Here is an 86,979-nt window from a genome sequence, read left to right as displayed (position 1 = left end):
GCAGCAGCGTCAGGTAGGGCGCTACCAGCGCCCACTCATCATCGGAAACGTCAGAGGGGTACGGCTTGCGGGCACTCCTGCCCTACAGCCTGATCGTTACCCGCCCAAAGGTCCATAACAGCCTCTAGCCGGAACAATATGTGCACCGGCTTTGAGTAGGGTCAGGTCCAGATGAGGTGCCGAACGAGTTGTATATGAATTACGTCAGCCTTGCTGTTCCGAGCGGCGATAGGCCACGCCACCCGGCAGGAAGTTCGGCTCCGCGCCAGGAGCCAGCACCTCTATCTCCGTCGAAAAAGTATCGTCAAAGTAATCGCAGAAAATTTCTGTTTCCACGCAGGACAAATCCTCCATCTCTTTTCCAGAGGGTGGGTAAGAACAATGCGCTCTCATTTTGAGAAGGTGGCGAGGGATATCCACGTCAACCGAATATGCCACCAGACATTCCGGTGTTTGATCACGCAGAGCGCGGCGCGCCGACAAGATCAAATCGGCGCGCATTTTAGACAAATTGGCCCAGGCCACTATCAGTTTACCCACCCGTTTGGTTGAGCCGGAACAATATGCGCCCCGGTCTTTGAATAATGAATTGTCCCTCGTGTTGTCAGTGCCTCCCGTCCGTCAAGCTGGCGATACACACCGATAACCCGATCTCCAGTGTCGAATGTCTCCTTCGTGCCGCTTACTCCGGGCCGACTCCCGGCGACAACCCGACCACGTCCGGCGAATTCCCGCATCAAGGCATTGGCATCCGCATGCAACGTGCTTCGGCCCGGATCGCTTTGGGTCGAGGGCGCATGCTGCGCCCGTTTATCAGGATTGATATCAAATCGCGGCTCATTGCTTGGCCGTGGCGACGCGCTCCGGCCAGAAGGGCTCGCACCAGAGCCCCGGGAGAGGCCGCCATATCCTCCGCCTCCCTCGAGAGGTTGCGGGGTGCGTCCCCAAAGGTCGGAGGGATTGCGCCTCGCGTCACAAAGATCACCGATCCGCCGCCGCGGTCTCGCCCTGTCGAGGCAGCGCCACCATAACCGATGCTGCCACGATCATCAGCGCCCACAGGCGCTGAACGCGAATGGCTATCGACATGCTGCTGCTTGCCGTCGCGCACCCGGTCCTAGGCGCGTACGGAAACCATCGCCATGCATGAATATCCTTATGAAGGACGGTGGCCGCTAAAGCCCGCGCCACCCCGGCCCACGCGCGGCGGGCGGCGCGCCGGGCAAGCGCACGGGCTCCGCCAGCAGGCAGCTGGAGAGCGCGTCCAACGCATCGTCGCGCAACCCTGCTGTATCGGGCTTCCACTCCGCCATCTCGGTCGGGAACGGTGTGCGGAAGATGCGTTCATGCGCGTGCAGCTTCCGCGCCGCCAGCACCGGGTCCAGGGCCGAGAGAATCCGGTCCTGCTTCGCGTGCCGGCTGTGCTGCTCCACCACCGCGCAGGCGGCGCCGATCCGCGCCATCTCCCGCTTCAGCAGCGCGGGCAGGAAGCGGCCGATGCCATTGGTCTCCACCCGCAGCACCGGCAACAGCAACTCCCGCGCGATCTGCGCCACCTGGCGGCATTGCTGCGTCGCCGGATCATCCGCCGCATCGGGTTGGTGCGTCAGGTAGGCCAGGCGATGCAGGTAGTGGTTCCCCTCCGCATCGCTGTAGGTGGCCGCAAGCACCGATCCATCGCCGCTGCCCGGGCGCCCATAGGCCGGGTCCCAGAACCCGCCGCCAGAAACCATCCGCCGCCCCAACAGCGACAGCACCGGGCGGCCATGCGCTTCCCGGTAATCCGTGTCCTCCGCATAGCGGACGATCAGGCGGGGATCGAGCCGCGCCGCGCCACCCGCCACCGGCCGCAACAGCATCTGCCGGCCGAAATGAATGGGCCCGACCCGCTCGCGCAGCTGCGCGATCATGGTGGTGGAGAAGCGCTCCGGCCAGGCGCTGCGCCCGGCCTCGTCCAGCAGCGGAATCCGCAGCCGGTGGTAGCCGCCGAGGAACGCCTCCCCCTCATCCGGGTGCAGATACAGGCTCTCGGCACAATGCGGCGTGCCAACGTACAGGATGGTGCCGCCTGGCGTCAGGATGAACTCGGTCTCCGTCAGCCGCTCGCGCAGCTCCGTGCGCTTGCCGGGGGAGTCGCAGTTTCCGGCGACCTCGACATCGTCGCAGATGATCACTTCGGCGCGGCTGCCGGTGATGTTGCCGGTCAGCCCCGCCGCCAGCATGGAAGGGTCGCGCAACGCGCCCTGGCGCCGCACGGTGAAGCGGTCCACCGCCCAGGCTTCCGCGTGCTGCGGCACCAGATGCGCACAGAGCGGATGCCGTTCGATGATCCGCCGCACCGTCGCCACCATCTTCGTCGCCAACTGGTGGTCAGCGGCGACGACCAGGATGCGCGTCTCCGGCCAGCGCGCCAGCAGCCAGGCGCAGTACAGCCCGACCAGGGTGGACTTGCCGCAGCCCCGGAACGCCATCAGCAGCAGCCGCCCGTCCTCCGCCTGCCGGCGGGCATCCAGCCAGCGCAGCACCCGGCGATGCACCGGCGGCGTCGCCTGGCGAAGATGCGTGTTCCAGACCCAGACGAACTCCAGGAGGTCAGCCGGCGCTTCCGTCATCGCCATCATCCTCCTCTACCTCGGAGAGCGCGCCCCTGGCCTGCAGCAGCAGCGCATTGGCCTGGGCGACGCCGGCCATCTCATCCCCCGCGCCGGCGGCGCGAGCGATCTTCAGCACCTGTTCCAGGTGCGCCAGGGCCGACTTCGCCGCGGCATGGTGCGCGGCGAAGGCCTTGGCATCGTCATGCGTGCCCGGCGCCGGACCACGGGCGATGAACGCGCCGTAATCCTCCGCCACGCGCATCGCCGCCGTCTCCAACTCGGCCGCGAGAGCCGGTGGGATGCCTTTCATGTTCAGATCCTTGGCTTGGTGGCACGGAGATACACGGTCCCCGCATCCACGGTGATGCTGCCGCCACTGACATTGTGGGCCGTCACCCGCACCTGGTCGGCACCGGCCGTGCCGCCGACGCTGGCGTGGAACACCACCCCGCCATTCTGGAAGCCGGACGCCTTCGCAAAGGAAGCCTGCACGAAATCCCCTTGCCGGACGCCCGGCAGCGTGACGTCCCGCGTGGCCGTCGCACCCGCCGCCAGGGCCGGGATCGTCCAGCCGGGATCGGCGGTGGTGTACTCGCGCACGCCCCATTTGCGGCTGCCGCCATACAGCAGGGCCGGCGCATACAGCGGCGCGCAATACAGCCGCAAAGCCCTCAGCACCGCACTGGCGGAACCGCCACGGATACCGATAGCGGCATAACGCGCATTGGGATGCAACGTCACCCGCTGCAGCTTGTTGATGGCGATACCGCCGACGAGACTGTCCAGATCGGCATTGCCCTCCCAGAAGAAGGAGGGGCTGCCCGCGTAGACCGCGTTCATGTTGGAGAACAGGGCGGGCGCGCTGCCATCCAGCACGTTCTCATTCGCGTCGAACTGCATCACCACCGGCCGCAGCTCGGACCCTTCGGCGGCGATGAAGAACTCCTTGCAGTCCCGGCTATCGACGACGAAGGCCAAGGCACGGCTGGTCGGCACCCCGACGGTATCGGCATTCAGCGTCAGCAGCGTCAGGCCAGCGAAGGCAAGGCCGGTGAGAGTGCCCGGCGTACTAGACGGATTGCCCGACAGCACCGCCATCTGTTCGAACCCGACGCCGCCGGCCGTGTCGATGCTCTGGCGGAAAGCGCGTTGCCGCACATTCTCCGCCGCCGCTACCAGGCGGGGCGTCCCCTGCGCGGCGGCGGCCTGATGCAAGGGAATGACCGTGCCGCCCGCCCGCGTCGCAGCGGCGGTGTAGTCGACCGCCACGCCGGTAAAGGCGTAGGTGCCGACGTAGCAGACTTCGTAGATGCAATCATTGGCGCCGCCGGCATGGCGGGCGACGAAGGGGCTGCACTGTTCCATCCGCACGCCGCGGGCGATGATGCCGCGCTCGTCCCCCGCCTCCAGCAGGAACGGGATGGCTGCGACGGTGCCGGGCGAGCCCTGCCGCTGCAACTCGAAGGCCGGGCCGACGAACAGATGCGCGTTGTGGCGCGGATACGCCCCCGGCGGGCAGGAGAACCGCACCCCGTACCGGTCCATCGTCGGATGCACCGCCGACGCATTGGCGAAGTGGCCGCCGTGGTAACGGATGCTGTTGTTCCAGGCGGCGGCGGTGGAGGTCCGCACATCCAGCCCGATCCGGTTGTTCACGATCCGGCCGAGATGCAGCACGCTGTCCTCGAAGCCACGCTCCACACCCTCGGTGCGCAGCCCGATGGTAAAGCCCTCCACCTGCCGCAGCTCGACGATGCTGGCATCGAGGTTGCGGATGACGATGCCGATGTCGCCCTCGTTCAACCAGTCCGAGATCGTCTCCCGGATCACCCGCAGCCCCTGGTACAGCTTGCTGGCATTCCGCGCGGCGGCACCATCCCCCAGGGTCAGCGCGGCGGCGCCGGACGGCCCGGCATAGATGATGCTGCCCCGCATGGTCAGCCCGGCGGCGGCGCCGGCCAGCAACAGCGGCATGGTGGTGCGGAAGGTGCCCTCGCCGATCTCCAGCACCCTACCGGCGGCGACTGCGGCATTCATCGCCGCCTGCAGCGCCGGGCCGTCATCGGTGATACCATCGCCCGTCGCGCCGAAATCCCGTGCCGACAGCACCTCTGCCAGCTTGTCGCTGATGGTTCGCGGAATAGCGCCACGGAACGGCACTCGCAGCGTACCCTCTTCCCGCGCCAAGGCGGTGACGTGGCCGAGGCTGTCAAAGCCCAGCACGCGGTTGGCGCGCCCGTCCCGGTCCGGCAGCGTCAGCCCCGCCGGCACCTCGCCCGGATTGATCCGGATGGTGCTGCCGAGGTCGTCGCGGAACTCCTGCAACGCCGCGACCTGATGGTCCAGGTCATCGTTCAGCGTGTTGGCCCGCAACAGGCCATTCGGCTGGAAGTCGCTGGTGCGGGCAATCACCAGCCGGCGCCGCAGCGCGAGCACGAGCCCCGCCGCCGGTGGCACGGCGAAGACGACGCTGCCTCCCTCGGAGGCCCCCGTGCCCAGCACCGTATAGCCACCAGCCAGGACCTGCCCATCCAGGCGAACCTCCAGATCGGCAACCCGGAAGATGGGAAAAGGGTAGATGAAGACGGTCTGGGCGCCGTCCGCCGCGTAATGCACACGCGGCGCGACGTCACCGATGCGGATATGCTCGGCCATTCGGATCTCTCGTGCGGAAGGGGTGGGGAAAGGCGCAGGCGCCGGCGGTCAGTCCAGCAGGTTGCGCACCGCGCCGCCGAAGCTGTTGCCAGCCCGCAGCCAGGTGGTCAGGGAGCCATCCGCGTTCAGCAGGCTGCTGCGGCCGGACGCCATGCGGGCGGCATAGGCACCGTCGCTCTCCGCGCTCGCCTCCGCCGCATCCTGCGCCAGGCCGGCGGTGATTGCGCCGGCGGAACCCTGGTCGGGGTTGACGCCGGATGCCGCCAGCCGCGCCCGCGTGGACGCCACGGTGCGGTCCAGCCGGTCCTGCCGCGTGCGCTCTTCCGCTGCCTGGGCGGTGGTCAGCTGCTGCTGCCGCACATCCAGCGCCTGTTGCTGCTGCTGCGCCTGCGCCTTGGCGGAGGCCGCCTGCTGCTGCCCCTGCCGCACCGTGCCGTAGAGCGAGGCCGCGGTACCGGCCACAGCCGCAATGGGAACGAGTTGGGCCATCAATCGGTCATCCTGGTCTCGGTGGTGACGGAAAGCAGCGTCATCGGCAGCGGCGTCGCACCCTCGATGCGCCAGAGCGGCTGCAGGGTGTCCCGACGCCAGCCGATGCCGCGCAAGGTGACATCGCCGGTGAAGCGCGGCGGCCCCGCATCCAGCATCGGCGTATCCAGGCGGCGGAACGGCACCGGCGCGACGCCGCGGCCGAGATCGACGGTCAGCGCCGCCGTCTCCAGCACCCGGAAGGTCGCCGCCACCAGCCGCAATGGCCCGGTGCGCGACCCGCCGGCGGCGAACAACTGCGGCGGCAAAGGCTCGATCAGATGCGCGAAGCCCAGCCCGACCTGAACAGTGTTGGCGGCCTCGTCCAGCGTCACGCCAGCAGCCACCACCGGCACGGTTCCGCGCGGCGCGCCATCGGCGACGACCTGCACGGTCGCACCTGGCAGATGCTCCAGTCCGCTCCAATGCGTGCGCGCCTCGGCCGCCGTGCCATCCAGCCCGGCATCCAATGCCAGCGCATCGTCAAGCCGCTCAAGCCGGTAGCGCCCCAGTCGCTCGGTGACGCACCAGACGGTGCCATCGATCTCGCCGAGGGAGACGAAGCGGCCGTCGGTATCCTGGCGCGTCCAGGCGGTGACCTGCTCGGTGCGGTACAGGGTCAACGTCGCCATCCAGCCGCCCTGCATGGCCACGTGCAGCAGCCGCCGCGTCTGGTCATACGCCATGGCCACCGGCGCCTGCACCAAGTGGCGGGCAACCAACGCCAGGTCATTTGCCTGGTAGGCCTGCTGCACGTCGGTATAGGCGTATTCATGCACCGCCTGGCCGGACCGCGCGGCAAAGATCGTGCTGCCATCGACATCGACGGGCTGGATGATCCGCGTGGTGGCGGAGCCGATGCGCGTCTGCCGGTGCAGCTGGATCGAGGCCGGCGTCATCGGATCACCTGTCACCATCCATTCGGCGCCGGACGTGAACACCTGCAAGTGCCGGCCGGAGAACACGGCGCGAATGGCATTCACCTGATCCGACAGCAGCCCGAACTCGATCGCCTGATCATCCAGGCCGGTGCCGAGATCGAAGTTGAACAGGTCGCCGGAGCGTGAGAGCCAAAGCCGGTTGGGCAGGTCACGGGAGCCGCCCACCACCAGCCGGTCCTGGTGGAAGCACACCGTCACCGGCCAACCCCGGGCCTCGCTGAATGAGGCCTCATCCCAATCCGCGGTCGGCGCCGTCCCGTCCAGGCCCTCCTCGACCAGCACGGTCGCGGAGGTGGCGGAGGCGACCGCCGTAACCAGCATCTTCCGCAGCCCGATCCGCAGCCGCGCGCCCACATGCCCGGCCTGGAAAACCGGCGCGCTGGCCGTAACCGCTGCCACGCCACTCACCGCGCTAGCCGCCAGGGTCACATTGCCCGGCGCGAAGCGGTGGAACGGCTCGGCAACGAAGTTCCAGGACGCGATGGACCACGCCGTGTGGCTACTGCGGGTAACCCGCTGCGGCTGCATGGCGGGATGCACCAGCAGCAACGTATCGGCGCTCTGCGTGTAGGCGATGTTGTCCAGCATCGCCGCCGTCCATGGCGCCGCCAGCTGCGCCACGGGCACGTCGCCCATGAACACCTGCAACAGGCGTTCGGACAGCACCAGCAGGTAGGTCTGCTCGGTGTTGAACTCGAAGGCGATCAACTTCGCCACGCCCGGCAGCAGCGCCACGTGGCGCAGGCCAGGCCGGCGCGTCACGCCGCCGGTCGGTTGGATGAAGACATTGCGCAGGCGCCGCGCGCCATTCTCGAAGGCGCGCAGGTCCCCCCGGCCCAGAAGCTGGTCGCCGAGCTCGCCCGCAGTGAAACTGGTCTTGACGCTGCGGCCCATGGCCATGTCGTCACCCCCGCGCCATGATCAGTGGAAAATCTTCCAGCGCCTGCGCCGTATTCTGCTGGCTGTCCGTCCGCCGCGCGTTGCGCAGCTCCGCATCGGCCAGCCGGTGCAGCAATTCGGCGCGGGAGGTGCTTTCGGTCAGCGGAATGCAGAACTCCGCCGCCAGCCGCGTTACCAACGCCGAAGCGAAGAAGGGCGGAAATTCGCTCTCCTCCGGCCGGAACACGTAGGTCAGCGTCACCTGCGCCGCATTGGTATGCAGCCTCTGCTCCTGCAGCCGGTACAGCAGGCCCCGCCCCGCCCCGCCACAGCCGGCCGACAGCACCCGCAGGAAATCGGCCGGCAGCTGGAAGGCGTGGCTGTAATCCGCATGCGGCACTTCCAGCAGGCGCGGCAGGTCCATCTGCCCCATGGCGAAGGACCACGGGTGGGAGGACAGCATCGCATCGCGCACGGAAGGATACAGGTTGGCCGCCACCTCCGCCTCGGCAGTGCCTTCGTCGAAGGAGGTGACGGGCTGCGCGCCGATCTTCAACAGCGCGCGCGAACAAAGGACGAGAGCGGAGAGCGCCATCGGAAAGCCTCCTGTGCAGCAGATGAGGGAAGTAAGGCCGGCCAGGGTTCCCCACTGGCCGGCCCATCGTCACGCCCCGAAGGCGCGCATCTGCATCAGGCCTCGAAGGCGCGCATCCGCACCACGCCGGTCTCGTCCACCAGCGCCGCGCCCTGGCTCATCATGTTGTTGACGAAGAAGGCGGCGCGGTCGCCATGCCAGGTGATGTCGGTGGAGACCTCCTGCGCCACCGCATGGCCGATGGCGGTCTTGTGGTAGAAGTAGCAGAAGCGCAGGTTGCCGCTCTTGGTCAGGCCCGAATGCGGCATCCAGGTCGCGCCCAGCCAGCGCTTGGCCTGCGTGCCCTTCCACGGCAGGTCGGCATCGCCGACATACTGGGTGTTGGCGAATTCCTCGATCTGCAGCAGCTGGCTCCACTGCTTCCAACCGACGATGGCGAAGCGGTTACCATCATCGGCCACGTCGGCGGCGCCCAGCATCTCGAAGGCCAGCAGCACCTTGGCCTTGGTCAGCCCGTCCGTATCGGTGGTACCAGCACCGGTGCCCACGGCTTCCCGCGTGCCCGCATCCAGCGCGGAGATGATCAGCTCGTCGGTCTTGCGCCCCAGCGCATAGGCGCCGGCATTGGCCACCACCGCGCGCTCGTCAATATTGGTCTTCAGCTCGTCCAGGCGGTCGATCCACTCGCCGGCATAATAGTCCTGCAGGAAGCATTCGACATGCGAATGCGCCAGGTTCATCACCGGCACCGCACCGTTGCGCGCCTTCGCCGCCGCCGTGCCGCGGCCGACGATCGGGAACACAGTGGAGGCACCGCGCACACCGCTCTTGCTGCGCACCGTCGGGCGCAGCTTGCTACCCTGGCGCTGGTAGGCCTCATGCACCTCGGACTCGAACTGCTTCGCGAAAACCTGGTCAATGGTGGCAGACATGCGTGTCGTCCTTGCTGGATGAAGGAATAGGGGAAGCAGCCCGCACCGCCCGGCTTGTCCCATCCGGGGCCGGCAATGCAGGCGCGCCGACGCGCCCGGCAATGCGGGTTGAGCGTGGCGAAATGTGGAGTTGGGCCGCCGGGGCGCTTCAGCGCCGCGCCGGCGGCCCCGCGGCAGGGCCGGTGTCCGGGCCCCTGCCGCGATAGGGTTCAGCCGTTGCCGAACAGGCGCTTGAAGCCGTCGCTCACGCGCTTGACGTATTCGGGCTCACGGCTGCGCCAGTAGCGTGGGTCACGCATCATCTTGCGCAACGCCTGCTCGTCAACATTCTCGGCCGGCGCGGCCTCGCGTGCCAGGCTGGGCTCGCCTTTCGCCATCATGGCATGCAGCGCCAGCACGCCCTCGGCGGTGGTGGAGAGCGCGGCAAATACCTGCGGGGGCAGGTTCGCCTTGCCCCAGGCGGTAATCTGCGGCGCGATGCGGCGGAACTGCGCCTCGCCACCCAGCGATTCCGCCAGCTTCGCCACCTGCTTCTGCGCCTCGTAATCGGCGGCCGCCTCGGCGATCAGCGGCAGCAACCGCTCGGCCGCCAGGTCATACACCAGCTGCACCTGGGTGCAGCTGAAACCGGCCTCATGCAGCTTGCGGTTCACCTCCGCATCCGGGCCACACATCTCGTGCTTAGCCTCGATGCTGTATTCATCAGGCGAGTCCGGTACACCGATCGCGCGGCGGAAGCGCAGCTTCTCCTCCTCGGGCGCATCCGGCGCCGGCGGCGCGAAGCGCTGGGACATGCGCTTCTCCAGCTCCTTGTATGATTTCAGCAGGGCATCGACGCGCAGCGCCTGCGCCTCGGCATCCCAGAACTTCTCCGGCACATCCTCCGGGCGAAGGGCAATCTCGCCGCTACGCGTTTCCGCAGCGGCCTCCAGCAGATTCTCGGACATGCGGTTCATCACTCCTCGATCGGGGCGGGGTTCAGAATCCCGGCCGGCGCGGCCAGCGCGCGGGCCAGGTGTCGGGTCGCCGCGGCGATGTCGATCTGCGCCGTGGCTTCAGCCCCCAGCGCCGACGCCGCCTGCAGGAACAGCAAGGTATTCGCCGCATCCGCCCTGCCCTGCACCCGGGCCAGGGGGGACTGGTAGGTCAGGCGCGCTTCCCGTCCATCCAGCAGCATCGGCGGCACTTCGCCGCGCCGGCGCAGGATGGAGAGGCAGCGCGCCACGAGCGGCGTCAGCAGCTCGGCCTGCAACCGTCCATAGGTCGCGCCCAGCAGGCGGGCGGTCTGGGCACTGCGCTCCAGCACCTCCGTCGCCGTCATGCGCGCATCCTGGGGCGAGGACAGACGGTCCGCCAGCAGCGCGCCACGAATGCGCTGCCGCAGATCATCCAGCACCAGCTGGGACACATCGAAATTCCCCGGTGCCGCCAGCGGCGTCAGGCCGGAAGAACCCGGTGCCTTGGGAATGATGGCACCCGGCGTCAGCCGCACCGTGGCGGGGTTCAGCACCCCGTCATCCTCGGCCTGCCAGATGCCCGTCGCGGCGATGGAGGCGTTCTTCAACACCAGCTCCACCACCTTGTTGGCGGTGCGGATGTCGGGCAGCGTCTTCATCACCGGCCCGCGCCCGTACGTCTCGCCCGGCGCCTTCAGCCAGCGGAAGGCAATGAACGGACTGTCCAGGAACCGGCCCGATGCCAGCGGCACCGCCCGCCCGTCATGGTCCAGCACCGCCATGAAGCCGCAGCCGCCATGCCCGTCCGGCCATACGGCCTCGACGACGCGCATCCGCGCCGCCGGCTCGTCCTCGCGCGGCTCCAGCCCCACCGGCAGCACGGCCGCCGGGTAGCGGCGCTGGATACCCGCAGCGTCCAGCATGTTGGCGCGGTAGATCGTGTCCAGCCGGCCGCCGGCGCCTTCCTCCAGCACCGCCTGGGTCAGCGGCACAGCGGTGAAGCGCAGCGCGCTGGTCTCGCCCGCCGGCGCCTCCTCCACCAGCAGCACGCCCGTGCCCGCCACCACCAGGTCCAGAAACGCCTGGTGCATCTCGGACGCGAAGTTGGAACGGTCGAAATGCCCCTGCAGCACTTCCGCCGCCTCTTCCAGCGCGGCGGCGGCGGCGGCGGCATCCGGCCCTTCCGCCAGCGCCCGGCTCGGCGCCAGGCCGAACCAGCGGGACCACGGCGGCGTTAGCTCGGCCAGCAGGCTGGCGGAAAGCTGCTCCGCCGCATCGGCCGCCGTGGCGTCATAGAGCATCGGCCCGCCAGCGCCCGGCGTCTGCGCCAACACGTGGTCGTAGCACTCGCGCCAGACGCTCTCCCAAGGCCGCCGGCGCTCCAGCGCGGCGTCGTAGCGCGCCAGCACCATCTCCGGCGTCATATCCTGCGGTCGCATCCGCTCATTCCCCCAGCAAGGTCTTGCGGGCACTCGCCACCGCCCGCGGTGCCGCCTCCAGCACCCCGCGGTCGGAGGTGGCGACGGTCCCGGCCATGCCGCGGCGGCCACGGTCCTGGTTCTCCAGCCGCGCCGTCTGCGCGGCGGTGGCCACGCTGGCGGGCGTCGCGGCCGGCGGGGCGACCGGCTCGGCAGCGGTCACCACCGTCGGCTTCGGGGCTTTGAACATCCCACCCATGCGCGTGCGGGCTCCTCTGGACTGTCAGCGATGAAAGGGGGCTCAACCCGCCGATCGGCAGCCTCAAAAAGCCACGGGCCCGGCCGAGAAGATCTCGGCGCGGGCCCGTGCAGTCTTGGGGGGATCGGGAGGAAGGTCAGCGAACGCAACTCGCCCGTTGACGAGACCGGTTCTAGGGGAATAAATTCCCCTCGTCAACGTTTATTTTCCTATATTCCAGCTTTTTCTCCAGCGCCCGGTACAGGCCACGCGGCGTCATGGCGAACGGCGCCCCCTGCCCCAACAGCGCCCGGCACACCGCGACGCAGGAATAGGGGGAGAATGCCGGCACCACGCCGCAATGCGGAGCCCCCGGCTCGAACGGCCCCAGCACCGTCAGGCCCGCGCGACGATAGAAGCCGGGCAGGTCGAAGCCCGGCACCAGCACCGGCCGCGCCACCAGCAAGCGGCCGGATAGCGGTTCCACCACCGTCCAGCCCTGCGCGTCCTCCACCGCGGCGAAGCAGTGGCGGAAGCCGGGCCGCAACAGCCGCAGCCACAACCGGTCCGCCCGCCCGCCGAAGCCGATCCACACGCGCTGCGCCCCCTCCGCCAACGCATGGCGGTGGGAGGGCCGAACGGACGACGCCGCCCCCCCTTCCGAGGAGGCGGCGCCACGCTGCCGCGCCACGGCGCGTACCCGTCCGCGCCCAGTGGGCGCGGGCATGTCTCCAGTCCGCCGCGCCGTCCTTGCCGTCGCCGCCCGCTTCATGCGCCGCCTCCCACCGCGCTGCGCGCCGCCAGTTCCACCACCTCAGCCATGCCGCCCAGCGGCGTCTCGCCCGCCACGATGCCCTTCATGCGCAGCGGCCAGTCCAGCCGCTGCATCGCCTCGTTCCAGATGCGCCAGTCGTTCCGCTCGCTCAGCTGGCGCGGGTCGGGCGCCATGCCCCGCTCCCCCCACAGCCGCATGATCCGCGCATGCACCAGGTCGATCCGCCGCTGGCGGTACAGCCGGTCCAGGCACTTCACGACGTCGTCGGGCTCGCAGGGGCGCTGCTTGCTGCCGGCACCGGCGACGATCCGCGCGCCCTCATGGCGTGCGACGAGGGCAGACATGGTCCAGATCCAGGCTTCTTCAGCGGATCGGAAGGGCTCGGCCTTGGCCATCGAGGAGAGAACCGGAACACTGTTGGTACGGAGAGCGGCGGGCATGGTGGGTGCGGTGTCCTTTCCTAAGAACCAATGAACATAACAGGAACATTAAGCCAGTTCTTTTAGGCGTCAACACCTAAATGTGATCATCTTCCTACGTTCAGACCCTTGCCTTTAGATTCAATGCCTAGGATGATCCGCCTCATGCGTCATGACGACATCTGGAGGGCCATCGATGCCCTGGCGGCGGAGCATGGTCTCTCCGCCTCCGGCCTCGCGCGCCGCGCAGGCCTCGACCCGACCGCCTTCAACCCTTCCAAGCGCGTCGGCAGCGACGGCCGGCCCCGCTGGCCCTCCACCGAATCCATCGCCAAGATCCTGGAAGCCACGGGCACGGAGATGGAGACCTTCGCCGGTCTCGTCACCGGCGCCCCCACGCTGCACAACAGCAGCCGCCCGAATCCGGGCCGCCGCATTCCGCTGCTGGGCCTGGCCCAGGCGGGCAGCGAGGGCTTCTTCGGCGATGGCGGCTACCCCGTCGGCGGCGGCTGGGACGAGATCAGCACGCCCGAGTTGTCAGACCCCAATGCCTATGCGCTGGAAATCTCCGGGGACAGCATGGAGCCGGTGTTCCGGGATGGAGACATCATCATCGTCTCTCCCAATTCCCCCGTCCGCCGCAGCGACCGCGTCGTCGTCCGCACGATGAAGGGGGAGGTCATGGCCAAGGAATTGCTGCGCCAATCCGCGCGCAAGATCGAGCTGGCGAGCCTGAACCCCGCCCACCCCAACTACAGCTTCGACCTGTCGGAAATCGCCTGGATGCACCGCATCCTCTGGGCCAGCCAGTAAAGCTGGCCCGTTCGGCCGCCCCTCAGGACGCGCCAACTTCAGTCACTCCCGCCTCCGGCTCACTCAGCCGGAGGCGATCGCGCCCTGGTCCCGCTGCATCTCTTCCAGCAGCCATTGCGGGTCGCTCTCCGCCTGGCACGCCAGATAGGTCCCGTCCGCCAGCGGCACCGCCGCCAGCCCGCTATCTTCATACACCCGCAGCAGATCCGGCCCGACCTGCCAGAAGGCATGCCGCACGCCGTTGCGCTCGCACAGGTCGCGGAAGTGCCAGATCACGGCAATGCGCGCCGCCTCGTCGCCCCCCGCCGGGTCACCCAGGCCGATCCACACGCCCTGCAGCTTGCGGAAGGCAAAGCCCGCCCCCGCATCGGCGAACACCGCCCCATCCGCCTGCTCGGGCGAGCACGCCCCCAGCCCGGCCAATCGCTGCCGCGTGGCCTCGTCATACACCGTCGGCGCCAACCGGGAAGGCCGCAACAAGCGGAACACTGCGCCCAGCAGCAGCACCACGCCGACGACAACGGCAAAGCGCAGGGAATCCGGCGCGTTGCTGGAGAACGGCACCTCCCACCACGGGTCATCCGTCAGCCCGCCCTGCCGCGCCACGCTGGCCAACAGCAGCGCGCAGCCCAGGCTGGCGGCCAGCGAGATCACCGTCCCCGCCGTCAGCGGCTCGGCGGTCAGCCTGGCATTGCGGTAGAAGGCGCTGCGCAGCCCCATCAACAGGCCGGCCGGCACCAGGAACAGCCCCACCATCCACCAGGGCTCGCCCTTCATCGCCATCACCAGCGCGCCCAGCAGCAGCAGCACGATGCCGGCGATACGCGCGATGCGCAGCCGCCGCAGCATCCCATAGGCCATCACCAGCAACAGCGAGCCGATGATCGATGCGGCGAAATGCCCCGCCAGCGCCACCCACTCGCCCGCCCGCTCGGCCAACCAGGTCCCGCGCGAGGGGAGCGCGCCAAAGAACAGCAGCGCCACGCCCATGATCGCCGTCAGCGCCGACAGCGCCGGCACTTCCAGCGAGTCCGCCACCCGCGCCTCGGTCCGCACCCGCTCCAGCACATGCCGGCGCTGGCTCAGCTCGAACCCGGCGAACAGAAGCCCGGCGATGAACAGCGGCACGATGTAGTAGTACAGCCGGAACAGGAACAGCGCGCCCACCACCTGCGGCGCCGGCACATAGGGCTGCAGCCCCAGCAGGATGACGGTGTCGAACACCCCGAGCCCGCCCGGCACGTTCGCCGCCAGCCCGGCCGAATACGCCGCCAGGTAGATGCCCAGGAAGCGCACGAAGGTCAGCCCGTCGGCCTCCGGCAACAGCACATAGAAGATCATGGTGGTGACGGCGACATCCACCACCGCCAGCGTCGTCTGCAGCAGCGCCATACGGAAACCGGGCAGGTCGATCTTGTGCCCGAACACCGTGAAATGCGGCAACACGCGGGAGAGTATGAGATACGCCCCCACCACGCCGAACAGCAGCAACCCCAGCCCGCTCATCACCCAGCGCGGCGCATTGTCGCCGAACCAGGGCAGGATCTCGGGTTCCAGCAGCAGCACCGCGCCGCCCAGCGCCATGCCGCCCAGCCCGAATGTCAGGCTGGTAAAGGCAATGACCTTGGCAATCTCGACCGGCGTCAGCCCCCAGGCCGCGTAGAACCGGTAGCGGATCGCCGCACCTGACACCGCCGCCACGCCCAGGTTATGCGCCAGCGTGTAGGCGCAGAACGAAGCCAGCGAGGTGCGGGAATAACTCACCGGCTTGCCCGCATAGACGGAACCCAGCCGGTCGTAGATGGTCAACACCGCATAGGCCAGCACGGTCCAGCCCGCCGCCAGCCACAACGCCCGGGCCGGCACCGCCGCCACCGCCGCGCGGATGTCGGACATGGAAAGAGTGCGAAACTCCTTCTGGACGACGTAGACAGCGCCAACCAGCAACAGCAGACCAAAGACCGTCGGCCCGTGGCGCCGTAGCAGGGTCAGCATGTTCTTCACGCGGGATCGACCTCTGCCGTCGCCGTGTCAGCGGGCCTTGCCAGCGCTTCCTCCACCAGCCGGATCGTCTCCGGAATACCGTAGGCGGCGGCGACGCTGCCGAAGCGCGGACCCTGGTCCGTCCCCACCAGCACCTGGTACAGGGCGCTGAACCAGCCACGGCTCACGCCGGGCCGCCCGCCATCCTTGGCCGGCACCAGGAACGGGTCCCGGCGCCCGGCGTCATAGACGTATTCCTGGATCTTCTCCGCCTGCGGCAAGCCCGGCGGCAGCGCCTCGATCTCGCCCTGGTGCTGCGTCAGCAACTGCACCAGCGCCTCGAAGGCCGGCCGCTCCTCCGCCGTCACCGCCCGCGGCTTCAGCCCGGGCAGGATGAAATCGCGCGAATACGCCACCGCGTACTCGACCATCTGGCCCAGCAGCGGCTGGTTCTCCGCCGTCGCCTCCGGCGCGTAGTTGCGCACGAAGCTCCACAGCCGCTCTGGCGTATCGGCGGCGGAGACGGTGACAAGATTCAGCAACATGCCGAAGGTCAGCGGCGGTTCCGGCGTGTTCGGCACCTCACCGCCATGGATGTGCCAGTCCGGGTTCGCCGGGTCGGCGGCGATGCGCAGCTTCTCGCGCTGTTGCAGGTACTCGTCCGTTGCGCGCGGGATCACGTCGAAATGCAGCCGCTTCGCCCGCCCGGGCTGGCCGTACATGAAATAGGCCAGGCTCTCCGGCGGCGCGTAGCGCAGCCATTCCTCGATCGTCAGCCCATTGCCCTTGGACTTGCTGATCTTCTGCCCGCTGGCATCCAGGAACAGCTCGTAGGTCATGCTGACCGGCGGCTCCGCCCCCAGCACCCGGCAGATGGCCGAGGACAGCTTCACGCTGTCGATCAGGTCCTTGCCGGACATCTCGTAATCGACGCCCAGGGCGAACCAGCGCATGGCCCAGTCGGCCTTCCACTGCGCCTTCACATGCCCGCCGGTCACCGGCGTCTCAAACCGCTCGCCCGTCTCCGGGTCCTGCCACACCACGGTGCCGGACGCCGCGCGGACCTCCTCCATCGGCACCTGCATCACCACGCCGGTCTTCGGGTGCACCGGCAGGAAGGGCGAATAGGTGGCGCGCCGGTCCGGCCCCAGCGTCGGCAGGATCACCTGCCGCACTTCCTCATGCATCTCCAGCATCCGCAGCAGCGCCGCGTCGAACCGGCCGGACTTGTAGTAGTCGGTGGCGGAGGCGAACTGGTACTCGAAGCCGAAGGCGTCCAGGAAGGCGCGCAGCCGGGCGTTGTTGTGCGCCCCGAAGCTGTCATGCGTGCCGAAGGGGTCGGGGATGGCGCTCAGGCTCTTGCCCAGGTGCTGCCGCAGCACGTCGCCATTCGGTACGTTGTCCGGCACCTTGCGCAGGCCGTCCATGTCGTCGCTGAAGGCCAGCAGCTTGCCGGGCAGCCCGGTCAGGCGCGTGAAGGCGTTCCGCACCCAGCTGGTGCGCGCCACCTCGCCGAAGGTGCCGATATGCGGCAGGCCGGAGGGGCCGTAGCCCGTCTCGAACAGCGCCGTTTTCTTCCCGCTCGCTTCCAATCGGTCGGCGACCTTGGCGGCTTCCTCGAAGGGCCAGGCCTTGATGGTACGGAGCGTGGGATCGGCGTTCATGCCCGCCCCATGCCAGCGCAACGGTCCAGGGTCAACGCGCCGTTTCCACGGGGCACCCGCCCGTTGAAAGCTTTGATCGGCCAGCCTCGCCCCGGCGTGGCCTCGTTCGCCTTTTGCCCCTACATAGGGGCGTGCCCTCGCCGCCCTTGCCCCCCCGCCTCCTGCTGCCCGCCGCGCCCGCGCTGATCGCGGCGCCCCATGGCGCCAGCGTCCTGCTGACCCCGGATGGCGAGCTCTCCACCCTCTCCGCCCGCAAGACGCTGGAGGCGCTGGAGGAACTCGGCCCGCCCATCCTGGTCCACGCCCCCGCCACCGCCAAGCGCCTCGGCGTCGGCGCCATCCCCGGTGCGTATGACCTGCTGGAATTGTATGCCTTCGCCCTGCCGGCACAGCCCGCCGCCCCCACGCCGCGCGGCCTGGCCATCGCACTGGACCTGCCGCCGCCGGACGACGCCGAAGCCGCCGCCGCCCTGCTGCCGGAAATCGCCACCGAGATCCTCCGCCGCCTCGCCCGCGCCCGCAACGCGCTGCCCAACCGGGATGTCGCCATGCTGGCCGCCCGGCTACGGGATGCCATGCACTGGCCCTGGGCGGATTCCATCCTCGCCGCCCTCGGCCAACCCCAGGCCCGCGGCAGCAATGACGGGCTGAAAGTCTGGCGCACCATGCCGGAATGGGAGGAAGCCGCCCCCGCCCAGCCCCCCGGCAACCTGCCCGTCTCCCCGGCCGAGGCCCGCACCCGCCTGGCCGAGATCCTGGGCGAAGGCGCCGAGGAACGCCCCTCCCAGGGCGATTTCGCCAGCGCCGCCAGCATGGCCTTCGCCCCGCGGGACGTCCCCGGCGAACCCCGCCTGGTCCTTGCCGAGGCCGGCACCGGCACCGGCAAGACCCTGGGCTACGTCGCCCCTGCCAGCCTCTGGGCGGAACGCAACGGCGCCCCGGTCTGGATCGCCACCTACACCCGCAACCTGCAGCGCCAGCTGGACCAGGAACTCGCCCGCCTCTACCCGGACCCGGAGGAACGCCGCCGCAAGGTCGTCATCCGCAAGGGGCGGGAGAACTATCTCTGCCTGCTGAACTTCGACGAAGCCGTCAGCGGCGCCATGCCCGGCCGTATCCTCGCCCTCGCCCTCGTCGCCCGCTGGGCCGGCGCCTCGCGGGACGGAGACCTGATGGGCGGCGACTTCCCCGGCTGGATCGCCGAGCTCTTCCCGTCCGGCGCCGTCTCCCTGCTGTCGGACCGCCGGGGCGAGTGCATCCACTCCGCCTGCCCGCACTGGAAGCGCTGCTTCGTCGAGCACTCCATCCGCCGCGCCGCCACCGCCAACCTGGTGGTCGCCAACCACGCCCTGGTCATGGTCCAGGCCGCGCTCGGCCCCAAGGGCGGCGGCGGCTCCAGCGAGGACGGCCCCGCTCTTCGCTACGTGTTCGACGAAGGCCACCATTTGTTCGACGCGGCGGACGGCGCCTTCTCCGCCGCCCTTTCCGGCGCCGAGATGGCGGAGCTGCGCCGCTGGCTGCTCGGCAATGAAGGCGGCCGCAGCCGCGCCCGTGGCCTGCGCCGCCGGCTGGAGGAGCTGCTCCCCGCCCATCCCAGCCTCATCCCCCCGCTGGAACACACGGAACAGATGGCCCGCGCCCTGCCCGCCTCTGGCTGGTGGGACCGCTGGGAAGACCTGCCCGACCCGGACAACCCCCGCCCCGGCGAGGCCTTCCTGCGCGCCACCCGCATCCAGGTCCTGGCCCGCACGGCGGAAGCCGATACGCTCTACGATGCCGAGACCGACCTGCACCCGCTGCACGAGGATCTCCCCGCCGCGGCCACCGCCCTGGAATCGGCGCTGGAGCGCCTGCGCGACCCGCTGAAGCATCTCTCCAAGTTGCTCACCGACATCCTGGAAGATCCCGACCAGGAATTGGAAACCGGTGACCGCATCCGCCTGGAAACCGCCAGCCGCAGCATCGAGCGCCGCGCCCTCATCCCCGTCGTCGCCTGGCTCTCCATGCTGCGCCAGTTGCGGGAGGAGCCGCCAGAGCCCGGCACCCGGCCCCTCTATGTCGACTGGCTGGCCCTGACCCGGCGCGAAGGCCGCGACATCGATGCCGGCCTGCACCGCCACTGGCTGGACCCGACAGTGCCCTTCGCCATGCAAGTGGCCGCGCCCGCCCACGGCGTGCTCATCGCCTCCGCCACGCTGCGCGACAATTCCGCCAAGCGCGACCCTGAGGCCGCCTGGCGCGAGGCCGAGGCCCGCACCGGCGTCCAGCACCTGCCCAACCCCGCCATCCGCGCCGCCGTCCCCTCGCCCTTCGACTACGCCAGCCAGACCCTGGCCATCGTGGTGGATGACATGAACCGGGACAGCCCCGGCCAGGTCGCCGCCGCCATGCAGCAACTCTTCATCGCCGCGGGCGGCGGCGCCCTCGGCCTGTTTACCGCCATCCGGCGGTTGCGGGACGTACACGCCCGTATCGCCCCCGCCCTGGCCGAGGCCGGCCTGCCCCTCTACGCCCAGCATGTCGATGCGATGGACAGCGCCACCCTCATCGACATCTTCCGGGCGGAGGAGGAATCCTGCCTCCTCGGCACCGATGCGCTGCGCGACGGCGTCGATGTTCCCGGCCGCGCACTGCGCCTGCTGGTGTTCGACCGCGTGCCCTGGCCCCGCCCCTCCATCCTGCACCGGGAGCGGCGGATTCATCTCTCCGGCGGCCGGCCGACCTCCTATGATGACGGCATCGCCCGGCACCGCCTGCGCCAGGCCTTCGGCCGCCTCATCCGCCGCGCCGACGACCGTGGCGTCTTCGTGCTGCTGGACCCGCGCACCCCCTCCCGCCTGCTGGCCGGCCTGCCGGAAGGCGTCGTCCCGCGCCGCCTGGGCCTGGCCGAGGCCGTGCGCCAGACCGCCGCTTTTCTTGCATCTCCCGCGCTCCCGCCGGGTTGAAGCGCAGACCCGGCCACGATACGCCAGTCAGCAACGAAGGAAGCACGCCCGCCATGCCGCAGACCAAGACCCACTTCACCGTCCACGAAGCGCTGATCTGCGCCATGGTGCTGATGTCCGCCGCCGACCAGCACATGTCGGACGCCGAACTGGGCATGATGGCGCGGCTGGTACAGGAACTGCCCGTCTTCACCGGCTTCCAGGCGCAGGAGATCGAGCCGGTCACCGAAACCTGCCTGGCCCTGCTCGGCCACGCCGAGGGGCTGGACCGCGCCTTCAACCTGATGCGGGACGCCCTGCCGCAGCGCCTGCGGGAGACCGCCTACCTGCTGGCCTGCGAAGTCGCCGCCGCCGATGGCGAGGCGACGCAGGAGGAACTGCGCTTCCTGCAGGATTTCCGCATCGGCATGGACCTCGACCGCCTGATCGCCGGCGCCATCGAGCGCGCCGCCAAGGCCCGCTACCAGATGGCCTGACCGCAGGCCGCGCCGGCGCGCCCGCATCCCACGATCATCCGGTCGTGTGGCGCAGGCCCCGGCGCTTCCGTGCAGCCCGCACTCCCACCCTCCGTTTGATCGCGTGATCCTCCTCCCCGGCTGACCGGGTCCGGGACGATCCCGCCGAAAGGTCACCCGCATGACCCTGGCCCCCGACGCCCGCCCCACCATCGACGCCCCGGACGACGATCCCTTCCTGTGGCTGGAGGACGTCGAGGGCGCCGAGGCCCTGGCCTGGGTCGAGGCCCAGAACGACAAGACCCTCTCCCGCCTTTCAGACGCCCGCGTCGCCGCCGACGCCCAGGCGGTGCAGGCGGCGATGGACCGGCCGGACAAGATCCCGCACATCACCCGCCGCGGTGGCCTGATCTACAATTTCTGGAAGGACGGCCAGAACCCGCGCGGCCTGTGGCGCCGCACGACGGAAGCCGGCTATCGCCAGGACACCCCGCCCTGGGACATCCTGCTGGACCTTGACGCACTGGTGAAGGCGGAGGGTGAGGACTGGATCTGGCACGGCAGCGTCGTCATCCACGCCACGCATGACCGCGCCATCCTGAAGCTGTCGCGCGGCGGCGGCGACGCCGTGGTGCTGCGCGAGTTCGACATCCCGTCCCGCAGCTTCGTCGACGGCGGCTTCCACCTGCCCGAGGCCAAGAGCGGCGTGGAATGGCTGGACCGCGACACGCTGCTGCTCTCCTCCGCCCTCGGCGAGGGCATGGCCACCAGCTCCGGCTATTCCCGTACCATCCGCCTCTGGTCCCGTGGCCAGGACCCGGCCGAAGCCGCCGTGCTGTTCGAGGTCCCCGCCGACCACATGGGCGCCTGGGGCAGCGTCGACCGCACCTCCGGCGCCGAGCGCCTGGTCTTCATCGACCAGATCGGCTTCTACGATTTCGTCGTGCATCTGGGCGACCGCACCGGCCCCCGCCAGCGTGTCGCCACCCCCACCGACCTGCGCATCAACTGGTTCGGGGACCGCGTCGCCCTGCAGCCGCGCACGCCCTGGACCGTCGGCGGCACCACCTATGCGCCGGACATGCTGCTCGGCACCTCCCTCTCCAGCCTGCTGGCCGGCGAGCCCCGCCTGCAAGTGCTGTTCGAACCCGCCGAGCGCCGCGCCCTGAGCAGCTACTCCTGGTGCGGCGGCGCCCTCGTCGTCTCCGAGCTGGACGACCTCCGCCCCCGCTTCACCATCTGGACGCCGGGCGACGCGCAATGGACGCCACGCGCCCTGGACGGCCTGCCCGAGATCGGCGTCGTCGATGTCTGGCCGCTGGATGCGGATGCCGAGGAATCCGACGGCACCCTGCTGGCCATGACGCAGGACCCGGTGACGCCACCCACCCTGCTGCAAACCGCCATCACCCCCGCCACCCCCCTGGTCCTCCGCCAGGCACCGCGCATCTACAATGCGGACGGTCTGCGCGTGACGCGCCACGAGGCCATCTCCTCGGATGGCGAGCGCATCCCCTACGTCCAGACGGGCCCGGAGGCCGAGACCGGCGACGCCCCCGTGCATCTCACCGGCTATGGCGGGTTCCAGATCCCGGTCATGCCCTACTACAAGGGCAGCATCGGCCAGCTCTGGCTGGAACGCGGCGGCACCGCGGTCACCGCCAGCCTGCGCGGCGGCGGCGAATTCGGCACACGCTGGCACGAGGCCGGGCGGCGGGACCGGAAGTACCTGTCGCACAACGATTTCGCCGCCGTGGCGGCGGACCTCGCGCGGCGCGGCGTCACCACTCCTGGCCGCATCGCGGCGGAAGGCGGCTCCAATGGCGGCCTGCTGATCGCCAATATGCTGACCCGCTATCCGGAGCGGTTCGGCGCCCTGTTCTGCACCATCCCGCTGATCGACATGCGGCGCTACACCAAGCTGCTGGCGGGGGCGAGTTGGATCGCCGAGTACGGCGACCCCGACAAGCCCGAGGACTGGGCCTTCATCCGCCACTTCTCCGCCTACCATGTCGCGGAAGCCGGCAAGCCCTACCCGCCCATCCTGATCGCGACGACGCGGCGGGATGACCGCGTCCACCCCGCCCATGCCCGCAAGATGGCGGCGAAGCTGCAGAAGCTCGGCTACGACGCCCGTTTCTACGAGCCCACAGCCGGTGGCCATGGCTATGGCAAGGACAATGCGGAGGCCGCCCGCTTCATGGCCCTCGGCGCCGCCTTCCTGCGCCGCGCCATCGGCTGGGAAGCCGAATCAGAATAGGACGCTGAGGCCCGCCAACCCGACCATCGGGCGCGGGCCGTCTACCGGCTCCACCCCCGCGCTGACCATGGCACGGACAGACACCTTCCCTCCGCCCGAGAAGCTGCGCAGCTGGTACCGCCCGCCCAGCCCGACCTGTGGCCGGCCATCGAACACATTCTTGATGTCCATGCCGAAGGGTGACTGCCCGGCAAAGCGGATCGCCCGGCCGCTGGCCTCCGGCGTCATCAGCCGCGTCACCAGATACCCGCCGCTCCCGGTCGAATAAGGCAGCGCCCCGCCAAATGCGGCGCTGACGCTGACATCGCTCCACCAGTTCTCCTGTGCCGAGGCCGGCACGGCGAAAACCAGCGAAATCAACGTGAGGGCGATCGCAATGAGTTGAGCAGGCATGGCGGAAACCCTTTCCGCGAAGTGAAGATGCTTGCCCTTACCGCGAACGTGTGCGTTGCAGCAAACACATTTGCCCTATTTTCGCCTTTTTTATGCCTCCGTTGAACAGTGCTCATGGCTCTTCACCCGTAACGCGCATCGCCCACGAAAAACGGCCCGTACCTTCCGGTACGGGCCGCCTCGGCAGGCACCTGCCCACCCAATTCGTCTGTCACGGCACTACTCGCGGCTGATGCCAGCCGGCGGTGGATGTCACATGATGAGCGTCACAGCGGCTTCAGGTTGGTCGCGGCAGCCTTGCCACGCTCCTGCACCACGTCGAAGCTGACCTTCTGGTTTTCCTGCAGGCCCTGCAGGCCCGCCCGCTGCACGGCGGTGATGTGCACAAACACATCCTTCCCGCCATCCTCCGGCACGATGAAGCCGAAGCCCTTGGTCGCGTTGAACCACTTCACGGTGCCCATCGCCATGCGGCGCGCTCCTTCTCTGACATCGCCAGGGCGCCTATCGCCTGGCAGGCTTCCACCCCGTGTTACCGCTTGTGGCAGCCGGATGTCCGGAGGCACGGCAAGGCGATCAGCAGCGGTTGGCCACCCAAGTGGGCCAGATCGTCAATCCCCTGTCAACGCAAACCCGCCACCCGCGCAGCACAGGCCTGGAGCCCGATGGCCTGATGCCGGGGCGGCCCCAAAACCCCTTCGTGCCAGTCAAAGTGGCGAGTTAAGCACCGTGTCCACACCAGCTTCCAGCCATGAAAAAGGGGCGGCCCTTGCAGGCCGCCCCCTTCCCGAACACCGATCTCAGAGAGATCAGAAGTCCATGTCGCCCATGCCACCGCCCGGGCCGCCGGCCGGGGCCGACTTACGCTCGGGGCGCTCAACGATCAGCGCCTCGGTCGTGATCAGCAGGGAAGCGACGGAAGCCGCATCCTGCAGAGCCGTACGAACGACCTTGGTCGGGTCGATGATGCCGGCCGCGACCAGGTCCTTGAACTCGCCGGTCTGGGCGTCGTAGCCGAAGTTGTAGGTGTCGTTGCGGAGCACGTCGCCCACCACAACCGCACCGTCCTCACCGGCGTTCTCGGCGATCTGCTTCGCCGGCGCCTGGATGGCGCGACGAACGATCTCGACGCCGACGCGCTGGTCGTCGTTGTCGACCTTCACGTTCGCCAGCTTGGTGGAGGCGCGAACCAGGGCAACACCGCCGCCCGGCACGATGCCTTCCTCAACCGCGGCGCGGGTCGCGTGCAGCGCGTCGTCAACGCGGTCCTTGCGCTCCTTCACCTCAACCTCAGTCGCACCGCCGACGCGGATGACGGCGACGCCGCCAGCCAGCTTCGCCAGGCGCTCCTGCAGCTTCTCGCGGTCGTAGTCGGAAGTGGTCTCTTCCACCTGCGCCTTGATCTGCTCGACGCGGCCCTTGATCTGATCCTTGGAGCCGGCACCATCGACGATCGTGGTGTTTTCCTTCTCGATGCGGATCGTCTTCGCCTGACCCAGCTGGGCCAGCGTCACCGTCTCGAGCTTGATGCCCAGGTCCTCGGAGATGACCTCGCCACCCGTCAGGATCGCGATGTCTTCCAGGATCGCCTTGCGGCGGTCGCCGAAGCCCGGCGCCTTCACGGCGGCGATCTTCAGGCCACCACGCAGCTTGTTGACGACCAGGGTGGCCAGGGCCTCGCCCTCGACGTCCTCAGCCACGATCACCAGCGGACGGCCGGACTGCACGACGGCTTCCAGCAGCGGCAGCAGCGGCTGCAGCGTGGAGAGCTTCTTCTCGTGGATCAGGATGTACGGGTTGTCGAGCTCGGCGACCAGCTTCTCAGCGTTGGTCACGAAGTACGGGGAGATGTAGCCGCGGTCGAACTGCATGCCCTCGACGACGTCCAGCTCGGTCTGGATGCCCTTGGCTTCCTCGACCGTGATGACGCCCTCGTTGCCGACCCGCTCCATCGCCTCGGCGATGATCTGGCCGATCTCGGTCTCGCCGTTGGCGGACAGAGAGCCAACCTGCGCCACTTCGGCGGAGGTCGTGATCTTCTTGGAGTTGGCCTTCAGCTCCTCGACGACAACGGCCACGGCCTTGTCGACGCCGCGCTTCAGGTCGAGCGGGTTGAGGCCGGCGGCCACCGACTTCGCGCCCTCGCGGATGATGGCCTGGGCCAGCACGGTCGCGGTGGTGGTGCCGTCGCCGGCCAGGTCGTTCTGCTTGTTGGCAACTTCGCGGACCAGGGCGGCGCCCAGGTTCTCGAACTTGTCGAACAGCTCGATTTCCTTGGCGACCGTCACACCGTCCTTGGTGATGCGCGGGGAGCCGAAGGACTTGTCGATGACGACGTTACGGCCCTTGGGGCCCAGCGTCACCTTGACGGCGTCGGCCAGGATGTCCACGCCGCGCAGCAGCTTCTCGCGCGCGCCGGCGCCGAACTTAACTTCTTTAGCAGCCATAATATGTGACCTCGTTTGTTCTGTTGGAACCGTAAGGCGATCTCAAGCCAGCCAGATCAGGCGGCGAGAATGCCCAGGATGTCGGATTCCTTCATGATCAACAGGTCTTCGCCCTTGATCTTGACTTCGGTGCCCGACCACTTGCCGAACAGAACGCGGTCACCCGCCTTCACTTCCAGGGCAACCAGCTCGCCCTTGTCGTTCCGCGCGCCAGCGCCGACGGAGACGATCTCGCCTTCCTGCGGCTTTTCCTTGGCGGTGTCGGGAATGATGATGCCACCAGCGGTCTTCTCATCGGCGGTCAGCCGGCGAACGACAACGCGGTCATGCAGTGGACGAAAGCTCATAGACCTCTCCTCGACGCCCTTCAAATATGGCGCATCCAGTGATGGTTCTCTCCCCCGGACCGGCAAGCCCTGTCAGCACTCACCCCAGGAGAGTGCTAGCGATCTAGGTGGGTCTGAAGCTTTCGTCAAGCGTTTGTCAGCACTCTAGGGCCGTGAGTGCTAATGAATTGAAACCAAATGTTTTTCTTGCCTCCCCTATCCTGCTCCATGCCATCCTCCCCCAAGGCAGGAAAGGCCAGGACCGCATATCGACGGAAAGGGTAAGGACATGTTGTTGCGTGACATCGATTCCTTCGTGCGTATCCCCGACTGGCGGCTGACCACCGCGGAGATCCTCTACCACCTGCCGGATCACCCAGCGGTGCTCCAGACCTTCATCTGGCAGAAGGTGGATCACGCCCCCGATTTTCCCCAATTGCACCGTTTCCTGGAATTCTGGCGCCGGGATATCGAAGGCCCCCTGCACTCGGTGCGCGTGGCCTCCGCCGCCCTCACCCGCCCGGCCGAATTCCGCTACGCCAACGGTGAGTTCCGCCTGCACTGAGGCGCCGCCAAACCAAGGGCTGGCGGACTGTCCCCAGGCCACCAGCCCCGCCGGCGGGCGACGGAAGGCGATGCCCGCCCGTCCCGCCTCAGCCGGCCTGCAGCATCAGCGTCAGCGCCGCCACCGTGAAGACCGACAGCAGGGTGGAGAGCAGCACCGTGGCGCCGGACCGCTCCGCCCCCGCATTGTAGCGGCGGGAGAGGAAGAAGGCGTTGGCCCCGGTCGGCATGGCCGCCGCCAGCAGCGCCACCGCCATCTGCAGCGGCGGCAGCCCGATGGCGCGCCCGACCAGCCAGACCAGCAACGGCATGCACAGCAGCTTCAAGGCCGAGCACAGCAGCGCCGAGGGCCAGTCGCGCCTCGCATCGAAGGCCACCAGCGTGGCACCCAGGCAGAACAGGGCGGTAGGGGCCGCCGCCAATCCGGTCATCTGCAGGAAGCGCCGAGCCGCCTCCGGCACCGGAATCTGCGCCTGGTACACCACGAAGCCCAATGTCACGGCGATGACGATGGGGTTCTGCGCCACCGAGACCAGCGTGGACTTCAGGATCTTCAGCACCGGCGCGCGGCCGCTCTGGGCAATCTCACCCACGATGGTGCCGATCGGCAGCAGGATCAGCGAATGCAGGCCGACGATCGCCAGCAACTGCGCCAGCCCCGCCTCCCCATAGAAGGCCAGCACCAGTGGGATGCCGATCATGGCGGTGTTGCCGAAGGCGGCGTTCAGCCCGAACGTCCCGGCCTCGCCCAACTTCATCCGCAACACGAAGCGTGCCACCAGCATCGCCAGCGCATAGGCCGCCAGGCAGCCGCTGAAGAAGGCCAGCGCCGTCGCCCCGCCACCCTGGTGGGGGGACGTCGCGCCGTTGAAGATCAGGCACGGCATCGCCAGACGGAACACGAAGTCGCTCAGCCCGCGCAGCCCCTCGTCGCTGACCCACTTCTTCTTGGCGGAGGCGTAGCCCAGCCCGATCAGGACGAAGATCGGCAGGACGATCTCCAGCAGCATCATCATGAAGCCGCGCCTGCCCTGCTCACACCTTCAACATCCCGCCGACGAAATCGGGCAGCCAGGGCTGGCGCGCGCGGGCAGTCCGCCCGGCATGCAGGATGGCGCGCACCTCGTCGACGGTGCGGTGGAACTCGTGGTTCACCAGGATATGGTCGAAATCGGCGTAGTGGCTGATCTCGTCTCGGGCGGCGTCCATGCGGCGGGCGATCTCTTCGGCAGCATCCTGCCCGCGTCCATGCAAGCGGCGTTCCAGCTCCACCAGGCTCGGCGGCAACAGAAATACGCCAACCACGTCGCCCGGCAGCGCCTGCCGCAACAACTGGTGCCCCTGCCAGTCGATATCGAACAGCACATCCCGCCCGGCGGCCAGCGCCTGCTCCACCGCCGCGCGCGGCGTGCCGTAGAAGCGGCCGAACACCTCCGCCCACTCCAGCAGCTCGCCGGCATCGATCATCCGCTGGAACTCCTCCCGCTCGCGGAAGAAATAGTGCACCCCTTCCTGCTCGCCCGGCCGGGGCTTGCGGGTGGTGGCGCTGACGGAAAGCCGCAGATCCGGCTCCCGCTCCAGCAGCGCGCGGCTGACCGAGGATTTGCCCGCGCCGGAAGGGGCGGAGAGCACGAGGCACAGGCCACGCCGGGAAATCTGGTTCATTCGACGTTCGCCGCCTGCTCGCGCAGCCGCTCGATCGCGGCCTTCAGATCCAGGGAAATGCCGGTCAGCCCCAGGCTGGCCGACTTGGCGCCGAGCGTATTCGCCTCCCGCCCGAATTCCTGCGCCAGGAATTCCAGCCGCCGCCCCGCCGGCTCGCCGGAAGCCAGCAGCGCCCGCGCCGCCTGCACATGCGCCGCCAGCCGGTCCAGCTCCTCCCGCACATCAGATTTCTGCGCCAAAAGCGCCACCTCGGTGACCAGCCGCTCCTCCGGCACCCGCCGCTCGCCTTCCAACAGCTCCGCCAACGCGGCACTCAGCCGGGCGCGGTGCGCCGCTGGCTGCTCCGCCGCCAGCGTGGCCGCCTGCTCCCGCAGCGTGCCGATCTCGTCCAGCAACGCGCCAAGGATGTCGGCCAGCTTGTCGCCCTCCTCCCCGCGCGCAACCGCCAGATCATCCAGCGCCTTCATGAAGCCGGCGGCGATGGCGGCATGGCGGGCCTCTTCCTCGCCTTCCCGCGCCTCGGGCACCTCGGTCCGCAGCACGCCCGGCATCAGCAGGATGCTCTCGGCCCGCGGCGCCGGGCCGCCGGGAATGCGCGCCGCCAGTTCCAGCGCCAGGGCCAGCGCCTGTTCCAGCGCCACCGGGTCGGGCGTCAGCCGCGGCGCCGGCCGTTCCTCCCGCTTCACGCTGAGGGTGGCGGAGATATTGCCGCGCTTGAAGCGGGACGCCGCCGCATCGCGCAGCTTCGGCTCCAGCGCCTCATGCCCCGGCGGCAGCCGCAGCCGCACATCCAGGCCACGCCCGTTGACGCTGCGCAATTCCCACACGAAACCCGTGCCGTCCGGCAAGGAGCCTGCTTGCCGGGCGAAGCCGGTCATCGAAAAAAGGGCCATGGGCGGCCTTCTCTTACCCTCCGCCGCAGGATGCAAGACATGACGGACTATCCCTGGCGCCATATCGCCATCACCGGCGCCTCCTCCGGCCTGGGGCGCGCCCTGGCGGAGGCCTGCGCGGCGCCGGGAACCACCCTCTACCTCACCGCCCGGGATGCCAGCCGGCTGGAACAGGCCGCCACCGCCTGCCGCGCCGCCGGCGCCACGGTGGTGGCCTCGGTGCTGGATGTGCGGGACCAAGCCGCCTGCACCGCCTGGGTCGAAGGCATGGAACGGCTGGACCTGCTGATCGCCAATGCCGGCATTTCCGGCGGCACCGGCGGCGGCGCCGAGCCCGCCACCCAGGTCCGCGCGGTGTTCGAGACCAACCTGGTGGGCGTGCTCAACACCACCCTGCCCGCCCTGGCCCGCCTCGCCACCCAGGAACCCGATTCGCAAGGTCTGCGCGGCCGCGTCGGCGTGGTCGCTTCAGTGGTCGGCTTTGTCGCCGCCCCCAGCGCCCCGGCCTACTCGGCCAGCAAGGCGGCCGTGCAACGCTGGGCGGAAGCCACGGACGCCACCCAGCGCCGCCATGGCATCCGCCTGCACGCCATCTGCCCGGGCTTCATCCGCACGCCGATGACGGCGCCGAACCGCTTCCCGATGCCCTTCATGATCTCGCCGGAGGAAGCCGCGCGCCGTACCCTGGCCGGGCTGGCGGCGGGCCACACGCGCATCGCTTTCCCCCGCCGCACCTACTGGCTGTTCCGCCTGCTGGGCGCCGTGCCGCGCGGGCTGATGGCCTGGGCCTCCCGCGCCGTACCGGCGAAGGATGTCAGCGCCGCGTAGCCAGCCACACCCCGGCCAGCACCACGGCGCCGCCTGCCAGAACATGCGGCGCCGGCAACTCGCCCAGCCACAGCGCCGCCACCGTGGCGGCGGAGACCGGCTGCAGGTACCCCACCAGCGAGGCCTTGGCCGCCGGCGCCCGCGTCAGCAGCACGATGAACAGGGAGAGTGGCACCGCCGAGCCCAGCACGCCCAGCAGCAGCAACACCAGCCACACATCGCCCGGCTGCACGAAGGCCGCCGTCCCGTTCACCAGCAGCGCCGCCGGCAGCGCCACGGCGAAGGCCACCACCTGCTGGCCGACCACCAGGTGCTCCGGCACCTCCGGCCGCACCCAGCGCACATACAAGGTGCCGCTGGCATAGCTCGTGGCGGTGGCCAGCATCATCAGCGCCGCACCCAGCCCAGCCTCGCCCGAGACCGCCCGAGGCCCCAGGATGATGCCGATCCCCAGCAGCCCCAGCGCCAGGCCCAGGAACAGCCCGCGTCCGCGCACTTCCTCCCGGAACAGCACCAGGCTGGCCGTGCCCACCAGCAAAGGAGAGATGGACTGGATCAGCGCCGCCGGCGCGCTCTCGATGCCACCCATGGCGGTGGCGGTCAGCAGGTTGGGCACCCAGCCATTCAGCGTGCCCACCACCAGGATATGGCCCCAGATGGCCCGCCCGCGCGGCCAGCGCAGCCGCCCGCTGACCAGCAGGAACAGGATGACGGCACTGCCGGAGAACGCGGCGCGGACGGTCGCCACCGCCATCGGCGGCATCAACGGCGCCACATGGCGCAGCAGGGGGAAACAGGCGCCCCACAACCCGGCGATCACCACCAGACGCAGCCACAGCTCGGACCGCGTCAGTGGCGCCGGGGCGGTCACTGCGGGTTGGCGCGCTGACGCTCGATCTGCCGCCAGCGGGCGACGTTGCGGTTATGCTCCTCCAGCGTGCGGGCGAAGGCATGGCCGCCGGTGCCGTCGGCGACGAAGTAGATGTCGTCCGTATCCATCGGCCGCAGCACCGCCTTCAGCGACTCCTCGCCCGGGCTGGCAATCGGCCCCGGCGGCAGCCCGCGCACGCGGTAGGTGTTGAACGGATGGTCGCGGTCCAGATCCGCCCGCGTCAGCGCCCGCTCCAGCGGCGCGCCATCGGCGGCGGCATAGGCCACGGTCGGATCGGATTGCAGCGGCATGCCGCGCCGCAGCCGGTTGATGAACACCCCCGCCACATGCGGCCGCTCCGCCGGCTGGCCGGTCTCACGCTCGACGATCGAGGCCAGCACCAGTGCCTCCCGCGGCGAGGCCAGGGGCAGGCCCTCGGCCCGCTCCTTCCACAACCGCTCCAACACCGTGGCCATCGCCTGGGTCGCGCGGCGCGCCAGCGCCGCCCGGGTGTCGCCATACTGGTAGGAATAGGTCTCGGGCAGCACGCCCCCCTCATCCAGCGCCGGGGTATCGCCGGTCAGCCCGGGCGCGGCATCGATCAGCGCGACGATCTGCTTGGCGGTCAGCCCTTCCGGGATGGTCAGGCGGCGCTGCACCGGCCGGGCCGTGCGCAGCACATCCAGCACCTGCGCCACGGAGCCATGGGCCGGGAACAGGTATTCGCCGGCCCGCAGCGGCCCGGCCTCCCGCGTCACCCAGGCGGCGGCGGCGAAGATGCGCGCGTCGCGGATGGCGCCCTGCTCCACCAGCGCCGCCCCGATCGCCTCGGAGGAGCTGCCGCGCGGAATGACGATGGCGGTGGGCTGCCCCAGCGGCCCAGGGGCGCGCCATTGCTCCCACGCCCACCAGGCGCCACCGCCAGCGAGCAGGACCAGCACGAGAAGGGCGAGCAACGCCTTGCGCATGGACCCTCGATCATCCGTGAGAAGAAAATCCGGGGTTCACGGCCCCCGGTCGGCCGGCCTGCCGGGTCTGGGGCCCGGAGGAAGGGTCCGCGCATCTGCTGCACGATCCCCTGTTCATGGCCCGACGCCCACCCGCCATGGCGGGCGGGGCGGCGCCCCGGTCAGGGCGCCTTGCGGAACAGGATGCTGGCGTTGGTGCCGCCAAAGCCGAAGCTGTTGGAGAGCGCCACGTCGATCTTCCGCTCCTGCGGCACCTTGGCCACGCGGTCGATCACGCTCTCCCGCGACGGCTTCTCCAGGTTCAGCGTCGGCGGTGCCACGCCGTCCCGGATGGCCAGGATGGAGAAAATGCCTTCCACCGCGCCCGCCGCGCCGAGCAGATGCCCGATGGCCGACTTGGTGGAGGACATGGCAAGGCCCTTTGCGGAATCCCCGAACATCTTCTCGACCGCTTCCAGCTCCAGATCATCGCCCATCGGCGTCGAGGTGCCGTGTGCGTTGACGTACTGGACATCGGCCGGCGTCACGCCGGAATTCTTGAAGGCGGCCTTCATGGCGCGGTAGGCGCCGTCATGGCCTTCCGCCGGGGCGGTGATGTGGTAGGCGTCGCCCGACATGCCGTAGCCGATGACCTCGGCATAGATCTTGGCGCCGCGCTTCTTGGCGTGCTCGTACTCTTCCAGCACCATCACGCCGGCACCCTCGCCCATCACGAAGCCGTCACGCCCCTCGTCCCACGGGCGGGAGCCCTGGTCCGGCGAGTCGTTGAAGGCCGTGGAGAGCGCGCGGGACGCGCAGAAGCCGGCAATGCCGATCTCGCACACCGCGGCCTCGGTCCCGCCCGCCACCATCACGTCGGCATCGCCGAGCGCGATTAGCCGGGCAGCGTCGCCCAGCGCATGCACACCGGTCGCGCAGGCCGTCACCACCGCGTGGTTCGGGCCCTTGAAGCCGTACTTGATGGAGACGTGGCCGGAGGCCAGGTTGATCAGCGAGGCCGGGATGAAGAACGGCGAAAGCCGCTTCGCCTTGCCCTGCCCGACGAGCTGGGACCCGTTGTAGATTTCCGGCAGGCCACCGATGCCCGAGCCGATCATGACGCCCGTGACGTAACGATCTTCCTCGGTCTCGGGCACCCAGCCGGAGTCCTCGACCGCTTCCGAAGCCGCCACGAGGGCGAGCTGGATGAAGCGGTCCATCTTCTTCTGGTCCTTGACCGGGATCCACTCGTTGAAGTCGAGCTTCCCCTCGGTCTTGGAACCGGACGGCACCTCGCCGGCGATCTTCGCCGGCAGGTCCTTGGCGTCAAACAGGCTGATCGGGCCAATCCCGCTTTCGCTGGCAAGCATCCGCTGCCACACATGCGCGACGCCGACGCCGAGAGGGCTGGCAATGCCCATCCCGGTGACGACGACGCGGCGCGGCGTCGTCAGAGAACCGAACACGCGTGTAACCTCCCGACTTTAATCTGTCAGACGCTCAAGGACGAAGGGGCCTCAGGCCGCCTTCTGCGCCTCGATGTAGTCGATCGCGTCCTTGACGGTCGTGATCTTCTCGGCGGCGTCGTCCGGGATCTCGACCCCGAAGGCCTCCTCGAACGCCATCACCAGCTCGACGGTGTCGAGGCTGTCGGCACCCAGGTCGTCGATGAACGACGCCTCGGAAGTCACCTTGGCTTCCTCGACGCCGAGGTGCTCGACAACGATCTTCTTCACCTTGTCGGCGGTATCGCTCATGGCGACTTCTCCTGCTGGAACACTGCTGCCTGCGGCGGCGGGTGGGAACAGCCCCATCCCATGGACCGCGCGGGCTTAACACGGAAGCTTCACGGGGAACAATTCCCCGGAAGCGGGTTCAGATCATCGCCATCCCGCCATTCACATGGTGAGTGGCGCCGGTGACCCACCCGGCCTCGTCGGAGGAGAGATAGGCAACGGCGGCCGCAATATCAGCCGCCTCGCCCATCCGCCCCATCGGAATCCGCTCCATCAGCCGCGCCTTCTGCTGGTCGTTCAGCGCGTCCGTCATCGGCGTGGCAATGAAGCCCGGCGCCACCACGTTCACCGTGATGCCGCGGGACGCCAGTTCCTGTGCCAGAGACTTGCTCATGCCGATCAGCCCGGCCTTGGCCGCGGCGTAGTTCGCCTGGCCAGGATTGCCGGTGACGCCGACGATGGAGGCAATGGATATGATGCGCCCGGTCCGGCGCTTCATCATGCCGCGCATGGCGGCACGGGCCAGCCGGAACGGGGCGGTCAGGTCGACCTCCAGCACGTCCGACCAGTCCTTGTCGGCCATCCGCATGGCCAGGCCATCGCGGGTGAAGCCGGCATTGTTGACCAGGATGTCCAGCTTGCCGAAGGCCGCTTCCACCTGCTCCACAAGCGCGGCGGGTGCCGCGGGGTCGCTCAGGTTGGCGGGGGCGACCAGCGCGCCCTCCAGCTCGGCCGCCAGCGTCTCGAGCACTTCCTTGCGGGTGCCGGACAGCGCGACTTTGGCGCCCTGGCGGTGCAACGCACGGGCAATCTCCGCGCCAATGCCGCCGGTCGCACCAGTGACCAGCGCCACCTTGCCTTCGAGGCTGAACATATCCCGGACTATTCCCTTACAGGCTCTTCAGAAAAGCTTCGATGTCGGCGGGGTTGCCCACCGACATGGCCTGCGCATCCGGCGCCAGCCGCTTGGCCAGCCCGGTCAACACCTTGCCGGAGCCGATTTCGACGAACCGGTCCACGCCCAGTTCCAGCATGGTGCCGACGCATTCGCGCCACCGCACCGTGCCCGTCACCTGCCGGACCAGCAACTCCCGAATCTCCGCCGGGTCGGTCGCCTTGGCGGCGGAGACGTTGGCGATCAATGGCACCACCGGCGGCCGCAGCTCGGCCACAGCCAGCGCCTCCGCCATCGCGTCCGCGGCCGGCGCCATCAGGGAGGAGTGGAACGGGGCGGAGACCGGCAGGATCATCGCCTTGCGGATGCCCTCGGCCTTGGCCATCTCGACCGCGCGCTCGACGGCGCCGCGATGGCCAGAAATCACCACCTGCCCGCCGCCATTGTCGTTGGCGGCCTCGACCACTTCATGCATGCCCTCGGGCGACTCGGCCGCGCGCTCGCAGATGGAACGGGCCTGGGCCATCTCGGCCCCCAGCAGCGCCGCCATGGCACCGATGCCGGCGGGCACGGCCTTCTGCATGGCCTCGCCGCGCAGGCGCAGCAGGCGGGCGGTGGTCGGCACGTCGAAGGTCAGGGCGGCGGCGAGGGCGCTGTACTCGCCCAGCGAATGGCCAGCCACCAGCGCGACGCGGGACTTCAGGTCGAAGCCACCCTCCTGCTCCAGCACCCGCAGCACCGCCAGGCTCACCGCCATCAGCGCCGGCTGGGCGTTGGCGGTCATCGTCAGCTCCTCCACCGGTCCCTCGAACATGAGGCGGGAGAGGCTTTGCTTCAGGGTCTCGTCCACCGCCTCGAACACTTCGCGGGCGGCGGGGAAGGCTGCTGCGAGGTCGCGGCCCATGCCGACGGCCTGGCTGCCCTGGCCCGGGAACACAAAGGCGAGCGGCATTGGACGGTTTATTTCCCACGTGTGAATGGCGGCGGCGGGGTAGAGGCGGGGCGGGCGGGTGTCAAGGAATCCTTGGCAACATTGTGGCATACATCGCGCTTCGCCAGGGGCTGGCAGGCCGAATTTCCTTGATCTTCCAGGCCGGCCTGACCGAATCCTTTGACTTCGCCCCTCCCCCCATGCTTTACGCCGCCCACCCTGCCGGGCGCGTGGCATCGCGCCCGGCTATGCCCGTTTGCGTTCTTCCCCGGCATGGTGCCGGAGGAACGACCCGGGGCTGAGACAGCCATAGGGAGATCCCATGCCGCTTTACGAAACCGTGCTGATCGCACGTAACGACCTGTCGCAGCAGCAGGTCGACACCATCACCGACCAGGTTTCCTCCATTATCACCGATGCCGGTGGTGAGGTGAAGAAGCGCGAGTACTGGGGCCTCCGTGGCCTGGCGTACCGCATCAAGAAGAACCGCAAGGGGCACTACGTGCTTCTCGGCCTCGACTGCCCGGCCTCCGCCGAGCAGGAGATGGCGCGTCAGCTGGGCCTGAACGAAGACGTTCTGCGCCACATGACGCTGCGGGTCGAGGCGATCGACGCCGAGGCGCCCTCCGCCATCCTCGCCAAGCGTGGCGATGACCGTGAGCGTGACCGTGGCTTCCGTGGCCCGCGCCCGGCCGGCCGCTTCTCCTCCGGCCGTGGCCGTGAGCGCAGCGACGACCGCGAAGAGTTCCGCGCCCGTCCGCGGGACGAGATGGACCCCAGCAACGGTGGCGAGGAGTAATCGATCATGTCCGATTCCGCTGACCTGAACCCCGCAGCCCGCCGCCCCGCCGTCGGTGCGCGCCGCCCGTTCTACCGCCGCCGCAAGTCCTGCCCGTTCTCCGGTCCCAACGCGCCGAAGATCGACTACAAGGACGTGCGCCTGCTCTCTCGCTTCCTGAGCGAGCGCGGCAAGATCGTGCCGAGCCGCATCACGGCCGTGTCGGGCAAGAAGCAGCGCGAGCTGGCGAACGCCATCAAGCGCGCCCGCTTCCTGGCCCTGCTGCCCTACGTCATCAACGACTGACGACACCGGCAAGAAAACGGACATAGTGGCTTGAGCACCAACCAGCCCCGGACCGGACTGGCCAACGACCCGCGTATCCTCGCGGGCGCGGCGGCCGGGCTCGTCTCCGCACTGGTGGCACTCTGGGCACTGCACGGCCTGCCGATGGGCGCGGTCCTGTTCTGGTTCGCGCCGCTGCCGCTGTTCCTGGCGGGGCTGGGCTTCGGCCTGACCGCCGCGCTCATCGCGGTGGCGGTGGCGGGGCTGGGCCTTTCCCTGGTCAGCCCGGGCATCGGGCCGGTCGCGGTGTATCTGGGCTTCCTCAGCCTGCCGGCGGTCGTGTCGCTGGTGCTGGGGCTGCCCAACGGCAGCCGTCCCGGGCCTTCGCTCGGGTTGCCGCTTGCGCTGCTCGGCATCTGGCCGGCCTTCCTGGTCGTGCTGGCCGCGATGGTGCTCGGCGGGCCGGATGCCGGGCTGGAAACCTCGCTGCGCGATGCGGTGTCCCAAAGCCTCACCCGCATGGGTGTGGAAGCGCCGGATGGGATGGTCGAACAGATCGTCCGCCTGAAGGCGGGGGCACTGGCCTTGTGGCTGAGCTTCGTGCTGGTGGCCAACGCCGCCTTCGCGCAGCGCCTGCTGCTGCGCCGGAACCTGGCCCTGCTGCCGCGCATCCGCTGGAGCGAGGCCCGCCTGCCCCGCTGGTATCCCATCCTGCCGGCCATCGCCGGCGTGGTGTGGCTGCTGGCGGACCCGGCGGCGGATCTCTTCCCGCTGTCGCTCGGCCTGGCCCTCGGCGTTCCGTTGCTGCTGCAAGGTCTGGCGGCGCTGCACACCCGGCTTCCGCCGGCGAAGTGGCGCACGCCGGTGCTCGTCGCCGCCTATGTCTCGCTTCTCGTCTTCGTCCAAGCCGGCGCCATCATTCTGGTGGCGCTGGGTCTCGTTGAACAATTCGGGCGCCGTAACCCGCCGCCCGCCAACACGTAAGATCGGGGTTCAAAACCGATGATCGATGTCATCCTGATGCAGCGGGTCGAGAAGCTCGGCCAGATGGGGGATCAAGTCTCCGTCCGGCCCGGCTACGCCCGTAACTTCCTGCTCCCCCAGGGCAAGGCCATCCGCGCGAGCAAGGCCAACCTGGAGCGCTTCGAGAAGGAGCGCGTCCAGCTGGAGGCGCTCAACCTCAAGCGTCGTGAAGAAGCCGAGCGCGTGGCCGAGCGGATGGACGGCCTGTCCGTCGTCATCATCCGCCAGGCCGGCGAGTCCGGCGGCCTGTACGGCTCCGTCAGCGCCCGCGACATCGCGGACGCCGCGAAGGAAGCCGGCCTGACCGTCAGCCGCACCCAGATCCTCCTGGAGCAGCCGATCAAGTCGCTGGGCATTTCCAGCGTCCGCGTCGAGCTGCACCCGGAAGTGCACCTGCCCCTCAGCGTCAACGTGGCCCGCAGCCCCGAAGAAGCCGAGAAGCAGGCGCGCGGCGAGGACCTGCGCGCCGAGCAGCAGGCCGAGGACGACAGCCTGGAGGCCGAGCTGGCCGCCGAGCTGTCCGAGTTGGGCGCTGCTTCCGAGCAGTAAGGTCAACTGCTGCATGAACGCATGGGGCGGAAACGCCACAGGGCATGCAACCAGATGGTTGGCGAAAGGGGCGTTCCGCAAGGAGCGCCCCTTTTTCTTGGCCGCCCCTAATCGGCTGCCTCAATCAGCCTCATCGAAAGAATGCGATGAAGCTTTCGTAAGCTTTCCGTTCACTCGGCTGGACAAGTGCGTTTCCCAATCGCCACGATATCTACCGTGGTGAAGAGGAAGGCTCGGGCATGCTGTTCGACCGTATTCTATCCCGCCTAATCAGACGCGGGACCTTGACCGTCCGCTACCCGGACGGCCGCATCCTTGAGTATCGCGGCACCGACGGGCCTGGCCCGTCCGCCGGGTTTGAGCTTCGGGACTGGCGCACAGTCCGGCGCCTGTGCAGCAACCCTACCCTGGCCTTCGGCGAAGGCTACATGGATGGCGGCATCGTCCCGATGGGCTGCAGCCTCTACGACATGACCGACCTCATGGTGCTCAACATGATGGAAGGCGGCGGCCACCCGGCTGAGAAAGTGATGGAATGGGTCCGCTGGGGCCGCCGGCACCTGGACCAGTTGAACCCCGCCAGCCGCGCCCGGCGCAACGTGGCGCACCACTACGACCTGAACGGCCGCCTCTATGCCCTCTTCCTGGACCGGGACCGGCAGTATTCCTGCGCCTACTTCCCCACCGGCGAGGAAACGCTGGAAGAAGCCCAGCTGCTGAAGAAGCGCCACATCGCCGCCAAGCTGCATTTCGACCGGCCGGACCTGGAAGTACTGGATATTGGCTGCGGCTGGGGCGGCATGGCCCTGCACCTGGCGCGCGAGCATGGCGCCCGCGTTACCGGCATCACCCTCTCGACCGAACAGCTGGACGTCGCCCGCGGCCGCGCCGCCGAGGCCGGGCTGTCCGACCGCGTGCGGTTCGAGCTGATGGACTACCGGGACTGGAAGCGCCCGGTCGACCGTATCGTCTCGGTCGGCATGTTCGAGCATGTGGGGATCGACCACTACAAGACCTTCTTCCGCACCGTGAAGGGCGCGCTGAAGGAGGATGGCGTGGCGCTGATCCACGCCATCGGCCGCAGCGACGGCCCCGGCAGCACCAATGCCTGGATCACCAAGTACATCTTCCCCGGCGGCTACTCGCCCGCGCTGTCCGAAGTGCTGCCGGCGGTGGAGAAGTCAGGCCTCTGGGCCACGGATATCGAGGTCCTGCGCCTGCACTACGCCCACACCCTGGCCCACTGGCGCCGCCGCTTCGCCGCCAACCGGGACGCGATCCAAAGCCTCTACGACGAACGCTTCTGCCGCATGTTCGAGTTCTACCTGGTCGGCTCCGAACTGGCCTTCCGCCGCATGGGGCACATGAACTGGCAGATCCAGCTAACGCGGAAGGTGGACACCCTCCCCCTCTCCCGCGACTACATGCTGGATGCGGAGCGCAAGGCCGTCGCCTGCCCGCGGGAGGATGCCTGAAAGGAGGGCCGGGGAAGGAATTCCCCGGCCTGCTATCGCCGGACCTGGCGTCAAACCGCCCGCCAACCGCGGCCGGCACCATTTTATCCCCCTCGCTCCCTCCGCCCGGCGCCTTCACCCGCAACGCTTGTGAAGCCCAAGGCCAAAACCATCCCCGTTATCCACAGCCTGCCTCTCCCCTGAGAGGGCGCGGACCGGCTAGCTTGGGCGGCATGAACAGCGTCCCGAAATCCGACGGCCTCCTCAGCGTGGCCCAGCGCCTTCCGCCGGCGAATCTCCAGGCGGAACAGGCGCTGCTCGGTGCCCTCCTGGCCAACAACAAGGCCTATGAGCGTGTCTCGGAATTCCTGGCCCCGGACCACTTCGCCAACGCCGTGCATGGCCGCATCTTCGCCGCCATCCAGCGCCGGGTCGAAGCCGGGCAGCTAGCCGATGCCGTGACCCTGCGCGCGGAGTTCGAGCATTCCGGCGTGCTGCAGGAAGTCGGCGGCGCCGCCTACCTGGCCCAGCTGCTCTCCGCCATGGTCGGCATCATCAATGCCGGCGAGTATGGCCGCGTCATCCATGACGCCTGGCTGCGCCGCCAACTGGTCGACCTGGGCGAGACGGTGGTCAACCGCGCCTTCGGCTCGGAGGACGAGCTGGCGGCCAAGGAGCAGCTGGAAGCGGCCGAGCAGGCGCTGTTCGACCTCGCCAAGGATGGCGGCAACGAGGGCGGCTTCGTCACCTTCGGCCGGGCGCTGACCGATGCTGTCAGCCTGGCGGAAAAGGCGTTCACCAGCGGCGGCGGCGTCTCCGGCCTCTCCTCCGGCCTGCGGGACCTCGATGCCAAGACCGGCGGCCTACATCCGTCGGATCTGCTGATCCTCGCCGGCCGCCCCGGCATGGGCAAGACGGCGCTGGCCACCAAGATCGCCTTCGGCGCCGCGCAGGACATCCTGCGCCGGACGGAGGAAGAGCACGGCCCTGGCGCCGTGCCACGCGGCGGCTGCGCCATTTTCTCCCTGGAAATGAGCGCGGACCAGCTCGCCACCCGCCTGCTCTCCGAAGCCTCCCGCATCTCGGGTGACCGCATCCGCCGTGGCGAGATCATGCAGCGGGACTTCGACCGCTTCGTGGAAGTCAGCCGGGACCTGTCCCGCCTGCCGCTCTATATCGACGACACGCCCGCCATCACCATCTCCGCCCTCCGCACCCGCTGCCGCCGGCTGAAGCGCACGCGGGGGCTGGATTTCATCGTGGTCGACTACCTGCAGCTGATGCGCCCCGCCGCCGGCAGCCGGCCCGAGAACCGCGTGCAGGAAATCAGCCAGATCACGCAGGGCCTGAAGGCCATCGCTAAGGAGCTGGCGGTGCCGGTCATGGCGCTCTCCCAGCTCTCCCGCCAGGTCGAGAGCCGGGAGGACAAGCGCCCGCAGCTCTCCGATCTTCGCGAATCCGGCTCGATCGAGCAGGACGCCGACATGGTGATGTTCGTCTACCGCGACGACTACTACCTCAAGATGCAGGAGCCGAAGGACGTTAACTTCGACAACGGCGAGAAGCTGCAGGACGCCATCAGCAACTGGCAGGCGCGGATGGAGAAGGCGCATAACCGCGCCGACCTGATCGTCGCCAAGCAGCGCCACGGCCCCACCGGCACCATCCCGCTGTTCTTCGAGGCCGAGTTCACCCGCTTCGGCGACCTCGACATCACCCATGGCGGCCACCATGACGACTATTGAGGCGATGCAGGAGGCCCTGGCCGGCGAGCTGGAGGTCGATCTCGGTGCCATCGTCGCCAACTGGCACACGCTGCGAAACCGCCATGGCGCCGATATCGCCGGGGTGGTGAAGGCGGATGGCTACGGCCTGGGTGCCGTGCCGGTGGCGCTGGCGATGGCCGGCGCCGGCTGCCGGCATTTCTTCGTGGCGCAGTTGCAGGAAGGCCTCGCCCTCCGGCAGGCCATCGGCAACGCGCCGATGATCGCGGTGCTGGGCGGCTTCCCCCCCGGCGCCGATTCGGGCGCCGGCCTCACCCCCGTGCTGAACACGCCGCAGGACATCGCCGCCTGGGCCGCCGCGCCGCGCCAGAATGCCGGCGTCATCCTGCACCTGGATACCGGGATGGAGCGCCTCGGCCTCTCCGCCGCCCAACGGGCGGAACTGCCGCCGGGCGTGTTGGACAACGCCGGGCTGCGCTACGTCATGACCCACCTGGCCTGCGCGGACGACCCCGGCCATCCGCTGACCGCCCTGCAGGTCTCCCGCTTCGCCGAGGCCGCCGGGGCCTTCCCGGACACGCCGCGCAGCCTGGCCAATTCCGCCGGCCTGTTCCGTGGCCTGACGTCGGACCTCGCCCGCCCCGGCTGCGCCGCCTACGGCATCAACCCGACGCCGGGCCAGCCGAACCCGATGCGGCAGGTAATGCGGCTGACCATCCCGATCATCCAGTTGCGGGACGTCCCGGCCGGCACCCCGGTCGGCTACGGCGCCACCTGGATTGCGAAGCGTGACAGCCGGATCGCGACCATTGCCGCCGGCTATGCCGACGGTTACCTTCGCGCGTTGTCCAGCCGGGGCATCGGCATCATCGCCGGCCGCCCTGTGAAGCTGGTAGGCCGGGTCTCCATGGATCTCATCACCCTCGACGTGACGGATGCCGGCGACATGCAGGTGGGCGACCGCGTGGAAATGATCGGCCCCGGCCAGACGCCGGACGAGGTGGCGGCCCTGGCCGGCACCATCGGCTATGAAGTATTGACCAGCCTCGGCGCACGCTACCGCCGGCGCTATCTCGGCGCGGCATGAAGGCTCCCTGAATTGCAGTATCTCCTGAACTTCCTGGCTGCCATCGGGCGCAGCGTGCTCGGCCTGTGCCGTGGCGCGGGCGCCATCGCGCTGTTCGCGGTGGAAGGCGTGTCGCATCTGGTGCGCCCGCCCTTCTATCCCCGCCTGATCGGCCGCGCCTTCGTCGAGATCGCCTATTTCTCCCTGCCGGTGGTGTCGCTGACGGCGGTGTTCACCGGCATGGTGCTGGCGCTGCAATCCTATTCCGGCTTCTCCCGCTTCGGCGCGGAAAGCGCGGTGGCGAACGTGGTGGTGCTCTCCATCACGCGGGAGCTTGGCCCGGTCCTGGCCGGCCTGATGGTCGCCGGCCGCATCGGCGCCTCCTTCGCCGCCGAGATCGGCACCATGCGCGTCACCGACCAGATCGATGCGCTGACCACCCTCTCCACCAACCCCATGAAGTACCTGGTGGCGCCGCGCCTGCTGGCCGGCGCCTTGGCCATGCCGCTGCTGGTGGTGGTGGCGGACATCCTGGGCGTCATGGGCGGCTGGCTGATCGGCACCGCCAAGCTCGGCTTCGGCTCGGCCAGCTACCTCAACTCCACCCTCAACTTCCTGGAACCGATGGACGTCATCTCCGGCCTGGTGAAGGCGGCGGTGTTCGGTTTCCTGGTAGCGCTGATGGGCAGCTACCACGGCTATAACAGCAAGGGTGGCGCCCAGGGCGTCGGCGCGGCCACCACGGCCGCCGTGGTCTCCTCCTCCATCCTCATCCTCGCCCTGGACTACGTGCTGACCGAGATGTTCTTCTCCCGATGAGCAGCACCCTCCCCCCCGCCAGTGCCGGCACGCCCAAGATCCGCCTGCGCGGCCTGAAGAAGACCTTCGGCACCAAGAAGGTGCTGGATGGCGTGGACCTGGACGTCCAGGCCGGCCAGGGCATGGTCATCCTCGGCGGCTCCGGCTCCGGTAAGTCGGTCACCATCAAGTCCATCCTCGGCCTGATCCAGCCCGATGCCGGCACCATCGAGATCGATGGCCGGGACGTGCTGTCGATGAATCGGCGGGAGCGCGAGGCGCTGAACGACCGCATCGGCATGCTGTTCCAGAACGCCGCGCTGTTCGACAGCCTGCCGGTCTGGGAGAATGTCTGCTTCAAGCTGCTGGCCCAGAAGCGCATCACCCGCGCCAAGGCGCGGGACAAGGCGGGCGAGATCCTCAACCAGGTCGGCCTCGACGGCAGCGTCGGCGACCTCTCGCCCTCCGAGCTTTCCGGCGGCATGCAGAAGCGCGTCGGCCTGGCCCGCGCCATCGCCACCCAGCCCGACATCATCTTCTTCGATGAGCCGACCACCGGCCTGGACCCGATCATGGGCGCGGTGATCGACGGGCTGATCGTCGATTGCGTGAAGAAGCTGGGCGCCACCGCGGTCTCCATCACCCACGACATGGCCAGTGCCCGCCGCATCGGCGATACGGCGGCGATGATCCATAAGGGCCGCATCGTCTGGACCGGCCCGGCCGCCACGCTGGGCGATACCGGCAATGCCATGGTGGACCAGTTCGCCAGGGGCGAGCGCGAAGGCCCCATCAGCATGGAACTGCGGAAATAGGCCATGGAACAGCGGCTCAGCCTGGTCACCCTGGCTGTCGCTGACCTGGCCCGGGCCACGGCATTCTATGAGGCCCTCGGCTGGCAACGCGGCATGCGGCAAGCCGAGGGCGTCAGCTTCTTCCAGGCCGGCGGCGTCATCGTCTCGCTCTACCCCCGCGCCGACCTGGCCGCCGATTCCGGCGTGGCGCCGGCGGGCAGCGGCTTCGGCGGCATCGTCCTGGCCTACAACACCCGCGACAAGGCCGAGGTCGACAGCGTGCTGGCCGAGGTATCCCAGGCCGGCGGCCGCGTCACCAAGCCGGCGTCGGACGCCTTCTGGGGCGGCTACACGGGCTGCTTCGCGGACCTCGATGGCCACCTGTGGGAAGTGGCCTGGAACCCGGATTTCTCCATCGCGCCGGATGGGGCGGTGACGCTTCCGGGCTGAGATTGGGCAGGAAGGAAGGCTGGGGAAAGAATTCCCCAGACACACCTTTTTTCTGATTCTCCGCCAGCCTGTGAAGATCATTGCTTAATGCTGGCCCACGCGCGGCGGTCTCAGCTGCCTAGGGCGAGGCGGCCCAGCCGTAGCCAGCCCCTGAAAACGTACAGAAAAAGATGAGTGTGGTCCGGAGGGAGAATTCCTGCTCCCTCCAGCGCCTGGCCATCGGCGCACCCGCCCGGCAACCCGTTCTTCATTTTTCTCACCTAAACAGGGGGCTTTCCACCGGAGCCCCGCCGATGACCGCCCAGGCCCTGTCCGACCTTGCCGGCGCCGAGCCCATCCCAGGCCTGCGGGCCGCGATCACGGCCGAGATCGCGCCGATGTTCAAAGAGATGCGCACCTTCGTGGACCGCCGCATCGCCGAGCTGAGCGCCGAGGTCTGCGCCACCTCCGAGATGGCCGACATGGCGGAGGAGAAGCTCTCCGGCCAGCTCAGCAAGGTGCATGAGCAGATCGCCCAACTCGTCGCCATCCCCGCCGCCAGCACCCGCAACAGCGGGTTGGAGCTGGAGGCGGTGGTGCAGGCGACCGAGGCCGCCGCCAACACCATCATGGAAGCCACCGAGGCCATCCAGGCCTGGATCACCAGCGGCCAGAAGGACCAGGCATCGATCGAGGCGCTCTCTGCCCGGGTGAACTCCATCTTCGAAGCCTGCAGCTTCCAGGACGTCACGGGCCAGCGCATCCGCCGCGCCATCCAGCACCTGCAGCAGGTGGAGAACATGCTGGAACAGATCGTCCCCGGCGCCGGCCTGACGCCCGGGGCGCCGCAGGTGCAGGTACGGACAGAGATGCGGACGGTGGTGGCCGCCGCGGATTCGTCGGACCTGTCGCAGGATGCCATCGACGCGCTGCTGAACGGTGCGGCCGCGCCGCCGCCCATGGCACCGATGTCGCAGGCGGAGATCGATGCATTGCTGAACAGCTGAGCGCAGACAGCGCGCCAGTAGCTCTACCCCCTGTGCGCGTTTTGTTCTAAAACTGCCCCATGGCCAAATCCGTCACCCGCTTCGTCTGCCAGAATTGCGGCGCCATCAGCGCCAAGTGGCAAGGCCGCTGCGACACCTGCGGCGAGTGGAACACCATCACCGAGGAAGCGCCGGAAATCCGCGCCCCCGGCCCTGCCGGCAAAAGCGCCGGTGGCCGCAAGATCGAGTTCGTCGGTCTCAAGGGCCGGGCCGATCCGCCGCCGCGCACCCGCACCGGCATCGCGGAGCTGGACCAGGTGCTGGGCGGTGGCTTCGTCCCCGGCTCCGTCGTGCTGGTGGGCGGTGACCCTGGCATCGGCAAATCTACCATCCTGTTGCAGGCCGCCGCCAAGGTCGCCTCGGCCGGCAAGCGCACCCTCTACATCTCGGGCGAGGAAGCCATCGACCAGGTGCGGATGCGCGCCCAGCGCCTCGGCCTGGCCGACAGTCCCCTCGGCCTCGCCGCCGCCACCAGCCTGCGCGACATCGCGGCAAGCCTGGAGGAAGAGCGCGACGCCACCCTGGTCATCATGGACTCGATCCAGACCGTATGGCTGGACAGCCTCGACTCGGCCCCCGGCACCGTCTCTCAGGTCCGCGCCTGCGCGGCGGAGCTGGGGCGGCTGGCCAAGACGCGCGGCTTCGCCCTCGTCCTTGTCGGCCACGTCACCAAGGAAGGCACCCTCGCCGGCCCCCGGGTGCTGGAGCACATGGTGGACGCCACCCTGTATTTCGAAGGCGACCGCGGCCACCAGTTCCGCATCCTGCGCGCGGTGAAGAACCGCTTCGGCGCCACGGACGAGATCGGCGTCTTCGAGATGACCGATCGCGGCCTGGTCGAGGTCACCAACCCCTCCGCCCTGTTCCTGGCGGAACGGCGCGGCAACATTTCCGGCAGTGCCGTCTTCGCTGGCATGGAAGGATCACGCCCCGTGTTGGTGGAGATCCAGGTGCTGCTTTCCCCCAGCGCCAACGGGGGTTCCCCTCGCCGGCAGGTGGTGGGGTGGGATTCCGGGCGGCTGGCCATGCTGATGGCGGTGCTCGAATCGCGCGCCCGGGTCGGCCTCGGCCAGAACGACGTCTATCTCAACGTGGCCGGCGGCCTGCGCATCGGCGAGCCGGCGGCGGATCTCGCCGTCGCCGCCGCGCTGATCTCGGCGGCGACGGACCGGCCCACACCACCGGACATGGTGTTCTTTGGTGAGGTCGGCCTTTCCGGCGAAGTGCGGCAGGTGGCGCAGACCGATACCCGCCTGCGGGAAGCCGCCAAGCTGGGCTTCGCCGCCGCCACCCTGCCCCGCCGCGTCGCCCGTGGCGGCCGCGCGCCCTCGGCCCCCGAAGGGCTGCGCCTGTCCGAGATCGGCCACCTGGCCGACCTGGTCGCGCCGCTGGCCGCCGGCGCCAAGCCGAAAGCCGCCGGGAAGCCGGCCAACAAGCCCGCCCCGGCCGAAACCGAGGGCTGACACCGCATCGCCGCCCCGGTATAGGCTGCGCCACGATGACCTGGGTCGATGGCGTTGTCCTCGCGGTGCTCGCGCTCTCGGCGCTCATCGCTTACTTTCGCGGCTTCGTGCGGGAGGTGCTGGGAATCGGCGCCTGGGCCGGCGCGATCGTCGTCGCCTTCTGGTTCCAGCCGGCGCTGAAGCCCCTGGTGCTGAAATACCTGCCCGAAAGCTGGATGGCGGAGATCGTCGCCCTCGGCATCGGCTTCCTCGTCACGCTGCTGGTGCTGAAGCTGCTGATCTCCTGGCTGACCGGCGCCGTCCGCCATTCCGTCCTCGGGGGGGTGGATCGCGCCCTGGGCATCGTGTTTGGATTCGCCAGAGGTGCTTTCCTCGTCGTGCTCGCCTATATCGTGGGCGGGCTGTTCCTGCCGTCCACCGACCGATGGCCGGACGCGGTGCAATCGGCCCGGACCCTGCCGATCGTGGCCGATGCGGCCAAGACACTTGTGTTACAACTACCGCCAGAGTATCGCCCCCGCCTGCCGGAGCTGCCGCAACGCAGCATGCCGAGCATGGACGAATTGCTGAGGCCCCCCGCCCGGGACCGCGGCTGAGCATGGTCGCCACCGGTAGCCGCACCGGATGGCGTGAACCATGCGACCGAACGAAGACTGAGGGGATGGCCTCCACGGGCCGCTCTCTCGGACCCGGCCCCCGCCGGATTTGAGCCTTCCGGCCCGTCCGGAAATGAGGATGCCGATGCACTCCATGCTCTCGACCAACCCCTGGGACCAAGACTCCGGGGACGACGACCATTTCAAAGAGGAATGCGGCGTCGTCGGCATCTGGAACGCCGCCGACGCGGCGGCGCTGGCCGCCCTCGGCCTGCATGCCCTGCAGCATCGCGGGCAGGAAGCCGCCGGCATCGTCGCCCTGTCCGAGAAGGGTGAATTCAACGCTCATCGCGGCCAGGGCCTGGTGGGCGATACCTTCAGCAGCGCCAAGGTGATGGCCGGCCTGCCCGGCCGCACCGCCGTCGGCCACAACCGCTACGCCACGACGGGCGAGACCGCGCTGCGCAACGTGCAGCCGCTCTATGCCGAGTTCGAGTTCGGTGGCCTCGCCGTCGCGCATAACGGCAACCTGACCAATGCCAACGTGCTGAAGCGTGCCCTGGTCCGCCGCGGCTGCCTGTTCCAGAGCACGACCGATTCCGAAGTCTTCATCCACCTCATCGCCATCAGCCTCTACGCCAATGTCATCGACCGGCTGATCGACGCGCTGAAGCAGGTGCAGGGCGCCTATAGCCTGATCGCGCTGCATGACGGCGCCATGATCGGTGCGCGGGACCCTCTGGGCGTCCGCCCGCTGGTGCTGGGCCGCCTGGGCCCGGCCGAGGGCGGCAGTTGGGTGCTGGCGAGCGAGACCTGCGCGCTGGACATCGTCGGCGCCGACTTCGTGCGGGACGTGGAGCCGGGCGAGCTGGTGGTCATCGACCATAACGGCCTGCGCAGCATCCGCCCCTTCGGCCGGGTGCAGAGCCGCTTCTGCATCTTCGAGTACATCTACTTCGCCCGCCCCGACTCCGTGGTCGAAGGCACCAATGTCTACGAGGTTCGCAAGCGCATCGGCGCCGAACTCTCCCGCGAAAGTGGCGTGGAGGCCGATGTCATCGTGCCGGTGCCCGATTCGGGCGTGCCCGCCGCCATGGGCTACGCCGCCGAGAGCGGCATCCCGTTCGAGCTGGGCATCATCCGCAACCACTATGTCGGCCGCACCTTCATCGAGCCGACCGACCAGATCCGTAATCTGGGCGTGAAGCTGAAGCACTCCGCCAACCGCCCGATGATCGAGGGCAAGCGGGTGATCCTGGTGGACGATTCCATCGTCCGCGGCACCACCAGCCGCAAGATCGTCGAGATGGTGCGCGCCGCCGGTGCCAAGGAAGTGCATATGCGCATCTCCTCGCCGCCCACCACGCATCCCTGCTTCTACGGCATCGACACGCCGGAACGCGCCAAGCTGCTGGCCGCCAACCATGACGTCGAGGAGATGGCGCGCATCATCGGTGCCGACAGCCTCGCCTTCATCTCCTTGGACGGCCTGTACCGCGCCCTTGGGCAGGACAAGCGTGACGCCTCCAAGCCAAGCTATTGCGACGCCTGCTTCACCGGCGACTATGCCATCCCGCTGACCGACCTCGTCGGCCATGCGGAGCGCGTGCCCACCTTGTTGGCGGCGAACGGGGTCTGATGACGGATAAGCCTCTCCAGGGCCGCGTGGCCCTGATCACCGGCGCCAGCCGCGGCATCGGTGCCGCGCTGGCGGTGGAAATGGCCCGCCAGGGTGCCCAGTGCGTGCTGATCGCCCGCACCCAGGGCGGGCTGGAGGAAACCGACGACGCCATCCGCGCCGCCGGCGGCCTGCCCGCCACCCTGCTGCCCTTCGACCTGGTGAAGGCCGAGGCGCAGATCGACGCCATTGGCCCCTCGATCGTCGAGCGCTTCGGGCGGCTGGACATCCTGGTCCACAATGCGGGCGAACTGGGCAAGCTGACCCCCGTCGCGCATATCGACCCGAAGGACTGGGTCAATGTCATGGGCGTCAACATGACCGCCACCTGGCGCCTGATCCGCACCTGCGACCCGCCGCTACGGGCTTCCGATGCCGGCCGGGCCGTCTTCCTCACCACCGGCCGCGTGCAGCGCCCCAAGGCCTATTGGGGCCCCTACGGCGCCACCAAGGCCGGCATGGAGCACCTCGTTCAGACGTGGGCGCAGGAAGTCGAGAAGACACCCGTGAAGGTCAACCTGTTCGACCCCGGCATCGTCGCCACCCGCATGCGCGGCACCGCCATGCCGGGCGAGGACCCGGCGAGCATCCCCCAGCCCGGCGACGTGGCGCCGCTGATCGCCACCCTCTGCCACCCCGCCGAGGCCCGCCACGGCGAGACGGTGCTGGCCGCCTGAACGGTCGCGCGCGGGTTTCACCCCGCGCGCACGTTCCGTTGATCGCGTCCGCATGGCGCAACTTCCCCTCCCCGCACCGGTTGTCCGGCTGGCTAAAGAGGAGGACCTGCCATGGCCGTGAATGTTCCGCGTTACCAGACCCCGGGCGCCCCCGGCGTGCTGCTGGGTTCGGACGGCAATGACAACTACCAGGGCGGCGCTGGCTACGACGTCGCCCAGATCGATGCGGGCCGCCGCGGCAGCATCGTCACCGACGGCCCTAATGGCCCGACCTCCGTGCTCAGCACGGCTGGCCTGGACAGCCTGAACAGCGTCGAGACCCTGCTCTTCATCGATGGCCGCGAGGTCTACAACCCCGAGGACCATGCCGCACAGGTCAGCCGCCTGTACGACATCGTGCTCGGCCGTGAAGCCGACCAGGGCGGCCTGAACTTCTCCATCAATTGGATGGACGATGGCGCGTCGATGTCGACCATCGCCAGCTCGTTCCTGAACAGCGGCGAGTTCACTGGCAAGTTCGGCCAGGGTCTGACCAACGCGCAGTTCGTCAACGTGCTGTATGAGAACATGCGCGGCGCCGAAGGCTCCGCCAACGAAGTCTCGTTCTGGACCGCACAGCTGGACAACGGCTCTCTGAGCCTGGGCGATGTGGCGACCCATTTCGCCAACTCCGCCGAGGGCCTGGCCGCCAACTCCGCCACCCTGGCCGCCGGTATCTGGGACCGCGACGAGAGCGCCATCTCGATCGCCAACCTCTATGACGCGGCGTTCGACCGCCTGCCGGATGAGGGCGGCCTGGCTACTTGGGTCAATGAGATCCATTCCAACGGCACCTCTATGGGTGACATCGCCAAGTACTTTTACAGCAGCGGTGAAGCCCAGACGAAGTACGCTCCGTTGAGCGACATGGACTTCGTAAACACCATCTACCAGAACGCCCTGGACCGCGATGCCGATGCGGGCGGGATGGCCACCTGGACCAGCGAACTGGCCAGCGGCAACCTCTCCCGCGCGGACGTTATCCTGTTCATCTCCGATAGCCCGGAGCACCAGGCCCTGACCGCCGACCTGTTCCAGAGCGAGAACCCGCTCAACTACGGCGTCAGCGTCATCGCCTGACCCTGGTTGCCTGATCTTTGGCGCGCGACCACTGCTGCTTGCGGCAGTGGTCACGTCCCGAGTTCGGCACGAAGGTGCCGGCTAACGGCTCTAATCCTGGCCGCACGCTCCAACGAAAAAGGGCCCCTTCTCAGGGGCCCTTTCTTCAATCCTGGTCGACATAGGGGTTGGTGGTACCCCGCAGCTGCAGCCGGATCGGTACCCCCGGCATGTCGAACGCATCGCGGAAGCTGTTCACCAGGTAGCGCCGGTAATCCTCCGGCAGGTCCTCGGCGCGCGGGCCGAAGATGACGATCGTCGGCGGCCGTGCCTTCGGCATGGTGGCGTAGCGCAGCTTGATGCGGCGGCCGTCGGCCAACGGCGGCTGGTGCCGGCTTAGCGCACCCTCGAACCACCGGTTCAGCTCGCCGGTCGGCACGCGCTTGTTCCAGCGCTCCAGCGTCTCCCGCACAGCCGGCATCAGCTTGTCCACGCTGCGCCCGGTGGCGGCTGACATGGCGACCACGGTGATGCCCTTCAGCTGCGCCAGAGAGGTCTGCAGCGTGTCCTCGATGCCACGCCGAGCAGCGATCCGATCCTCGACCGCGTCCCACTTGTTCAGTGCGATGATCACGGCGCGGCCCTCACGCTCCGCCAGCCGGGCGATGCGCAGATCCTGCTCGTCCAGGCCCAGCAGCGCGTCCAGCACCAGCACAGCGATCTCGGCTTCCTTCAGCGCGTTGATCGTCGCGCCGACGGACATCTGCTCCAGCCCCTCGACGATCTTGGCCTTCTTGCGCATGCCGGCGGTGTCGACGATCCGCACGCGGCGGCCCGTGTCGTCCAGGAACTCGCTGGTCACCGCATCGCGGGTCAGGCCGGGCTCGGGGCCGGTGATCATCCGCTCCTCACCCAGCAAGGCGTTCAGCAGGGTGGACTTGCCGGCATTCGGGCGGCCGACGATGGCCAGCCGCAGCGGCCGGTCCTTGTCGTCCTCGTCTTCCTCCGCTGGCTCCTCCGGCAGCATCGCCGCGGCGGTGGAATGCAGGTCGGAAATGCCCTCGCCATGCTCGGCGGAAATGGCGATAGGGTCGCCGAAGCCCAGTTCATAGGCCTCCAGCGCCGCCATGCCGCCATGGCGGCCCTCGGTCTTGTTGGCCACCACCAGCACCGGCACGCGCTGCCGGCGCAGCCAGGTGCCGAAGGCGCGGTCGGACGGCGTCAGCCCGGCCTTGGCGTCGATGACGAACAGGATCAAATCGGCCTGCTTGATCGCGGCCTCGGAACTGGCGCGCATGCGGCCGGCGACGGTATCGGGCGGCGCCTCCTCCAGCCCCGCCGTGTCCAGCAGCAGGATATCGCGGCCGCCGATGCGCGCCTCGTATTCCTTGCGGTCACGGGTGACGCCGGGCGTGTTGTCCACGATGGCGAGCTTGCGGCCCACCAGCCGGTTGAACAGCGTGGACTTGCCGACGTTGGGGCGGCCGATGATGGCGATACGAGGAAGCATGGGCTGGCTTTACAGCGGAACCACGCGCAGGGAAATCACACAGTGAACATGCCCGCCATGGCAGGGCGTCAAACGCTGTGTTCTTCGGTCTGAGGGGGAGAAAGGCCGGGGAAAGAATTCCCCGGGCCCCTTCTTTTCTTTTTTCGCATTTTTGGGTGTGGCTGTTGAAGCGGTACACCTGAGAGACGGCTGGGTGCGCCGGAGGTCCTGGACCTCCGGCGACTGACTGTTCAGCCCTTGTGGCCCGTTATTAAAATCATCGAGCAGCGTCCGCTCTCAGTCCTGAAGCGTCACGCCAAATTCGTAGAAAGAAAAGAAGGGGTCCGGGGAATTCATTCCCCGGTCTTCCCCTCCCCGCAGCGCCTCAGGCGCCCCGGAAGGCCACCAGGTTGCCGTCATCCGTCAGCATCACCAGTGTGCCGGCCGCCACCACCGCCGGCAAGGTGGAGCCACCCGGCAGCCGCAACCGCCCGCTGACCTCACCGGTGGAGGGGTCGATCTGCAACGCCTCCCCCTTGCTGGAGGGCAGGATGATCCGCCCACCGGCCAGCAGCGGCGGACCGAAATTGGCCGGCGACTCGTTCTTTTCCTTGCCCGGCGGCGGCGCGTTGTAGTCGGCCAGCCAGCGGACGCGGCCATCCTCACGGCCGATCGCCGCCATGTCCCCGTCCATGCTCAGCACGAAGACCCAGTCGCCCACCACCAGCGGCGTCTCGCTGCCGCCGATCTCACGCTCCCACAGCCGGCGGCCGGAACGCAGGTCCACCGCCATGCTCAGCCCACCCAGGCTGTTGGCATAGACGCGGCCATTGTCGATCACCGGCAGGCCACGGATGCCGGAGATGTCGCCCAGGCCACCACGGCCGGCGGCAAGGCTTTCGGTCCACAGCACGCGGCCGTCTTCGGGCCGCATCGCCACCAGCTCGCCGGAGGGGAAGCCGGCCACCACGAAGCCGTCGACCACGGCGGGGCCGGGCAGGCCCAGCGGCAGGGCCGGCGCCGTCTGGGCGCGATAGGTCCACAGCACCTTGCCGTCCTCGGTGGAGATCGCCACCAGGGCGTTGTCCAGCGTCGGCACGAAGATACGGCCGCCCACCACGGTCGGCGCGCCACGCGGCGGCGCGGCCGGCGAAATGCGCCAGCGCACCTGGCCAGTGGCCGGGTCCAGCGCCAGCACTTCGCCTAGGCCGGACGCGACGTAGAGGGTGCCGTTATCGTAGGTGCAGCCGCCGCCGACGGCGCCGACACTGTCATCTTCCGGCCGGGTGTCGAAGCGCCAGCGGCGCCCACCCCTGGCCAGGTCGAAGGCCGAGACGACGCCATAGGCATCGGCGGCGAACACGGTGCCTTCGGCGACCACCGGCCCGGCGGTGATGCGGCGGCGGTAGGAGCTGCCGGTGCCGACGGAAGCACGCCAGGCTTCGCTCAGGCTGGCAGGCAGCGCGGCGTGGCCCGGGGCGTGGCCGGGGTTGGCGCCGGGCTGCGGCCAGTCGGCGCGCGCTTCGGCGGCCGGCAGGTTCAGTGGCGCATTGGCCAGGGCCGAATCGGCCTCCAGGTCCCGCCGGGGGGCCAGCACGGCGCGGCGCTCGCCCGGCAGCGGCTGCTTGGTGCTGCCGAAGATGCCATCGAAGATGCCGCAGCCGCTCAGCAGCCCCGCGCTGCCCAGCAGCGCCGCACGCCGCGTCCAGATCGTTCCGTTCGCCATGTTCAGACCCCCAATCCAGCCGCCACGCGGCCCGCGCGTTCACGCACCCCCGCAGGAGCGGTTACATCCGCTGCCAGGGCCTCCAGGTTCTTCTTGGCTTCCGCCGTGGCGCCGCGGCGGATCGCCACCAGCGCCTGCAATTCACGCGCCGAGGCGCCCCAGGCGGTGCCGACCAGCGGCGCCAGCCGCGAATCCAACGCCGCCGGGTCCTGGGTATCCAGCCCGTGCAGCGCCCACATCAGGCTGGCGAGGTCCCGGTAGAGCTGCGGCGCGCGGCTGTCGCCGGACACCTCGTTCCACAGGGTCAGGGCGGCATCGCGCTCACCGGTCTCCGCCTTCAGGGCGGCGGCGCGCAGCTTGGCCAGAATGCGGTAGCCCTCGGGCGCCGTCTGCGCGATGGCGGCGAAGCGCTCGCCCGCCGCCTTCAGGTCGGCGCCGCTGGCCTCGGCGGCGCGGTGCACCTCCATGAAGGCCAGGGCGGTGGCCTGGGTCTGCCGCGCCTCGTTCCAACGCCAGGCCTGCCAGCCGCCGAAGCCGATGGCGGCCAACAGGACCACGCCCGCCGCAGCGCTGCCGTAGCGTACCCAGAACTTGCGGGCCTGTTCGGCCCGCAGCTCTTCCTTCACCTCGTCGAAGATATCCGGCAACTCGGGCCCTCACAGCAGCGTGCGCGCGGTCGCGCGCCTGAATTCAGGCGCGGACCATAGCCGCCCGCGCCAGCCCCGTTAAGGGCGCAGGCGGTCAGGCCGGCGCGAGGCCGGTATCGAAGCGCACCGGGCGGCCCGTCGGCGTGCCCAGGACCTCGTCCTCCCGCATCGCCACATGGCCGCGGATGATGGTCATCACCGGCCAGCCGGTGACCGTCTGCCCATCGAACGGCGTCCACCCGCAGGGGGAGGCGATCCAGCTGTTCTCGATGGTCCGGGTGCGCTTCATGTCCACGACGGTGAAGTCGGCGTCGTAGCCGGCGCAGAGCCGCCCCTTGGCGATGGCGCCATAGACGCGCGCGGGGCCGGCAGCCATCAGGTCCACCATGCGGGTCAGGCTCAGGCGGCCGGCATTCACATGGTCCAGCATGATCGGCGCCAGGGTCTGCACGCCCGTCAGGCCGGCGGCGGTGGCGGGCCAGGGGCGTTCCTTCGCCTCGCGCGAATGCGGCGCGTGGTCGGAGCCGATGCAATCCACCGTGCCATCGGCCACGGCGGCCCAGGCGGCCTTCATGTGCCGCTCGTCACGGATCGGCGGGTTCATCACCGCGTAGCCGCCCAGGCGGTCATAGGCCTCGTCGGTCTGGGACAGGTGGTTCACCAGCACCTCGACCGTCGCGACGTCGCGGAAGTCGCGCAGGTATTCCAGCTCCTCGGCGGTGGAGACGTGCAGGATATGCGCGCCACGGCCGGTCTCCCGCGCCAGCGCCATCAGGCGGCGGGTGCCGAGGAAGGCGCATTCCACGTCGCGCCACTCGGCATGCAGCCTGTGCGGGCCGCCGGCGGCGTAGAGCGGCTTGCGCTCCTGCAACCGGTACTCGTCTTCGGAATGGTAAGAGATGCGGCGGCGGCCGGAACGCATGACGCGCTCCAGCGACGCATCGTCACCCACCAGCAGGTCGCCGGTGGAGGAGCCGGCGAACACCTTCACGGCGCACACATCCGGCTGCAGCTCCAGCGCCGCCAGGTCGGGGATGTTGGACATGCCGGCACCGACATAGAAGCCGATATCGCACCAGGTCTTGCCCTCGGCATAGGCCCGCTTGTCCTCCAGCGCCTTCTGGCTGGTAATGGAGGGGTTGGTGTTCGGCATGTCGAACACGGCGGTGATGCCGCCGAGGATGGCGGCCTTCGTGCCGGTCGGGATGGTCTCCACCGCCGGGTCGCCCGGGTCGCGCAGATGCACATGCGGGTCGATCAGCCCGGGCAGCACATGCAGCCCCTCGCAATCAATCTCCTGCGCCGCGGCGGCGCTCCGCAGGTCGCCGATGGCGGCGATGCGACCGGCGCGCACGCCGACATCGGCATCCACCTCGCCCCAGGGAAGCACGCAGCGCCCGCCGCGCAGGATGAGGTCGAAGCTTGTCATGCGCGGATATCCCTTCTCTCTCGGCCCATCTCTCACGGCCGGCCTGTGCGGAGGTCTGTAGAACAGATCGGGCGCCCCGTCTGCCCCACCCCAAACCTCTGTCCCCGGCAACCTGCCCGGCACGCGCCATCCCTGCTATCCCGCGCCAACAGCACGGGAGGCGCCGCCATGACCGAGACCCCCTTCTCCACCCGCCTGCGTCAGGCCAGCGCGGCGGACTGGGATGCCGCCATCAGCCACCGCTTCGTGCGGGAGCTCTCGGCCGGCACGGTGCCGCAGGCGGTGATGCGCCACTACCTGGTGCAGGACTACCAGTTTATCGACCGCTTCGTGGCCCTGCTGGGCGCCGCCATCGCCACGGCGGACAGCTACGCGGCGCGGCTGCGCCTCGCCCAGTTCCTGGCGATGATCGTCTCGGACGAGAACACCTATTTCGTGCGGGCCTTCGACGCGCTGGGCATTCCCGCCGCCGAGCGGGCCGCACCCGTGCTGGACCCGACCGTCCGTGCCTTCCAGGCCCTGATGGGAGAAGCGGCGGAGAGCCGCAGCTATGCCGGTGCGCTGTCCGTGCTGGTCGTGGCGGAATGGCTGTATCTGAGCTGGGCCGAGCGCCACCAGGGCCCGCTGCCACCCGACTTCGTCCATGCCGAGTGGATCACCCTGCACGACAACCCGTTCTTCCGCGACGTCGTCGGCTGGCTGCGCGGGGAGCTGGACCGGACCGGCGCCACGCTGAACGCCGCCGGGCAGGCACGGTGCGAAAGCCTGTTCCAGCGCGCGGTGGCGCTGGAACGCGGCTTCTTCGACAGTCTCTACGCCGTGGCGGGCGAACCCGGCGGCACCGGCACCGTCTCCGCCGTGTGAGGATGAATGGCGCGGCCGATGGCGGCACGCTCCTCATCCGTCAGGTCGATCCAGGTCAGGCCGTAATCCATCGGCGCGACCAGCCCGCCCTGCGGGCCCGTCACGCCGAGGATGGTGCCCTCGCCGATGAAGAACGGCCGCGCATTGGCCGGCAGCGCCCAGGCGCGGCCCTTGCCGGTCTCGCCCGGCGCCTTGACCTTCCAATTGGAAATACCGGTGCTGCCATTGACCGAGACCAGCTCCAACGGCACCGCCCGCAGCCGCTGGCCGTCCCAGGACTCCATGGTCCGCTTCAGCCCGCGCTTAGCCAACATGCCACGCGCCACCGCGATCAGACCGGCGATCATCAGCAGCCAGAAGATCCCCAGCGTGATGATGCGGCTCGGCAGCTTGTCCAGCGCCATGTCGGTGGTCAGCCACTCGGGGTGCTGCGGGTCCGCCATCACCTCCACCGAGTAGTCGCCTGAATGCGCGTCCGCGAACACGTAGGTGACGTCACGCGACACCACGTTCGGGATCTTGCCGCCGGTCAGGTTGACCGTGCAGGTGTTGATGAACAGCTTGCTGCGGCAGGAACCATCGACGCGCGAGGCCAGGACCGGCTGCGCCGTGTCCCGGATCTGCCAGTCCGTGACCAGCGTCGGCGCGACGAAGATCGCGCTGGCGACCATCAGGCCGATCAGCACCAGAAAGCCAAAACCCGCCAGCAGGCGGTGCGACAGGTTGGAACCCGGTATCCGCACCCGCAACGGGCGGTCGGGCAGAGGCGGCAGGGTGACGGCAGCCGGCATTGCGTGTTCTCCATCAGTCACGAAGCGTCGCTTTTCGCCGAACGCCGCGTCCAGGACTACGCATCAACCGCACACAAAGTAGATAGACCGCTATCAACGCCGCGTGACTTGAGCGCGGCTTGATGAAGGCGTGATAAATATTACTCGTTGTTCATCTCAGGACTGGCGGTGGATCGGCTTCCAGGGGCGGGAAAGGCCGGGGAAAGAATTCCCCGGACCCCTTCTTTTTTCTGCGAGTCTGGCGAACCGCTTCAGGACTGAAGGCGGGCGCTGCCTGGTGATTTATAAAATGGGCCACGCGGGCTGAACCATCAGTCGCCAGAGGTCCAACACCCCCGTCCCACCAAGCCGTTTTCAGGACCGCGACCTCAACGGTCACACCCAAAAACTTGAAGAAAGAAAAGAAGGGGTCCGGGGAATTCCTTCCCCGGCCTTCTCTATCCCAACATCCAAGAGCGGACCTCAGCCCTTGCCCAGGAAGGCAAACACGTCGCCTTCCGCCTTGCGGCCTTCGACATGCCGGCGGTGCCACAGCGCGTAGAACAGCAGGTGCCAGGCGGCGAAGCCTTCCCGCTTGCCGCTGGCGGCGCGGAACAGCGCCGTCACCTTCTCCGGCCGGGCGATCTCCATCACGCCAGCCTGGGCGGCTACCAGCGGCCCCAGCTTGTCCGACGCACCAGCGATCCAGTGGCCAACGGGCACAGTGAAGCCCTGCTTCGGCCGGAAGGGTTCGGAGGCCGGGAAGTTAGCCGCCAGCCACTGGCGCAGCAGGTATTTGCCGGCACCTTTCCGCACCTTCAGCGCATCCGGCAGGCGGAAGGTGGCTTCGGCCACCGCGCTGTCTAGGAAGGGCGTGCGGCCTTCGACGCCGTGCGCCATCAGGCACCGGTCCAGCTTGATCAGCAGGTCGTTAGGCAGCCAGTCGGCCACGTCCAGCGCCTGGGCGGCCATCAGGCGGGTACGGCCGGGCAGCGCCGTCTCGGCCTCCGCCGCCACCATGCCGTCGCGCCAGCCGGTCAACGGTTGGCGCAGCACGTCCAGCCGGTCGAACGCACCGTGGGTGCGTGGCGCCTTGCCGCCCAGCCACCAGGGCCGCATGGCGGAGCGGTAACGGCCATAGCCGCCCAGCATCTCGTCGCCGCCCTCGCCGGACAGCACCACCTTCACGTCCTGCCGCGCCCGGCGGGCCAGGAACCAGGTGGGGATGATGGCGTAGTCGGCCGCCGGGTCGTCCATGCCGCCGACGATCTCCGGCAGGTGCTTCCACACCTCGGCCTCGGTGACGGTAATGGTCTCGTGCCGGGCGCCCACGGCCCTGGCCATGGCGGCGGCGTGCGCCCGCTCATCCGCCGCGCCGGCGACGTCGAAGCCGGCGGTGAAGGCCAGCACCGGCTGTTCGTTCAGGCGGGACATCATGGCCAGCACCGCGGCACTGTCCGTGCCGCCGGAGAGGAACATGCCGTAGGGCACGTCGCTGCGCTGGTGCAGGTCCACGCTGTCGCGGAAGGCGGCCTCGAAGCGCGCCAGGGCCTCGTCCTCGTTCAACGCCTCCGGCCCGCCCTCGGGCAGGGCGGCGCGGCGGTGGCGCTCCAGGATGCGGCCCTCGCCCAGCGCCACCGTCTCGCCGGGCAGCAGGCGGGTGATGCCCTCGAAGATCGTCTCGGCACCGGTAGTGAACTGCATCTGCAGCAGCTCGGACCGCGCCTCGGCCCGCACGCGCGGCTCCACCAGCCCGGCGGCGATCAGCGCCTGCGGCTCGGATGCGAAGGCCATGCCGCCGGAAATCTCGGCCAGGTACATCGGCTTGATGCCGAACGGATCGCGCGACAGCACCATCTGGCGGGACACACGGTCGTGGATGGCCAGTGCGTACATGCCGCGCAGTCCGTCCGCGAAGCCGATGCCGTCCCGCCGGAACAGGTGCAACGGCGGCTCGCAATCGCTGCCGGTAGCGCAGACCAGGGCGTTGTCGGCCCGCAGCTCGCGGTAGTTGTACACCTCGCCATTGCCGACCAGCGCGGCGGGACCGGCGAACAGGGGCTGGTCCCCGGTGGCGAGGTCGATGATCGCCAATCGCGTATGCGCCAGCGCCACGGGGCCAGAGACATGATGGCCGGACCCGTCCGGGCCCCGATGCGCCAGGGCGCCGGTCAGGCGCTGCAAGGTGGTGGCGTCCGGGCTCTGGCCCTGCCGCAGGATGATGCCGGCAATCCCACACATAGGCGGTCAGCCCTCCTTCGCCGGTGAGGCGATACGCTGCAACACGTCCCGCCAACGGGCCAGCACAGGCTCCTCGGCGTAGTCTTCTTCCCAGGCGGCCCGGCCGGCTGCGGCCATGGCGGCGGCCCGGGTGGGGTCCGCCAACAGGGCGGCGATGCCCTCGGCCAATGCCTGCGGCGATTCCTGCGGCACCAGCAGGCCGGTACGCCCGGGCTCGATCAGCTCGCTCGGTCCCTGAGCGGCCACCGCCACCACGGGCCGGGCGGCGCTCCAGGCCTCCAGAACGATATTGCCCAGCGGCTCGTGGCGGGAGGAGCAGACGAACACGTCGCATCCCGCCAGCAGCGCCCCGGCATCCTGCCGCCAGCCCAGGAAGCGCACGCGGCGGGCCACGCCCAACTCGGCCGCCAGCTTCTGCAGGGCGTTCTTTTCCGGCCCGTCGCCGCCGATGGCCAGCTCCGCCTCCGGCAGCAGCGCCAAGGCGCGCAACAAGGTGTCGAAGCCCTTGTTGCGGTGCAGCCGGCCCAACGCGAGCAACCGGGGCGCGCCGGGGCGCAGGCCGAGATCCGCTGGCGGGACGTCGCGGAAGTCATCGGCGAAATTGGGCAGGTAGTGGGCGCGGCCGGCCGGCCAGCCCTGCTCCACCATCCAGCGCACCAGGTCCCGCGTATTGCCGACCAGGTGGTCGCAGCGCTTGTAGTATTTCAAGTCGTAATAGCCGCCGAGCCGCCCCACCAGCTTCCAGTCGCCAGCGGGCGTGTGGCGCGCGGCGCGGTTCATCCAGGCGACGGCCACCTGCGGCCGGTAGTGCCGCAGCAACAGGGACATGCGCGGCCGGGTCAGCATGTCCAGCGGCCCGCCGAAGCCCAGTTGCACCGGGGCCAGCCCCTGCGCCGCCAGCCGTGCCGCCCGCGCCTTGTCCCGCCGGATCACCGGCAGCACGTCCTCGCCGGAACGGTGCAGGGCGACGGTCAGCCGCTCATAGAAGCCTTCGGCGCCGCCGGTCTTCGCACCGGCCATGATCTGCGCGATCCTCATGCGGCGGGCTCCAGCGCCAGCAGGCCGCGGGCGGCTTCCAACGCATCCTCCACCGGCAGGGCCTCCATCGGCGCCACGCCGGGGGCACCGCGCGCCAACACGGCGCGGGCGGCGCGGCCCATCGGCGCGTATTCGCTGGCCGGCGTCGGCCCGAACAGCCCCAAGGTCGGCGCGCCCGTGGCGGCCGAGAGATGCATCAGCCCCGAATCATTGCCGACGAACAGCGCGCAGCGGGCCAGCACCGCCGCGGCCTCATGCAGCTCCAGCCGCCCGGTCAGGTCGATCGCATCCGGCAGCGCCGCCACCACGGGGGCGACCATCGCCGCTTCCTGCGCCCCCGGCCCGCCCAGGATGACCGCGCGGGCGCCCGGCAGCGGCCCGCCCAGCGCCGTCAGTGCCTGGAACAGCGCCACGAAGCGCTCCGCCGGCCACACCTTGCCGGCCCAGTTCGCGCTGGGGCCGAGGGCGATGAAGGGGCGATCCTCCGCCCCCAGCAAGGCCACCGCGCGCGCCGTATCCGCCGCATCGAACCACGCTACCGGGTTGGGCGCCGGAGCGATGCCCAGCGTGCCGGCCAGGTGCAGCAGCCGGTGCCCGGGGCGCCGGCCGCCCTGCATCACCGCCCGCCGCCGCGCCGGCACCAGCCAGGCGAGGGCGGAGCCGCGCAGATCCACCACCAAGTCCCACCGCGTGCGCGCCACCTTGGCCCACAGGCCGAACCAGTGGCCGGAGAAGCGCTTCTTATGCAGGACGATCGTCTCGACCCGGTTGGGCATGCGGGTGAAGACGCCCTCCGCCACCGGGCCGCAGGCCACGGTGACCCGCGCATCCGGGTACACGCGCAGCAGATGGTCCAGCAGTCCCGTGGAGAGCACCGCATCGCCGATCCGGGTGGAGGTCACGAAAAGGATTCGCATGGTTGCGCGCCGCTTAGCACGGCTGAGCGCTCAGCGCAGCGCCACCCCGCTTGCACCAGGGGCCAGACGCGCCAAATCTGCGGACATGCCCCAGACCTCCCTCCCCGATCGCGCCATCATCGAACTCACTGGCGAGGACCGCGTGGCCTTCCTGCAAGGCCTGGTGTCCAACGACGTGGCGGAGGCCGTGCCGGGCCGCGCCGTCTGGGCCGCGCTGCTGACACCGCAGGGCAAATGGCTGGCCGATTTCTTCATCTTCGCCGAGGACGGGCGACTGCTGCTGGACGTGGAAGCCGCCCAGGCCGCCATGCTGGTGCAGCGCCTGACCCGCTTCCGCCTGCGCTCCAAGGTAGCGCTGGCGGTGCTGGAGGGCTGGTCGGTCCAGGCCGGCTGGGGCGGCGCCGCGCTGCCGGCCGGCATCGCGGCGCCGGACCCGCGCCACCCTGATGCCGGCTGGCGCGCCCTGGCCCCGGCCGCCGAGGCCCTTCCCGCGGACGCGACGCCCGACGCGTATGACCGCCACCGGCTGGCACTCGGCCTGCCCGACGGCAGCAAGGACATGGAGGCGGAGAGGAGCACCCTGCTGGAAGCCGGCTTCGACGAGCTGGCCGGCGTGTCCTGGAGCAAGGGCTGCTACATGGGGCAGGAACTGACGGCCCGCACCAAGTATCGCGGCCTGCTGAAGAAGCGCTTCTTCCCCGTCACTATCGAGGGCCCCGTCCCGCCACGCGGCACCCCGGTGCTGCGGGAAGGCGGCGCGGAGGTGGGCGAGATGCGCTCCGGCCAGGATGGCCTGGGCCTGGCGCTGCTGCGCATGCCGGTGCGGGGCGACGAGGCCTTCACCTGCGGCGAGGCGCGCCTGCTGCCGCATGTGCCGGGCTGGATGCGGCTGCCCGAGCAGGCCGGCTGAAGCCCGGCCTCAGCCTTCCTCCATTGGGTGCAACTGGTGGGCGGCGGCGTGGCGCACGCTGGATGTCAGCGTTTCCAATACCTTGGCGCCAAGGCGCAGATGCTGCCAATACAGCGCCACCCCGATCCGCCGCCGCGGAACCAGTTCCACCAACGCGCCGCTGGCCAGATGCGGCGCCGCCGTCATCAGCGGCGCCATGGCCCAGCCCAGCCCGGCGAGGCTGACATTCAGCATTCCTTCCGTGGAGGGCACCCAGTGCGTCGGCGCCTGCAACGGCACCCCGCTAACCGCCCGGGCCCAACGGTCCTGCAGGCCGTCCCGGCGGTCGAAGCGCAGGGTGGGCGCCCGGGCCAGCGCGGCTTCGTCCACGCCACCCGGGAAGTGGCGGCGGACGAAATCCGGGCTGGCTGCCGCCACATAAGGTAGCGAGCCCAGCGCCAGGGTCCGGCAACCCTGCACCGGCGCCGGGTCGGTGGTCACGGCCGCCAGGACCTCGCCGGCGCGCAGGCGGCCGGCGGTGTGCTCCTCGTCGTCCAGCAGCAGGTCCAGCAGCGCGGCGCTGCCGGTGGCAAAGTGTGAGGCGGCCGCTGGGAACCATGTAGCCAGGCTGTCGGAGTTCAGCGCCACGCGCAGGGTCGGCCGCGCCTCCGCCGCGCTCAGCCCGGGCATGCCGGCCGTCAGTTCCCCTTCCAACAGCGAGACCTGGCGAACATGGGCGCAGAGCCGCGCGCCCGGCTCGGTGGCGCTGCAAGGCTGGCCGCGCACCACCAGCACCGCGCCCAGCCGCTCCTCTAGCCCCCGCACCCGTTGCGAGATGGCGGAGGGCGTGACGCCGAGCACAAAGGCCGCACGCTCGAAGCTGCCTTCCCGCACCACGGCGGCCAGCGCAGCAAGGGCGGGATAATCCAGCATGATTAAGTTCTGCTTCATCACGATAAGGAATTTGAGTTTTACTACTGTAGAGCCGCAGGGCAAGGCAGCGCCCATGCTCTACCTCGCCAGCCTCGCCCACGGCTTCGCCGTCTCCGCCGCCCTGATCATCGCCATCGGGGCCCAGAACATGTTCGTGCTGCGCCAGGCGCTGCGGCGGGAGCATGTCGGGCCCATCGTGCTGTTCTGCGCCACCATGGATGCGTTGCTCATCGCCCTCGGCGTCGCCGGGCTGGGCGCGTTGCTGGGCCAGGCGCCGTCCCTGCGGCTGGCGCTTTCGCTCGGCGGCGCGGCCTTTTTGGGGTGGTACGCTGTGGGCGCCTTTCGCCGGGCCCTGGCCCCCGGTGCCCTGGTAGCGGCCCGTGGCGCGCAAGCGCTGACATTGGGCGCCGCCCTGGCCCAGGCCGCCGGCTTCACCTTGCTGAACCCGCATGTCTACCTGGATACGGTGCTGCTGGTCGGCTCCATCGGCGCGGCGGAGCCAGTGGCGGCGCAACCGGCCTTCGTGCTCGGCGCCGCCCTGGCCAGCGCCAGCTGGTTCTGCGCCCTCGGCTATGGTGGCCGCATGCTGGCGCCGCTCTTCGCGAAGCCCACCGCCTGGAAGGTGCTGGAACTGGCAGTCGGCACCACGATGCTGGCCCTGGCAATCAGCCTGCTGCTGCGCGCCGCCCGACAGGGTTGAGAGCCCGGGGCAGCGAATATCGGTTCGCGCTGACTGTCCGAACTGCATTAGGGATGGAACAGAATTGAGGGGGCTCTGCCCCCTCAAACGCCCCTGGCAGGGGATACGATCCCCTGCACCGCGATTTGAAAGACGCCCGGCAGATCAGCGGAGTTCCGCCCCGCCTCTGGCGGCATCCGCTCTCACCCTGGCACCCAAAATGGGTTCCCAAAGGCCTCAGGCCTTTGGCGGGGAGAGTTTGAGAGGGGCCGCGCCCCTCTCAAAAGCCCCGAGGCTCAGGCCGTGCGATCGACGCCGCCGGCCAGTGCCGCCTGCGCCGCGGCCAGCCGTGCCACCGGCACGCGGTAGGGCGAGCAAGAGACGTAATCCAGCCCGACACTCTCGCAGAACTGGATGGAGGCCGGGTCGCCGCCATGCTCGCCGCAGATGCCGAGCTTGAGGGAAGGCTTCACCCCCCGCCCCTTCTCCTTGGCGATCTTCACCAGCGCGCCAACGCCATCCGGGTCGAGCGACACGAACGGGTCCTTCGGCAGGATGCCCTTGTCGACATAGTAGGGCAGGAACTTGCCGGCATCGTCGCGGGACAGGCCGAAAGTCGTCTGCGTCAGGTCGTTGGTGCCGAAGCTGAAGAAGTCGGCGGCCTCGGCGATGGCGTCCGCCGTCAGGCAGGCGCGCGGCAGCTCGATCATGGTGCCGACCAGATACTCGATGGTGGTGCCGCTCTCGGCGAACACCTCCTTCGCCACCTTCTCCACCTGGGCGCGGGTGATCTCCAGCTCCTTCTTGGCGGCGACGAGGGGGATCATGATCTCCGGCACCGGTGCCTTGCCGGTCTCCTTCGCGATGAGGATCGCTGCCTCGAAGATGGCACGGGCCTGCATCTCGTAGATCTCGGGGTAGGTCACGCCCAGGCGGCAGCCACGGTGGCCCAGCATCGGGTTGGCTTCCGACAGGTCGGCCGCGCGGCGCTTCATGGTGGCGAGGTCGGCGCCCAGGCTTTCCGCCACCTCGGCCAACTCTTCCTCCCGGTGCGGCAGGAATTCGTGCAGCGGCGGGTCCAGCAAGCGAATGGTCACCGGCATGCCGGCCATGATGCGGAACAACTCGGAGAAGTCGTCGCGCTGGAACGGCAGCAGTTTTGCCAGCGCATCACGCCGGCCGCCTTCCGACTCGCTCATGATCATCTGGCGCACCGCGCTGATGCGCGATGGGTCGAAGAACATGTGCTCGGTACGGCAGAGGCCGATGCCCTCGGCACCGAACTTCTTGGCGGTATCGGCATCCAGCGGCGTCTCGGCATTGGCGCGGATGCGCAGGCGGCGCACTTCGTCCGCCCAGCCCATCAGCGTGGCGAAATCGCCGGAGAGCTTCGGCTCCACCATCGGCACGGCGCCGAGGAAGATTTCGCCCGTCGCGCCATCCAGCGTGATGATGTCGCCACCATTCACCAATTGGCCACCGGCCGAGAGCTGCTGGCTGTTGTAGTCGACGATGACGCCGCCGGCACCGGCCACGCAGGGCCGGCCCATGCCGCGGGCCACCACCGCCGCGTGGCTGGTCATGCCGCCGCGCGTGGTCAGGATGCCCTTGGCGGCATGCATGCCGTGAATGTCCTCGGGCGAGGTCTCGATCCGCACCAGGATCACGCTCTCGCCTTTGGTGGCACGCGTCTCCGCCTCATCGGCCGAGAATACCACCACGCCGCAGGCCGCGCCCGGCGAGGCCGGCAGGCCCTTGGAGAGCACCTTGCGCGGCGCCTTCGGGTCCAGCGTCGGGTGCAGCAACTGGTCCAGGGAGGCCGGGGCCACGCGCTTCACCGCCTCCTTCCGGTCGATCAGCCCTTCCTGCGCCATGTCGACGGCGATCTTCAGGCTGGCGGCGGCGGTGCGCTTCCCGTTGCGGGTCTGCAGCATGTACAGCTTGTTCTGCTGCACGGTGAACTCGATGTCCTGCATGTCCGTGTAGTGCTTTTCCAGCGTGTCACGGACTTTCACCAGCTCGGCATAGGCGGCCGGCATGGCCTCCTCCATGCTGCGCTCGTTCTTCTTCGCGCGCAGGCTGGACATGGGCTGCGGCGTGCGGATGCCGGCCACCACGTCCTCGCCCTGCGCGTTGATCAGGTACTCGCCATAGAAGATGTTCTCGCCGGTGCTCGGGTCGCGGGTGAAGCAGACGCCGGTAGCGCAGTCCTCGCCCATATTGCCGAAGACCATCGCCTGGACGTTCACCGCCGTGCCCCAGTCGGCCGGGATGTCATGCAGGCGACGATAGGTGTTGGCGCGCTGGTTCATCCAGCTGCCGAACACGGCGCCGATGGCACCCCACAGCTGCTCCTGCGGGTCCTGCGGGAAGGGCTTGCCCAGCACCTCCTGCACCATCGCCTTGTATTCGGTGACGACGCGCTGCCAGTCCTCCGCCGTCAGCTCCGTGTCCTCGGAGACGCCCTTGGCGATCTTGGCGTCCTCGATGATCTCCTCGAACCGGTGGTGGTCCACGCCCAGCACCACCGAGCCGTACATCTGGACGAAGCGGCGATAGCTGTCCCACGCGAAGCGCGGGTCGCCGGAGGCGGTGGCAAGGCCCTCCACCGTGCGGTCGTTCAGGCCGAGATTGAGCACGGTGTCCATCATGCCCGGCATGGAGACACGGGCGCCGGAGCGGACGGAGACGAGCAGCGGCTTCGCCTCGTCGCCGAACGTCAGGCCGACGGCCTCCTCGATCCGCGCCAGCGCCTCGTCGGCCTGGGCCTTCAGCTCGGGCGGATACTGCTTCTCATGCTGGTAGTAGTAGGTGCAGACCTCGGTGGTGATAGTGAAGCCGGGCGGAACCGGCAAGCCGATGGAGGCCATTTCCGCCAGGTTGGCGCCCTTGCCCCCCAGCAGGTTCCGCATCTCCGCCTTACCGTCATTGCGGCCAGCGCCGAAGCCATACACCCACTTCTGCATGTCCGGTTATCCTCAGCTTTCAATCTTGGCGAGATCCGCCACGCGATCTGTCAGGGCCCGCAAGCGGGCCAGCAGGCCCAACCGGTTGCGACGGAGCGCCGCATCCGGGTCGTTGACCACAACCTGTTCGAAGAAAGCGTCAACAGGGTGGCGAAGCTTGGCCATGGCCGCCATGGCCGCCGAATAATCTTCCGCGGCCAGCGCCGCATCCACCGCCGGGGCGGCGGCATCCAGCGCGGCGGCCAGCGCCTTTTCCTCGTCCGCCGCCAGCAGCGCCGTGTCGGTGGCGGGCTGGTGCGGGCCGTCCTTCTTGTCCTCGATGCGGAGGATGTTGGCACCCCGGCGGCTGGCCGTCAGCAGGTTGGCACCATCCTCGCCTTCCAGGAACTGGCGCAGCGCATCCGTGCGCGCCAGCAGGCGCACGAGGTCGGCATCGGTGCCGGCACCAAGCGTGGCCGCCAGCACGTCATGCCGCTGGCCCTCGGCCCGCAGCTGCACGCGCAGGCGCTCGGCCAGGAAATCCATCAGCCCGGCGGCGAAGGCAGCCACCATCGGCGGGTAGTCCGATTTCGGCTCCGGCTGCCAGCCGCTGTTCAGCTTCTCGCTGGCGACGGCCATGCCGAACTCCGGCTCGGCGGTGCTGCCCACGGCCTGCGGGAAGCCGAAGAAGGCTTCCGCGAACACCTCGGCCAGATCCAGCCGCAGCCCGTTCTCGCGGATGATGCGGATAATGCCGAGCGCCGCGCGCCGCAGCGCATAGGGGTCGCCCGAGCCGGTCGGCCGCTCGTCGGCGGCGAAGAAGCCTGCCAACTGGTCGATCTTGTCAGCCAGCGCCACGGTGATGGCCACCGGCTCGTTCGGCACCGAATCGCCGGGGCCGGCCGGGCGGTAATGCGCGGCGATGGCCTCCGCCACCTGTGGCGCCTCGCCATGGTGCAGGGCGTAGTAGCGGCCGATGATGCCCTGCAGCTCCGGGAACTCGCCCACCAGCCCGGTGGCGAGGTCGGCCTTGGCCAGCCCTGCGGCGCGGGTGGCCAGCGCCACGTCGGCGCCCAGCTTCGGCGCCAGGAAGCGCGCCAGCTTCTCCAGCCGCTGCACACGCTGGCCCTGGGTGCCGAGCTTGGCGTGGAACACGACGGAGGAAAGCTTCGGCAGGAAGCTCTCCAGCGCCTGCTTACGGTCCTGGTCCCAGAAGAAGCGGGCGTCGGAGAGGCGGGCGCGCAGCACCCGCTCATTGCCGGCGATGATCGCCGTGCCGCCATCCGTCGCCGCGATATTGGCGGCCAGCGCGAAGAACGGCGCCGCCGACCCATCCGGCTTGCGAAGAGCAAAATAGCGCTGGTTGACGCGCATGGTGGTGCGCATCAGCTCCGCCGGCAGGTCCATGAAGGCGTCGTCGATGCGGCCCAGCAGCGGCACTGGCCACTCGACCAGCCCGCCCACTTCCGCCAACAGCCCCTGATCCGGCACGATCTCGACACCCTCCGCCGCGGCCAGGGCCGCGATACCGTCACGCACCAGCTTGGTGCGCTCCGTGGGGTCGATAACGACGTGGCGGGCCGCCAGTTGCGCCGCGTAGTCGGCAAAGTCGCGCACCGCGAACACGCCGGGGGACATCAACCGGTGCCCCTCGGTCTGGTTCGAGGATGCGAGCCCGTGCCCATCATCCTCGCCCTGGGCGAGCGAGAACGGCACCACTTGGCCATCGAACAGGCACAGGATGCGCTTCAGCGGCCGCACCCAGACGAACTGGCTGGTGCCGCCCCAGCGCATCGATTTCGGCCAGGGGAAGCGGCGCAGCAGTTCCGGCAGGTGCTGGGCCAGCAAGTCGGCGATGGAGATCGCCGGCTTGTTCAGGCTGGCCAGCAGCTTGCCGCCCTTCTTTTCCTTGCGGATGGCCAGGCCCACGCCGCCGGCCGTCCAGGCCTGCGGCTCGCCAGAGGCTGCGAAGGCTTCCGCGTGCTGGCGGATGGTGGCGATCTCCGCCTCCCCCAGCCCGACCTTGCCGAGGAAGCCCACCAGCGCGCGTTCAGGCGCATCCGGCGCCGGGCCGGCCACCTCCTCGGCCACCGGGGCGGTGGCGGCGGGCAGCGTGGCGACCAGGGCCAGCCGGCGTGGACCGTAGAAGCTGCGCACGTCCTGCGCGGCGAGGCCGGCGCCCTTCAGCGCATCGCCCAGCAGGCGGGCGAGGTCCTCGGCGGCCTTCGCCTGCATGCGGGCCGGGATTTCCTCGGAGAACAGTTCAAGCAGAAGTTCGGGCATGGGAGTGGGCGCCTAGCGATCAATCATGTTCAGCAGGAAGGGTGGGCCGCGAGGGGATGCCCCTCAGGCGCCCGCCACCCAGATCTCGCAGCAGGATTTGGCCAGGGTGCGCACCCGGCCGATATAGCTGGCCCGCTCCGTCACGCTGATGGCGCCGCGTGCGTCCAGCAGGTTGAACAGATGGCTGGCCTTGATGCACTGGTCGTAGGCCGGCAGGGCCAGCCTGCGCTCCACCAGCGCGGCGCACTCGGCCTCCGCATCCTGGAAGTGCTGGAACAGCTTCTCGACATTCGCGTGCTCGAAGTTGAAGGCGCTGTACTCGCGCTCCGCCCGGAGGAACACGTCGCCGTACTTCACGCCCTGGCCGTTGAAATCCAGCTCGTACACGTTCTCGATGTTCTGCACGTACATCGCCAGGCGCTCGAGCCCGTAGGTCATCTCGAAGCTCGGGTGCACCACGGGGATGCCGCCGACCTGCTGGAAATAGGTGAACTGCCCCACTTCCATGCCGTCGCACCACACTTCCCAGCCCAGGCCCCAGGCGCCCAGCGTCGGGCTTTCCCAGTCATCCTCGACGAAGCGGAAATCGTGCTGCAGCGGGTCCAGCCCGATCTCGCGGTAGCTGGCCAGCAGCAGGTCCTGCGCCTGCTCCGGGCTCGGCTTCATGATGACCTGGTACTGGTAGTAGTGCTGCAGCCGGTTGGGGTTCTCGCCATAGCGGCCATCGCCCGGGCGGCGGGAGGGCTGCACATAGGCCGCCTTCCAGGGCGTCTCGCCCAGCGCCCGCAGCGTGGTGGCGGGGTGGAAGGTGCCGGCGCCCATTTCCATGTCGTAGGGCTGCAGGATGACGCAGCCCTGCGCCGCCCAGAAACGGTGCAGCGTCAGGATGATATCCTGGAAGGACAGCGGCTTGGCCGCCTTCGAAACGATGGGGGCAGCAAGGGCGGTATCGGTCATGGGTCTGGCGTCGGGCCTTCGGGGCGCTCGTTGGGGGGCGGCCGCCTGGAAACATGAGGGGACTTGCGACCGCGCCGTGCAGCGCACCATAACGGCCAACCCCATCGACCGGCAAGGAAGGCGCCCGCCCATGACCCGCAGTACCAGCGCCGAGGCCCTGATCCGCGCCTACTACGCCGCCTTCAACGCCGGCGACGCCGAGGGCATGCTGGCCCTGCTGACCGACGACGTGGCCCACGACATCAACCAGGGCAGCCGCGAGACCGGCATCGAGGCCTTCCGCGCCTTCATGGCCCGCATGAACGCCCATTACCGCGAAGTGCTGCACGATATCGTGGTGATGACCAACACGGACGGCACCCGCGCCGCCGGCGAATTCACCGTCCACGGTACCTACCTGGCCACCGATGACGGCCTGCCGGAGGCGAAGGGCCAGACCTACATCCTGCCCGCCGGCGCCTTCTTCAAGATCCGCGCCGGGCGGATCGCACGGGTTTCCAACTACTACAACTTGGCGGATTGGGTTGCTCAGGTCGGGGGGTGAGGCCTTCTCTGGGCCGGGGTAAGGCCGGGGGAAGGAATTCCCCGGGCCCCCATCTTCTTTTTGCGAGTCGGGTTTGGGGCAAGAGGCCGGGCGTTTCGCTGCCTGGGGAAGCCAGGATGAATCTCGCGGCAGCGCCTGCGGGACGCGGAAGCCGTCAGTTCCTGCATGCCCCGCCGCACCCAGCAACAGCGCATAAAACCACAGAAAAAAGATGGGGGCCTGGGGGAATTCCTTCCCCCAGCCTTCCCTCTCACCCGGTAATCACATCGTTGAAGCGGTTCAGCACGGCCAGGTAGTTATCCGCGTACCACGGCTCATCGGCCACCACCTGCAGCTTCAAATTGTCCGGGTCCATCGGGTTGTGCGCCTTGAGCTCCGGCGGAACCAGGGACGCGGCGGCGGGGTTGGCGGGGCCGGTGCCAAGCGCCTTCAACAGCGCCACCTGCCGGGCCGGCACGATCGTGCTGTCCACCAGCCGCATCGCCCATTCCCGCCCGGCCGGCGGGTTCTTCGGTACCACCCAAACCGCGGCATGCACGATGCCCTGGTTCCAGCGGTAGTCGATCTGCCCCTTCGTATCCTCCTGCACCAGCCGGGCGCGGGTGGACCAGATGGAACCCGCCGTCACCTCGCCGGAACGCAGCAGGTCCTGGCTCTGGGCGGCGCTGTCCCACCAGATCACCTCGCGGCGGATCTGCTTCACCTTCTCCAGCGCGCGATCGACATCCAGCGGGTAGAGCTTGTCGGGCGCCACGCCGTCCGCCATCAGCGCGGCCTCCAGCACGGCGTTCATCGACTTGCGCATGGTGCGGCGCCCGGGGAAGCGGCGGATATCCCAGAACTCGGCCCAGTTCTGCGGCCCCTCCCCCAGCTTCTTGCGGTCCCAGGCGATGACGCTGGAATAGCCGGCGATGCCGGTGCAGTAGGGCAGCCGGAAGCCCTCCGGCAGCACCTTGCCGGTATCGATGATCGCGTAGTCCATCTCCTCGGCGAAGCCGCCACGGCCGAGGGTGAAACTGGTGCCGGCGCCGGAATCGCACACATCCCAGACGACGTTGCGCGCCTCCACCTGGGCGCGAATCTTGGCCAGGCTGGGCCCACCGGAATCCACCACCACCTTCACGCCATGGTCGGCGGTGAAGGGCTTGGCGAAGGCGTCGTTCATGGCGCGGACGGCATCGCCGCCCCAATTGGCCAGCACGATCTCCCGCGGCCGCGCACCCTGGGCGTGGGCCTGCCCGGCCAACCCGGCGGCCGGCAGCGCCGCCAGCCCGGCCAGCAGCGTCCGCCGGTCGATCCGCCCTGCGGCCAGCCGTGCCTGCGCGACCTTGGCCGCGTCACTCCAGAAATCCTGCATGAGGCTGCCTTTGCATTGTTCAGAGGAAGGGGGGCGTTGGTTAGAGGAAGGGGGCGCGGGTCAGCACCTCCGCCCCCGCCTCCGTGATCAGGATCGTGTCGCCAGAACCGAAGGCCAGGCCGCTCTCCGCATCGCCCAGCATGCAATGCGGGAAGAACACCATGCCTGGCAGCAGGGGGGTCGGGTTGCCGGGGTGCAGCATGGGCGGCACGTCCATCCAGCTTGGCCGGAAGGTGGCGCCCAGCGGGTAGCCACAGGCGGCGAAGCGGTTACGGGTGTAGCCCGCCGCATCCACCACCGCGCCGAAGGCTTCCGCGATGGCACCGGCGGAGTTGCCGGGCCGTGCCGCCGCCACCATCGCCGCCACCGCATCCCGCACCGTATCGGCCATGCGGCGCTGCGCCGCCGGCATCTCACCCAGGATGAACGTGCGCTCGATACAGACATTGTAGCGGTGGCGGGTGGCGGCCAGTTCCAGCACCACCTGGTCCTGCCCCTGCAAGATGCGCGGGCCACCGACGCCGCGGCCATACACCGCGCGCGGGCCGGAATTGCACAGCGGCCCGGCCGGCGGCATGTCGCCGCCGCCATCCAGGATCGCGGTCATCGCCGCCGCCGTCAGCGCGGAATCGGGCAGGCCGGGCGCCAGCCGCGCCCTGGCCGCCGCCACCGCCGCATCGGCCAGCGTGGCCGCCTGCCGGATGATGGCGATCTCGGACGGACTCTTCACCGCCCGCATGGCGTGGATGAGGTCGGAAGCCGGCGTCAGGGCACAGAATCCGTTGAGCGATGCCTGCACGGCGGCATGGTTCTGCCCGGTCAGACCATAAGTGGCGGTCTCGAGCCCCAGGCGCTGGCCGCCCAGGCCCAGCTCATCCAGGATCGTGCGCAGCTCGCCGGCCGGGTCGGCGTCGTTGGCATCGTACCAGATGCGGATATCGGCATAGAGCGAGGTGTCGCGGGCCTGGGAGAGGTCCGGCCGCCGGGTCAGCAGCGTCAGCGGCCTGGCCGGGTCGGCGGGGATGATGCCGCACTGGAAGAACACGTAGCCGCCGGTATCCAGCCCGGTGGCCCAGTAGTGGCTCTCCGGCGCGAAGACCAGCAGCGCCGCCAGGCCGCGTTCGGCCAGCGCCGCGCGGACGCGGCCGAGCCGGACCTTCAGTTCATCGACGGTGACATGGGCGGGGCTGGGGCGCGCCGGCCCCTCGAAGCGTTCATGCATGACGCCCGGCAGCGTGGACCCTGCCGGGCCGCCCCGTCCAGCGGGGGAAGCGGGAAATCGCTGTCCCCTGCTGGATTCTTTTTAAGCGGGTTGCGTCTGATGCAACAGGGCGCCGCCTACAGCGCCCACTCGCCCTTGCGCATGACGGCGGTGGCATTCCCCGCCGCGTCCAGCCCATCCACGTCGACGCTGGCAGAGCCGATCATCCAGTCCACATGGATCAGGCTGGAATTGCCGCCCGCCGCCGTGAACTGCTCATCCGTCAGCGTCTTCGAGTTCACGAAGCACTTCTTGTAGGCCTGGCCGAGGGCAATGTGGCTGGCCGCGTTCTCATCGAACAGCGTGTTGAAGAACAGCAGCCCGCTTTGCGCGATCGGCGAGGAATGCGGCACCAGCGCCACCTCGCCCAGCCGGCGGGCGCCTTCATCGGTGCCGATCATCTTCTGCAGCACTTCCTCGCCAGTGCTGGCATGGGCTTCCACCACCTGCCCACCGGCGAACCGTACCTTGATGTCGCGGATCAGCGTGCCGCCATGCGCCAGCGGCTTGGTGGCGGAGACGGTGCCCTCCGTCATCGCCGCATGCGGCGTGGTGAACACTTCCTCCGTCGGGATATTAGGGTTGGAGGAGATGCCGTTCTTCGCGGTGGAGATGCCGCCCATCCAGGCATGGCCGTCCGCCAGGCCCACCTTCAGGTCGGTGCCCGGGCCGGTGAAGCGCAGGGCGCGGAAATTGTGCCCGGTCAGGATATCCCGCTTGGCCAGCAGGGTAGCGTTGTGCGCTTCCCAGGCGGCGGCCGGGTCCGGCCGGTCGGCGCGTGTGGCGGCGAAGATCGCGTCCCACAGCTTCGCCACCGCCACATCCTCCGCCACGTCGGGGAAGACGGTGCGGGCCCAGGCGGCATTGGCGAAGGGCACCAGCGTCCAGTTGATGGCGGAGGCGGTGATCAGCTCCAGCGCCGGGCGGTAGGCCTTGGAGCGGGCACGGTTGGCGCGCGCGATCTTCTCCGGGTCCTGCCCGGCCAGCAGATTGGGGTCGTCGCCCACGATCGCCAGCCGTGCGGCGCCAGAGCGGTAGGCGGCCGCCATCCCCTCGAACATCCAGCCGGCAGCGTGGTCGAAGCTCTCGTCACGGGCATATTTGTAGCGGGCCAGCGCCATCTGGTCGTCGCCCAGGATGGTGGTGACCAGGGAGGCCCCGGCCTTGTAGGCGGCCTCGGTGATCCTGCGGGCCAGCGGCAGGCTGTCGATGCCCGCCGTCATCACCAGCTCCTGCCCCTCGGCCAGGTTCAGGCCGACGCGCACGGCGACTTCCGCCAGCTTGTCCAGCCGCGTGTCGGTGGTGGGGATGTTGGTGTCCATGCGCCTGCGCTCCTCGGTATCCAGGGGAAGGGCGCGCGATGCGTCCACGCACCGGGCTCCCCGCCTGGGTTCATTGCGTGGTTCGGGCCCGCAGCGCGAACGCTGCGAGCCACCACGCTGCTGGGGAAGGATTGCCGCGCCCCACCCCACCCCTGTCAAGCGCTGGCAGGCGCTCAGGATTGCGGTGCGCGCTCCACCACGTTGCCGATGCCGCTGATGTCGCCCTGCGGCACCGGCACGCCAGGGCGGGCCGACCACAGCACCTTATGCCGTGCCCCGGCGACGACGATGCGCGTGCGGCCGTTCAGCACCAGGTCCAGCACCGAGCCCTCACCCGTCACCTCCACCATCGCCGGCTTCTCGGCCTGTTCGGGCATCGCGCCGGTCACGTTATGGCCATGGCCTTCCACCAGCAGGGCGCCCAACGTGCCGCTGGCCTTGGCCGAGTTCTCCGCCCCGGTCACCACCAGACGCGTGGCGGATTCCAGGGTCACGGTCTGATTGGCGCCGTGCAGCGAGACCGTGCCGCACTGGCCGGTCAGCGTCACCCGGTGGCCGAAGCCGTTGATATCGACATCCCGGCCCGCGCAATCCATCTCCCGCCGGCTCTCCACGCCCTCGACCAGCAAGGTCTGGGCCTGCGCCGCCATGGGCAGCAGGAGCAAAGCGGCGCAGGCGGCGGAACGGAGGATCATGGCAGCGTCCTTCTACGGTTTGGCCGCCGTTATGGCCCCATCCGCCCACCGCCGCCCTACAAGCCCCTGCGAGCGCGGAAGTCAGCCCTGCGGCTGGCGCTCGAACGCCTCGTGGTGGCGGATGACCTCCTTGATAACGAAGGCCAGGTACTTCTCGGCGAATTCAGGGTCCAGGTCGGCCTGCTTCGCCAGGTCCCGCAACCGCGCCACCTGGAACTCCTCCCGCTTCGGGTCCGCCGGCGGCAGGTGGTGCGTGGCCTTCAGGGCACCCACGCGCTGCGTGCAGCGAAACCGCTCGGCCAGCATATGGATCATCGCCGCATCGATGTTGTCGATGCTCTTCCGCAGGTCGAGCAACTGCTTCAACGCGTCCTGGTCGTCCGCCATGTCTTCTCCCGCCGTGTCTGCTTCTCGGTCAGCGCCTGTCTGCAATCGGCAGGATTGCCGGGTTCCGTCAAGGGGTTGGGAGCGGATGCGCGGGGTTGGGAAAGGCCGGGGAAAGAATTCCCCGGGCCCCTTCTTTTCTTTTTTCGAATTTTCCGGGACGGCTGCTGAGGCGCTCCCCGAGGCGGCAGGGTGCGCGGGAGGTCTAAGACCTCCGGCGACTGAGGGTTCAGCCCGTGTGGCCCATATTTGAAATCATCAAGAGCGTCCGCTCTCGGTCCTGAAGCGTCACGCCAAACTCGCAGAAAAAAGAAGGGGCCCGGGGAATTCTTTCCCCGGCCTTCCTCTCCGGCAAAAGCGAGAGGGGCACGCTACAGCCCGATCCGCCCCCAGGCCGCCCGTTCCTCCGCCATCGCCGCCGCCCCGCCCAGCAGGCGCAAGGGCAGGGAGGGCTTGCGGCCACCGAAGCGCACCACCTTCACCTTCTCGCCGAAGCGGCGGCGGATTTCGGTATCGGCGTGGCCCAGGCGGTCCACCAGGCCGAGCGGCAGGGCTTCCCGCCCGGTCCAAAAGCGGCCGTTGAACAGGGCTTCCTCGGGTGTGGTCAGCTTGGCGCCGCGGCGGGTGCGGACCCAGTCCTTGAACTCGACGTGGATGGCGGCGAGCAGCTCTTCCAGCCGCGCCTGCTGCTCCGGCTCCACCGGGCGGAACGGGTCCATGAAGGATTTCTGGCCACCGGCGGTGGTCAGCCGCCGCTCCACCCCGAAGCGTTCCAGCACCTCCTGCAGGCCGAAGCTGGAGGAGATGACGCCGATGCTGCCGACGATGCTGGCGCCGTCGGCGACGATCTCGTCCGCCGCACAGGCCAGCCAGTAGCCGCCGGAGGCCGCCGCATCCTCCACGCAGGCGATGACCGGCACCTTCTTCTCAATCGCCAGCTTGCGGATGCGGGCGCCGATCAGCGCCGACTGCACCGGGGAGCCGCCGGGCGAGTTGATGGCCAGAACCACCGCGGCCAGCCGCTTCAGGGCGAAGGCACGGTCCAGCACCGGGCCGATGTGCTCGATATTGAGGGCTGGGCCGGTGCCGGGCCCGCCCCGCGCGGCGATGACGCCGGCAAGCCGCACCATGGCGACCTGGGGCTGACGGGAGAGGAAGGGGATGCGCATGCCCTGATAGATGCCCACCTTTCACGCCCGGACAAGCCATGCCAGTTTGCGCCCGATGACGTGCCCCGCCGCCGGAGGCCGACGGAGACGGAGAGGACGCGCCGGCCTGCCTGGGGCGGCGCCTTCCCGCCCGGGCCGCCTGCGGTGGCCACGCCCCAAGGCTCTTGTAACCCCGAGACTTTGTAACTTTGTAACAAGGACAATCCACCCATGAAGACACGCGCCGCCATTGCCTGGGAAGCCGGCAAGCCCCTGTCGATCGAGGACGTGGATCTGGAAGGCCCGCGCGAGGGCGAGGTGCTGGTGGAGATCAAGGCCACCGGCCTGTGCCACACCGACAAGTACACCCTCTCCGGCGCCGACCCGGAAGGCATCTTCCCCAGCATCCTGGGCCATGAGGGCGCGGGCGTGGTGGTCGATGTCGGCCCCGGCGTGCGCACGCTGAAGAAGGGCGACCACGTCATTCCGCTGTACACGCCGGAATGCCGCGAATGCGACTACTGCCTCAGCCAGAAGACCAACCTCTGCCAGAAGATCCGCGTGACGCAGGGCCGAGGGCAGATGCCGGACGGCAGCAGCCGCTTCAGCTGCAACGGCAAGCCCATCCACCACTACATGGGCACCAGCACCTTCGCGAACCACACGGTGGTGCCCGAGATCGCGCTGGCCAAGATCCGGGAGGACGCTCCCTTCGATAAGGTTTGCTACATCGGCTGCGGCGTCACCACCGGCCTCGGCGCCGTGCTGTTCACCGCCAAGGTGGAGGCCGGGGCGAATGTCGTGGTGTTCGGCCTCGGCGGTATCGGGCTGAACGTGATCCAGGGCGCCCGCATGGTCGGCGCCAACAAGATCATCGGCGTCGACATCAACCCGGCGCGGGAGGAGATGGCCCGCAAGTTCGGCATGACGCATTTCGTCAACCCGAAGGAGATCCAGGGCGACCTCGTCGGCCACCTGGTCGAGCTGACGAATGGCGGTGCCGACTACTCCTTCGAGTGCGTCGGCAGCACCACGCTGATGCGCCAGGCGCTGGAGTGCTGCCACAAGGGGTGGGGCGTCTCCACCATCATCGGCGTCGCGGCGGCGGGGCAGGAAATCTCCACCCGGCCGTTCCAGCTGGTCACCGGGCGCCGCTGGATCGGCTCCGCCTTCGGTGGCGCGCGCGGGCGGACGGACGTGCCGAAGATCGTCGACTGGTACATGGACGGCAAGATCAACATCGACGACCTGATCACCCACACCATGCCGCTGGAGAAGATCAATGAGGGATTCGACCTGATGACGCGGGGCGAGAGCATTCGCGGCGTCGTCCTCTACTGACGGCATGGCCGGGCGTGGCAACGGTCGCGAGAGCGGCCGCCACGCCTGCGCCGCGTCCCGGCCGACAGGTGGCCGGTCACGCCTGCCGGCATCAGGCGGTTACGCTTTGAAGCCAGGGGGAAGCGGAACCCTCCGCCGCCCCCCGGCGTTCGCAGGGTGCCGATACTGAATGGAGCCGCCGATGAAGCCGACCCTCTCCCTCCTCGTTGCCCCCGCGCTGCTGGCCGGGCTTGCCTTCGGTTCCCTGGCCCTGGCCCCTTCCGCCCAGGCGCGGCAGCCCGACCAGGCCGAGACCGCCCGCATCACCGAAGCGCTGCGTGCCCAGGGCTACCAGCAGTGGCGCAAGATCGACCTCGATGACGGCGTGTGGGAAGTCGACGACGCCGTGGACGCCCAGGGCAACCGCCACGACCTGCGCGTGACGCCCGAGACCTACCGCGTATTCCTGGAAAGCACCCCGGACCGCGATGCGACGCCCGAGGAAGTCACCCGCATCGATCAGGCGCTACGCAGCGCCGGCTTCCAGAGCCACGGCCGCATCCGGCTGGATGACGGGCTGTGGGACGTGGACAATGCCGTGATGGCCGATGGCACCCGCTTCGACCTGACGCTGGAGCCCGACAGCTTCCGCATCCTGCACCGTGACCGTGAAGGCTAATGCCATGACCCCTGCCGATGGCCTGGATGACGCCGCCATCCGTTCCCTGCTGCTGAATACCAGACGCATCGCCGTGGTCGGCGCCTCGGCCAACCCGTCCCGTCCTTCCAACGACGTGACGGGCTTCCTGGTACAGCGGGCGGTCGACGTGACGCCCGTCAACCCGGGCCTGGCGGGACAGACTCTGCATGGCGCCACTGTCGTCGCCGCCCTGGCCGATGCCGGGCCGCTCGACATGGTGGACATCTTCCGCCGGAGCGAGGAAGCCGGCGCGGTGGTGGACGAGGCCATCCGCCTCGGTGCCCGCTCGGTCTGGATGCAGCTGGACGTCATCGACAACGCCGCCGCCGAGCGTGCCCGTGCGGCGGGGCTGGTGGTGGTGATGGACCGATGCCCGAAGATCGAGTGGCGCCGGCTGGGGCTGGCCATGGGCGGGTGACTTGGCCGGCCGGATGGGGGAACCTTTGCTCACCGACTTGCTTTTCGTTTCTGCGGCCTGAGGGGTTCGCTGCGGCGAGGGGGTGGCGGAAGGCCGGGGAAAGAATTCCCCGGGCCCCTTCTTTTTTCTTCGAGTTTAGTGTGGGGCTTCGGGACTGAGAGCGGACGTTGCTTGATGTATTGATAATGGGCCACGCGGGCTGAACCCTCAGTCGCCGGAGGTCCTGGACCTCCGGCGCACCCAGCCGTCTCCCAGACCCGCCCTCTCAACGGCCTGCCTGGCAAACTCGAAAATAGAAAAGAAGGGGTCCGGGGAATTCTTTCCCCGGCCTCTGCTCCCCGTCCGTCACATCCAGCGCAGCATCAGCCACCTGGTTCGCACATCAGGTGCGGCGGAATGGAACCGAGGGCGGCTGTGATCAGCCACCACCACCCAGGCGCCGCCGGACTGCCTCACAGCCCGGCGCACCGTCACAAAACAAAGGTGGATAAAAGTTAATCCCCGCTTGAATACGCTGCGTCGACGGTCCAATTGCCTCTGCACGCTCCGTGCTTCGCCGCGGTGCGCCGAACACACCTGCCAGGGAAGGCCCCGCGAGGGGAGCTGACATGACCGAAGAAGAACGCCGCATCATTTCCGCCTTTGTCGAGCGCATGGCGGGTGTGGCCGCCCCGCAGGCCCGCCCCGCTTCCCCTTGGGGTGGCGCGAGCGTGCCCGCCACTCAGTCTCAGCCGCCCCTTCCCCCTGTGGACCCGGAGGCTGACCGCCTGATCGGCGACCTGTTCGCCCGTTACCCCGAGGCCCGCTACCGGCTGACGCAGACGGCCTTCGTGCAGGAACATGCGCTGGTGCAAGCGCAGAACCGCATCCAGGAGCTGGAATGGCAGCTGGAGAACACGCAGGCGCAAGCCCAGGCGGCGGCGCAGCAGCCACGCAGTGGCGGCCTGTTCGGCGGCATGTTCGGCGGTGGCGCCAACACCAGCCGCCAGGTGCCGATGTCGCCCCGCCCGCAGCCGATGCAGCCGCCGATGGGCGTCAACCCGGCGATGATGCAGCAGGGCCGCGGCGGCTCCGGCTTCCTTGGCTCGGCGCTGACCACGGCGGCGGGTGTCGCCGGCGGCATGGTGCTGGGTAACGCGCTGATGGGCATGTTCTCCGGCGGCGCCGCCGAAGCGGCCACCAACGCCGCCAGCGCGGTGGGCGATTTCGGCCAGGAAGCCGTCGGCGCCGCGACCAGCCCGTGGACCGACCCGGGCCAGCAGGATGCCTCCCCGGTCAACGATGCCAGCGGCGACTGGGGCGATGACGCGGCGGCGGATGGCGGCTTTGACGACGCCGGCTTCGACGACGAAATCTAACATCTAAGGCCAGCAGGCACCTCCGCCAGCACCCTTGGCATAATGCGGCGACGCATTGCCGTTCATCCGCGTCAGGGCCGGGAGAGATTCTTCCGGCCCTTCGCTTGTGCGGTGCAGTGGCGGCACCTTTGCTCTGCAAGTGTGATCCCCAGGCTCATTCTATCTCGGGTATGCAACAAACCCTCGCAACCAAGCGCGGCCTCTGGCGTTTCCGCGAGAGAGAGATTGGGGGTTCACCATGGGCTTTATCATCCGCACACTGATCACCGCCGTCGCCTTCTGGGTGGCGGATATGTTGATCGCCGGCATCAGCTTTTCCGGCCCGATCAACATGATCATCGCCGCCATCGTCTTCGGTCTGGTCAATGCGTTGATCCGCCCGGTCCTGGCGCTGCTGACACTGCCGCTGACCTTCATCACGCTGGGCCTGTTCACACTGGTGGTGAACGCCGCGATGTTCGCGCTGACGGCCGGGCTGATGCCGGGCATGCGCGTCTCCGGTTTCTGGGCGGCGTTCTTTGGTGCCATCATCGTGGCGCTGGTGTCCTGGGTCGCCAACCGCATGATTGGTGGCCGCAACGAGCCTGTCGTGAACCGCTAGAGCGTGATGGCTGAGGTGGAATCACCGAAAGCCTGAATCATCCGGCGAAGACGCGAGCATGATGCGTGAGAGAATGTTGACGCATCATGCTCGAACGACCGCGCCGGGCATGGCCATGCTCCGGAGCGCAAAAGCCCATGACCACCGCCGGAACCCGGCTGCGGTCATGGGCTTTCTTTGTGGCACACCGCCGGGCCGCGCGACGCGGACCGGCCGGAAGCCGCGTTAGTACATGTGCTGGCCGCCGTTGATCGACAGGGTGGAGCCGGTGATGAAATCGGCGTCGTCCGCGGTCAGGAAACAGACGCCGCGCGCGATATCCTCGGCATGGCCCAGCCGGCCGACGGGAATGCGGGCGATGATCTTCTGCAGCACGTCCTCCGGCACCGCGCGCACCATCTCCGTATCCACGTATCCAGGGGCGATGGCGTTCACGGTGATACCGGCGCGCGCGCCTTCCTGCGCCAGCGCCTTGGTGAAGCCGTGGATGCCGGACTTGGCGGCGGCGTAGTTCACCTGGCCGTACTGGCCAGCCTGGCCGTTGATCGAACCGATATTGACGATGCGGCCGAACTTGCGCGCGCTCATCCCCTCCCACACCAGCTTCGCAAGGTTGAAGCAGGAACCAAGGTTGGTATCGATCACGGCATCCCACATGTCGCGGTCCATCCGCTTCATGGTGCCGTCGCGCGTGATGCCGGCGTTGTTCACCAGGATCTCGATCGCCCCGTGCTCGGCTTCCACCTTGGCGATCGCCGCCTTGCAGGCTTCGTAGTCGGAGACGTCGAACTTGATGGTGGGAATGCCGGTGCGGCCGGTGAATTCGGCCGCGGCCGCGTCATTGCCGGCGTAGGAGGCGATGACCTTGCGGCCGGCCTTCTGCAGTTGCTCGCTGATCGCGGCACCAATGCCGCGTTGCCCACCAGTCACCAGGGCCACTCGTGCCATGCGATGTCCTCCTAAGACACTCGACTTGTTTCTTCCGTTCCCGGGGCCACCGCCACGGCCGGGTCCGTATCCTTGTCCCCGGCTGCATTGTCGCGCCGGGTTCGCCGATCGTCTTCACGCCTGGCCGGCGGGCGGCACTACCACCCGGCCTTCCATGCATCAAAGTATGGCCTGCCATCCGGTTTGGCCATGGCGAGTTGCGTGGAAGATCGCGCTTGTCAGCCGCCCCTCCCCGCCCTAAATCACGAAATCGTGAGTTTAGCTCTGCCCTGGAAAAGCCCGCGCCATGCCTGCAAAATTTGCCGCACCGCAAAAGCGGATCGACCGTAGCGCCCTGATGCTGATGCTGAGCTATATCGAGGCCGAGTGCCGCAACCTGGGCGCGGCCGATGCCGCCCGCCATGTTGCGCTCGCCGCCTCCCTGCTGCCCGGCCCGGCCGTGACGCTGGAGGAGCAGGACCCGCTGATGGTGCTGCTGCACTACCCCCAAGGGAATGCCTGACGGCGCCGATTCGGTGTCCCGCTGTTTTTTCTGGCCGTGATGATGGGAATGGTTTAATCGCCGCGCCCATTCCCACCCTTAACTTCCGGTCAATCGTCATGGACACCCCGATCGCTGCGGTCCTCTGGACCGAGCAGGCGCGCCGCGACCTCGCTGCCGTCATGCGCCTGATGAGCCATGTCGAGCGATGCTGCCAGGATCTGGGGTCGGAGGATGCCGCGGCGCTGGTGGCCGAAGCCCTTTCCCTACTGGCGCGCGATGGCGCCGCGCGCCGCATGGCGGCCTGACCAAACACACCCATCGGTGACGGCACGGGGCGGCACACGCCCCCTGGTGGCGCGCCGGAGGCATGGCGAGCACCGGCCATCGCCGGTTCAGCCCATTCGCCCCATCAAAATCTTATGGCACGAAGCCGGCTTTCAGCCAGCGCGGCCAACCGCGCCGCCACCCGCTGCTGCCATCAGTCCCGCACCGTCCGGCGCAACTGGAACAGCGCCTGCTCGCCGAACAGGTTAGCCAGGCGGACGGAGCGCTCCCACGGGGCCTTGAGGCCGCGTTCGTCCACCGCCAGCCAGCGCTCCACCGTGTAGCCATCGGCGGCACACAGGTCGAAAAAATCCAGCATGGTGCAGGGGTGGATATTGGGCGTCTCGTGCCAGGGGCGGCCCCAGGTCTCGGTCATCGGCATGCGGCCGGTCAGCAGCAGCTTCATCCGCACTTCCCAGTGGCCAAAATTGGGGAAGGAGACGATGGCGTGCCGGCCGATCCGCAGCATCTGCCGCAGCACCTCGCGTGGCTTCTCCACCGCGTGGATGGTGCGGGAGAGCACGACATAGTCGAAGGCATCGTCCGGGTAGAAGGCCAGGTCGTTATCGGCATCGCCGTGGATGACAGCCAGGCCCTGGGCGACGGCGGCGGTGGCCTGCGCCATGTCGATCTCGATGCCGCGGGCATCGGCGTTCTTCTCGCGGGTCAGGTGCTCCAGCAGCACGCCGTCGCCGCAGCCAATATCCAGCACCTTGGCGCCGGGCGGGATCATGTCCGCGATCAGGCGCAAGTCGAGCCGCATGTTCTTCGCGACGAAGCGAATCGGCTCGGCGGTATCGGACATGATGGCAGGCACCCCGCGACGTTCAGGCCATCCTCATACCGGCAGGGCGGCGGATGAGAAAAGGGGCAGACCTTGCGGCCTGCCCCTGATCGGTCCTGGCGAAGGCTTCGCGCTTAGCCGCGTGCGCCCATCGCGCCGTCCAGCGCCTGCATGGCGCCACGGCGGTCGCGGCGGTTGGCGGCAGCGCGGGCGGCGCTGATGCTGCTCAGCGCTTCGGCGTGGCCGGTCGTGCCGTCCGACCGGGCGTTGAGCAGGCTGGTCTCGGCCTGTTCCAGCGACACGGCGGCGGCGCCGTAGTTGCCGCGCTGCAGGGCAGCGCGCGCGCGGGTCAGGGCAGGCCCGACCTTGGCGGACACGGCCGGGTCCATCGGCGCGCGGGCAGAGCCACCCATGGCCGAACCAGCCATCGGCGGACGCTGTGCCGAGGCCGCGCCTTCGGCCGGCGTCGGCGCGTTGCCGTAGCGGATCACCGGCTCGCCATCACGGTTGCCAACGATGTTGGGGACGCGGCCGTCCTCGACGCCAGGCTGACCGGGGCGGGCGCCCTCATAGCGGATCACTGGCTGGCCGTCGCGGTTGCCAACGATGGTCGGCACGCCGTTGCTCTGCGGCTGCATGCCTTCCGGCGACTGGCGGACGAAATTGTTGATGTTCTGGTCACCACCGCTGCCGGAACCCTGGGCGAGGACGGGAGAAACCGTCAGCGTCATGAGAGCAGCGGCGGCGAGCAAGGCTTTGCGCTTAAGCATGTCCGGTCTCCATCCTCTTCCGAAGCCCAGGTCAGCGTCCCGGCAGGGGACCCAGGTCTTGTGTGTTTACGGGGAGTTTAACGCCAAGGATACGGTTGGGTTGCGTTCAATTTGTTGCGATAATGCATCATTTCGCGCGATGCATCAACAGCGGAATCTTCGATTCAGCGGCTGCTGGCAAACTGCCATGCTCTTGTTCCGAAACGATCTGGTTGAATAAATCGAACGCTTCCTCGCCTACCCTTTCGTTTTGGCTTCGCGTTTACTAAACGAATTTTAACGGAAGAAATTTGCAGCGGCCGGCAGATTTTTGGCGTGCCGCGGCGGCGAATCGGCAGCGCCCGCCTTGGTCATACGAAGCCGGGTCGGCAGGGGTCCTTGGAGACCGTTTGGAAACTCTGGCGGCTGCGGCCAGGATCTTTGGGCCACCGACAAGGCGGGCGCGGCAAAGCCTGCCGTGACCAAGCAGCAGAGTTCCCAAACGGTCTGTTAAAGCCCCGCCCGCTCCGCCGCACCTCGTAGGAAGCCGCCCAGCGCCGCATGGAATTCCGGCTCGTGCAGCAGGAAGGCATCGTGCCCCTTGTCGGAAGCGATCTCGACGAAGGAGACATTGGCCGCCGCGGCGTTTAGCGCCCTCACCAAAGCCCGGCTCTCGCTGGTGGGGAACAGCCAGTCGCTGTCGAAGCTGGCGACGAAGAAGCGGGTCCGCGTGCCCTTGAAGGCCGCCGCCAGGTTGCCGCCATGCTCGGCCGAGAGGTCGAAGTAATCCATCGCGCGGGTGATGGTCAGGTAGCTGTTGGCGTCGAACCGGTTGACGAAGGTGCTGCCCTGGTGGCGCAGGTAGCTCTCCACCTCGAACACATCCTCCAGGAACGTCAGGGCGGAGGCACCGCGCAGCCGGCGGCCGAACTTCCGGCTCAGCGCCTGCTCGGACAAGTAGGTGATATGCGCCATCATCCGCGCGACCGAGAGGCCGCGTGCCGGGATGCGCCCGTCCTCCCAGTACCGCCCGGCCATCCAGTCCGGGTCGGCATGGATGGCGGCGCGGCCGACCTCGTCGAAGGCGATGTTCTGCGCGCTGTGGTGCGGCGCGGTGGCAATGGGCGCGGCGGCGAACACCATGTCCGGGAAGGTCGCCGCCCATTCCAGCACCTGCATGCCGCCCATGGAGCCGCCGATGACGGCCAGCAGGCGCGCGATGCCCAGCCGGTCCACCAGCATCTTCTGCGCCCGCACCATGTCCCGGATGGTGATGCTGGGGAAATCGGTGCCCCAGGGCTGCCCGCCGGCGCCCGGCTTCTCCTCCCGCGGGCCGGAGGAGCCCATGCAGCCGCCCAGCACATTGGCGCAGATCACGAAGAAGCGGTCGGTATCCACCGGCTTGCCGGGGCCGACCACCGCTTCCCACCAGCCGGGCTTACCGGTGATCGGGTGTGGCTCCGCCACATACTGGTCGCCGGTCAGGGCGTGGCAGACCATCACCGCGTTGCTGTGGTCCGCGTTCAGCGTGCCGTAGGTGCGGTAGGCCACCGTCATGGGCGCGATCACGGCGCCGCAATCCAGCGCCAGACCCTCGGGGAAGGTGATGCCCTGGTGAAGCAGCTCCGGGGTGGCCGGTTCTGCCGGGGCGGTCGCGGCCGGATCGGTGGGGATGGGGGAAGCCTGGGTCATGCCAAGGCATTGAATAGGATCGCCAGGGGCGGAGGTCCATCGCCGATGCGGCCTTGGGCGCTTGGCGTGGCCGCGACAG

Annotated in this window: 84 protein-coding genes; 33 read left to right on the top strand and 51 right to left on the bottom strand. The window is 68.9% G+C overall.

The features are described 5' to 3' along the window. Positions 1–204: 204 nt before the first annotated feature. The 14 genes from IBL26_RS10765 to IBL26_RS10700 form a co-directional block, all read right to left on the bottom strand. Positions 205–525, bottom strand: a complete 321-nt coding sequence (locus IBL26_RS10765; protein WP_187784484.1) for a hypothetical protein — start codon at positions 523–525, stop codon at positions 205–207. A 2-nt stretch (positions 526–527) separates the two neighbouring features. After that, positions 528–824, bottom strand: a complete 297-nt coding sequence (locus IBL26_RS26075) for a polymorphic toxin type 50 domain-containing protein (RefSeq protein ID WP_367615410.1) — start codon at positions 822–824, stop codon at positions 528–530. 351 nt (positions 825–1,175) lie between these two features. Next, the gene (gene terL / locus IBL26_RS10755) at positions 1,176–2,612 is read right to left on the bottom strand and encodes a phage terminase large subunit (RefSeq protein WP_187784483.1); all 1,437 of its coding nucleotides are present in this window, start codon (positions 2,610–2,612) and stop codon (positions 1,176–1,178) included. Then, complete coding sequence (locus tag IBL26_RS10750; protein WP_187784482.1) at positions 2,593–2,904, bottom strand: hypothetical protein; 312 nt, start codon at positions 2,902–2,904, stop codon at positions 2,593–2,595. The genes terL and IBL26_RS10750 overlap by 20 nt, the downstream gene beginning before the upstream one ends. A gap of 2 nt (positions 2,905–2,906) precedes the next feature. Next, positions 2,907–5,249 (bottom strand): glycosyl hydrolase family 28-related protein, encoded by a 2,343-nt coding sequence (locus IBL26_RS10745; protein WP_187784481.1) that lies wholly within the window; start codon positions 5,247–5,249, stop codon positions 2,907–2,909. Positions 5,250–5,297: 48 nt separating this feature from the next. Further along, positions 5,298–5,738: a hypothetical protein gene (locus IBL26_RS10740; protein WP_187784480.1), complete on the bottom strand. Its 441-nt coding sequence runs from the start codon at positions 5,736–5,738 to the stop codon at positions 5,298–5,300. Then, a complete protein-coding gene (locus IBL26_RS10735; RefSeq protein WP_187784479.1) occupies positions 5,738–7,618 on the bottom strand; it encodes a hypothetical protein in 1,881 nt (626 codons plus the stop codon). The genes IBL26_RS10740 and IBL26_RS10735 overlap by 1 nt, the downstream gene beginning before the upstream one ends. Positions 7,619–7,622: 4 nt before the next feature. Continuing rightward, a complete protein-coding gene (locus tag IBL26_RS10730; RefSeq protein WP_187784478.1) occupies positions 7,623–8,192 on the bottom strand; it encodes a hypothetical protein in 570 nt (189 codons plus the stop codon). Between the two features lie 95 nt (positions 8,193–8,287). Continuing rightward, the gene (locus IBL26_RS10725; RefSeq protein WP_187784477.1) at positions 8,288–9,124 is read right to left on the bottom strand and encodes a phage capsid protein; all 837 of its coding nucleotides are present in this window, start codon (positions 9,122–9,124) and stop codon (positions 8,288–8,290) included. Between the two features lie 209 nt (positions 9,125–9,333). Next, entirely contained in the window at positions 9,334–10,071 is a 738-nt protein-coding gene (locus tag IBL26_RS10720) for a capsid assembly protein (RefSeq protein ID WP_187784476.1), read from the bottom strand. A gap of 8 nt (positions 10,072–10,079) precedes the next feature. After that, positions 10,080–11,519, bottom strand: a complete 1,440-nt coding sequence (locus IBL26_RS10715) for a portal protein (protein WP_187784475.1) — start codon at positions 11,517–11,519, stop codon at positions 10,080–10,082. Positions 11,520–11,523: 4 nt separating this feature from the next. Further along, positions 11,524–11,757: a hypothetical protein gene (locus IBL26_RS10710; protein ID WP_187784474.1), complete on the bottom strand. Its 234-nt coding sequence runs from the start codon at positions 11,755–11,757 to the stop codon at positions 11,524–11,526. A gap of 172 nt (positions 11,758–11,929) precedes the next feature. Next, complete coding sequence (locus tag IBL26_RS10705; protein ID WP_241749246.1) at positions 11,930–12,463, bottom strand: hypothetical protein; 534 nt, start codon at positions 12,461–12,463, stop codon at positions 11,930–11,932. Between the two features lie 41 nt (positions 12,464–12,504). After that, positions 12,505–12,855, bottom strand: coding sequence for a hypothetical protein (locus IBL26_RS10700; protein WP_241749244.1), 351 nt, complete (start codon positions 12,853–12,855; stop codon positions 12,505–12,507). A 240-nt stretch (positions 12,856–13,095) separates the two neighbouring features. Between IBL26_RS10700 and IBL26_RS10695 the strand changes: the two genes are divergently transcribed. Then, positions 13,096–13,743 (top strand): S24 family peptidase, encoded by a 648-nt coding sequence (locus IBL26_RS10695; RefSeq protein WP_187784471.1) that lies wholly within the window; start codon positions 13,096–13,098, stop codon positions 13,741–13,743. Positions 13,744–13,806: 63 nt separating this feature from the next. Here IBL26_RS10695 and IBL26_RS10690 read toward each other — a convergent pair whose 3' ends face one another. Together IBL26_RS10690 and IBL26_RS10685 are read right to left on the bottom strand one after the other, a co-directional pair. Then, positions 13,807–15,738: a phosphatidylglycerol lysyltransferase domain-containing protein gene (locus tag IBL26_RS10690; RefSeq protein WP_194443571.1), complete on the bottom strand. Its 1,932-nt coding sequence runs from the start codon at positions 15,736–15,738 to the stop codon at positions 13,807–13,809. A gap of 5 nt (positions 15,739–15,743) precedes the next feature. After that, the gene (locus IBL26_RS10685) at positions 15,744–17,390 is read right to left on the bottom strand and encodes a lysine--tRNA ligase (protein ID WP_187784469.1); all 1,647 of its coding nucleotides are present in this window, start codon (positions 17,388–17,390) and stop codon (positions 15,744–15,746) included. Between the two features lie 146 nt (positions 17,391–17,536). Here IBL26_RS10685 and IBL26_RS10680 point away from each other — a divergent pair, with 146 nt between their 5' ends. The 3 genes from IBL26_RS10680 (at position 17,537) to IBL26_RS10670 (ending at position 23,050) form a co-directional block, all read left to right on the top strand. Beyond that, positions 17,537–20,335, top strand: a complete 2,799-nt coding sequence (locus IBL26_RS10680) for an ATP-dependent DNA helicase (RefSeq protein WP_241749242.1) — start codon at positions 17,537–17,539, stop codon at positions 20,333–20,335. A 53-nt stretch (positions 20,336–20,388) separates the two neighbouring features. Further along, the gene (locus IBL26_RS10675) at positions 20,389–20,811 is read left to right on the top strand and encodes a tellurite resistance TerB family protein (RefSeq protein ID WP_187784467.1); all 423 of its coding nucleotides are present in this window, start codon (positions 20,389–20,391) and stop codon (positions 20,809–20,811) included. A gap of 160 nt (positions 20,812–20,971) precedes the next feature. Further along, entirely contained in the window at positions 20,972–23,050 is a 2,079-nt protein-coding gene (locus tag IBL26_RS10670) for a prolyl oligopeptidase family serine peptidase (RefSeq protein WP_187784466.1), read from the top strand. Here IBL26_RS10670 and IBL26_RS10665 read toward each other — a convergent pair. The 4 genes from IBL26_RS10665 to groES form a co-directional block, all read right to left on the bottom strand. Beyond that, positions 23,042–23,443 (bottom strand): hypothetical protein, encoded by a 402-nt coding sequence (locus tag IBL26_RS10665; protein ID WP_187784465.1) that lies wholly within the window; start codon positions 23,441–23,443, stop codon positions 23,042–23,044. The genes IBL26_RS10670 and IBL26_RS10665 overlap by 9 nt on opposite strands. 266 nt (positions 23,444–23,709) lie before the next feature. Further along, positions 23,710–23,913: a cold-shock protein gene (locus IBL26_RS10660; RefSeq protein WP_187784464.1), complete on the bottom strand. Its 204-nt coding sequence runs from the start codon at positions 23,911–23,913 to the stop codon at positions 23,710–23,712. A gap of 339 nt (positions 23,914–24,252) precedes the next feature. Further along, the gene (gene groL / locus IBL26_RS10655; RefSeq protein WP_187784463.1) at positions 24,253–25,890 is read right to left on the bottom strand and encodes a chaperonin GroEL; all 1,638 of its coding nucleotides are present in this window, start codon (positions 25,888–25,890) and stop codon (positions 24,253–24,255) included. A 56-nt stretch (positions 25,891–25,946) separates the two neighbouring features. Beyond that, a complete protein-coding gene (gene groES / locus IBL26_RS10650; protein ID WP_187784462.1) occupies positions 25,947–26,237 on the bottom strand; it encodes a co-chaperone GroES in 291 nt (96 codons plus the stop codon). Positions 26,238–26,505: 268 nt separating this feature from the next. Here groES and IBL26_RS10645 point away from each other — a divergent pair, with 268 nt between their 5' ends. Further along, positions 26,506–26,781, top strand: a complete 276-nt coding sequence (locus tag IBL26_RS10645; protein ID WP_187784461.1) for an usg protein — start codon at positions 26,506–26,508, stop codon at positions 26,779–26,781. 88 nt (positions 26,782–26,869) lie between these two features. On the opposite strand, the gene IBL26_RS10640 is transcribed toward IBL26_RS10645, so the two are convergent. From IBL26_RS10640 to IBL26_RS10630, 3 genes are read right to left on the bottom strand one after another with little or no spacing between them, the layout of a single operon-like run. After that, positions 26,870–27,796, bottom strand: coding sequence for an AEC family transporter (locus IBL26_RS10640; RefSeq protein ID WP_187784460.1), 927 nt, complete (start codon positions 27,794–27,796; stop codon positions 26,870–26,872). 19 nt (positions 27,797–27,815) lie between these two features. Continuing rightward, a complete protein-coding gene (gmk, locus tag IBL26_RS10635; protein ID WP_187784459.1) occupies positions 27,816–28,445 on the bottom strand; it encodes a guanylate kinase in 630 nt (209 codons plus the stop codon). Continuing rightward, complete coding sequence (locus IBL26_RS10630; RefSeq protein ID WP_187784458.1) at positions 28,442–29,338, bottom strand: YicC/YloC family endoribonuclease; 897 nt, start codon at positions 29,336–29,338, stop codon at positions 28,442–28,444. The genes gmk and IBL26_RS10630 overlap by 4 nt, the downstream gene beginning before the upstream one ends. A gap of 39 nt (positions 29,339–29,377) precedes the next feature. Here IBL26_RS10630 and IBL26_RS10625 point away from each other — a divergent pair, with 39 nt between their 5' ends. Further along, positions 29,378–30,166: an SDR family NAD(P)-dependent oxidoreductase gene (locus IBL26_RS10625; protein WP_367615409.1), complete on the top strand. Its 789-nt coding sequence runs from the start codon at positions 29,378–29,380 to the stop codon at positions 30,164–30,166. Here the strand turns inward: IBL26_RS10625 and IBL26_RS10620 are convergent. The 6 genes from IBL26_RS10620 to fabD form a co-directional block, all read right to left on the bottom strand. Further along, the gene (locus IBL26_RS10620; RefSeq protein ID WP_187784456.1) at positions 30,153–31,037 is read right to left on the bottom strand and encodes a DMT family transporter; all 885 of its coding nucleotides are present in this window, start codon (positions 31,035–31,037) and stop codon (positions 30,153–30,155) included. The two genes, IBL26_RS10625 and IBL26_RS10620, sit on opposite strands and share 14 nt — an antisense overlap. Further along, positions 31,034–32,005 carry an endolytic transglycosylase MltG gene (gene mltG / locus IBL26_RS10615; protein WP_187784455.1) on the bottom strand — a complete coding sequence of 324 codons (972 nt, stop codon included), beginning with the start codon at positions 32,003–32,005 and terminating at the stop codon, positions 31,034–31,036. The genes IBL26_RS10620 and mltG overlap by 4 nt, the downstream gene beginning before the upstream one ends. A 161-nt stretch (positions 32,006–32,166) precedes the next feature. Then, positions 32,167–33,450, bottom strand: a complete 1,284-nt coding sequence (gene fabF, locus IBL26_RS10610) for a beta-ketoacyl-ACP synthase II (RefSeq protein WP_367615408.1) — start codon at positions 33,448–33,450, stop codon at positions 32,167–32,169. Positions 33,451–33,501: 51 nt separating this feature from the next. Continuing rightward, a complete protein-coding gene (locus IBL26_RS10605) occupies positions 33,502–33,741 on the bottom strand; it encodes an acyl carrier protein (RefSeq protein ID WP_120637424.1) in 240 nt (79 codons plus the stop codon). 118 nt (positions 33,742–33,859) lie between these two features. Further along, positions 33,860–34,594: a 3-oxoacyl-[acyl-carrier-protein] reductase gene (fabG, locus tag IBL26_RS10600; protein ID WP_187784454.1), complete on the bottom strand. Its 735-nt coding sequence runs from the start codon at positions 34,592–34,594 to the stop codon at positions 33,860–33,862. A 16-nt stretch (positions 34,595–34,610) separates the two neighbouring features. Beyond that, a complete protein-coding gene (gene fabD, locus IBL26_RS10595; protein WP_187784453.1) occupies positions 34,611–35,567 on the bottom strand; it encodes an ACP S-malonyltransferase in 957 nt (318 codons plus the stop codon). Positions 35,568–35,868: 301 nt separating this feature from the next. Here fabD and rpsF point away from each other — a divergent pair, with 301 nt between their 5' ends. The 16 genes from rpsF to IBL26_RS10515 all read left to right on the top strand — a co-directional run bounded on the left by rpsF (position 35,869) and on the right by IBL26_RS10515 (position 51,025). Next, positions 35,869–36,345 carry a 30S ribosomal protein S6 gene (gene rpsF / locus IBL26_RS10590; RefSeq protein WP_187784452.1) on the top strand — a complete coding sequence of 159 codons (477 nt, stop codon included), beginning with the start codon at positions 35,869–35,871 and terminating at the stop codon, positions 36,343–36,345. 6 nt (positions 36,346–36,351) lie between these two features. Then, positions 36,352–36,630, top strand: a complete 279-nt coding sequence (gene rpsR, locus IBL26_RS10585; protein ID WP_187784451.1) for a 30S ribosomal protein S18 — start codon at positions 36,352–36,354, stop codon at positions 36,628–36,630. 30 nt (positions 36,631–36,660) lie between these two features. Further along, positions 36,661–37,593: a DUF2232 domain-containing protein gene (locus IBL26_RS10580; RefSeq protein ID WP_187784450.1), complete on the top strand. Its 933-nt coding sequence runs from the start codon at positions 36,661–36,663 to the stop codon at positions 37,591–37,593. 18 nt (positions 37,594–37,611) lie between these two features. After that, the gene (rplI, locus tag IBL26_RS10575) at positions 37,612–38,181 is read left to right on the top strand and encodes a 50S ribosomal protein L9 (protein ID WP_187784449.1); all 570 of its coding nucleotides are present in this window, start codon (positions 37,612–37,614) and stop codon (positions 38,179–38,181) included. Positions 38,182–38,420: 239 nt separating this feature from the next. Beyond that, positions 38,421–39,656 carry an SAM-dependent methyltransferase gene (locus IBL26_RS10570; protein ID WP_187784448.1) on the top strand — a complete coding sequence of 412 codons (1,236 nt, stop codon included), beginning with the start codon at positions 38,421–38,423 and terminating at the stop codon, positions 39,654–39,656. A gap of 212 nt (positions 39,657–39,868) precedes the next feature. Further along, positions 39,869–41,380, top strand: a complete 1,512-nt coding sequence (locus tag IBL26_RS10565) for a replicative DNA helicase (protein WP_187784447.1) — start codon at positions 39,869–39,871, stop codon at positions 41,378–41,380. Next, the gene (gene alr, locus IBL26_RS10560) at positions 41,367–42,446 is read left to right on the top strand and encodes an alanine racemase (protein ID WP_241749239.1); all 1,080 of its coding nucleotides are present in this window, start codon (positions 41,367–41,369) and stop codon (positions 42,444–42,446) included. Before IBL26_RS10565 ends, alr begins: the two co-directional genes overlap by 14 nt. Positions 42,447–42,458: 12 nt before the next feature. Beyond that, complete coding sequence (locus tag IBL26_RS10555) at positions 42,459–43,244, top strand: MlaE family ABC transporter permease (protein ID WP_187784446.1); 786 nt, start codon at positions 42,459–42,461, stop codon at positions 43,242–43,244. Further along, positions 43,241–44,038 (top strand): ABC transporter ATP-binding protein, encoded by a 798-nt coding sequence (locus IBL26_RS10550; protein WP_187784445.1) that lies wholly within the window; start codon positions 43,241–43,243, stop codon positions 44,036–44,038. Before IBL26_RS10555 ends, IBL26_RS10550 begins: the two co-directional genes overlap by 4 nt. 3 nt (positions 44,039–44,041) lie before the next feature. Next, a complete protein-coding gene (locus tag IBL26_RS10545) occupies positions 44,042–44,467 on the top strand; it encodes a VOC family protein (protein ID WP_187784444.1) in 426 nt (141 codons plus the stop codon). A 293-nt stretch (positions 44,468–44,760) separates the two neighbouring features. Next, a complete protein-coding gene (locus IBL26_RS10540) occupies positions 44,761–45,453 on the top strand; it encodes a hypothetical protein (RefSeq protein ID WP_187784443.1) in 693 nt (230 codons plus the stop codon). A gap of 59 nt (positions 45,454–45,512) precedes the next feature. Further along, on the top strand, positions 45,513–46,955 hold the full coding sequence (gene radA, locus IBL26_RS10535; RefSeq protein ID WP_187784442.1) for a DNA repair protein RadA: 1,443 nt from the start codon (positions 45,513–45,515) through the stop codon (positions 46,953–46,955). Between the two features lie 35 nt (positions 46,956–46,990). Further along, a complete protein-coding gene (locus IBL26_RS10530; RefSeq protein WP_187784441.1) occupies positions 46,991–47,551 on the top strand; it encodes a CvpA family protein in 561 nt (186 codons plus the stop codon). Positions 47,552–47,684: 133 nt separating this feature from the next. Beyond that, entirely contained in the window at positions 47,685–49,190 is a 1,506-nt protein-coding gene (gene purF / locus IBL26_RS10525) for an amidophosphoribosyltransferase (RefSeq protein ID WP_187784440.1), read from the top strand. Further along, positions 49,190–49,906, top strand: coding sequence for an SDR family NAD(P)-dependent oxidoreductase (locus IBL26_RS10520; protein WP_187784439.1), 717 nt, complete (start codon positions 49,190–49,192; stop codon positions 49,904–49,906). Before purF ends, IBL26_RS10520 begins: the two co-directional genes overlap by 1 nt. A gap of 111 nt (positions 49,907–50,017) precedes the next feature. Further along, positions 50,018–51,025: a DUF4214 domain-containing protein gene (locus IBL26_RS10515; RefSeq protein ID WP_187784438.1), complete on the top strand. Its 1,008-nt coding sequence runs from the start codon at positions 50,018–50,020 to the stop codon at positions 51,023–51,025. A 145-nt stretch (positions 51,026–51,170) separates the two neighbouring features. Here the strand turns inward: IBL26_RS10515 and der are convergent, their stop codons facing one another. The 4 genes from der to IBL26_RS10495 all read right to left on the bottom strand — a co-directional run bounded on the left by der (position 51,171) and on the right by IBL26_RS10495 (position 56,295). Further along, positions 51,171–52,514, bottom strand: coding sequence for a ribosome biogenesis GTPase Der (gene der, locus IBL26_RS10510; RefSeq protein WP_187784437.1), 1,344 nt, complete (start codon positions 52,512–52,514; stop codon positions 51,171–51,173). 364 nt (positions 52,515–52,878) lie between these two features. Continuing rightward, positions 52,879–54,219 (bottom strand): outer membrane protein assembly factor BamB family protein, encoded by a 1,341-nt coding sequence (locus IBL26_RS10505; protein ID WP_187784436.1) that lies wholly within the window; start codon positions 54,217–54,219, stop codon positions 52,879–52,881. Positions 54,220–54,221: 2 nt separating this feature from the next. Next, complete coding sequence (locus tag IBL26_RS10500) at positions 54,222–54,866, bottom strand: tetratricopeptide repeat protein (RefSeq protein WP_187784435.1); 645 nt, start codon at positions 54,864–54,866, stop codon at positions 54,222–54,224. 94 nt (positions 54,867–54,960) lie between these two features. Next, positions 54,961–56,295: a dihydroorotase gene (locus IBL26_RS10495; RefSeq protein ID WP_187784434.1), complete on the bottom strand. Its 1,335-nt coding sequence runs from the start codon at positions 56,293–56,295 to the stop codon at positions 54,961–54,963. Between the two features lie 168 nt (positions 56,296–56,463). Here IBL26_RS10495 and IBL26_RS10490 point away from each other — a divergent pair, with 168 nt between their 5' ends. Continuing rightward, on the top strand, positions 56,464–57,159 hold the full coding sequence (locus tag IBL26_RS10490; RefSeq protein WP_187784433.1) for a TenA family protein: 696 nt from the start codon (positions 56,464–56,466) through the stop codon (positions 57,157–57,159). On the opposite strand, the gene IBL26_RS10485 is transcribed toward IBL26_RS10490, so the two are convergent. The 4 genes from IBL26_RS10485 to IBL26_RS10470 all read right to left on the bottom strand — a co-directional run bounded on the left by IBL26_RS10485 (position 57,108) and on the right by IBL26_RS10470 (position 62,125). After that, complete coding sequence (locus tag IBL26_RS10485) at positions 57,108–57,950, bottom strand: hypothetical protein (RefSeq protein WP_187784432.1); 843 nt, start codon at positions 57,948–57,950, stop codon at positions 57,108–57,110. The two genes, IBL26_RS10490 and IBL26_RS10485, sit on opposite strands and share 52 nt — an antisense overlap. A 462-nt stretch (positions 57,951–58,412) precedes the next feature. Then, the gene (gene asnB, locus IBL26_RS10480) at positions 58,413–60,170 is read right to left on the bottom strand and encodes an asparagine synthase (glutamine-hydrolyzing) (protein ID WP_187784431.1); all 1,758 of its coding nucleotides are present in this window, start codon (positions 60,168–60,170) and stop codon (positions 58,413–58,415) included. Positions 60,171–60,176: 6 nt separating this feature from the next. Then, positions 60,177–61,208, bottom strand: coding sequence for a glycosyltransferase (locus tag IBL26_RS10475; protein WP_187784430.1), 1,032 nt, complete (start codon positions 61,206–61,208; stop codon positions 60,177–60,179). Further along, positions 61,205–62,125: a glycosyltransferase family 9 protein gene (locus tag IBL26_RS10470; RefSeq protein WP_187784429.1), complete on the bottom strand. Its 921-nt coding sequence runs from the start codon at positions 62,123–62,125 to the stop codon at positions 61,205–61,207. The genes IBL26_RS10475 and IBL26_RS10470 overlap by 4 nt, the downstream gene beginning before the upstream one ends. Before the next feature lie 85 nt (positions 62,126–62,210). Between IBL26_RS10470 and ygfZ the strand changes: the two genes are divergently transcribed. Continuing rightward, positions 62,211–63,035, top strand: a complete 825-nt coding sequence (ygfZ, locus tag IBL26_RS10465) for a CAF17-like 4Fe-4S cluster assembly/insertion protein YgfZ (protein WP_241749238.1) — start codon at positions 62,211–62,213, stop codon at positions 63,033–63,035. 9 nt (positions 63,036–63,044) lie between these two features. Here ygfZ and IBL26_RS10460 read toward each other — a convergent pair whose 3' ends face one another. Continuing rightward, positions 63,045–63,947 (bottom strand): LysR family transcriptional regulator ArgP, encoded by a 903-nt coding sequence (locus IBL26_RS10460; protein ID WP_187784427.1) that lies wholly within the window; start codon positions 63,945–63,947, stop codon positions 63,045–63,047. 73 nt (positions 63,948–64,020) lie between these two features. Here IBL26_RS10460 and IBL26_RS10455 point away from each other — a divergent pair, with 73 nt between their 5' ends. Then, a complete protein-coding gene (locus tag IBL26_RS10455; protein WP_187784426.1) occupies positions 64,021–64,647 on the top strand; it encodes a LysE/ArgO family amino acid transporter in 627 nt (208 codons plus the stop codon). Between the two features lie 275 nt (positions 64,648–64,922). Here IBL26_RS10455 and ppdK read toward each other — a convergent pair whose 3' ends face one another. The 3 genes from ppdK to IBL26_RS10440 all read right to left on the bottom strand — a co-directional run bounded on the left by ppdK (position 64,923) and on the right by IBL26_RS10440 (position 70,811). Then, a complete protein-coding gene (ppdK, locus tag IBL26_RS10450; RefSeq protein WP_187784425.1) occupies positions 64,923–67,592 on the bottom strand; it encodes a pyruvate, phosphate dikinase in 2,670 nt (889 codons plus the stop codon). A gap of 12 nt (positions 67,593–67,604) precedes the next feature. Continuing rightward, positions 67,605–69,854, bottom strand: coding sequence for a glycine--tRNA ligase subunit beta (glyS, locus tag IBL26_RS10445; RefSeq protein WP_187784424.1), 2,250 nt, complete (start codon positions 69,852–69,854; stop codon positions 67,605–67,607). 63 nt (positions 69,855–69,917) lie between these two features. Then, a complete protein-coding gene (locus IBL26_RS10440; RefSeq protein ID WP_187784423.1) occupies positions 69,918–70,811 on the bottom strand; it encodes a glycine--tRNA ligase subunit alpha in 894 nt (297 codons plus the stop codon). 130 nt (positions 70,812–70,941) lie between these two features. On the opposite strand from IBL26_RS10440, the gene IBL26_RS10435 reads away from it, so the two are divergent. Next, positions 70,942–71,355 (top strand): ketosteroid isomerase-related protein, encoded by a 414-nt coding sequence (locus IBL26_RS10435; RefSeq protein WP_187784422.1) that lies wholly within the window; start codon positions 70,942–70,944, stop codon positions 71,353–71,355. A gap of 250 nt (positions 71,356–71,605) precedes the next feature. On the opposite strand, the gene IBL26_RS10430 is transcribed toward IBL26_RS10435, so the two are convergent. The 6 genes from IBL26_RS10430 to IBL26_RS10405 form a co-directional block, all read right to left on the bottom strand. Further along, positions 71,606–72,712: an ABC transporter substrate-binding protein gene (locus IBL26_RS10430; RefSeq protein ID WP_187784421.1), complete on the bottom strand. Its 1,107-nt coding sequence runs from the start codon at positions 72,710–72,712 to the stop codon at positions 71,606–71,608. A gap of 40 nt (positions 72,713–72,752) precedes the next feature. Next, positions 72,753–73,934, bottom strand: coding sequence for a M24 family metallopeptidase (locus IBL26_RS10425; protein ID WP_187784420.1), 1,182 nt, complete (start codon positions 73,932–73,934; stop codon positions 72,753–72,755). A 116-nt stretch (positions 73,935–74,050) separates the two neighbouring features. Next, positions 74,051–75,295 (bottom strand): aminopeptidase, encoded by a 1,245-nt coding sequence (locus IBL26_RS10420; protein WP_187784419.1) that lies wholly within the window; start codon positions 75,293–75,295, stop codon positions 74,051–74,053. 173 nt (positions 75,296–75,468) lie between these two features. After that, positions 75,469–75,990: a DUF3060 domain-containing protein gene (locus IBL26_RS10415; protein ID WP_187784418.1), complete on the bottom strand. Its 522-nt coding sequence runs from the start codon at positions 75,988–75,990 to the stop codon at positions 75,469–75,471. 81 nt (positions 75,991–76,071) lie between these two features. Next, positions 76,072–76,377, bottom strand: coding sequence for a chorismate mutase (locus tag IBL26_RS10410; RefSeq protein ID WP_187784417.1), 306 nt, complete (start codon positions 76,375–76,377; stop codon positions 76,072–76,074). Between the two features lie 368 nt (positions 76,378–76,745). Next, positions 76,746–77,561, bottom strand: coding sequence for a S49 family peptidase (locus tag IBL26_RS10405; RefSeq protein WP_456316407.1), 816 nt, complete (start codon positions 77,559–77,561; stop codon positions 76,746–76,748). Positions 77,562–77,753: 192 nt separating this feature from the next. Here IBL26_RS10405 and IBL26_RS10400 point away from each other — a divergent pair, with 192 nt between their 5' ends. The 5 genes from IBL26_RS10400 (at position 77,754) to IBL26_RS10380 (ending at position 81,919) form a co-directional block, all read left to right on the top strand. After that, the gene (locus IBL26_RS10400; protein ID WP_187784416.1) at positions 77,754–78,863 is read left to right on the top strand and encodes an S-(hydroxymethyl)glutathione dehydrogenase/class III alcohol dehydrogenase; all 1,110 of its coding nucleotides are present in this window, start codon (positions 77,754–77,756) and stop codon (positions 78,861–78,863) included. 181 nt (positions 78,864–79,044) lie between these two features. Then, the gene (locus IBL26_RS10395) at positions 79,045–79,521 is read left to right on the top strand and encodes a PepSY domain-containing protein (RefSeq protein WP_187784415.1); all 477 of its coding nucleotides are present in this window, start codon (positions 79,045–79,047) and stop codon (positions 79,519–79,521) included. A 4-nt stretch (positions 79,522–79,525) separates the two neighbouring features. Beyond that, the gene (locus IBL26_RS10390) at positions 79,526–79,960 is read left to right on the top strand and encodes a CoA-binding protein (protein ID WP_187784414.1); all 435 of its coding nucleotides are present in this window, start codon (positions 79,526–79,528) and stop codon (positions 79,958–79,960) included. 608 nt (positions 79,961–80,568) lie between these two features. Further along, on the top strand, positions 80,569–81,318 hold the full coding sequence (locus IBL26_RS10385; protein WP_187784413.1) for a DUF2076 domain-containing protein: 750 nt from the start codon (positions 80,569–80,571) through the stop codon (positions 81,316–81,318). Between the two features lie 238 nt (positions 81,319–81,556). Then, positions 81,557–81,919 carry a phage holin family protein gene (locus tag IBL26_RS10380; protein WP_187784412.1) on the top strand — a complete coding sequence of 121 codons (363 nt, stop codon included), beginning with the start codon at positions 81,557–81,559 and terminating at the stop codon, positions 81,917–81,919. Positions 81,920–82,144: 225 nt separating this feature from the next. Here IBL26_RS10380 and phbB read toward each other — a convergent pair whose 3' ends face one another. Beyond that, positions 82,145–82,867 carry an acetoacetyl-CoA reductase gene (gene phbB / locus IBL26_RS10375; RefSeq protein ID WP_187784411.1) on the bottom strand — a complete coding sequence of 241 codons (723 nt, stop codon included), beginning with the start codon at positions 82,865–82,867 and terminating at the stop codon, positions 82,145–82,147. Positions 82,868–83,153: 286 nt separating this feature from the next. Here phbB and IBL26_RS10370 point away from each other — a divergent pair, with 286 nt between their 5' ends. Both IBL26_RS10370 and IBL26_RS10365 read left to right on the top strand, forming a co-directional pair. Continuing rightward, positions 83,154–83,369: a hypothetical protein gene (locus IBL26_RS10370; protein ID WP_187784410.1), complete on the top strand. Its 216-nt coding sequence runs from the start codon at positions 83,154–83,156 to the stop codon at positions 83,367–83,369. 98 nt (positions 83,370–83,467) lie between these two features. Beyond that, positions 83,468–83,656, top strand: coding sequence for a soj family protein (locus IBL26_RS10365; RefSeq protein ID WP_187784409.1), 189 nt, complete (start codon positions 83,468–83,470; stop codon positions 83,654–83,656). Positions 83,657–83,829: 173 nt separating this feature from the next. Here IBL26_RS10365 and metW read toward each other — a convergent pair whose 3' ends face one another. The 3 genes from metW to metX form a co-directional block, all read right to left on the bottom strand. Further along, on the bottom strand, positions 83,830–84,438 hold the full coding sequence (gene metW / locus IBL26_RS10360) for a methionine biosynthesis protein MetW (RefSeq protein WP_187784486.1): 609 nt from the start codon (positions 84,436–84,438) through the stop codon (positions 83,830–83,832). Positions 84,439–84,593: 155 nt separating this feature from the next. Continuing rightward, positions 84,594–85,229 (bottom strand): hypothetical protein, encoded by a 636-nt coding sequence (locus IBL26_RS10355; RefSeq protein WP_187784408.1) that lies wholly within the window; start codon positions 85,227–85,229, stop codon positions 84,594–84,596. Between the two features lie 489 nt (positions 85,230–85,718). Continuing rightward, the gene (gene metX, locus IBL26_RS10350) at positions 85,719–86,900 is read right to left on the bottom strand and encodes a homoserine O-acetyltransferase MetX (RefSeq protein ID WP_241749237.1); all 1,182 of its coding nucleotides are present in this window, start codon (positions 86,898–86,900) and stop codon (positions 85,719–85,721) included. Positions 86,901–86,979 lie beyond the last annotated feature (79 nt).

This window comes from Teichococcus aerophilus (assembly GCF_014490485.1).
GTDB classification, from domain to species: Bacteria; Pseudomonadota; Alphaproteobacteria; order Acetobacterales; family Acetobacteraceae; genus Pseudoroseomonas; species Pseudoroseomonas aerophila.
This window is presented reverse-complemented; position numbering and strand designations above follow the sequence as displayed.

Excerpts from the sequence above, each read along its gene's own strand:
- terL (WP_187784483.1), bottom strand. The coding sequence starts at position 2,612 with ATGACGGAAGCGCCGGCTGACCTCCTGGAGTTCGTCTGGGTCTGGAAC.
- IBL26_RS10750 (WP_187784482.1), bottom strand. The coding sequence starts at position 2,904 with ATGAAAGGCATCCCACCGGCTCTCGCGGCCGAGTTGGAGACGGCGGCG.
- IBL26_RS10745 (WP_187784481.1), bottom strand. The coding sequence starts at position 5,249 with ATGGCCGAGCATATCCGCATCGGTGACGTCGCGCCGCGTGTGCATTAC.
- IBL26_RS10740 (WP_187784480.1), bottom strand. The coding sequence starts at position 5,738 with ATGGCCCAACTCGTTCCCATTGCGGCTGTGGCCGGTACCGCGGCCTCG.
- IBL26_RS10735 (WP_187784479.1), bottom strand. The coding sequence starts at position 7,618 with ATGGCCATGGGCCGCAGCGTCAAGACCAGTTTCACTGCGGGCGAGCTC.
- IBL26_RS10730 (WP_187784478.1), bottom strand. The coding sequence starts at position 8,192 with ATGGCGCTCTCCGCTCTCGTCCTTTGTTCGCGCGCGCTGTTGAAGATC.
- IBL26_RS10725 (WP_187784477.1), bottom strand. The coding sequence starts at position 9,124 with ATGTCTGCCACCATTGACCAGGTTTTCGCGAAGCAGTTCGAGTCCGAG.
- IBL26_RS10720 (WP_187784476.1), bottom strand. The coding sequence starts at position 10,071 with ATGTCCGAGAATCTGCTGGAGGCCGCTGCGGAAACGCGTAGCGGCGAG.
- IBL26_RS10715 (WP_187784475.1), bottom strand. The coding sequence starts at position 11,519 with ATGCGACCGCAGGATATGACGCCGGAGATGGTGCTGGCGCGCTACGAC.
- IBL26_RS10710 (WP_187784474.1), bottom strand. The coding sequence starts at position 11,757 with ATGGGTGGGATGTTCAAAGCCCCGAAGCCGACGGTGGTGACCGCTGCC.
- IBL26_RS10705 (WP_241749246.1), bottom strand. The coding sequence starts at position 12,463 with ATGCCCGCGCCCACTGGGCGCGGACGGGTACGCGCCGTGGCGCGGCAG.
- IBL26_RS10700 (WP_241749244.1), bottom strand. The coding sequence starts at position 12,855 with ATGTCTGCCCTCGTCGCACGCCATGAGGGCGCGCGGATCGTCGCCGGT.
- IBL26_RS10695 (WP_187784471.1), top strand. The coding sequence starts at position 13,096 with ATGCGTCATGACGACATCTGGAGGGCCATCGATGCCCTGGCGGCGGAG.
- IBL26_RS10690 (WP_194443571.1), bottom strand. The coding sequence starts at position 15,738 with ATGCTGACCCTGCTACGGCGCCACGGGCCGACGGTCTTTGGTCTGCTG.
- IBL26_RS10685 (WP_187784469.1), bottom strand. The coding sequence starts at position 17,390 with ATGAACGCCGATCCCACGCTCCGTACCATCAAGGCCTGGCCCTTCGAG.
- IBL26_RS10675 (WP_187784467.1), top strand. The coding sequence starts at position 20,389 with ATGCCGCAGACCAAGACCCACTTCACCGTCCACGAAGCGCTGATCTGC.
- IBL26_RS10670 (WP_187784466.1), top strand. The coding sequence starts at position 20,972 with ATGACCCTGGCCCCCGACGCCCGCCCCACCATCGACGCCCCGGACGAC.
- IBL26_RS10665 (WP_187784465.1), bottom strand. The coding sequence starts at position 23,443 with ATGCCTGCTCAACTCATTGCGATCGCCCTCACGTTGATTTCGCTGGTT.
- IBL26_RS10660 (WP_187784464.1), bottom strand. The coding sequence starts at position 23,913 with ATGGCGATGGGCACCGTGAAGTGGTTCAACGCGACCAAGGGCTTCGGC.
- groL (WP_187784463.1), bottom strand. The coding sequence starts at position 25,890 with ATGGCTGCTAAAGAAGTTAAGTTCGGCGCCGGCGCGCGCGAGAAGCTG.
- groES (WP_187784462.1), bottom strand. The coding sequence starts at position 26,237 with ATGAGCTTTCGTCCACTGCATGACCGCGTTGTCGTTCGCCGGCTGACC.
- IBL26_RS10645 (WP_187784461.1), top strand. The coding sequence starts at position 26,506 with ATGTTGTTGCGTGACATCGATTCCTTCGTGCGTATCCCCGACTGGCGG.
- IBL26_RS10640 (WP_187784460.1), bottom strand. The coding sequence starts at position 27,796 with ATGATGATGCTGCTGGAGATCGTCCTGCCGATCTTCGTCCTGATCGGG.
- gmk (WP_187784459.1), bottom strand. The coding sequence starts at position 28,445 with ATGAACCAGATTTCCCGGCGTGGCCTGTGCCTCGTGCTCTCCGCCCCT.
- IBL26_RS10630 (WP_187784458.1), bottom strand. The coding sequence starts at position 29,338 with ATGGCCCTTTTTTCGATGACCGGCTTCGCCCGGCAAGCAGGCTCCTTG.
- IBL26_RS10625 (WP_367615409.1), top strand. The coding sequence starts at position 29,378 with ATGACGGACTATCCCTGGCGCCATATCGCCATCACCGGCGCCTCCTCC.
- mltG (WP_187784455.1), bottom strand. The coding sequence starts at position 32,005 with ATGCGCAAGGCGTTGCTCGCCCTTCTCGTGCTGGTCCTGCTCGCTGGC.
- IBL26_RS10605 (WP_120637424.1), bottom strand. The coding sequence starts at position 33,741 with ATGAGCGATACCGCCGACAAGGTGAAGAAGATCGTTGTCGAGCACCTC.
- fabG (WP_187784454.1), bottom strand. The coding sequence starts at position 34,594 with ATGTTCAGCCTCGAAGGCAAGGTGGCGCTGGTCACTGGTGCGACCGGC.
- fabD (WP_187784453.1), bottom strand. The coding sequence starts at position 35,567 with ATGCCGCTCGCCTTTGTGTTCCCGGGCCAGGGCAGCCAGGCCGTCGGC.
- rpsF (WP_187784452.1), top strand. The coding sequence starts at position 35,869 with ATGCCGCTTTACGAAACCGTGCTGATCGCACGTAACGACCTGTCGCAG.
- rpsR (WP_187784451.1), top strand. The coding sequence starts at position 36,352 with ATGTCCGATTCCGCTGACCTGAACCCCGCAGCCCGCCGCCCCGCCGTC.
- rplI (WP_187784449.1), top strand. The coding sequence starts at position 37,612 with ATGATCGATGTCATCCTGATGCAGCGGGTCGAGAAGCTCGGCCAGATG.
- IBL26_RS10570 (WP_187784448.1), top strand. The coding sequence starts at position 38,421 with ATGCTGTTCGACCGTATTCTATCCCGCCTAATCAGACGCGGGACCTTG.
- IBL26_RS10565 (WP_187784447.1), top strand. The coding sequence starts at position 39,869 with ATGAACAGCGTCCCGAAATCCGACGGCCTCCTCAGCGTGGCCCAGCGC.
- alr (WP_241749239.1), top strand. The coding sequence starts at position 41,367 with ATGACGACTATTGAGGCGATGCAGGAGGCCCTGGCCGGCGAGCTGGAG.
- IBL26_RS10550 (WP_187784445.1), top strand. The coding sequence starts at position 43,241 with ATGAGCAGCACCCTCCCCCCCGCCAGTGCCGGCACGCCCAAGATCCGC.
- IBL26_RS10545 (WP_187784444.1), top strand. The coding sequence starts at position 44,042 with ATGGAACAGCGGCTCAGCCTGGTCACCCTGGCTGTCGCTGACCTGGCC.
- IBL26_RS10540 (WP_187784443.1), top strand. The coding sequence starts at position 44,761 with ATGACCGCCCAGGCCCTGTCCGACCTTGCCGGCGCCGAGCCCATCCCA.
- radA (WP_187784442.1), top strand. The coding sequence starts at position 45,513 with ATGGCCAAATCCGTCACCCGCTTCGTCTGCCAGAATTGCGGCGCCATC.
- IBL26_RS10530 (WP_187784441.1), top strand. The coding sequence starts at position 46,991 with ATGACCTGGGTCGATGGCGTTGTCCTCGCGGTGCTCGCGCTCTCGGCG.
- purF (WP_187784440.1), top strand. The coding sequence starts at position 47,685 with ATGAGGATGCCGATGCACTCCATGCTCTCGACCAACCCCTGGGACCAA.
- IBL26_RS10520 (WP_187784439.1), top strand. The coding sequence starts at position 49,190 with ATGACGGATAAGCCTCTCCAGGGCCGCGTGGCCCTGATCACCGGCGCC.
- IBL26_RS10515 (WP_187784438.1), top strand. The coding sequence starts at position 50,018 with ATGGCCGTGAATGTTCCGCGTTACCAGACCCCGGGCGCCCCCGGCGTG.
- der (WP_187784437.1), bottom strand. The coding sequence starts at position 52,514 with ATGCTTCCTCGTATCGCCATCATCGGCCGCCCCAACGTCGGCAAGTCC.
- IBL26_RS10505 (WP_187784436.1), bottom strand. The coding sequence starts at position 54,219 with ATGGCGAACGGAACGATCTGGACGCGGCGTGCGGCGCTGCTGGGCAGC.
- IBL26_RS10495 (WP_187784434.1), bottom strand. The coding sequence starts at position 56,295 with ATGACAAGCTTCGACCTCATCCTGCGCGGCGGGCGCTGCGTGCTTCCC.
- IBL26_RS10490 (WP_187784433.1), top strand. The coding sequence starts at position 56,464 with ATGACCGAGACCCCCTTCTCCACCCGCCTGCGTCAGGCCAGCGCGGCG.
- IBL26_RS10485 (WP_187784432.1), bottom strand. The coding sequence starts at position 57,950 with ATGCCGGCTGCCGTCACCCTGCCGCCTCTGCCCGACCGCCCGTTGCGG.
- asnB (WP_187784431.1), bottom strand. The coding sequence starts at position 60,170 with ATGTGTGGGATTGCCGGCATCATCCTGCGGCAGGGCCAGAGCCCGGAC.
- IBL26_RS10475 (WP_187784430.1), bottom strand. The coding sequence starts at position 61,208 with ATGAGGATCGCGCAGATCATGGCCGGTGCGAAGACCGGCGGCGCCGAA.
- IBL26_RS10470 (WP_187784429.1), bottom strand. The coding sequence starts at position 62,125 with ATGCGAATCCTTTTCGTGACCTCCACCCGGATCGGCGATGCGGTGCTC.
- ygfZ (WP_241749238.1), top strand. The coding sequence starts at position 62,211 with ATGCCCCAGACCTCCCTCCCCGATCGCGCCATCATCGAACTCACTGGC.
- IBL26_RS10460 (WP_187784427.1), bottom strand. The coding sequence starts at position 63,947 with ATGCTGGATTATCCCGCCCTTGCTGCGCTGGCCGCCGTGGTGCGGGAA.
- IBL26_RS10455 (WP_187784426.1), top strand. The coding sequence starts at position 64,021 with ATGCTCTACCTCGCCAGCCTCGCCCACGGCTTCGCCGTCTCCGCCGCC.
- ppdK (WP_187784425.1), bottom strand. The coding sequence starts at position 67,592 with ATGCAGAAGTGGGTGTATGGCTTCGGCGCTGGCCGCAATGACGGTAAG.
- glyS (WP_187784424.1), bottom strand. The coding sequence starts at position 69,854 with ATGCCCGAACTTCTGCTTGAACTGTTCTCCGAGGAAATCCCGGCCCGC.
- IBL26_RS10440 (WP_187784423.1), bottom strand. The coding sequence starts at position 70,811 with ATGACCGATACCGCCCTTGCTGCCCCCATCGTTTCGAAGGCGGCCAAG.
- IBL26_RS10435 (WP_187784422.1), top strand. The coding sequence starts at position 70,942 with ATGACCCGCAGTACCAGCGCCGAGGCCCTGATCCGCGCCTACTACGCC.
- IBL26_RS10430 (WP_187784421.1), bottom strand. The coding sequence starts at position 72,712 with ATGCAGGATTTCTGGAGTGACGCGGCCAAGGTCGCGCAGGCACGGCTG.
- IBL26_RS10425 (WP_187784420.1), bottom strand. The coding sequence starts at position 73,934 with ATGCATGAACGCTTCGAGGGGCCGGCGCGCCCCAGCCCCGCCCATGTC.
- IBL26_RS10420 (WP_187784419.1), bottom strand. The coding sequence starts at position 75,295 with ATGGACACCAACATCCCCACCACCGACACGCGGCTGGACAAGCTGGCG.
- IBL26_RS10415 (WP_187784418.1), bottom strand. The coding sequence starts at position 75,990 with ATGATCCTCCGTTCCGCCGCCTGCGCCGCTTTGCTCCTGCTGCCCATG.
- IBL26_RS10410 (WP_187784417.1), bottom strand. The coding sequence starts at position 76,377 with ATGGCGGACGACCAGGACGCGTTGAAGCAGTTGCTCGACCTGCGGAAG.
- IBL26_RS10400 (WP_187784416.1), top strand. The coding sequence starts at position 77,754 with ATGAAGACACGCGCCGCCATTGCCTGGGAAGCCGGCAAGCCCCTGTCG.
- IBL26_RS10395 (WP_187784415.1), top strand. The coding sequence starts at position 79,045 with ATGAAGCCGACCCTCTCCCTCCTCGTTGCCCCCGCGCTGCTGGCCGGG.
- IBL26_RS10390 (WP_187784414.1), top strand. The coding sequence starts at position 79,526 with ATGACCCCTGCCGATGGCCTGGATGACGCCGCCATCCGTTCCCTGCTG.
- IBL26_RS10385 (WP_187784413.1), top strand. The coding sequence starts at position 80,569 with ATGACCGAAGAAGAACGCCGCATCATTTCCGCCTTTGTCGAGCGCATG.
- IBL26_RS10380 (WP_187784412.1), top strand. The coding sequence starts at position 81,557 with ATGGGCTTTATCATCCGCACACTGATCACCGCCGTCGCCTTCTGGGTG.
- phbB (WP_187784411.1), bottom strand. The coding sequence starts at position 82,867 with ATGGCACGAGTGGCCCTGGTGACTGGTGGGCAACGCGGCATTGGTGCC.
- IBL26_RS10370 (WP_187784410.1), top strand. The coding sequence starts at position 83,154 with ATGCCTGCAAAATTTGCCGCACCGCAAAAGCGGATCGACCGTAGCGCC.
- IBL26_RS10365 (WP_187784409.1), top strand. The coding sequence starts at position 83,468 with ATGGACACCCCGATCGCTGCGGTCCTCTGGACCGAGCAGGCGCGCCGC.
- metW (WP_187784486.1), bottom strand. The coding sequence starts at position 84,438 with ATGCGGCTCGACTTGCGCCTGATCGCGGACATGATCCCGCCCGGCGCC.
- IBL26_RS10355 (WP_187784408.1), bottom strand. The coding sequence starts at position 85,229 with ATGCTTAAGCGCAAAGCCTTGCTCGCCGCCGCTGCTCTCATGACGCTG.
- metX (WP_241749237.1), bottom strand. The coding sequence starts at position 86,900 with ATGACCCAGGCTTCCCCCATCCCCACCGATCCGGCCGCGACCGCCCCG.